The 113124-nt window shown below is 62.6% G+C and carries 105 protein-coding genes, 4 tRNA genes and 1 riboswitch (1 of these 110 only partly in view); of the genes, 48 read left to right on the plus strand and 61 right to left on the minus strand.

The features are described from left to right. Window positions 1-16 precede the first annotated feature (16 nt). From AC3B5Q_RS19475 to AC3B5Q_RS19485, 3 genes are all read right to left on the minus strand, one after another. A complete protein-coding gene (locus tag AC3B5Q_RS19475; RefSeq protein WP_021782466.1) occupies window positions 17-1681 on the minus strand; it encodes a cation acetate symporter in 1665 nt (554 codons plus the stop codon). Beyond that, window positions 1678-1989, minus strand: coding sequence for a DUF485 domain-containing protein (locus tag AC3B5Q_RS19480; protein ID WP_021782467.1), 312 nt, complete (start codon window positions 1987-1989; stop codon window positions 1678-1680). The genes AC3B5Q_RS19475 and AC3B5Q_RS19480 overlap by 4 nt, the downstream gene beginning before the upstream one ends. A 438-nt stretch (window positions 1990-2427) precedes the next feature. After that, a complete protein-coding gene (locus AC3B5Q_RS19485) occupies window positions 2428-3288 on the minus strand; it encodes a glycine betaine ABC transporter substrate-binding protein (RefSeq protein WP_021782468.1) in 861 nt (286 codons plus the stop codon). A gap of 197 nt (window positions 3289-3485) precedes the next feature. Here AC3B5Q_RS19485 and AC3B5Q_RS19490 point away from each other — a divergent pair, with 197 nt between their 5' ends. Then, window positions 3486-5051, plus strand: coding sequence for a glycoside hydrolase family 17 protein (locus tag AC3B5Q_RS19490; RefSeq protein WP_028698287.1), 1566 nt, complete (start codon window positions 3486-3488; stop codon window positions 5049-5051). A 537-nt stretch (window positions 5052-5588) separates the two neighbouring features. On the opposite strand, the gene AC3B5Q_RS19495 is transcribed toward AC3B5Q_RS19490, so the two are convergent. Beyond that, window positions 5589-5942 carry a hypothetical protein gene (locus AC3B5Q_RS19495; protein ID WP_021782470.1) on the minus strand — a complete coding sequence of 118 codons (354 nt, stop codon included), beginning with the start codon at window positions 5940-5942 and terminating at the stop codon, window positions 5589-5591. Window positions 5943-6132: 190 nt separating this feature from the next. On the opposite strand from AC3B5Q_RS19495, the gene mlaY reads away from it, so the two are divergent. After that, the gene (gene mlaY / locus AC3B5Q_RS19500; RefSeq protein WP_021782471.1) at window positions 6133-7431 is read left to right on the plus strand and encodes a lipid asymmetry maintenance lipase MlaY; all 1299 of its coding nucleotides are present in this window, start codon (window positions 6133-6135) and stop codon (window positions 7429-7431) included. Between the two features lie 73 nt (window positions 7432-7504). Next, entirely contained in the window at window positions 7505-8251 is a 747-nt protein-coding gene (locus tag AC3B5Q_RS19505; protein ID WP_373604735.1) for an MlaA family lipoprotein, read from the plus strand. An 87-nt stretch (window positions 8252-8338) separates the two neighbouring features. On the opposite strand, the gene AC3B5Q_RS19510 is transcribed toward AC3B5Q_RS19505, so the two are convergent. Both AC3B5Q_RS19510 and AC3B5Q_RS19515 read right to left on the minus strand, forming a co-directional pair. Then, complete coding sequence (locus AC3B5Q_RS19510; RefSeq protein WP_021782473.1) at window positions 8339-9487, minus strand: patatin-like phospholipase family protein; 1149 nt, start codon at window positions 9485-9487, stop codon at window positions 8339-8341. Window positions 9488-9632: 145 nt separating this feature from the next. After that, a complete protein-coding gene (locus AC3B5Q_RS19515; RefSeq protein ID WP_084850366.1) occupies window positions 9633-10568 on the minus strand; it encodes a lipid A biosynthesis lauroyl acyltransferase in 936 nt (311 codons plus the stop codon). Window positions 10569-10679: 111 nt separating this feature from the next. On the opposite strand from AC3B5Q_RS19515, the gene minC reads away from it, so the two are divergent. From minC to AC3B5Q_RS19550, 7 genes are all read left to right on the plus strand, one after another. Beyond that, complete coding sequence (minC, locus tag AC3B5Q_RS19520; RefSeq protein WP_021782475.1) at window positions 10680-11441, plus strand: septum site-determining protein MinC; 762 nt, start codon at window positions 10680-10682, stop codon at window positions 11439-11441. A 109-nt stretch (window positions 11442-11550) separates the two neighbouring features. After that, the gene (minD, locus tag AC3B5Q_RS19525) at window positions 11551-12363 is read left to right on the plus strand and encodes a septum site-determining protein MinD (RefSeq protein WP_003252574.1); all 813 of its coding nucleotides are present in this window, start codon (window positions 11551-11553) and stop codon (window positions 12361-12363) included. 3 nt (window positions 12364-12366) lie between these two features. Then, the gene (minE, locus tag AC3B5Q_RS19530) at window positions 12367-12621 is read left to right on the plus strand and encodes a cell division topological specificity factor MinE (protein ID WP_021782476.1); all 255 of its coding nucleotides are present in this window, start codon (window positions 12367-12369) and stop codon (window positions 12619-12621) included. Window positions 12622-12772: 151 nt separating this feature from the next. After that, window positions 12773-13408 (plus strand): RluA family pseudouridine synthase, encoded by a 636-nt coding sequence (locus AC3B5Q_RS19535; RefSeq protein ID WP_019436776.1) that lies wholly within the window; start codon window positions 12773-12775, stop codon window positions 13406-13408. 169 nt (window positions 13409-13577) lie between these two features. Further along, window positions 13578-14867, plus strand: a complete 1290-nt coding sequence (locus AC3B5Q_RS19540) for a M18 family aminopeptidase (protein WP_021782477.1) — start codon at window positions 13578-13580, stop codon at window positions 14865-14867. A 136-nt stretch (window positions 14868-15003) separates the two neighbouring features. Continuing rightward, entirely contained in the window at window positions 15004-15171 is a 168-nt protein-coding gene (locus AC3B5Q_RS19545; protein WP_016501052.1) for a hypothetical protein, read from the plus strand. A gap of 44 nt (window positions 15172-15215) precedes the next feature. Continuing rightward, a complete protein-coding gene (locus AC3B5Q_RS19550) occupies window positions 15216-17381 on the plus strand; it encodes a mechanosensitive ion channel family protein (RefSeq protein WP_021782478.1) in 2166 nt (721 codons plus the stop codon). Here the strand turns inward: AC3B5Q_RS19550 and AC3B5Q_RS19555 are convergent. After that, a complete protein-coding gene (locus AC3B5Q_RS19555) occupies window positions 17378-18091 on the minus strand; it encodes a UTRA domain-containing protein (RefSeq protein WP_003252562.1) in 714 nt (237 codons plus the stop codon). The genes AC3B5Q_RS19550 and AC3B5Q_RS19555 overlap by 4 nt on opposite strands. 326 nt (window positions 18092-18417) lie before the next feature. Between AC3B5Q_RS19555 and AC3B5Q_RS19560 the strand changes: the two genes are divergently transcribed. The 6 genes from AC3B5Q_RS19560 to AC3B5Q_RS19585 all read left to right on the plus strand — a co-directional run bounded on the left by AC3B5Q_RS19560 (window position 18418) and on the right by AC3B5Q_RS19585 (window position 23697). Next, a complete protein-coding gene (locus tag AC3B5Q_RS19560) occupies window positions 18418-19482 on the plus strand; it encodes an ABC transporter substrate-binding protein (RefSeq protein ID WP_021782479.1) in 1065 nt (354 codons plus the stop codon). A gap of 129 nt (window positions 19483-19611) precedes the next feature. Next, window positions 19612-20418, plus strand: coding sequence for an alkaline phosphatase family protein (locus AC3B5Q_RS19565; RefSeq protein WP_003252558.1), 807 nt, complete (start codon window positions 19612-19614; stop codon window positions 20416-20418). Next, window positions 20415-21254 carry an ABC transporter permease gene (locus AC3B5Q_RS19570; protein WP_021782480.1) on the plus strand — a complete coding sequence of 280 codons (840 nt, stop codon included), beginning with the start codon at window positions 20415-20417 and terminating at the stop codon, window positions 21252-21254. Before AC3B5Q_RS19565 ends, AC3B5Q_RS19570 begins: the two co-directional genes overlap by 4 nt. Next, window positions 21244-22038 carry an ABC transporter permease gene (locus tag AC3B5Q_RS19575; protein WP_021782481.1) on the plus strand — a complete coding sequence of 265 codons (795 nt, stop codon included), beginning with the start codon at window positions 21244-21246 and terminating at the stop codon, window positions 22036-22038. The genes AC3B5Q_RS19570 and AC3B5Q_RS19575 overlap by 11 nt, the downstream gene beginning before the upstream one ends. A 1-nt stretch (window position 22039) precedes the next feature. Next, window positions 22040-23029 carry an ABC transporter ATP-binding protein gene (locus AC3B5Q_RS19580; RefSeq protein ID WP_021782482.1) on the plus strand — a complete coding sequence of 330 codons (990 nt, stop codon included), beginning with the start codon at window positions 22040-22042 and terminating at the stop codon, window positions 23027-23029. A gap of 14 nt (window positions 23030-23043) precedes the next feature. Beyond that, on the plus strand, window positions 23044-23697 hold the full coding sequence (locus AC3B5Q_RS19585; protein WP_019436775.1) for an HAD family hydrolase: 654 nt from the start codon (window positions 23044-23046) through the stop codon (window positions 23695-23697). A 60-nt stretch (window positions 23698-23757) separates the two neighbouring features. On the opposite strand, the gene AC3B5Q_RS19590 is transcribed toward AC3B5Q_RS19585, so the two are convergent. Beyond that, a complete protein-coding gene (locus AC3B5Q_RS19590) occupies window positions 23758-24720 on the minus strand; it encodes an NAD(P)H-quinone oxidoreductase (RefSeq protein WP_021782483.1) in 963 nt (320 codons plus the stop codon). Between the two features lie 139 nt (window positions 24721-24859). On the opposite strand from AC3B5Q_RS19590, the gene AC3B5Q_RS19595 reads away from it, so the two are divergent. Both AC3B5Q_RS19595 and AC3B5Q_RS19600 read left to right on the plus strand, forming a co-directional pair. Continuing rightward, entirely contained in the window at window positions 24860-26941 is a 2082-nt protein-coding gene (locus tag AC3B5Q_RS19595) for a carboxy terminal-processing peptidase (RefSeq protein ID WP_172402795.1), read from the plus strand. Window positions 26942-27059: 118 nt separating this feature from the next. Beyond that, a complete protein-coding gene (locus tag AC3B5Q_RS19600) occupies window positions 27060-28025 on the plus strand; it encodes an EAL domain-containing protein (RefSeq protein WP_021782485.1) in 966 nt (321 codons plus the stop codon). 24 nt (window positions 28026-28049) lie between these two features. On the opposite strand, the gene AC3B5Q_RS19605 is transcribed toward AC3B5Q_RS19600, so the two are convergent. From AC3B5Q_RS19605 to pcaQ, 5 genes are all read right to left on the minus strand, one after another. Next, window positions 28050-28418: a hypothetical protein gene (locus AC3B5Q_RS19605; RefSeq protein ID WP_028698000.1), complete on the minus strand. Its 369-nt coding sequence runs from the start codon at window positions 28416-28418 to the stop codon at window positions 28050-28052. Beyond that, entirely contained in the window at window positions 28415-28753 is a 339-nt protein-coding gene (locus tag AC3B5Q_RS19610; protein ID WP_021782487.1) for a helix-turn-helix domain-containing protein, read from the minus strand. The genes AC3B5Q_RS19605 and AC3B5Q_RS19610 overlap by 4 nt, the downstream gene beginning before the upstream one ends. 114 nt (window positions 28754-28867) lie before the next feature. Then, complete coding sequence (locus tag AC3B5Q_RS19615) at window positions 28868-29305, minus strand: YkvA family protein (protein WP_021782488.1); 438 nt, start codon at window positions 29303-29305, stop codon at window positions 28868-28870. A 288-nt stretch (window positions 29306-29593) separates the two neighbouring features. After that, window positions 29594-30346, minus strand: coding sequence for a BamJ family beta-barrel-assembly machinery protein (gene bamJ, locus AC3B5Q_RS19620; protein WP_010952765.1), 753 nt, complete (start codon window positions 30344-30346; stop codon window positions 29594-29596). 253 nt (window positions 30347-30599) lie between these two features. Then, entirely contained in the window at window positions 30600-31532 is a 933-nt protein-coding gene (pcaQ, locus tag AC3B5Q_RS19625) for a pca operon transcription factor PcaQ (protein WP_021782489.1), read from the minus strand. Between pcaQ and AC3B5Q_RS19630 the strand changes: the two genes are divergently transcribed. The 3 genes from AC3B5Q_RS19630 (at window position 31500) to AC3B5Q_RS19640 (ending at window position 34629) form a co-directional block, all read left to right on the plus strand. After that, entirely contained in the window at window positions 31500-33008 is a 1509-nt protein-coding gene (locus tag AC3B5Q_RS19630) for a hypothetical protein (protein WP_488392720.1), read from the plus strand. The genes pcaQ and AC3B5Q_RS19630 overlap by 33 nt on opposite strands. A gap of 302 nt (window positions 33009-33310) precedes the next feature. Next, a complete protein-coding gene (locus AC3B5Q_RS19635) occupies window positions 33311-33964 on the plus strand; it encodes a hypothetical protein (protein ID WP_021782492.1) in 654 nt (217 codons plus the stop codon). After that, window positions 33961-34629 (plus strand): hypothetical protein, encoded by a 669-nt coding sequence (locus AC3B5Q_RS19640; RefSeq protein ID WP_021782493.1) that lies wholly within the window; start codon window positions 33961-33963, stop codon window positions 34627-34629. The genes AC3B5Q_RS19635 and AC3B5Q_RS19640 overlap by 4 nt, the downstream gene beginning before the upstream one ends. A 25-nt stretch (window positions 34630-34654) precedes the next feature. On the opposite strand, the gene AC3B5Q_RS19645 is transcribed toward AC3B5Q_RS19640, so the two are convergent. Next, window positions 34655-35584: a helix-turn-helix transcriptional regulator gene (locus AC3B5Q_RS19645; protein WP_012053423.1), complete on the minus strand. Its 930-nt coding sequence runs from the start codon at window positions 35582-35584 to the stop codon at window positions 34655-34657. A 295-nt stretch (window positions 35585-35879) separates the two neighbouring features. Between AC3B5Q_RS19645 and AC3B5Q_RS19650 the strand changes: the two genes are divergently transcribed. From AC3B5Q_RS19650 to AC3B5Q_RS19665, 4 genes are all read left to right on the plus strand, one after another. After that, a complete protein-coding gene (locus AC3B5Q_RS19650; protein ID WP_021782494.1) occupies window positions 35880-37220 on the plus strand; it encodes an MFS transporter in 1341 nt (446 codons plus the stop codon). Window positions 37221-37440: 220 nt separating this feature from the next. Further along, window positions 37441-38151, plus strand: a complete 711-nt coding sequence (locus AC3B5Q_RS19655) for a fumarylacetoacetate hydrolase family protein (protein WP_021782495.1) — start codon at window positions 37441-37443, stop codon at window positions 38149-38151. A gap of 18 nt (window positions 38152-38169) precedes the next feature. Next, a complete protein-coding gene (locus AC3B5Q_RS19660; protein ID WP_021782496.1) occupies window positions 38170-38928 on the plus strand; it encodes an SDR family oxidoreductase in 759 nt (252 codons plus the stop codon). Between the two features lie 24 nt (window positions 38929-38952). Beyond that, entirely contained in the window at window positions 38953-39903 is a 951-nt protein-coding gene (locus AC3B5Q_RS19665) for a 2-hydroxyacid dehydrogenase (protein WP_012053427.1), read from the plus strand. A gap of 127 nt (window positions 39904-40030) precedes the next feature. Here AC3B5Q_RS19665 and nirD read toward each other — a convergent pair whose 3' ends face one another. The 3 genes from nirD to AC3B5Q_RS19680 form a co-directional block, all read right to left on the minus strand. Beyond that, window positions 40031-40393, minus strand: coding sequence for a nitrite reductase small subunit NirD (nirD, locus tag AC3B5Q_RS19670; protein ID WP_012053428.1), 363 nt, complete (start codon window positions 40391-40393; stop codon window positions 40031-40033). After that, entirely contained in the window at window positions 40393-42945 is a 2553-nt protein-coding gene (gene nirB, locus AC3B5Q_RS19675; RefSeq protein WP_488392721.1) for a nitrite reductase large subunit NirB, read from the minus strand. The genes nirD and nirB overlap by 1 nt, the downstream gene beginning before the upstream one ends. A 271-nt stretch (window positions 42946-43216) precedes the next feature. Beyond that, entirely contained in the window at window positions 43217-47242 is a 4026-nt protein-coding gene (locus tag AC3B5Q_RS19680; protein ID WP_488392722.1) for a bifunctional nitrate reductase/sulfite reductase flavoprotein subunit alpha, read from the minus strand. Between the two features lie 266 nt (window positions 47243-47508). Between AC3B5Q_RS19680 and map the strand changes: the two genes are divergently transcribed. Then, entirely contained in the window at window positions 47509-48357 is an 849-nt protein-coding gene (gene map / locus AC3B5Q_RS19685; protein ID WP_021782500.1) for a type I methionyl aminopeptidase, read from the plus strand. Between the two features lie 114 nt (window positions 48358-48471). Here the strand turns inward: map and AC3B5Q_RS19690 are convergent. The 4 genes from AC3B5Q_RS19690 to AC3B5Q_RS19705 all read right to left on the minus strand — a co-directional run bounded on the left by AC3B5Q_RS19690 (window position 48472) and on the right by AC3B5Q_RS19705 (window position 48973). Next, window positions 48472-48548, minus strand: a tRNA-Asp gene (locus AC3B5Q_RS19690). Between the two features lie 13 nt (window positions 48549-48561). Then, window positions 48562-48637 (minus strand) — tRNA-Val (locus tag AC3B5Q_RS19695). Between the two features lie 170 nt (window positions 48638-48807). Then, a tRNA-Asp gene (locus AC3B5Q_RS19700) sits at window positions 48808-48884 on the minus strand. 13 nt (window positions 48885-48897) lie between these two features. Then, a tRNA-Val gene (locus tag AC3B5Q_RS19705) sits at window positions 48898-48973 on the minus strand. A 216-nt stretch (window positions 48974-49189) separates the two neighbouring features. Between AC3B5Q_RS19705 and rdgC the strand changes: the two genes are divergently transcribed. Together rdgC and sugE are read left to right on the plus strand one after the other, a co-directional pair. Continuing rightward, entirely contained in the window at window positions 49190-50110 is a 921-nt protein-coding gene (gene rdgC / locus AC3B5Q_RS19710; RefSeq protein ID WP_003252510.1) for a recombination-associated protein RdgC, read from the plus strand. A gap of 217 nt (window positions 50111-50327) precedes the next feature. Then, entirely contained in the window at window positions 50328-50645 is a 318-nt protein-coding gene (gene sugE, locus AC3B5Q_RS19715) for a quaternary ammonium compound efflux SMR transporter SugE (protein ID WP_010952753.1), read from the plus strand. 3 nt (window positions 50646-50648) lie between these two features. Here the strand turns inward: sugE and AC3B5Q_RS19720 are convergent, their stop codons facing one another. From AC3B5Q_RS19720 to AC3B5Q_RS19735, 4 genes are all read right to left on the minus strand, one after another. Further along, window positions 50649-52526 (minus strand): MFS transporter, encoded by a 1878-nt coding sequence (locus AC3B5Q_RS19720; RefSeq protein WP_028698006.1) that lies wholly within the window; start codon window positions 52524-52526, stop codon window positions 50649-50651. A 157-nt stretch (window positions 52527-52683) separates the two neighbouring features. Then, entirely contained in the window at window positions 52684-53517 is an 834-nt protein-coding gene (locus AC3B5Q_RS19725; protein ID WP_103443850.1) for an amidohydrolase family protein, read from the minus strand. A 24-nt stretch (window positions 53518-53541) separates the two neighbouring features. Then, window positions 53542-54816, minus strand: coding sequence for an MFS transporter (locus AC3B5Q_RS19730; RefSeq protein ID WP_021782503.1), 1275 nt, complete (start codon window positions 54814-54816; stop codon window positions 53542-53544). A 95-nt stretch (window positions 54817-54911) separates the two neighbouring features. Continuing rightward, entirely contained in the window at window positions 54912-55643 is a 732-nt protein-coding gene (locus tag AC3B5Q_RS19735) for a GntR family transcriptional regulator (protein WP_028698008.1), read from the minus strand. 242 nt (window positions 55644-55885) lie between these two features. Here AC3B5Q_RS19735 and AC3B5Q_RS19740 point away from each other — a divergent pair, with 242 nt between their 5' ends. Both AC3B5Q_RS19740 and AC3B5Q_RS19745 read left to right on the plus strand, forming a co-directional pair. Next, complete coding sequence (locus AC3B5Q_RS19740) at window positions 55886-57064, plus strand: MFS transporter (RefSeq protein WP_021782505.1); 1179 nt, start codon at window positions 55886-55888, stop codon at window positions 57062-57064. A gap of 126 nt (window positions 57065-57190) precedes the next feature. Further along, complete coding sequence (locus AC3B5Q_RS19745; protein ID WP_021782506.1) at window positions 57191-60670, plus strand: hybrid sensor histidine kinase/response regulator; 3480 nt, start codon at window positions 57191-57193, stop codon at window positions 60668-60670. Here the strand turns inward: AC3B5Q_RS19745 and AC3B5Q_RS19750 are convergent. Together AC3B5Q_RS19750 and AC3B5Q_RS19755 are read right to left on the minus strand one after the other, a co-directional pair. Beyond that, window positions 60642-62015 carry a DNA recombination protein RmuC gene (locus tag AC3B5Q_RS19750; RefSeq protein WP_162149588.1) on the minus strand — a complete coding sequence of 458 codons (1374 nt, stop codon included), beginning with the start codon at window positions 62013-62015 and terminating at the stop codon, window positions 60642-60644. The two genes, AC3B5Q_RS19745 and AC3B5Q_RS19750, sit on opposite strands and share 29 nt — an antisense overlap. Window positions 62016-62460: 445 nt before the next feature. Then, window positions 62461-62880 carry a tetratricopeptide repeat protein gene (locus AC3B5Q_RS19755; RefSeq protein WP_028698010.1) on the minus strand — a complete coding sequence of 140 codons (420 nt, stop codon included), beginning with the start codon at window positions 62878-62880 and terminating at the stop codon, window positions 62461-62463. A gap of 949 nt (window positions 62881-63829) precedes the next feature. Between AC3B5Q_RS19755 and AC3B5Q_RS19760 the strand changes: the two genes are divergently transcribed. The 3 genes from AC3B5Q_RS19760 to AC3B5Q_RS19770 all read left to right on the plus strand — a co-directional run bounded on the left by AC3B5Q_RS19760 (window position 63830) and on the right by AC3B5Q_RS19770 (window position 66214). Beyond that, complete coding sequence (locus tag AC3B5Q_RS19760) at window positions 63830-64054, plus strand: hypothetical protein (RefSeq protein WP_016501083.1); 225 nt, start codon at window positions 63830-63832, stop codon at window positions 64052-64054. Between the two features lie 249 nt (window positions 64055-64303). Further along, on the plus strand, window positions 64304-64786 hold the full coding sequence (locus AC3B5Q_RS19765) for a hypothetical protein (protein ID WP_021782509.1): 483 nt from the start codon (window positions 64304-64306) through the stop codon (window positions 64784-64786). A gap of 147 nt (window positions 64787-64933) precedes the next feature. Further along, on the plus strand, window positions 64934-66214 hold the full coding sequence (locus AC3B5Q_RS19770) for an OmpP1/FadL family transporter (RefSeq protein WP_021782510.1): 1281 nt from the start codon (window positions 64934-64936) through the stop codon (window positions 66212-66214). A 209-nt stretch (window positions 66215-66423) separates the two neighbouring features. On the opposite strand, the gene AC3B5Q_RS19775 is transcribed toward AC3B5Q_RS19770, so the two are convergent. The 20 genes from AC3B5Q_RS19775 to AC3B5Q_RS19870 form a co-directional block, all read right to left on the minus strand. After that, window positions 66424-66975 carry a glutathione peroxidase gene (locus AC3B5Q_RS19775; RefSeq protein ID WP_014592086.1) on the minus strand — a complete coding sequence of 184 codons (552 nt, stop codon included), beginning with the start codon at window positions 66973-66975 and terminating at the stop codon, window positions 66424-66426. Between the two features lie 46 nt (window positions 66976-67021). Continuing rightward, the gene (locus AC3B5Q_RS19780; protein ID WP_010952738.1) at window positions 67022-67144 is read right to left on the minus strand and encodes a hypothetical protein; all 123 of its coding nucleotides are present in this window, start codon (window positions 67142-67144) and stop codon (window positions 67022-67024) included. After that, window positions 67141-68343: an MFS transporter gene (locus AC3B5Q_RS19785; RefSeq protein WP_021782511.1), complete on the minus strand. Its 1203-nt coding sequence runs from the start codon at window positions 68341-68343 to the stop codon at window positions 67141-67143. Before AC3B5Q_RS19785 ends, AC3B5Q_RS19780 begins: the two co-directional genes overlap by 4 nt. Window positions 68344-68406: 63 nt before the next feature. After that, window positions 68407-68811 (minus strand): MarR family winged helix-turn-helix transcriptional regulator, encoded by a 405-nt coding sequence (locus tag AC3B5Q_RS19790; protein ID WP_084850372.1) that lies wholly within the window; start codon window positions 68809-68811, stop codon window positions 68407-68409. Window positions 68812-68872: 61 nt separating this feature from the next. Continuing rightward, a complete protein-coding gene (locus AC3B5Q_RS19795) occupies window positions 68873-69988 on the minus strand; it encodes a glycoside hydrolase family 5 protein (protein WP_103443848.1) in 1116 nt (371 codons plus the stop codon). Window positions 69989-70214: 226 nt separating this feature from the next. Then, window positions 70215-70937, minus strand: a complete 723-nt coding sequence (locus tag AC3B5Q_RS19800) for an adenosylcobinamide-GDP ribazoletransferase (protein WP_021782513.1) — start codon at window positions 70935-70937, stop codon at window positions 70215-70217. A gap of 1 nt (window position 70938) precedes the next feature. Beyond that, complete coding sequence (locus AC3B5Q_RS19805; RefSeq protein WP_021782514.1) at window positions 70939-71505, minus strand: histidine phosphatase family protein; 567 nt, start codon at window positions 71503-71505, stop codon at window positions 70939-70941. After that, window positions 71502-72557 carry a nicotinate-nucleotide--dimethylbenzimidazole phosphoribosyltransferase gene (cobT, locus tag AC3B5Q_RS19810; RefSeq protein WP_101196193.1) on the minus strand — a complete coding sequence of 352 codons (1056 nt, stop codon included), beginning with the start codon at window positions 72555-72557 and terminating at the stop codon, window positions 71502-71504. The genes AC3B5Q_RS19805 and cobT overlap by 4 nt, the downstream gene beginning before the upstream one ends. Next, complete coding sequence (gene cobU, locus AC3B5Q_RS19815) at window positions 72554-73075, minus strand: bifunctional adenosylcobinamide kinase/adenosylcobinamide-phosphate guanylyltransferase (RefSeq protein ID WP_003252463.1); 522 nt, start codon at window positions 73073-73075, stop codon at window positions 72554-72556. Before cobU ends, cobT begins: the two co-directional genes overlap by 4 nt. 1 nt (window position 73076) lies before the next feature. Continuing rightward, window positions 73077-74531, minus strand: a complete 1455-nt coding sequence (locus AC3B5Q_RS19820; RefSeq protein WP_021782516.1) for a cobyric acid synthase — start codon at window positions 74529-74531, stop codon at window positions 73077-73079. Beyond that, window positions 74528-75520 carry a threonine-phosphate decarboxylase CobD gene (cobD, locus tag AC3B5Q_RS19825; protein WP_084850376.1) on the minus strand — a complete coding sequence of 331 codons (993 nt, stop codon included), beginning with the start codon at window positions 75518-75520 and terminating at the stop codon, window positions 74528-74530. The genes AC3B5Q_RS19820 and cobD overlap by 4 nt, the downstream gene beginning before the upstream one ends. Beyond that, a complete protein-coding gene (cbiB, locus tag AC3B5Q_RS19830; protein WP_103443846.1) occupies window positions 75513-76421 on the minus strand; it encodes an adenosylcobinamide-phosphate synthase CbiB in 909 nt (302 codons plus the stop codon). Before cbiB ends, cobD begins: the two co-directional genes overlap by 8 nt. Next, window positions 76418-77068, minus strand: a complete 651-nt coding sequence (bluB, locus tag AC3B5Q_RS19835; RefSeq protein WP_021782519.1) for a 5,6-dimethylbenzimidazole synthase — start codon at window positions 77066-77068, stop codon at window positions 76418-76420. Before bluB ends, cbiB begins: the two co-directional genes overlap by 4 nt. Then, window positions 77065-78360, minus strand: a complete 1296-nt coding sequence (locus AC3B5Q_RS19840; protein WP_021782520.1) for a cobyrinic acid a,c-diamide synthase CobB — start codon at window positions 78358-78360, stop codon at window positions 77065-77067. Before AC3B5Q_RS19840 ends, bluB begins: the two co-directional genes overlap by 4 nt. Continuing rightward, entirely contained in the window at window positions 78357-78968 is a 612-nt protein-coding gene (gene cobO, locus AC3B5Q_RS19845; RefSeq protein WP_014754250.1) for a cob(I)yrinic acid a,c-diamide adenosyltransferase, read from the minus strand. The genes AC3B5Q_RS19840 and cobO overlap by 4 nt, the downstream gene beginning before the upstream one ends. Window positions 78969-79088: 120 nt before the next feature. Further along, a riboswitch (cobalamin riboswitch) is annotated at window positions 79089-79309 on the minus strand. A 122-nt stretch (window positions 79310-79431) separates the two neighbouring features. Next, a complete protein-coding gene (locus tag AC3B5Q_RS19850) occupies window positions 79432-79965 on the minus strand; it encodes a C40 family peptidase (RefSeq protein ID WP_021782521.1) in 534 nt (177 codons plus the stop codon). Between the two features lie 140 nt (window positions 79966-80105). After that, window positions 80106-80744: a C40 family peptidase gene (locus AC3B5Q_RS19855; RefSeq protein WP_021782522.1), complete on the minus strand. Its 639-nt coding sequence runs from the start codon at window positions 80742-80744 to the stop codon at window positions 80106-80108. 127 nt (window positions 80745-80871) lie between these two features. Then, window positions 80872-81579 (minus strand): DnaA regulatory inactivator Hda, encoded by a 708-nt coding sequence (gene hda, locus AC3B5Q_RS19860; protein ID WP_003252443.1) that lies wholly within the window; start codon window positions 81577-81579, stop codon window positions 80872-80874. Between the two features lie 178 nt (window positions 81580-81757). After that, window positions 81758-82831 carry an AI-2E family transporter gene (locus AC3B5Q_RS19865; protein WP_021782523.1) on the minus strand — a complete coding sequence of 358 codons (1074 nt, stop codon included), beginning with the start codon at window positions 82829-82831 and terminating at the stop codon, window positions 81758-81760. 12 nt (window positions 82832-82843) lie between these two features. Further along, complete coding sequence (locus AC3B5Q_RS19870) at window positions 82844-83911, minus strand: DUF2066 domain-containing protein (RefSeq protein WP_021782524.1); 1068 nt, start codon at window positions 83909-83911, stop codon at window positions 82844-82846. 369 nt (window positions 83912-84280) lie between these two features. Between AC3B5Q_RS19870 and purM the strand changes: the two genes are divergently transcribed. The 4 genes from purM to AC3B5Q_RS19890 all read left to right on the plus strand — a co-directional run bounded on the left by purM (window position 84281) and on the right by AC3B5Q_RS19890 (window position 87094). Beyond that, window positions 84281-85339 (plus strand): phosphoribosylformylglycinamidine cyclo-ligase, encoded by a 1059-nt coding sequence (gene purM / locus AC3B5Q_RS19875; protein WP_021782525.1) that lies wholly within the window; start codon window positions 84281-84283, stop codon window positions 85337-85339. Next, complete coding sequence (gene purN / locus AC3B5Q_RS19880; RefSeq protein WP_021782526.1) at window positions 85339-85992, plus strand: phosphoribosylglycinamide formyltransferase; 654 nt, start codon at window positions 85339-85341, stop codon at window positions 85990-85992. The genes purM and purN overlap by 1 nt, the downstream gene beginning before the upstream one ends. An 8-nt stretch (window positions 85993-86000) precedes the next feature. Continuing rightward, window positions 86001-86711, plus strand: a complete 711-nt coding sequence (locus tag AC3B5Q_RS19885) for a DUF3108 domain-containing protein (protein ID WP_021782527.1) — start codon at window positions 86001-86003, stop codon at window positions 86709-86711. A 200-nt stretch (window positions 86712-86911) separates the two neighbouring features. Further along, window positions 86912-87094: a hypothetical protein gene (locus tag AC3B5Q_RS19890; protein WP_021782528.1), complete on the plus strand. Its 183-nt coding sequence runs from the start codon at window positions 86912-86914 to the stop codon at window positions 87092-87094. A 99-nt stretch (window positions 87095-87193) separates the two neighbouring features. Here AC3B5Q_RS19890 and AC3B5Q_RS19895 read toward each other — a convergent pair whose 3' ends face one another. The 10 genes from AC3B5Q_RS19895 to AC3B5Q_RS19940 all read right to left on the minus strand — a co-directional run bounded on the left by AC3B5Q_RS19895 (window position 87194) and on the right by AC3B5Q_RS19940 (window position 99969). Continuing rightward, complete coding sequence (locus AC3B5Q_RS19895; protein WP_488392723.1) at window positions 87194-89452, minus strand: GMC oxidoreductase; 2259 nt, start codon at window positions 89450-89452, stop codon at window positions 87194-87196. Then, window positions 89449-89940, minus strand: a complete 492-nt coding sequence (locus AC3B5Q_RS19900; RefSeq protein ID WP_084850381.1) for a sorbitol dehydrogenase — start codon at window positions 89938-89940, stop codon at window positions 89449-89451. The genes AC3B5Q_RS19895 and AC3B5Q_RS19900 overlap by 4 nt, the downstream gene beginning before the upstream one ends. A gap of 4 nt (window positions 89941-89944) precedes the next feature. Then, on the minus strand, window positions 89945-91285 hold the full coding sequence (locus tag AC3B5Q_RS19905; protein ID WP_084850382.1) for a cytochrome C: 1341 nt from the start codon (window positions 91283-91285) through the stop codon (window positions 89945-89947). A 309-nt stretch (window positions 91286-91594) separates the two neighbouring features. Then, window positions 91595-92134, minus strand: coding sequence for a DUF2058 domain-containing protein (locus AC3B5Q_RS19910; protein ID WP_021782532.1), 540 nt, complete (start codon window positions 92132-92134; stop codon window positions 91595-91597). Between the two features lie 26 nt (window positions 92135-92160). Next, window positions 92161-92994: a nucleoside triphosphate pyrophosphohydrolase gene (mazG, locus tag AC3B5Q_RS19915; RefSeq protein ID WP_028698018.1), complete on the minus strand. Its 834-nt coding sequence runs from the start codon at window positions 92992-92994 to the stop codon at window positions 92161-92163. A 123-nt stretch (window positions 92995-93117) separates the two neighbouring features. Then, window positions 93118-95358, minus strand: a complete 2241-nt coding sequence (gene relA / locus AC3B5Q_RS19920; protein WP_021782534.1) for a GTP diphosphokinase — start codon at window positions 95356-95358, stop codon at window positions 93118-93120. Window positions 95359-95454: 96 nt separating this feature from the next. Beyond that, the gene (gene rlmD / locus AC3B5Q_RS19925; RefSeq protein WP_392522399.1) at window positions 95455-96813 is read right to left on the minus strand and encodes a 23S rRNA (uracil(1939)-C(5))-methyltransferase RlmD; all 1359 of its coding nucleotides are present in this window, start codon (window positions 96811-96813) and stop codon (window positions 95455-95457) included. Next, window positions 96814-97713 (minus strand): cysteine synthase CysM, encoded by a 900-nt coding sequence (gene cysM, locus AC3B5Q_RS19930; protein ID WP_003252416.1) that lies wholly within the window; start codon window positions 97711-97713, stop codon window positions 96814-96816. A 141-nt stretch (window positions 97714-97854) separates the two neighbouring features. After that, the gene (locus AC3B5Q_RS19935) at window positions 97855-99246 is read right to left on the minus strand and encodes a sensor histidine kinase (protein ID WP_274118842.1); all 1392 of its coding nucleotides are present in this window, start codon (window positions 99244-99246) and stop codon (window positions 97855-97857) included. 3 nt (window positions 99247-99249) lie between these two features. Then, window positions 99250-99969 (minus strand): response regulator transcription factor, encoded by a 720-nt coding sequence (locus AC3B5Q_RS19940; RefSeq protein WP_021782537.1) that lies wholly within the window; start codon window positions 99967-99969, stop codon window positions 99250-99252. Window positions 99970-100162: 193 nt separating this feature from the next. On the opposite strand from AC3B5Q_RS19940, the gene AC3B5Q_RS19945 reads away from it, so the two are divergent. From AC3B5Q_RS19945 to AC3B5Q_RS19960, 4 genes are all read left to right on the plus strand, one after another. Next, complete coding sequence (locus AC3B5Q_RS19945) at window positions 100163-102916, plus strand: response regulator (protein WP_084850385.1); 2754 nt, start codon at window positions 100163-100165, stop codon at window positions 102914-102916. 284 nt (window positions 102917-103200) lie between these two features. After that, on the plus strand, window positions 103201-104190 hold the full coding sequence (locus AC3B5Q_RS19950) for a 2-hydroxyacid dehydrogenase (protein WP_021782539.1): 990 nt from the start codon (window positions 103201-103203) through the stop codon (window positions 104188-104190). Between the two features lie 31 nt (window positions 104191-104221). Then, on the plus strand, window positions 104222-104659 hold the full coding sequence (locus AC3B5Q_RS19955; RefSeq protein WP_021782540.1) for a hypothetical protein: 438 nt from the start codon (window positions 104222-104224) through the stop codon (window positions 104657-104659). Then, window positions 104656-105060, plus strand: a complete 405-nt coding sequence (locus tag AC3B5Q_RS19960; RefSeq protein ID WP_021782541.1) for an META domain-containing protein — start codon at window positions 104656-104658, stop codon at window positions 105058-105060. Before AC3B5Q_RS19955 ends, AC3B5Q_RS19960 begins: the two co-directional genes overlap by 4 nt. A gap of 116 nt (window positions 105061-105176) precedes the next feature. On the opposite strand, the gene AC3B5Q_RS19965 is transcribed toward AC3B5Q_RS19960, so the two are convergent. Next, a complete protein-coding gene (locus tag AC3B5Q_RS19965) occupies window positions 105177-105641 on the minus strand; it encodes a peroxiredoxin family protein (RefSeq protein WP_010952706.1) in 465 nt (154 codons plus the stop codon). An 85-nt stretch (window positions 105642-105726) separates the two neighbouring features. On the opposite strand from AC3B5Q_RS19965, the gene arsC reads away from it, so the two are divergent. The 3 genes from arsC to AC3B5Q_RS19980 are packed head-to-tail and all read left to right on the plus strand — an operon-like array spanning window position 105727 to window position 107088. Continuing rightward, window positions 105727-106080, plus strand: coding sequence for an arsenate reductase (glutaredoxin) (gene arsC, locus AC3B5Q_RS19970; RefSeq protein WP_021785864.1), 354 nt, complete (start codon window positions 105727-105729; stop codon window positions 106078-106080). Further along, complete coding sequence (wrbA, locus tag AC3B5Q_RS19975) at window positions 106077-106682, plus strand: NAD(P)H:quinone oxidoreductase (RefSeq protein ID WP_021785865.1); 606 nt, start codon at window positions 106077-106079, stop codon at window positions 106680-106682. The genes arsC and wrbA overlap by 4 nt, the downstream gene beginning before the upstream one ends. Beyond that, window positions 106675-107088 (plus strand): DUF2069 domain-containing protein, encoded by a 414-nt coding sequence (locus tag AC3B5Q_RS19980; protein WP_021785866.1) that lies wholly within the window; start codon window positions 106675-106677, stop codon window positions 107086-107088. The genes wrbA and AC3B5Q_RS19980 overlap by 8 nt, the downstream gene beginning before the upstream one ends. A 103-nt stretch (window positions 107089-107191) precedes the next feature. On the opposite strand, the gene AC3B5Q_RS19985 is transcribed toward AC3B5Q_RS19980, so the two are convergent. Then, a complete protein-coding gene (locus AC3B5Q_RS19985) occupies window positions 107192-107863 on the minus strand; it encodes a DNA-3-methyladenine glycosylase I (RefSeq protein WP_010952703.1) in 672 nt (223 codons plus the stop codon). Window positions 107864-107867: 4 nt separating this feature from the next. Continuing rightward, the gene (gene ttcA, locus AC3B5Q_RS19990; protein ID WP_014592121.1) at window positions 107868-108692 is read right to left on the minus strand and encodes a tRNA 2-thiocytidine(32) synthetase TtcA; all 825 of its coding nucleotides are present in this window, start codon (window positions 108690-108692) and stop codon (window positions 107868-107870) included. Between the two features lie 262 nt (window positions 108693-108954). Between ttcA and AC3B5Q_RS19995 the strand changes: the two genes are divergently transcribed. The 3 genes from AC3B5Q_RS19995 (at window position 108955) to AC3B5Q_RS20005 (ending at window position 111449) form a co-directional block, all read left to right on the plus strand. Then, window positions 108955-109554 carry a Yip1 family protein gene (locus tag AC3B5Q_RS19995; protein ID WP_003252385.1) on the plus strand — a complete coding sequence of 200 codons (600 nt, stop codon included), beginning with the start codon at window positions 108955-108957 and terminating at the stop codon, window positions 109552-109554. Between the two features lie 131 nt (window positions 109555-109685). Beyond that, complete coding sequence (locus AC3B5Q_RS20000) at window positions 109686-110180, plus strand: SprT family zinc-dependent metalloprotease (protein WP_021785867.1); 495 nt, start codon at window positions 109686-109688, stop codon at window positions 110178-110180. Between the two features lie 210 nt (window positions 110181-110390). After that, complete coding sequence (locus AC3B5Q_RS20005) at window positions 110391-111449, plus strand: IS110-like element ISPpu11 family transposase (protein ID WP_274119536.1); 1059 nt, start codon at window positions 110391-110393, stop codon at window positions 111447-111449. Window positions 111450-111802: 353 nt separating this feature from the next. On the opposite strand, the gene fpr is transcribed toward AC3B5Q_RS20005, so the two are convergent. After that, window positions 111803-112582, minus strand: coding sequence for a ferredoxin-NADP reductase (gene fpr / locus AC3B5Q_RS20010; protein ID WP_003252381.1), 780 nt, complete (start codon window positions 112580-112582; stop codon window positions 111803-111805). Between the two features lie 117 nt (window positions 112583-112699). Here fpr and finR point away from each other — a divergent pair, with 117 nt between their 5' ends. Continuing rightward, window positions 112700-113124, plus strand: the start of a protein-coding gene (gene finR / locus AC3B5Q_RS20015) for a LysR family transcriptional regulator FinR (protein WP_003252379.1). It continues 502 nt past the right edge of the window; only the first 425 of its 927 coding nucleotides appear in the window; the start codon lies at window positions 112700-112702; its stop codon lies beyond the right edge, outside the window.

Here is a 113124-nt window from a genome sequence, read left to right on the forward strand (position 1 = left end):
ATGCAAGGGGTTGACGTTAGTGCGAGACCGCCCCGCTGGCACCCAGGCCAGTCTGCGAACGCACGAACTGCGGGAAGAACAGCGCGCGCTCATCCTCAGCTGCCTTGGACTTGTCGGTGACCGAGAAGAACCAGATGCTGACGAAGGCAATGGCCATCGAGAACAGCGCCGGGTACTCGTACGGGTAGATGGGCTTCTCGTGGCCGAGAATCTGTACCCAGATGGTCGGGCCAAGGATCATCAGCGTCACCGCACTCACCAGGCCCAGCCAGCCGCCGATCATGGCGCCGCGGGTGGTCAGCTTCTTCCAGTACATCGAAAGCAGCAGTACCGGGAAGTTGCAGCTGGCGGCAATGGAGAACGCCAGGCCGACCATGAAGGCGATGTTCTGTTTCTCGAACAGAATCCCCAGGCCAATCGCCAGCACACCCAGGGCGACAGTGGTGATCTTCGATACGCGGATCTCGTCCTTGTCGTTGGCTTTGCCCTTGCGCCAGACGCTGGCATACAGGTCGTGGGACACCGCCGAGGCACCGGCCAGGGTCAGGCCAGCCACCACCGCCAGGATGGTGGCAAAGGCCACCGCCGAGATGAAGCCGAGGAACACACTGCCACCCACCGCATTGGCCAGGTGCACCGCGGCCATGTTGTTGCCACCCAGTAGAGCGCCTGCCGCGTCCTTGAAGTCCGGGTTGGTGCTGACCAGCAGGATCGCACCAAAGCCAATGATGAAGGTGAGGATGTAGAAGTAGCCGATGAAGCCGGTGGCGTACAGCACGCTCTTGCGCGCTTCCTTGGCATCACTGACGGTGAAGAAGCGCATCAGGATGTGCGGCAGGCCGGCAGTACCGAACATCAGTGCCAGGCCCAGGGAGAATGCCGAGATCGGGTCCTTGACCAGGCCGCCGGGGCTCATGATCGCCTCACCCTTGGCGTGTACCTTGATCGCTTCGGTGAACAGCGTGTTGAAGTCAAAGCCCACGTGCTTCATGACCATCAGCGCCATGAAACTGGCACCGGACAGCAGCAGCACAGCCTTGATGATCTGTACCCACGTAGTGGCCAGCATGCCACCGAACAGCACGTACAGGCACATCAGGATACCCACCATGACCACCGCTACATGGTAGTCCAGGCCGAACAACAACTCGATCAGCTTGCCGGCGCCGACCATTTGCGCGATCAGGTAGAACGCCACCACCACCAGCGAACCGGAGGCCGACAGGGTGCGGATTTCCTTTTGCCCGAGGCGGTACGAGGCCACGTCGGCAAAGGTGTACTTGCCCAGGTTGCGCAGGCGTTCAGCAATCAGGAAAAGAATGATCGGCCAGCCGACCAGAAAACCGATCGAGTAGATCAGGCCGTCATAACCCGAGGTGAACACCAGCGCGGAAATACCCAGGAACGAGGCGGCTGACATGTAGTCGCCAGCGATCGCCAAACCGTTCTGGAAGCCGGTGATCTTGCCGCCGGCAGCATAGTAGTCCGATGCCGACTTGTTGCGCTTGGAGGCCCAGTAGGTGATGCCGAGCGTGAAGGCGACGAAGGTCACGAACATGGCAATGGCGGAAACGTTCAGCGGTTGTTTCTGCACCTCGCCGGTCAGGGCATCTGCGGCCCACACGGCGGGTGCAAAGGCTCCGCAGGCCAGTACGGCCAGAGCTTTGACAGAGCGAATCATTGTTGCGCCTCCTTCAGGATTTCCTTGTTCAGCTCATCGAACTCGCCGTTGGCGCGGCGCACGTAGATGGCGGTCAGGACGAATGCCGAGACGATCAGGCCGACGCCCAGGGGAATGCCCCAGGTAATCGATGACTCAGGACTGAGCTTCGTGCCCAGCACATGAGGACCGTAGGCGATCAGGAGGATGAAGGCGCAGTAAAGGCCGAGCATGATCGCCGAGAGAATCCAGGCGAACCGTTCGCGTTTGGTGACCAGCTCCTTGAAACGGGGGCTGTTTTGTATCGAGAGGTAAATGCTGTCGTTCATTGTTTTTGTCCTAGCAGCACAGGTAGGGGAAGAACCCACACCCTTACTTTATGCGGCTGCCGGACGCCAACCAGACGACCTTAGTCTTAGATGCAACGGTGTTTTACCGATTGCGTAACAAAGAAGAGATTTGGCCAGGGGTGGCAAGGGACCGGTCCAGGTTTTGCGGTCGGGCATAAAACCAGCGCCGCCCGCGCGGCGCATCGCGAGCTGCGCTCGCTCCCACGTTTGTTTCGGGCCAGTCATTCCTGTGGCAGGCGCGCGCGACCGCCTTGTTTGTACGACGCGATATTGCGTCATGCGCCAAGGCGTTCGCGCGAAAAACCCACAGGTATAATTGGCCCGAAACAAACGTAGGAGCGAGCGCAGCTCGCGATGCGCCGCGCGGGCGGCGCTCGATCTAACTGGCTTTAAAAAAACAACGTGAAACGCCCAAAGTTACTTGCCAGTCCACTCCTTCACACGATCAGGGTGCTTGGCTACCCAGTCCTTGGCTGCCGCTTCAGGCTTGGCCCCTTCCTGAATCGCCAGCATCACCTCGCCAATCTCGTCCTTGGACTGCCAGTTGAACTTCTTCAGGAACTCCGCCACTTCCGGTGCCTTGGTTGCCAGTTCCTTGCTGCCGATGCTGTTAACGGTTTCCGACGCGCCATATACGCCTTTCGGATCTTCGAGGAACTTCAGCTTCCACTTGGCGAACATCCAGTGCGGAACCCAACCGGTCACCGCAATCGACTGGTGCTTGGCATAGGCACGGCCCAGCTCCGCAGTCATCGCAGCGCCCGAGCTGGCCTGCAACTTGTAACTCGTCAGGCCATAGTCCTTGATTGCCTGGTCGGTCTTGAGCATCACACCGGAGCCTGCATCAATGCCGACGATCCTGTCCTTGAAGCTGTTATCGGTCTTGAGGTCGGCGATGCTCACTGCCTTGACGTACTCGGGGACGATCAGGCCGATCTTGGCGTCCTTGAAGTTCGGGCCGTAGTCGACCACGTTGTCCTTGTTCTTGGCCCAGTACTCGCCATGGGTCACCGGCAACCAGGCCGACAACATGGCATCGAGCTTGCCAGTTGCCACACCCTGCCACATGATCCCCGTGGCAACGGCCTGCAACTTCACGTCGTAGCCGAGTTTTTGCTTGATTACTTCGGCAGCCACGTTGGTGGTCGCCACGCTGTCGGCCCAACCATCCACGTAACCAATGCTTACTTCTTTGGCCATAGCCTGTGCAGCGCTCATGGCCATTACCAGGGCGGTGCCCACACCCAGTAAACGTCGCATTTTCTTCAAAGTTGCCATCAAAGCATCCCCTCGTCAGGTCTTGGAGATTGCATCATCTTCCTGCAACACAAGACGACCTGATCCAGCTGCGACCTGTACCCGCCCCATATGCGACAGCACTATGCCATTAGCGCCATCGGCCGGCAGCGGCCTGCGCGATCCTTGCATGCCAAAGGTTTGGCGCCGGGCTACTATCTAACCTTTTGTGCCAGACGATGGACCGCCCGATGCCCAGTTGTAGCCGCCTGTTGTTACCGTTGTACCTGCTTGCCTGCCTGCTGGCCCTGTTCGGGCTGGGGGGGCTCTGGTACGGACTGGGCAAGCCAGTGCACCTGCCCGATGCGGCCAGCCCTGCACACAAGCTGCAGTGCGCCTCGTACACACCTTTTGACAAAGACCAATCGCCTTACGACCAGCCGTTTCGCCTGCGCCCGGCGCGGATGGACGCCGACCTGGCGTTACTGGCCGAGCGGTTTCAGTGCATCCGTACCTATTCCATGAGCGGTCTTGAGGCAATCCCGGCGCTGGCACGCAAGCACGGTCTGAAGGTGATGCTGGGCGCCTGGGTGAATGCCCACCCGGCCGACACCGAGAAGGAAATCAACCTGCTGATCGCCGCTGCCAACGCCAACCCTGACGTGGTCAGCGCGGTGATCGTCGGCAATGAGACACTGTTGCGCAAGGAGGTGACCGGTGCCCACCTGGCCAAGCTGATCGGGCGGGTGAAGAGCCAGGTCAAGGTACCGGTGACCTACGCCGATGTCTGGGAGTTCTGGCTGCAGCACCCGCAGGTGGCCCCGGCAGTGGACTTCCTGACCATCCATCTGCTGCCCTACTGGGAGGACGACCCGCGTGGCATCGACGAGGCCTTGGCCCACGTCGCCGACGTGCGCCGGGTATTCGGCACACGCTTCGCGCCCAAGGACATACTGATTGGCGAAACCGGCTGGCCCAGCGAAGGCCGCCAACGCGAAACTGCGGTACCCAGCCGGGTCAATGAAGCGCGCTTCATCCGCGGCTTTGTGGCCATGGCCGAGCGCAATGGCTGGCACTACAACCTGATCGAAGCCTTCGATCAGCCATGGAAACGCGTCAATGAGGGCGCGGTGGGCGGCTACTGGGGGTTATACGACGCGGACCGGCAGGACAAGGGTGTGCTCGAAGGGCCAGTGAGCAATCTGCATGACTGGCCGCGGTGGCTGCTGGCCAGTGCCGTGCTGATGGTGATCATGCTGGTGCTGGCCGGGCGCCCCGCTACACCGATGGCGGCCTTGCTGCTGCCATTGCTGGCGGCGTTTGGCGCCGCTTGCCTGGGCCTGTGGGGCGAGTTGATGCGTACCCATGCGCGCTTTGCCGGGGAGTGGTTATGGGCACTGATGCTGGCCGGGCTGAACCTGCTGGTGCTGGCCCATGCGTTGTTGGCGCTGGCGCGGCGAGCCGGCTGGCGTGAGCGCTTGTTCGCCCGGCTGCAGGTGCAAGCTGGCTGGCTGTTGCTGGCGGCGGGCTTTGCGGCGGCGGTGAGCATGTTGGCACTGGTGTTCGACCCACGCTACCGCAGTTTCCCCAGCGCAGCGCTGGCGTTGCCGGCGCTGGTGTATGTGTTGTGGCCGGTGCGGGCGCGGCGGCCGGAGGTGGCGTTGCTGGCGTTCATCGTCGGGGCCGGGGTGGCGCCGCAGTTGTTCGTGGAAGGGCTGGAGAACCAACAGGCCTGGAGCTGGGCTGTGGTGAGTGTGCTGATGACAGCGGCGTTGTGGCGGAGTTTGCGGTTACGCCAGGCTTGATTTTTGCGGTGGGGCGGAGATCGAGCGCCGCCCGCGCGGCGCATCGCGAGCTGCGCTCGCTCCTACGTTTGTTTCGGGCCAGTCATTCCTGTGGGTTTTGCGCGCGTACGCCTTGGCGCATGGCTCGATATCGCGTCGTACGAGAAGGCGGTCGCGCGCGCCTGCCACAGGCGTTACTGGCCAAAAACAAACGTAGGAGCGAGCGCAGCTCGCGATGCGCCGCGCGGGCGGCGCTCGATCTCCGCCCCACCACAAAATCCAAAACGGACACCTGTCAGCCACGCCGCAGCATCGCGAGCTGCGCTCGCTCCTACGTTTGTTTCGGGCCAATCATGCCTGTGAGATCTGTGCGCGTACGCCTTGGCGCATGGCTCGATATCGCGTCGTACGAGAAGGCGGTCGCGCGCGCCTGCCACAGGCGTTACTGGCCAAAAACAAACGTAGGAGCGAGCGCAGCTCGCGATGCGCCGCGCGGGCGGCGCTCGATCTCCGCCCCACCACAAATTCCAAAACGGACGCCTGTCAGCCGCACCGCAATTACCTGACCAGGCGCAACCCCGCCAATACCAGCGCAAACACTGCAATGCTGGCGGTATACAGCACCAGCGCCGGCACCGCGAACACCAGGGCCAGCACCGCCAGCCACCAGCCAGCGCGGCCGGGAGCCACCTGCGCCAGCAGCGCAAGACCCAGCCCGCCCCAGGCCATCACCTGATGGTGAATGCCCAACCCCAGCAGCGAACGCACCTCGCACTGCCAGTACGCCGTCGGCACTGCGCACAGCCCTACCCACTGGCCATCCTCCATCAGGCCGTAACGCACACCATAACTGGCCGCGAGCCAAAGCCCCAGAAACAGCACCAGCAGCACCGTCGGCAGCGAACGAGACATCCTGTTCTCCAATAGCGGTAATCGAAAACGTCCATGATCGCTTATGCCCGTTTCTAAGGCAAAATCACACCCCGGCAGCTATGTTGCAGATAGCAAGTACGCCAAAGGCCACCGCAGCGGGCAACTTTGCCCGCCTGGCTGTGGTCCTAGCCTGCACACTGCTCGACCTTGCGTTCTTTTGGGGGATTAAATGCTTCGATCTTTGCGCCTCGCTGCCCTGCTCGGCAGCCTGCTCATGGCTGTGGCCGCTTCAGCGCGGGATATCGACGCTGCCAGCTATGGCTACCCTTTGACCAACCCGTTCGAGGCGACCATCGCCACCACGCCGCCGGACAAGCGCCCTGACTTGCCAAACGACGATGAAATCAATCAGTCCGACTACAGCCTGAACTTGCGCCCGGAACGTGAGTTCACCTTGCCCGACAACTTCTGGGCCGTGAAGAAGCTCAAGTACCGCCTGGCTCGACAGGATCGCGAAGCGCCGCTGATCTTCATCATCGCCGGCACCGGCGCGCCCTACAGCAGCAGCATCAATGAATACCTGAAAAAGCTGTTCTACAAGGCGGGTTTCCACGTGGTGCAACTGTCATCGCCCACCAGCTATGACTTCATGAGTGCAGCCTCACGCTTTGCTACCCCCGGCATCAGCCAGGAAGACGCCGAAGACATGTACCGGGTGATGCAGGCCGTGCGCGCCCAGCATCCACGCCTGCCGGTCAGTGATTTCTACCTCACCGGTTACAGCCTGGGTGCGCTCGACGCCGCCTTCGTCAGCCACCTGGACGAAACCCGCCGCAGCTTCAACTTCAAGCGTGTGCTGCTGCTCAACCCACCGGTCAACCTCTACACCTCGATCAACAACCTCGACAAACTGGTGCAAACCCAGGTCAAGGGCATCGACCGTAGCACCACGTTCTACGAGCTGATGCTGGAAAAGCTCACCCGTTACTTCCAGGACAAGGGCTACATCGACCTGAACGACGCCCTGCTGTACGACTTCCAGCAGTCGCGCCAGCACCTGTCCAACGAACAGATGGCCATGCTGATCGGTACCTCGTTCCGCTTCTCGGCAGCAGACATCGCTTTTACCTCCGACCTGATCAACCGCCGCGGCCTGATCATTCCGCCGAAGTTCCCGATCACCGAAGGCAGCAGCCTCACGCCGTTCTTCAAGCGCGCCCTGCAGTGCGACTTCGACTGCTACATGACCGAACAGGTGATTCCGATGTGGCGCGCCCGCACAGACGGCAACAGCATCCTGCAGTTGGTCAACCAGGTAAGCCTGTATGCGCTGGAAGACTACCTGCGCAGCAGTGACAAGATCGCCGTGATGCACAACGCCGATGACGTCATTCTCGGCCCGGGCGACATTGGCTTTTTACGCAAGGTGTTCGGTGACCGACTGACCCTTTACCCCCATGGCGGCCATTGCGGCAACCTCAACTATCGCGTCAACAGTGACGCCATGCTGGAGTTCTTCCGTGGTTAACAAACTCCTCTTCGCCACTGCCTTGCTTGCCGCTGGTCACACCCTGGCCGCCGAAACCGCACCGCGAGCCAGCGTGGTCGAGGCCGACCCGCAGGTGGTCGGTACCGCGCCCCTGGTGCCTGAAGCTGATGGCTTCCTCGACCCGCTGCGTGAGCTGAAATTCAACCCTGGGCTGGATCAGCGCGAGTTCGAGCGCTCAACCTTGGCGGCGCTTAACGTGTACGACCCGCTGGAGTCGATCAACCGGCGCATCTATCACTTCAACTACCGACTGGACCAATGGGTGCTGCTGCCGCTGGTGAATGGCTACCAGTATGTCACCCCAAGCTTCGTGCGCACGGGGGTGAGCAACTTCTTCAACAACCTTGGCGATGTGCCGAACCTGTTCAACAGCGTGTTGCAGCTCAAAGCCAAGCGCTCGGCAGAAATCACTGCGCGACTGATGTTCAACACCATTATCGGCGTGGGTGGGCTGTGGGACCCGGCGACCAGCATGGGCCTGCCGCGCCAGAGTGAGGACTTTGGCCAGACCCTGGGCTTCTATGGCGTACCAGAGGGGCCCTACCTGATGCTGCCGGTGCTAGGGCCATCGAACCTGCGCGATACCACCGGGATTGTGGTGGACTATGCGGGAGAGCAGGCAGTCAACTACCTGAACGTGGCTGAAGTCAGCAGCGACCACCCGGAAATCTTCGCCCTGCGCGTGGTGGACAAGCGCTATACGACCAAATTCCGCTATGGCCAGCTCAACTCGCCGTTCGAGTATGAAAAGGTGCGGTATGTATATACCCAGGCGCGCAAGTTGCAGATAGCCGAGTAAGCCTGCTGCGGCCCTTTCGCGGGTGAACCCGCGCCTACACAGGTATTGGCGCACCTCCTTGTCGCGAAAGGGCCCGCACAGACAACATCAAATCGCCAGGAATTCACAAAGCTCGCGCTTCTTGGCCAGGGCATCGCGCCGCCCCAGTTCGATCAGTTCACTGCAATAGCTGGCCTCGAACAGCAAATAGCTCAACACCCCCGCCCCGCTGGTGCGCGTCGCCCCTGGCCCACGTAAAAACAGGCGCAACGCCGCCGGCAACTCACGGCGGTGCCGAGCGGCAATCTCATCCAGCGGCTGGCTGGGCGCCACCACCAGAACATCGATCGGTGCCAACCCCAGGCGCCGGGCATCAAGGTGCGCCGGCAATAGCCCGCTCAAGTGGTTGAGGCGCTGCAGCAGTTCGATATCGTCTTCCAGGCTGTCGATGAATGTACTGTTGAGCATGTGCCCGCCGATCTGCGCCAGGCTCGGTTGCTGCCCGCTGAACACACGTTGGGGCGGCACCGGTGGCGCTGGCCGCTGCGGGTTTCCGCTGACCCCGACCACCAGCACCCGGCTGGCGCCCAGATGCAAGGCCGGGCTGATCGGCGCCGACTGGCGCACTGCACCGTCGCCATAATATTCACCGCCCAGTTGCACCGGGGCGAACAGCAGCGGAATCGCCGCGCTGGCCAGCAGGTGGTCGATGGTCAGCGGTGCGGGTACACCAATACGCCGGTGACGCAGCCAGGCCTCGATGGTGCCGCGGCCCTGGTAGAAGGTCACCGCCTGGCCAGACTCGTAGCCAAAGGCGGTCACCGCCACGGCGCGCAGTTGCTCGGCGGCCAAGGCGTGGCCGATACCATCCAGGTTCAGGTGCGTTTGCAGCAGGCTGCGCAACGGACTGCTGTCGAGCAACGCCACAGGGGCCTGGCCACCCAGCCCCAGCAGGTTGTGGCCGACGAAACGGCTGGCCTGGCGCACGACCCCGGGCCAGTCGCTGCGGATGACCAGATGGCTGCGGAAATTCTGCCAGAAGGCAGTGAGCCGCTGCACGGCGTCGTTGAAGTGCACCGCACCACTGGCCAGGGTGACAGCGTTGATGGCCCCGGCGGAGGTGCCAACAATGACCGGGAACGGGTTGTGCGCGCCGGCGGGCAGCAACTCGGCGATGCCCGCCAGCACGCCGACCTGGTAGGCGGCGCGGGCGCCGCCGCCAGAAAGGATGAGACCGGTTACCGGGGGGGGAGCCATGGAGTCCTTCCTGGGGTCAAGGTGCTTTCATGCCCGGCTTCTTCGCGGGTAAACCCGCTCCCACAGGGCCCCGCAATATGCAGAACCTGTGGTAATCCTGCAGGAGCGGGTTTACCCGCGAAGAGGCCAGGCCTGCTTACAAGGTTCAGCGCTTTTTCTTGTCATACAGCCGCGGCAACCCTTCGGGCCGCGACTTGAAACGGCGGTGCGCCCACAGGTACTGCTCGGGGCACTCGCGCAATACGCTCTCGACCCACTGGTTGATGCGCAGGCAATCGGCCTCTTCGCTTTCCCCGGGGAAATCCGCCAGCGGCGGGTGGATGACCAGCCGATAGCCGCTACCATCCTCCAGGCGCTTCTGGGTGAACGGAATCACCTGCGCCTTCCCCAACCGGGCGAACTTGGTAGTGGCCGTTACCGTCGCTGCCGGGATGCCGAACAGTGGCACGAAGATACTTTGCTTGGCGCCATAGTCCTGGTCCGGTGCGTACCAGATCGCCCGGCCCGAACGCAGCAGCTTGAGCATGCCGCGCACGTCTTCACGCTCCACCGCCAGCGAGTCGAGGTTGTGCCGCTCGCGGCCGCTGCGCTGGATGAAATCGAACAGCGCATTGCCATGTTCGCGGTACATGCCGTCGATGGTGTGCTGCTGGCCGAGCAGCGCGGCGCCGATTTCCAGGGTCGTGAAGTGCACCGCCATGAGGATCGCGCCCTGCCCCGCCTGCTGGGCGGCTTGCAGGTGCTCAAGGCCCTCGATATGGGCCAGGCGCGCCAACCTGGCCTTGGGCCACCACCAGCTCATGGCCATTTCGAAGAAGGCGATGCCGGTTGAGGCAAAGTTGGCCTTGAGCAAACGCTGCCGTTCGTCGACCGACAGCTCCGGGAAGCACAGTTCCAGGTTGCGCGCGGCAATGCGCCGACGTTCACCGGCAAAGTGATACATGACAGCGCCCAGCGCGGCACCGATTTTCAGCAGCACCCGGTACGGCAACTGGACTACCAGCCACAGCAGGCCCAGGCCCAGCCACAGGCCCCAGAACTTGGGGTGAAGGTAATAGGGACGAAAACGCGGGCGTTCCATTGAAGCATCCGGAAAGACAAAGGCCGCGCATTCTACAACGGATCAGCGCATGTTGCGGGCAACCGGTGTTCTCGTTATAAGTCAGGGCACTTTTTTCGCAACAAGCCGTCTATGCAGACCATGAGCCCAAACCACACACCCGACACCGCCTCCGTGTTCCAGCTCAAGGGCAGCATGCTCGCCATTACGGTACTGGAACTGGCACGCAATGACCTTGAAGCCCTCGACCGCCAGTTGGCGGCCAAAGTCGCCCAGGCCCCGAACTTCTTCAGCAATACACCGCTGGTGCTGGCGCTGGACAAGCTGCCGGCCGACGAAGGAGCGGTCGACCTGCCCGGCTTGATGCGAATCTGCCGCCACCACGGCCTGCGTACCTTGGCCATCCGCGCCAACCGCATCGAGGACATCGCCGCCGCCATCGCCATCGACCTGCCGGTGCTGCCGCCGTCAGGGGCCCGCGAACGGCCGCTGGAGCCAGAGCCCGAGGTGGTCAAAAAGCCCGAACCGGCCCCGGCGCCACCACCGCCCCCCGAACCCGAGGTGCGCCCGACCCGCATCATTACTTCGCCAGTACGCGGTGGCCAACAGATCTATGCTCAGGGGGGAGACCTGATTGTTACCGCCTCGGTCAGCCCAGGTGCGGAACTTCTGGCCGATGGCAACATCCATGTGTACGGCGCCATGCGCGGCCGCGCCCTGGCCGGCATCAAAGGCAACACCAAGGCGCGTATCTTCTGCCAGCAGATGACCGCCGAAATGGTCTCGATCGCTGGCCAGTACAAGGTCTGCGAAGACCTGCGCCGGGATCCACTGTGGGGTACCAGCGTGCAAGTCAGCCTGTCTGGTGACGTGTTGAACATCACCCGTCTTTAACGGATACTTGCCAGCATTTTTAGAGCAACTTTTTTACCGTTGCCTTTATTTAGCTATTTCAGTTTTTTGCAGGGACAAGTGTCCCGACTATTTTTAGGGGTGAAACACCTTGGCCAAGATTCTCGTGGTTACTTCCGGCAAGGGGGGTGTGGGCAAGACCACTACCAGCGCCGCCATTGGTACCGGCCTCGCACTGCGCGGCCACAAGACCGTCATTGTCGACTTCGACGTGGGCCTGCGTAACCTCGACCTGATCATGGGCTGCGAACGCCGCGTGGTGTACGACTTCGTCAACGTGGTCAACGGCGAAGCCAACCTGCAGCAGGCCCTGATCAAGGACAAGCGCCTCGAGAACCTGTACGTGCTGGCCGCCAGCCAGACCCGTGACAAGGACGCGCTGACCCAGGAAGGCGTGGAAAAGGTACTGATGGACCTGAAGAAAGACTTCGAGTACGTCATCTGCGACTCGCCGGCCGGTATCGAAAAAGGTGCCCACCTGGCCATGTACTTCGCCGACGAAGCTATCGTGGTAACCAACCCGGAGGTTTCTTCGGTACGTGACTCCGACCGCATGCTGGGCATTCTGTCGAGCAAGTCGCGCCGCTCCGAAAACGGCGAAGAGCCGATCAAGGAGCATCTGCTGATCACCCGCTACCACCCAGAGCGCGTCGTCAAGGGTGAAATGCTGAGCGTGGCCGACGTCGAAGAAATCCTGTCGATCAAGCTCAAGGGTGTGATCCCGGAATCGCAGGCCGTCCTCAAGGCGTCCAACCAAGGTATCCCGGTCATTCTCGATGACCAGAGCGATGCCGGCCAGGCCTACAGTGATGCGGTCGACCGCCTGCTGGGCAAAGAGAAGCCGATGCGCTTCATCGATGTACAGAAGAAGGGATTCTTCGAGCGCATTTTCGGGAGCAAATAAACCATGAACCTTTTTGACTTCTTTCGTGGCAGACAGAAACAGTCCAGCGCGTCGGTAGCGAAAGAGCGTCTACAGATCATCGTGGCGCACGAGCGCGGCCAACGCAGCGAGCCGGACTACCTGCCCGCGCTGCAGAAAGAACTGCTGGAAGTGATCCGCAAATATGTGAACATCGGCAACGATGACGTGCATATCGAACTGGAAAACCAGGGCAGCTGCTCGATTCTGGAGCTGAACATCACCCTGCCGGATCGCTGATCCGCGTAGTCGACAATTTGGGGCTGCCTTGCAGCCCTTCGCGGGCAAGCCCGCTCCTACAGGGGAATGCATATCCTTTGTAGGAGCGGGCTTGCCCGCGAAGGGCCGCAAAGCGGCCCCAGCGTTTACTGCTATTTTCGTGAGACCTGTAATGCCGCTGTCGAATGTCCAGATCCTCTTCGAAGACGCCGCCATCCTGGTGATCAACAAACCGACCCTGCTACTGTCGGTCCCTGGCCGTGCCGAGGACAACAAGGACTGCCTGATCACCCGCCTGCAGGAAAACGGCTACCCCGATGCGCTGATCGTGCACCGTCTGGACTGGGAAACCTCCGGCATCATCCTGCTGGCACGCGATGCCGACAGCCACCGCGAGCTGTCGCGCCAGTTCCACGACCGTGAAACCGAAAAAGCCTACACCGCACTGTGCTGGGGCCAGCCGGCGCTCGACAGCGGCAGCATCGACCTGCCGCTGCGTTACGACCCACCGACCAAACCACGGCATGTGGTGGACCACGAGCAGGGCAAGCACGCCCTGACCTTCTGGCGTATCGTCGAGCGCTGCGGCGATCACTGTCGGGTGGAGCTGACACCGATTACCGGGCGTTCGCACCAGCTGCGCGTGCACATGCTGTCGATCGGGCACCCGCTGCTGGGTGATCGGTTATACGCCAACCCGCAAGCCCTGGCAGCTCATGAGCGGCTTTGTCTGCATGCCTCGATGCTGAGCTTTACCCACCCGGTGTCCGGGCAGCGGTTGAAGTTCGAGTGCCCGGCGCCGTTCTGATTTTTCAGGGCCTGTACCAGCCTCTTCGCGGCTAAAGCCGCGCCCACAGGTACCGCGCTGCTCTCAGGGGCTGTGTAATACCTGTGGGAGCGGCTTTGGCCGCGAAGATGCAGACACCAATTGTCGACATTCTGCGTTAAACTCGCGCCACTGCTGTCTGGAGTGAGCTATGCGCGATGCACTGAATACCGGCCTTATCGACTTTCTCAAGGCCTCCCCCACGCCCTTCCACGCCACCGCCAGCCTGGTCCAGCGCCTTGAGGCGGCCGGCTACAAGCGCTTGGACGAGCGCGACAGTTGGGACCCCGAGGGCGGCGGCCGCTACTACGTCACCCGCAACGATTCTTCAATCATCGCCATCAAACTGGGCACGCAGTCGCCGCTGCTCAGTGGCATCCGCATGGTCGGCGCCCACACTGACAGCCCGTGCTTGCGGGTCAAGCCTCAGCCCGAGCTTCAGCGCCAGGGCTTCCTGCAACTGGGCGTGGAAGTGTATGGCGGCGCGTTGCTGGCACCCTGGTTCGACCGCGACCTGTCGCTGGCCGGCCGCGTCACCTACCGCCGTGACGGCAAGGTCGAAAGCCAGCTGATCGACTTCAAGCTGCCAATCGCGATCATCCCCAACCTGGCGATCCACCTGAACCGCACCGCCAACGAAGGCTGGGCGATCAACCCGCAGAACGAACTGCCCCCCATCCTCGCCCAAGTGGCTGGTGACGAGCGCATCGACTTCCGCGCCCTGCTCACCGAGCAACTGGCCCGCGAGCATGAATTGATCGCCGACGTGGTGCTGGACTACGAGCTGAGCTTCTACGACACGCAGGACGCCGCGCTGATCGGCCTGAATGGCGACTTCATCGCCGGCGCCCGCCTGGACAACCTGCTGTCGTGCTACGCCGGTTTGCAGGCCCTGCTGGCCGCCGATAGCGACGAAACCTGTGTGCTGGTGTGCAACGACCACGAAGAAGTCGGCAGTTGCTCGGCCTGCGGTGCCGATGGCCCGATGCTGGAGCAGACCCTGCAGCGCCTGCTGCCCGATGGCGACACCTATGTGCGCACCCTCCAGCGCTCGCTGATGGTGTCGGCCGACAACGCCCACGGCGTGCATCCCAACTACGCCGACAAGCATGACGGCAACCACGGCCCCAAGCTCAACGCCGGGCCCGTGATCAAAGTGAACAACAACCAGCGCTACGCCACCAACAGCGAGACTGCAGGGTTCTTCCGCCACTTGTGCATGGCCGAGGAAGTACCGGTGCAGAGCTTCGTGGTGCGCAGCGACATGGGCTGTGGCTCGACCATCGGGCCGATCACCGCCAGCCACCTGGGTGTGCGCACGGTGGATATCGGTTTGCCGACATTTGCCATGCATTCCATTCGCGAGCTGTGCGGCAGCCATGACCTGGCGCACCTGGTGAAGGTACTGACCGCGTTCTACCGTAGCCGCGAGCTGCCTTGATGCAAGCAGGCCCGGCCTTTTCGCGGGTATAACCGCGAAGAGGCCGGGCCTGCCTGAACGTGCTCAAGGTCAATCACGCCTCGTTTGCCAAGCGCTATGCTTGTTACATGGCCCCACTGCAAAAGGATTGCTGTCCATGTCCCCGTTCCTGTCTCTGTTCGTGCCGGTGTTCCTGTTCCTGATGCTGCTGACCATCGGCTTCAGCATGCGCGAACGCAACATCGGTGTACTGATGATGTGGATCGGCACCTTGGGTATTTTCGGCCTCACCTGCTGGAAGATCCTCGAGAAACTGCCGACATAAACCTCTACACTCGGTCAATCGTTTGACCTGAGGTAGATTTTCCAGTGCCTGCCCTCCTGCGTTACCTGTTCCTGCTGCTATTGCTTTTCATTGCCCCGGCACAAGCGGCGGGCCTGCCTGGCCTGCTGGGCGGCAGCGCGCCCGCGCAGCCAGAGGCCACCGAGCCGCTGGGCAAATCGCTGGACGAGGTGATCAAGAACCTCGAAAACGATCAGCAACGGGCCAAGCTGCTGGCCGACCTGAAAAAGCTGCGCGACGCCACCCGGCAATCGCAACCCAGCGTTGAACAGGGTGTGCTCGGCCTGATCGGCGGTGCCCTGCACGACTTTGAAAAACAGTTCAGCGGCGATGCCAGTCCATTCCACCGCTGGGCCGCGGAAATCGAACAGGCCCAGGCCGAACTGGCGGAACTGGTGGTGCCCGTGCACCAATGGCCGGCGATCCTGTTCGGTTTTGCTGCAGTGATTGCCGTGTGGAGCGTGCTGGCCTATGCCTTCAACTGGGTCGGCCATCGGGTCCGCCTGCGCTTTGGCCTGAGCGAAGAACTGCCACAGCACCCGCGTACCTGGGACCTGGTGCGCTTTGCCTTGCGCAAGCTCGGCCCATGGTTGGTCGCGTTGGTGTTCACGGTGTACCTGAGTTTCGTGCTGCCGCCATCGCTGGGCAAATCCCTGGCCATGGTGCTGGCCTACGCACTGGTGGTCGGTACCTGCTTCTCGGCCATTTGCGTCATCGCCTTTTCCTTGCTGGACGGCCCACACCGCCACCGTGCCCTGCACATCCTGCGGCGCCAGGCGTTTCGCCCGTTGTGGCTGATCGGCAGCTTCGCCGCGTTTGGCGAGGCGATGAGCGATCCACGCATGCTGGTGGCCCTCGGTACTCACCTGGCCCACGCCCTGGCTACCTTGGCCAATGTGATTGCGGCGCTGTGCACCGGGTTGTTCATCCTGCGCTTCCGCCGCCCGATCGCCCACCTGATCCGCAACCAGCCACTGTCGAGGCGACTGACCCGACGCACCCTCAGCGATACCATCGAGATCCTCGGCAGCTTCTGGTTCATTCCGGCGCTGATCCTTGTGGCCATTTCGCTGTTCGCCACCTTCGTCTCCGCCGGCGACACCAGCACCGCCCTACGCCAGTCGCTGATGTGCACGGTGCTGGTGGTGGTGTGCATGGTGCTCAACGGCCTGGTGCGCCGCCATACTGCCAACCCCAAGCGGGCCAGCAAGCGCCAGGCGGTGTACACCGAGCGCCTGCGCAACTTCGGCTACCTGCTGGTGCACCTGTTCATCTGGCTGGTGTTCATCGAGTTGGGCCTGCGCGTGTGGGGCGTGTCGATGATCAGCTTCGCCGAGGGCGACGGCCATGACGTCAGCCTGCGCCTGCTGGGCCTGGCCGGTACGCTGATGGTGGCCTGGCTGGTATGGATCCTTGCCGACACCGCCGTACACCATGCCCTGGTGGGCTCGCGCCGGGGGCTGGCCAACGCCCGTGCGCAAACCATGATGCCGTTGATCCGCAACGTGATGTTCGTGGTCATCTTCATCATCGCGGTCATCGTCGCACTGGCCAACATGGGCATGAACGTCACCCCGCTGCTGGCCGGTGCCGGTGTGATCGGCCTGGCCATCGGTTTTGGCGCGCAGTCGCTGGTGGCCGACCTGATCACCGGCCTGTTCATCATCATCGAGGATTCGCTGGCCATCGACGACTATGTGGATGTCGGCGGCCACCTGGGCACGGTGGAAGGGCTGACCATTCGTACCGTGCGCCTGCGCGACATCGACGGCATTGTGCATACCATCCCGTTCAGCGAGATCAAGAGCATCAAGAACTACTCGCGAGAGTTCGGCTACGCAATCTTCCGCGTGGCAATCCCGCACAGCATGAACATCGACCAGGCGATCACGCTGATTCGCGAAGTGGGGCAGAAGCTGCGCAATGACCCGCTGATGCGCCGCAACATCTGGTCACCGTTGGAGCTGCAGGGGGTGGAGAGCTTCGAGTCAGGCTCGGCGATCTTGCGGGCGCGGTTCAAGACCGCGCCGATCAAGCAGTGGGAGGTGTCGCGGGCATTCAACCTGGCCTTGAAGCGGCAACTGGACGAGGCCGGGCTTGACCTGGCAACGCCGCGGTTGTCGGTGCAGGTGGTGACAGCCGGTGGGGGTGGAATGACAGAGGCCGGTTCGCAGGAGCAGCCAGCACGCTAGCCTGCCTGCGCCCTGATGCGAATGGCATCATGCCGCCAATACTCGAGGTCGCAGTCGATCAGGTGCCCATGCTGGTCACTGTTGACCCGGGTAATGTGCAACCCCGGGCTGCCCGCCGATACTTTCAAGGCACTGGCCGCCTCCACCGGCAACGCTGTCGGCAGGATCTCGAAGCACACCTGCCCGTATTCGATGCCATACACCCGCCCATAAATCTCGGTCAGTGACTGCGCCAGGTCGTGTTCAAGAATGCCGGGAAAGTACCGGGGGTTGAGGTAGTGCTCGGCATACAGCACCGCCCGCCCGTCAATCCGCCGTAACCGGCAGACGCGCACCACGCTGGACAACGCCGGCAGCTGCAAGCGTGCACAAATGGCCGCCGAAGCCGGCTGCAGCCTCGCCGACAGCAGTTCGGTACTGGCCACCCGCCCCTGATCGCGCACCATGGCATGGAAGTGGCTGCGCTCGATCAGGTCGTAGGTCAAGCGCTGCGGTGCAACGAACCAGCCTCGGCGCTCTTCGCGGTAGATCAGGCCTTGGGCCTCCAGCTGCACCAACGCCTCACGCAGGGTAATGCGCGTGGTGTCGAACACCTCGCTGAGCCGCCGCTCGGCCGGCAGCTTGCCGCCCGGCGCCAGCAGACCATGCTCGATCTGCTCCTGCAGGGCATGACAGATGGCTGTTACCGCACGCGGGGGCGTCGACTGCATCAAAAGGTTACCTATCTGGACTAGTCCAGCCCCATCACAGGGCATTTGGAGAACAGTGCAAGCCTATGCAGGGCTGATGAACATCCTGTGACAAAGCTTAGGCCAGCCATTGCCAGAAACGCGCCAAGCCAGCAGAGCCGGGGCGATTACCTGGTCTACGCTGTAGCTTCAGGGCCCTTGCCGGCCCCCTGCCTACATCAAACTGTCACGCAAGCGGCCTACCTTGGCTCAAGGTTTGCTGACCTAGACCAAAGGTGCCAGTCAAAGGCTTGCAACGGCTTTACCCAGAATAATGATCGCAAGGCACCCACCCAAAGGAGCTTCGGATGAAAAAGTTCTTCATGGCGTCACTGCTCGGTTCGGCCATCGCGTTGTGCACCACGGCCATGGCCGCCGGCACTGACCTCAAGGCCCTGGAAGACGCCGCCCGCAAGGAAGGCACTGTCAACAGCGTGGGCATGCCCGACGCCTGGGCCAACTGGAAAGGCACCTGGGAAGACCTGGCCAGCAAGTACGGCCTCAAGCACAGCGACACCGACATGAGCTCGGCGCAGGAACTGGCCAAGTTCGAAGCCGAGAAAGACAACGCCAGCGCCGACATCGGTGACGTGGGTGCCGCTTTCGGCCCGATCGCGGTGACCAAGGGCGTCAGCCAGCCTTACAAGCCAAGCACCTGGGACCAGGTGCCGGAATGGGCCAAGGACAAGGACGGCCACTGGGCGCTGGCCTATACCGGCACCATCGCCTTCATCATCAACAAGGACCTGGTCAAGGAAGAAGAACGGCCGAAAACCTGGCATGACCTGGAAAAAGGCAAGTACAAGGTTGCCATTGGCGACGTCGGCACCGCCGCCCAGGCCGCCAACGGTGTGCTGGCTGCGGCCATCGCCTACAAAGGTGACGAGCAGAACATCCAGCCGGGCCTGCAGTTGTTCACCAAACTGGCGCAGCAGAAGCGCCTGTCGCTGGCCAACCCGACCATCCAGACCCTGGAAAAGGGCGAAGTGGAAGTTGGCGTGGTGTGGGACTTCAACGGCCTGAGCTACCGTGAACAGATCGATCCCAAGCGTTTTGAAGTGCTGATTCCCTCGGACGGCTCGGTGATTTCCGGCTATACCACGGTCATCAACAAGTACGCCAAGCACCCCAACGCGGCCAAACTGACCCGTGAATACATCTTCAGCGATGCCGGGCAGATCAACCTGGCCAAGGGGCACGCGCGGCCGATCCGGGCCGAGCACCTGAAACTGCCGGCGGATGTGCAGGCCAAGCTGCTGCCCAACGACCAGTACGGTGCCGCCCAGCCGATCAAGAATGCCGAGGCCTGGGAAGCCACCTCGAAGAAACTGCCGCAGATGTGGCAGGAGCAGGTGATCATCGAGATGGAGTAAGGGGCCGGGCTTTGTAGCGCCTGATCCGGCCCTTTCGCGGGTAAACCCGCTCCTACACAGGGATACGCGATACATGTAGGAGCGGGTTTACCCGCGAAGGTGCCAACGCGGTTCATGACTGGAGAAAACATGCAACACAACGTCATCCTGGTCCTGCTCGACGGCCTCAACTACCAGGTCGCCCACCACGCGATGGGCCACCTGCACGCCTACGTCGAGGCCGACCGTGCCGCGCTGTACCGCGTGGAATGCGAGCTGCCATCGCTGTCGCGGCCGCTGTACGAATGCATTCTTACCGGCGTGCCGCCAATCGACAGCGGCATCGTGCACAACAACATCAACCGCCTGTCCAACCAGCGCAGCGTGTTTCACTACGCACGCGAGGCCAATCTGGGCACTGCAGCGGCCGCGTACCACTGGATGAGCGAGCTGTACAACCGCTCGCCCTTCGACCCGCAGCGTGACCGCCACACCCACGCGCCAAAGCTGCCGATCCAGCACGGGCTGTTCTACTGGGACGACCGTTACCCCGATTCGCACCTTCTGGCCGATGGCGAGTACCTGCGCCGCCGCCACGCCCCCAACTTCCTGCTGGTGCATCCGATGAGCGTTGACGACGTGGGTCACCGCCACGGCCTGGACAGCAGCCAGTATCGCAACGCTGCGCGCAGCGTCGACATCCTGCTGGCCGACTACCTGCCCGGCTGGCTCGAGGAGGGCTATCAGGTATTGGTCACCGCCGACCACGGCATGAACAACGACCGCTCGCACAACGGCCTGCTGGCTGAAGAACGTGAGGTGCCGCTGTTCGTCTTCGGCGACGCCTTCAGCCTGGACCCGGCCGCCAAGCCGCTGCAGACCGAACTGTGCGGCACCATCTGTGAACTGCTGGGCGCCGCGCATGACAAGACGGTTTGCCGGGAGCTGCTGAAGTGAGTGGCGGCATACGTGGCCGCTACCTGGCCCTGCTCTGCCTGCTGCCGTTCGCCGTGTTCTTCGTCATCTTCCAGGTCGCCCCGCTGGCCTGGGTGGCGATCAACAGCCTGCAATCGGAAGCCGGCTGGGGCATCGACAACTTCAGCAAGGTGTTCGCGTCCAAGTTCTACCTGCAGGCGTTGCAACGCAGCCTGGAAATCAGCTTCTGGTCGAGCGTGTTCGGCATCGTCATTGCTACCCTCGGCGCCTACTCGCTGCGCCAGGTGGACTCGAAGCTGCGCGACTTCGTCAGCGCCTTCGCCAACATGACCAGCAACTTTGCCGGCGTACCACTGGCCTTTGCCTTCATCATCCTGCTCGGTTTCAACGGCGCGCTGACCCTGCTGCTGAAACAGATCGGCCTGCTGGAAGACTTCAGTATCTATTCCAAAAGCGGGCTGATCCTGGTGTACACCTACTTCCAGATCCCGCTGGGCGTATTGCTGCTGTACCCCGCCTTCGATGCCCTGCGCGAAGACTGGCGCGAGTCAGCCGCGCTGCTGGGCGCCAACCACTGGCAGTACTGGCGACACATCGGCCTGCCGGTACTGGCCCCGGCACTGCTGGGCACCTTCGTCATCCTGCTGGCCAACGCCCTCGGCGCCTACGCCACCGTGTACGCACTGACCACCGGCAACTTCAACGTACTGCCAATCCGCATCGCCGGCCTGGTGGCGGGCGACATCAGCCTCGATCCGAACCTGGCCAGCGCCCTGGCGATGGTGCTGGTGGGGCTGATGACGCTGGTCACGGTGGTGCATCAATGGCTGCTGAAAAGGAGCTACCATGCGCGCTGACATCCGCTCCGGCGGCTGGTACCACCGCCTCGTGGTCTACCTGCTGTTCCTGATCCTGCTGCTGCCCCTGGCCGGCACCCTCCTCTACTCGCTGGCCACCAGCTGGTCGGCGAGCCTGCTGCCCAGTGGCCTGACCCTCAAGTGGTATGCGGCGCTGTGGAGCGAGCCGCGCTTCCTTGCGGCCTTCGGCCAGTCGCTGCTGGTGTGCGTCGGCGCACTGCTGCTGTCGGTGGTGCTGATCTTGCCACTGCTGTTCGTGGTGCATTACCACTTCCCGCGGCTCGACGCGCTGATGAACATCCTCATCCTGCTGCCTTTTGCGGTGCCGCCGGTGGTGTCGTCGGTGGGGCTGCTGCAACTGTATGGCAGCGGGCCGATGGCCATGGTCGGCACACCGTGGATCCTGATCGGCTGCTACTTCACCATCGCCCTGCCGTTCATGTACCGGGCCATCACCAACAACCTTCAGGCCATCAACCTGCGCGACCTGATGGACGCCGCGCAACTGCTCGGCGCCAGCACCTGGCAGGCCGCACTGCTGGTGGTGCTGCCGAACCTGCGCCAGGGCCTGATGGTGGCATTGCTGCTGTCGTTCTCGTTCCTGTTCGGCGAATTCGTGTTTGCCAACCTGCTGGTCGGCACCCGCTACGAGACCCTGCAGGTGTACCTGAACAACATGCGCAACAGCAGCGGCCACTTCAACAGCGCACTGGTGATCTCCTACTTCGCCTTCGTGCTGGTACTGACCTGGGTCGCCAACCGCCTGAACAAGGACAAGACCTGACATGAGCTTCGTCAGCGTACAGAAACTGCAGAAAAGCTACGCCGGTAGCCCGGTGTTCGAGAGTATCGACTGCCACATCGAACGCGGCGAATTCGTCACCCTGCTCGGCCCGTCCGGCTGCGGCAAGTCCACCCTGCTGCGTTGCATTGCCGGGCTGACCTCGGTGGATAGCGGGCAGATACTGCTCGACGGCCACGACATCGTGCCGCTAAGCCCGCAAAAGCGTGGCATCGGCATGGTGTTCCAGAGCTACGCGCTGTTCCCCAACATGACCGTGGAGCAGAATGTCGCCTTTGGCCTGCGCATGCAGAAGGTCAAGGCCGATGAAAGCCAACTGCGGGTACACGAGGCGCTTGAGCTGGTGGAGCTGGGCAAGTTCGCCGGGCGCTACCCACACCAGCTTTCCGGCGGCCAGTGCCAGCGTGTGGCCCTGGCCCGCTCACTGGTCACACGCCCGCGCCTGCTGCTGCTCGACGAACCGTTGTCGGCGCTGGATGCGCGTATCCGCAAGCACCTGCGCGAGCAGATTCGCGCCATCCAGCGCGAACTGGGGCTGACCACCATATTCGTCACTCACGATCAGGAGGAAGCGCTGACCATGTCCGACCGCATCTTCCTGATGAACCAGGGGCGCATCGTCCAAAGCGGCGATGCCGAAACCCTCTACACCGCACCCGTGGACCTGTTTGCCGCCGGCTTTATCGGCAACTACAACCTGCTCGACGCCGACAGCGCCAGCCGCCTGCTACAGCGCCCGGTGGCCAGCCGACTGGCGATCCGCCCAGAGTCGATCACCCTTGGCGAGCACGGCGAGCTTGACGCCGAGGTACGCAGCCACAGCCTGCTGGGCAACGTGATCCGCTACCGGGTGCGGGTGCGTGAAGTGGAGCTGGTGGTCGATGTGCTCAACCGCTCGCCGGCCGACTTGCACGCGGACGGGAAACGGGTAAGCGTGTCGATCGACCCCACTGCGCTGCGGGAAGTGGCTTAAGGAGACTCACCACAATGGCACTGGCAATTTTCGATCTGGATGAAACCCTGATCCACGGCGACTGCGCATCACTGTGGAGCGAGCAGATGGCCCGGTTGGGCTGGGTCGACGGCAAGGACTTCCTGCGCCGCGACCATGAACTGATGGAAGCCTATGGCAGGGGCCACCTGCAGATGGAGGACTACATGGCTTTCAGCCTGGAGCCGATTGCCGGGCGCACCCTGGAAGAAGTCGAGCACCTGGTGGCACCCTGGGTCGAAGAAGTGATCGAACCCATCATCTACGGTGACGCCTGCCGCTGCATTGCCGAGCACCGCAAGCGTGGGGATCGCATCCTGATCATTTCCGCTTCGGGTACGCACCTGGTCGGGCCGATTGCCGCGAGACTGGGCGTGGATGAATACCTGGCAATCGAGCTGGAGGCAGTGAACGGGGTGTACACTGGCAAGACCCACGGGGTGCTGACCTATCGTGAGGGCAAGATCACCCGATTGCTGGAGTGGCTGGATCAGGAGCAGGAAAACCTGGAGGGCGCGAGTTTCTATTCCGATTCGAGGAATGACTTGCCGTTGCTGTTGAAGGTGGATCACCCACATGTGGTAAACCCGGATGCGGTGTTGCGCGAGCATGCCGAGATCAACGGGTGGCCGATTCTGAGCTGGAGCTGAAGGTCTTCATGGCCTGCGCCGGCCTCTTCGCGAGTGACCCCGCGAAGAGGCCGGGCCTGCTTACACCAGGCTAGGGTCGATCACCATCACCAGCTTGCCCGACACCTGGTTGGTCTCCAGCTCGGCATACGCCGCCTGGGCAAACTCCACCGGATAGGTATCGACCAGCTGCGGCGACAACCGCCCCTCGGCAAACAGCGGCCATACGTGCTGCTGCAGTTCGCTCAGCAGCTCGGCCTTGAAGCCGTCGTCACGGTTGCGCAGGGTGGAACCGGTAATTTCCAGACGCTTGCCCAGCACTTGGGCCAGGTCCAGCTCAAACTTGCGTCCTCCCATCAGGCCGATGATCACCCAGCGACCGTCGCGGGCCAACAGTTTGAGGTTCAGCTCACCGTAGCTGGCGCCCACCGGGTCGAGAATCACATCGAACGGGCCAAAACCTTCCAGCGCTTCCAGGTTCTCGTTACGTACCACACCACCCGCAGCGCCCAGCGCCTGGCAGTAGGCAAGACGATCCTGCGAACCGACGCTGACCCATACCGGGCTGCCGAACGCCTTGCATAGCTGGATAGCGGCCGAGCCAACGCCACTGGCGCCGGCGTGCACCAGCACCTTCTCGCCAGCCTTCACTGCACCGAGCTGGAAGATGTTCAGCCAGGCGGTGGCATACACCTCCGGCAACGCTGCCGCTTCATGCAGGCCAAGGCCCTCGGGCACCGGCAGCACATGACGGGCATCCACCACCACTTCCTCGGCCATGGCGCCGCTGGCCAGCAGGGCGCAAACGCGATCACCCACGCGCCAATCGGCACCAGCCCCCACCTCTTCAACCACCCCGGCACACTCCAGCCCCATGTACGGGCTGGCACCTGGCGGTGGCGGGTACAAACCTTTCATCTGCAGCAGGTCGGCGCGGTTCAGCCCCGCAGCGGCCACGCGAATGCGCACTTGGCCCGCGTCACAGGTCGGGCGTTCGGCCTCGACCCACTCCACATGTCCGTCAACGCCTTGCAATGCCTTCACAGTGCCTCCATAGTTGAATCATGACTGGGCCTGAGGTCGCTTACCTCAGGCCTTTTGCAGTATTTGCCCGGCTCCATGGAACCGGCAACGGAAAAGACGGCCTACTATGCGTGATCAATTGCCTCCACGTCGAATCAGCATGAAGCATTTCCTTCCAAGCACCGCACTGGCTGTGATGATCGGCCTGGGCAGCCTCACGCTCGGCGGCAATGCAGTGGCCGCCAACAAGTGGGACAGCCTGCAGCCGGACCGCGACGAGATCGTCGCCAGCCTCAACGTGGTGGAGTTGCTCAAGCGCCACCACTACAGCAAGCCCCCCCTGGACGATGCCCGTTCGGTCATTATCTACGACAGCTACATCAAGCTGCTGGACCCGGCGCGCAGCTACTTCACCGCTGCCGACATTGCCGAATTCGATAAATGGAAAACGCAATTCGACGATTTTCTCAAGAGCGGCAACCTGGACCCGGGCTTCACCATCTACAAACGCTACCTCGACCGCGTCAAGCAACGCCTGGACTTCGCCCTGGCCGAGCTGAACAAGGGCGTGGACAAGATGGACTTCACCACCAAGGAAACCTTGCTGATCGACCGCAAGGACGCACCGTGGATGAAGAACCAGGCCGAGCTCGACGACTTGTGGCGCAAACGCGTTAAAGACGAAGTGCTGCGCCAGAAGATCGCCGGCAAGGAACCCAAGCAGATCCAGGAAACCCTGATCAAGCGCTACAAGAACCAGCTCGCGCGTCTGGACCAGACTCGTGCCGAGGACATCTTCCAGGCCTACATCAACACCTTCGCCCAGTCCTACGACCCACACACCAATTACCTGTCGCCGGACAACGCCGAGAACTTCGACATCAACATGAGCCTGTCGCTCGAAGGCATCGGTGCGGTGCTGCAAAGCGACAACGACCAGGTCAAGATCGTGCGCCTGGTGCCGGCCGGCCCGGCAGCCAAGACCAAGCAGGTGGCCCCGGCCGACAAGATCATCGGCGTGGCCCAGGGCAACAAGGAAATGGTCGACGTGGTGGGCTGGCGCCTGGACGAAGTGGTCAAGCTGATCCGCGGCCCGAAAGGCTCGGTGGTGCGCCTGGAAATCATCCCGGCCAGCAATGCGCCTAGCGACCAGACCAGCAAGATTGTGTCGATCACCCGTGAAGCGGTAAAGCTTGAAGAGCAGGCGGCGAAGAAGTCGGTGCTCAAGCTCAAGCAGGACGGGCGTGACTACAAGCTGGGCATCATCGAGATCCCGGCCTTCTACCTGGACTTCAAGGCCTACCGCGCTGGCGACCCGGAGTACAAGAGCACCACGCGTGACGTGAAGAAGCTGCTCACCGAACTGCAAAAAGAAAAAGTCGACGGCGTGGTCATCGACCTGCGCAACAACGGCGGTGGTTCGCTGCAGGAAGCCACCGAGCTGACCAGCCTGTTCATCGAAAAAGGCCCGACCGTGCTGGTGCGCAACAGCGACGGCCGCGTCGACGTGCTGGAAGACGAAAACCCGGGGGCCTTCTACAAGGGCCCGCTGGCGCTGCTGGTCAACCGCCTGTCGGCCTCGGCATCGGAGATCTTCGCCGGTGCCATGCAGGACTACCACCGCGCGCTGATCATCGGTGGCCAGACCTTCGGCAAAGGCACCGTGCAGACCATCCAGCCGCTCAACCATGGCGAGCTGAAGCTGACCCTGGCCAAGTTCTACCGGGTTTCCGGGCAGAGCACCCAGCATCAGGGGGTACTGCCGGACATCGACTACCCGTCGATCATCGACACCAAGGAAATCGGCGAGAGCGCCCTGCCAGAGGCTATGCCGTGGGACACCATCCGCCCGGTGGTCAAGCCTGCCGCCGATCCGTTCAGGCCGTTCCTGGCCCAGCTCAAGGCGCAGCATGAGGCACGTAGCGTCAAGGATGCCGAGTTCACCTACATCCGCGACCGCCTGGCCCTGACCCAGAAGCTGATGAACGAGAAAACCGTCAGCCTCAACGAGCAGGAACGCCGTGCACGCCACGACAGCATCGAGACCAAGCAACTGGCGCTGGAAAACATCCGCCGCAAGGCCAAGGGTGAAGAACCGCTGAAAGAGCTGAAGAAAGAGGACGAAGACGCTCTGCCGGTCGAGGATGAAAACACCAAACCGGAAGACGACGCTTACCTCGCCGAGACCGGTCGCATCTTGATCGATTACCTCAGTGCCAGCACCAAGGTGGCCAAGAAGTAAGGCACGTCAGCAATGATGGCAGAATAATGCGACCTGTCATCAAACAGTCATCGTGCTGTCGTGAAATATGGGGGCCGGGCATGCAGATGCCCGGCCCTTTCATTTTCAGGAATACGTCATGACCGTTGCCGAACAGCTCAGTGCCTTGAGTGCCATCCTGGCTCAACGCAGTATTCACAGTCTGTTCCAGCCAATCGTGTGCCTGAGTGAACATAGGGTGTTCGGCCATGAGGCGCTGAGCCGTGGCCCGTCCAACAGCCCACTGCATGCGCCGCTCAACCTGTTTACCATCGCCCGCCAGGCCGGCCGCCTGACCGAGCTGGAAGCCGCTTGCCGAGAAAGCGCCTGCCGACGCTTCAGCGAGCAGCAACTGCAGGGCAAACTGTTTCTCAACATCTCGCCCGAGTCGCTGCTGGAGCCGCACTACCCCTCCGGCCTGACCCTGAAACTGCTCGAACAGGTTGGCCTGCCGCCAAGCCGGGTGGTGATCGAGTTGACCGAGCACACACCCACCGACGACTTCCAACTGCTGTCCAATGCCCTGCACCACTATCGCGACATGGGCTTCTCGATTGCCATCGACGACTTGGGCGCGGGATATTCCAGCCTGCGCCTGTGGTCGGAGCTGCGCCCCGAATACGTGAAGATCGACCGGCACTTCATTGACGGCATCCACCGTGACCCGCTCAAGCGCGAGTTTGTTGGCTCCATTCTGCAGATCGCCCGGGCGTCGAAGGCACAAGTGATTGCCGAGGGCATCGAGCTGGCGGAAGAGCTGGCAGTGCTGGTGGAGATGGGCGTGGACCTGGTGCAGGGCTACTTGCTAGGGCGGCCACAGGAGCTGGGGGTACGCGACAACGGGCTTTTACCAGCACTGACGCAGGTGCCACTGGCCGAACAACCGACAGTGCGCTTGAATGCCACGATCGGGCAGCTGCTGGAGCTGTTTGGCCGGCACCAGCACCTGGAGGCATTGGAAGTGGTGGATGCCGATGGCAGAGTGTGCGGGTTGATTCACAGAGATGCGCTGCCTGTGCCGGCCTATCCGCGGGCCAACCCGCTCCTGCAGGGTCACCACCTGTAGCGAATAGACTGGAACGGGAGCGACTCAGGCTGTTTCGGGATAGCTGTACTCGAACACCCGAACCACCTCAGAGGCATGCCACGAGGCGGCCTCCAGGCCATCGACCGGCCCGGTAAACCGCCCCAGGCGCTCGACACACTCAAAGAACCCAGTACGCGGCAAACGGCTGGCGCCTTGGCTGATCACCAGCGAACTGCGCAATGGCTGCTCGGCACGGGCATCCAGCACCGCCAGGTATTCCAGCGCGGCAGTCAGCGTTTGCATGGCCGGGCTGGGCAACTGCAAGCGCTCGATCAGTGCTCGGTAGGTCAGCAAGTGACGTTGACGACGGGCCAGGTCAAGCTCACCCAGCAGGTTATCCCAGTGCTGACGGCTGATCCTGACCTGGCTCATGATGGCTCGCTCCAGCCAGCCACCCCCAGATGCCAGGCCAAGGCGCGGCGGATGGCAGCATCTGGCTGGCGCTCACCCGATTCGATCATGGCCAGATACGCCGGGCTCACCCCGACGTTGCGCGCCAGTTGCTCAGGGGCAATGCCCTTGGCCTGACGAATATGGGCGACTTCGCTGAAGGCTGGCAGAGGTGCACTGGCAACAACGCCCTGCGCCTCACTGGAAACTGCGTCGGCAGGTGCCTGCCCTGCAGCCCTGAGCAACGCCTGATATTGCTCCCAGGGAACGACGGCGTACTCGGGTTGACCGTCCCGGCTGATGACCTGAATACCCATTACAAACCCCTTTAAAAAGGATTACAGCATGTAATCCGTAGGCATAACCCTTATGCCAATTATATTACCAACTCCGAGGTCTGTGCAGTTGAGGTGAGATTCAGGCCAGTTTCATCAGCTGTTGCGCTCCAGCCGCAGCGCTTCCGGGGTAGCCGGCAGGCGCTCGACCACGCGCAGCCGCTCGGGTGCCTGGCTATCGCGCCAAGCCTTGAAACGCGCCAACTCGTCGGCCACGGTTTTCAGCACCCAGCCCAGCACCGCGATGTCATCAAGGAAACCTACCCCCAGCAACCAGTCCGGGATGGCATCGATAGGGCTGACGAAATACAGCAGGCCAGCCACGACAGTGACCAGTGCCTTGGGGCTGATGGCGCGGTACTCCCCCCTCCACCAGGCCAGGCATAGCGACTGCAGCAGCTTCACGTCTTCGCGCAGTTGGCCGAGGCGCGGGCCTTTGCGCGCTACCGCGAACAGCAAGGCCGGCAACCGACCGCGGCTGAGCAGGCGCTCGGCCAATGGCAGGAAACGGGCAAAATTCCAGGGTGCGCTCATGGAGCCTCCAAGAGGAAAAGGTTATCCACATTTATTGTGGATAACCTTGTGAACAGGGCGAGGTTTCCGACCCCAGGTGCCTGCCAGGCAAGGGGCCCAGTCAGATCGGGCGTTTTTTACACAGTCGTTTCACGCCATGGCTACCTGCGCCGCAAACGATTTGCGTCAGAAACATCCTACTTCTTCACGCTGCATTTCTTCGGACAGTATCAGCTGTTGCTGGTTCGTCCAATCGGCACAAACGAAAACGCCCCATCAATGTGGGGCGTTTTCGACAACCAGCCAATGTTACTTGGCAGGTGCTTCTTCAGGGGCTTCGGCTTGCGGCTCGGCGCCTTGCAACTGGGCCGGGTCCTTGATGGCGATCAGTTCCAGATCGAACACCAGTACCGAGTTGGCCGGGATCAGCGGGCTTGGGCTTTGTGCGCCATAGGCCAGTTCAGCCGGGATGAACAACTTGTACTTTTCGCCGACGTGCATCAGCTGCAAACCTTCGACCCAACCTGGGATCACACCGCTGACCGGCAGGTCGATCGGGCTGCCACGTTCGACGGAGCTGTCGAATACCTTGCCGTCGATCAGCTTGCCTTCGTAGTGGACAGTGACCACGTCAGTCGGCTTGGGCTGCGGGCCGTCGGCCTTCTTGACCACTTCGTACTGCAGGCCCGAGGCAGTGGTGACCACGCCTGGCTTCTTGGCGTTTTCTTCGAGGAACTTCTTGCCGGCGGAGGCGGCTTCTTCGCTGGCCTTGGCCAGGCGCTCCTCGGCGCGTTTCTGCAATGCGGTGAAGGCCTCTACCAGCTCTTCGTCCTTGATGCGTTGTTCTTTCTTGCTAACGGCGTCTTCGATGCCGAGGGCGACTGCTTTCGAATCAAGGTCTTCCATGCCTTCCTGAGCCAGGCTCTTGCCCATGTTCAGGCCGATACCGTAGGAGGCTTTCTGCGCCGGAGTCTTCAGCTCGGGGCTGCTGGCTTGTTGATCGCAGCCAGCCAGTACCAGGCCTACCAGGGCAACCGCAGCCGCCAAACGATGCTGTTTCATGCTATTTCCTTGTTCATGCGCCATAAGGGCAATCAGGGTAAAGCCGCGAGCTTAGCAGGCGGCCATGACCAATGGCTACCGGCATAGGAGCGGGTTTTCGTAAGGAAGTTCAGTCGTTAAAAGCTTCTTCATCGAAGCGTTGCAGCCATTGGCCAGTATTGACCCTTTGTGCCGGGCTCGCCGGTTTTTTGTGGCCTTTTATTTCTGCAGGTTCTGAGGTCGGAAACATCAGGGCAGGCAGCCCCCGAAAACCTCAAGGATACCGACCCTCTCGATATTCCCCCGCCACCTCCCGCAGCACCTCGCCCACCCACTGCCCCGGCAAACTCAACGGCAAGGCGGCATTGCGGCAAATCCCCACCGACCCTCCCGGCTCGCGCACACCCAGGTCAAGCTCGACCAGTTCGCCACGGCGCAGGTCGAGCAGCACGGCATCACGCGGCGCCACCCACAGGCCATCGCTGCCCAGCAGGTAGCGCCGGCTCAGGGCCAGCGACAGGGTTTCCAGCCGCTGCGCCGGCATCTGGATGCCGCATTGCACAAACAGGCTGTCGGCGTGCTGGCGGATGGTGGTGCCGACGGGTGGCAGCACCAGCGGGTAACGCCCCACCTGCCCCCGCTCCACGGGCGTGCAGGCCAGCAGCGGGTGACCCGGGCGCACCACCAGGCTCATCGACTCGCTGTACAGGTGCTCGAAGGACAACCCCTGGATTTGCGGACTGTCGGTCATGCGCCCCACCACCAGTTCCAGCTCCCCCAGGTGAAGCTGGCCAAGCAACTGCGCGCTGACCCCGGTGACCACGCTGATCACCAGCGCTTCATGGCGCTGATGCAGGCGGCACAGCACCTCGGGCATGAGCAGGCCTTCGACCGTGGACAGCACACCAATGCGCACCTGCGACGGCGCCCGCGCTTCACCGCGCAGGCTGCTGACGCCATCGCGCAGCGCCTGCACGCTGGGCCCGGCGTAACGCATGAAGCGGGTGCCGGCCGGGGTCAGCTCGACACCCTGGCGGCTGCGCTCGAACAGGCGCGCCTCGAGCAGGTCCTCAAGCTCCTTGAGGGTCTTGGAAATCGCCGGCTGGCTGATCGACAGGCTATCGGCCGCCCTGGCCAGGCTGCCCTGCCGGGCAATCTCCAGGAAGCACAGCAGGTGGCGGTATTTGATGCGGGTGTCGAGGTTCATGGCAGCAAGCTTACCGCATCGCTACCTGCGGCGTATCCAGGTCTGCCGCCCCGTGCTCCCCGTTGCAGCCCAAACTCCAGGACCGGATCGTTATCCATCGACCACCAACACCTATCATTTTTGCCAGTACCCGCAGCTATCCGGATCGCATTAAATGAGATCGCAAAAACCACTCCCCCAGTGACAGGTCATATCATGCATCCAAATATGGTTTTTTTTGCCCAGACTCAACACAACCCCCGTGATTACCAAGGCGAGCGTCAGGAACTCAAGGCGCCCATTGACGTAACCTATGCCGACAAAGGGCACCTTCACATCGGCGAGCCTATCGCGGATCCTAGAAACGCGGTTTCGCAAATCCTGGCAAGCAACTACTATCCCGAGCGATTTTACTTGAGAGGCGTCCACAACGGCACGAAACCTTTCATTGCGCGCACCTTGAAAGATGGCGAGCTGGATACGTCTTTCAACAAAACAGGTCTTGTCTATCTGACTGACCTGAGCACAGTTTTTGATTATCATAGTTTCTCTCATATGGCCGAGGATGCGGAGGGTCACATCCTGCTCACTATGAATGATCTAACCCAAGGCTTCACACACCTGTGGAAGCTTAAGCCAAACGGAAAGCCAGATACTGATTTCGGCAGCAACAACGGCTACATCATCCTAAATAATTTTTTCAATTTTAAAGATATCACGCTCTACCAATTCACCACTTACAAGAACGACTATATCTTCTCAGGCTCCCTTGAAAACGCTCCCATCCTTTTCGTGCTCACCCATGAAGGTGTCCCACGCCAGAGCTTTGGTAAGCTAGGCATCCTCAAGATGCAAGATCTTATTCCGGACCTCCGTTATGTCATTGGGGCGCCTAAGATGCTGGAGGTTGGTGAGAAGGTGCGCATCATCATCTACACGCGCTATTTCAACGATTCGTCGAGCATAAACGGAATCGCAGCACTGACATTGTCCGGAGCGCTCGACCAGCGCTTCGCTGACAACGGGGTCTATTGGTCAAAGCCTGGCATTATCATTTATGATTTCACGCTAAATAACGCCAGTCAGCGCATCACCGTCCACGGCCAGGTGTGGTCCGAAGGGACCAGTACTCCCATGATCTATCGGCTAGACTACACAGGAAAACCTGCTAAAGAATTCAACGAGGGTCGTGTCGTATTAATCCCCATTGAGGGTGCCTGGGACTATATGACAGAGGCCGATGGAAAACTGGTAGGTTATGGTTCATTTCTCGATCGCGGCATGGCGGTGCGTTACCGTCTGGACGGCCAACTTGATACTACATTCGTGCCGCCGAATGGTTACGGTGTTTTTACGGCAATCGGGTCGCAACCAGGATTCTATGGTAACAGCCATTCCGCGACGGTAATGCCAGAAAGCCAACGCCTACTCGTAGCGGGGCGGGAAATACAGACGGGTTCCACCCCTTGTGTCATTGCCGTCTCATTGAAGCAATAAAAATGAGACTAACTGGCACTTCACCAGAGACTGCATGAAAGTCTTGAGACGAAGTTCAGGCAATGCGAAAACAGCCAAGGAAGCGGAGTTTACGGGCTGTAAACCGACATCCCGAGGCTGTTTTCAACGCAGCATCAACGCGTATCAAGACTTAAGTGCTCGACAGGATATCGGCCGCCCCGGCCAGGCTGCCCTGCATGTCCAGATCGTTGACGCACCTGTCACTTCTGCCAGTAGCCGATCCTACCGAAACATCGCTCAATAGGCGTTCAGCGGTTTTATTGTGAATGGAGCTCAACGCCATGATCCGAGTCAAGAATCACTTCCCTTCAATCCATTCAGCGCACCCGTATCGCAAGGCTGTTCAGCAGCAACCCAAGGCCCCCATCGATACCCGCTATGGCGACAACGGCCATGGCCACTTCACCAAAAGCGACCCGGGCACCTTAGGGGCAGCGACCAGCGTGCTGAGGAGCAAAGTGCGGCCGGGCCGTTTCTACGTGACTGGCCAGAAGGCCGATCCCGATGGGCTACACAGTGTTTTCATTGCCTGCCTGGACGCAAGTGGAAAGCTTGACATCACGTTCAATGGCAGCGGCATGGTCGACTTCAACACGTTGTCCACGGGTTTCTATCTGGACGCCAATGCGGTAGCGGAAGACATGTCGGGCAATCTGCTGGTGACTGTGGCGCCTCATGAGCAATCAACCACTCACTTGTGGAAGCTGACAGCCCAAGGCGAAGCCGATCCGAGCTTTGGTCAAGGGAAGGGCTATATCGACAGTCGCGCTTTGTTCGGTGTGGATCTGCTGCTGGAGAGGCTGGCCTGCCACCAGGAAGGGGTGGTGGCGACTGCGGTCAGATACGAAGCGGGGGGCTCAAAGCAGTGGTTGTCGCCCTGGACGCTCACGGTGGAAAGGACCACGGTTTCGGTGAAGATGGGCTGCTGGCCTTGAGCACTCTAATTCCCGAAAGTTCATCGCACGCGCTTGACGGCATTGCCGTTATATCCCCAGCCGCCGGCGTGCAGCGCATCGTGATATCGACTACGTTGCGACGCGGTCCGGACTGGTATGGAGTAACCAGTGGCCTGTCGCTGGCGGGGGTACTTGATGACGCATTCGGCGAGGGGGGTCACCACTGGTCAGACGCGTGGATTCTCAATAACGGCTTTTCCATAGAGGACAGCAGCAAACGCATCACGTTATACGGCCAGCACTACTCGGAAGACGACGATAGCGGCAAACCGACCCTCTACCGGTTGGATTATGAAGGTAGGCCTGCTCTTGAGTTCAATCAGGGCCAGGTAGTGCGTTTTCACATCGACGGCGGGTGGAGCCATATTGAAGAAGCCGAGGGTGGCCTGATCGGTTACGGTGGTTTCTATGCCTTCAACATGGCGGTGCGCTACCACTCAAGCGGTCAACTTGACACTCGCTTTGCCCCCCCATATGGCTACGGTCAGTTTGGAGCGTTTTCGGGGGAATTTGGCTTCATCACTCACACCGACTCGATGGTAATCGATACCGACAACCAGCGCATGCTCGTGAGCGGGCAAGACGTACAGCAGGGCTACCGACTCCCCTGCCTGCTCGCCCTCTCTCTGAGACCGGTCCAGTAGTACGCCACGGCAGAAGCGGGCAGGCTTAAAGCATTGCCGCCTGCGGCGTATCCGGGTCGCGTTGCTGGCGTCGGAACTGGCCAGGTGGCAGGCCGTGGATCTGGCGGAAACGTCGAGAGAAGTAGGCTTCGTCCGCAAAGCCACAAAGCCGCGCCACCTCGCCCACTGGGCGGCTGCCGTTGAGCAGGTAGTTGCGTGCGGCGTGCATGCGCCGCTCCAGCACCAGCTCGCTGAAGGTCTTGCCGATTTCCTTGCGCAGCCAGTGGGTCAGGTAGGTCGGCGACAGGTAGGTGGCGGCAGCGACTTTCTGCAGGTTCAGGTCGGGGTCGTCGATATGCCGGCGCAGGTAGTCGCTCATGCGGCCCAGCGCAGCACGGCGGCTGAGCTGGGCAGCGTTGCTGTCGGCCAGTTCGCGCAGCGGCTCGGCATACAGGCCACAGACCTGGCCGATCAGCTGCAGCAACAGGCCTTTGAGGATTTCGCGGGTGCCGAAACGGCGGTTGGCATCCAGCGCACGCATGCGCTCGAGGGTTTGCCGTACCTCGGCAAAGTCCGGCTCACTCAGGTAGAAGTCGAGATGCTCCTGAAAGCGGAACGGCGACAGCTCCGGCGCCTGCAGGATCGACACTTCCTCCAGGTCCATCGGGTCGCAGGCCAGGTGCGGCAGCAGGAACGTCTGGGAGAAATTGATCACCACGAAGTCGCTGTCCTCCGGATGCGGGATCACATGCACCCGGTGCGGCAGGATGAAGGCCAGGGTGTTGCGTCTGAATGGGCGTTGCACGCTGCCGATGTGTTGCACCGTGTCGCCGCCGAGATTGACCTGGATCTGGAAGTACTCATGACGATGCGGCGCGGTCTCGGCGGGACGCCCGCGCTGGTCGCGGATGTAGAAATCCATCAGCTCGCTGCGCTGCTGCATGACATAGGTCGGAACCTCGCGCTTGGGGGGCATGGGCAATCTCCGGGATACAGGCGCTTTAAGTTGTACGACGTCCAAACTCTGCAATTTAACCCCTTATGCAAAAACCTGCGCAACCGCAAATCCACGCAGCCCTCTGAGAATGCGCTATTCAACCAATATTTCAGGCGAAACCCCGGCTGAGAAATTTCTTGGACAGCACAGCACTGCCCCGCCTCCAATGAAAAAAACGGTCTAAATACCCCGTTGCATTCACCGCGTTGTACGACCACCTTAGAAAAGGGACTGCAGCCCAACCTCTACCAACAACAACAAACGAGGTCGACTCATGTCGAGCACGCCTACCCCCCGCGCCGCGTCGTCGTACACGCTGGACGCGGCCCCTGCCCAGCGCCTGCCTACCCGCCGCCGCTGGTTCATGCTGTCGCTGCTGCTGGTGGCGACCATCATCAACTACGTCGACCGGGTGAACATTTCCATCGCCGCGCCGTTCATGGCCAAAGACCTGGGCCTGGACAAGGTCGAGATGGGCCTGATTTTCTCCGCCTTCGCCTGGACCTACGCGTTGGCCCTGGTACCGGCTGGCTTCATTGCTGACCGCTTCGGCTCGCGCCTGACCTATGGCGTGTCGCTGATCAGCTGGTCGGCGGTCACCGTGGCCCAGGGCCTGGCCAGTGGCTTCGCCTCGCTGTTCGGCCTGCGCCTGGCGGTCGGCGCCATGGAGGCCCCGGCCTTCCCGGCCAACAGCCGTGCGGTTACGGTATGGTTCCCCGCTCGCGAGCGCGGCATGGCCAGCAGCATCTACGTATGTGGCCAGTACCTGGGCACCGCGCTGTTCACCGGCGCGCTCCTGTGGCTGGCGACCACCTATGACTGGCGCCACGTGTTCTACAGCACCGGCCTGGTGGGCATCCTGTTCGGCGTCGTGTGGCTGGTGCTGTACCGCGACCCGCTGAACTGCAAGAAGGTCAGCAAGGAGGAACTGGCCTATATCGAGCACGGTGGTGGCCTGGTGAAGAGCAGCCAGCAACGTACCCGCTTCGACTGGCGCCAGGTTGCCGAACTGTTCCGCTATCGCCAGATCTGGGCGATCTGCCTGGGCAAGTTCGCCAGCACTTCGGCGCTGTACTTCTTCCTCACCTGGTTCCCCACCTACCTGATCGAAGAACGCCAGCTGACGCTGATCAAGGTCGGCATCTTCGCGGTCATGCCGTTCATTGGTGCCACGGTCGGCATCCTCCTGGCGGGCATCGTCTCCGACCTGCTGATCCGCAAGGGTTACTCGCTGTCGTTTGCCCGCAAGCTGCCGCTGGTGGTGGGCTCGATGCTGGGGATGTCGATCGTGCTGGTGAACTTCACCGACTCCAATGTGCTGTGCATCGCCGTGCTGACCCTGGCGTTCTTCGCCCAGGGCATCGCCTCGTCGTCGTGGGCTGCCGTCTCGGAAGTGGCGCCAAAGGAGCTGATCGGCCTGACCGGCGGCATTACCAGCCTGGCGGCGAACATCGGCGGCATCGTCACACCGATCGTGATCGGCGCGATCGTGCACGCCAGTGGCTCGTTCGCCATGGCGTTCTGGTTCATCGGTGGTGTGGCGTTGATGGGCACACTGTCTTACTCGCTGCTGCTTGGGAAGCTGTATCGCATCGAGCTGAAGGCTGCGGGCTGAGCCAAGGCGTGTATTGACGGTACCGGCCTCTTCGCGGCTAAAGCCGCTCCTACGGGGGGACGGTATTGCCCCTGGGTTTGACGCTATCCCTGTAGGAGCGGCTTTAGCCGCGAAAGGGCCGGTCCAGGTGCCTTGGATAGTCCAACCCAACCCCGCTTTCGTCCAACTTTGCCGGCCAGCCGCTGGATACGCTGTCCACTCCAGTACGGAGGATCCACCCATGACCTACCTGTTCAACCCGCCGGCCATCGTCAGCCTGCCGATCCGCGGCAGCGATGCGCGCTTCCCGGTCGGCCGGGTGTTCTGCCTCGGCCGCAACTACCCGTGGCCGGAATCCTACGGCGCGGCGCCGCAGGAGCCTGTGTTTTTCATGAAACCGGCAAGCAACGTGGTCGAGGCACTGGGCGAACTGCCCTTCCCGCCGCAGACCGACGAGTTCTGCCATGAAATCGAGCTGGTCGCGGCCATCGCCAAAGGCGGCGCCAACATCGCCAGCGAGCATGCCCTGGAGCACGTGTTCGGCTTTGCCGCCGGTCTAGACATGACCCGTCGCGATCACCAGCGCAAGGCCAAGGCCGAGGGCCTGCCGTGGGAAGGCGCCAAGGTGTTCGAGGCTTCGGCACCGATGACCGCCATCGTCCCTGCCAGCGAATGCGACTGGCCGCTGGATACGTCGCTGTGGCTGCAGGTCAATGGCGAGGAGCGCCAGCGTGCCCACCTGAGCCAGCAGACCTGGGCATTGGCCGAAGTGATCAGCCGGCTGTCACGCCAGCTGCCGCTGCACCCGGGCGACCTGATCATGACCGGCAGCCCGCCTGGTGTGGCACCGCTGAACCCGGGCGACACGATACACGCCGGGATCGACGGCATTGGCGAGCTGCACCTGCGTGTCGGCCCCCGCCCTGCCGGGCAAACAGCCAACGCAGCCTGAACCTGACGGAGACCCGACATGACCCAGAACAAGAAAATCGCCCTGGTCACCGGTGCCGGTAGCGGCATCGGCCGCGCCGTCGCCCTTGCCCTGCTGGATGACGGCTTCAGCCTGGTGCTCGCCGGGCGCCGCGCCGAACCCCTGCAAGCCGTGGTTGCACAGGCGCTGGCAGCAGGCGGTGAGGCACTGGCCGTGCCCACCGATGTACGCGACGAGCAAAGCGTCGCGCAGCTGTTCGCCACCATCGAAGAAGTGCACGGCCGGCTCGATGTGATCTTCAACAATGCCGGCATCAACGCGCCCGCCGTGCCGGTGGACGAGCTGCCGTTGGAGAACTGGCGCAACGTCATGGCCACCAACGTCGATGGTGTGTTCCTGTGCGCCCGCGCCGCCTTCGGCCTGATGCGCCGCCAGCAGCCGCAAGGCGGGCGAATCATCAATAACGGCTCGATCTCGGCGCACACCCCACGCCCGTTCACCGCACCTTACACCGCCAGCAAGCATGCGGTGCTGGGCCTGACCAAGGCGCTGGCGCTGGATGGTCGGCCTTACCACATCGTGTGCAGCCAGTTGGACATCGGCAACGCCCTGACCGAGTTGTCCGAGCGCATGACCCGTGGGGTGCGCCAGGCCAATGGCGAGATCGCCGCCGAACCGATGCTCGACGTGCGCCATGTGGCCGATGCGGTGCGCTACATCGCAGCGCTGCCGCTCGACGCCAACGTACTGAACATGACCGTGATGGCCAGCAACATGCCGTTCGTTGGCCGTGGCTGATCCCTGTTTATGATGGAGTGACCGATGAAACCAGAAGTCCTGCAACTGAGCCCTATCCTGATCCCGCAGATCCGTGAGCGCCTGGAACAGCTGTTCACCGTACACCGTTACTACGAACAGGCCGACAAGGATGCCTACGTCAGCCAGTATGCAAGCAACATTCGGGGCGTGATTACCGGCGGCCACACCGGCATCAGCCAGGCGCTGATGGCGCGCCTGCCCAACCTCGAAGTGATCGCCGTCAATGGCGTCGGCACCGACGCGGTAGACTTGGCCTATGCCCGCGATCGCGGCATCCAGGTGACGGCGACCCTCGGTGCGCTCACCGAGGACGTCGCCGATCTTGCCATCGGCCTGCTGATCGGCTTGTGCCGGGGTATCTGCACCGGTGACCGCTTCGTTCGCGCCGGCCGTTGGGCCACCAGCACCACGCCGCTGGCACCGCTGCCACTGGCCCGGCAGGTGTCGGGCATGCGCGTGGGCATCGTCGGCATGGGCCGGGTCGGGCGGGCGGTAGCACAGCGGGCGACAGCCTTCGGTTGCCCGATCCGCTACACCGATCTACAGGCGCTGGATGTGCCCTACGGGTTCGAGGCAGATCTGCTGCAGTTGGCCAAGGACAGCGATGCGCTGATCCTCGCGGCGGCGGCTGACAAGGGCGAGGCGCTGATCAATCGCGACGTGCTGCGGGCGTTGGGCGCCGAGGGGTATCTGATCAATATCGCACGCGGCAAGCTGGTGGATGAACCCGCGTTGGTCGCGGCGTTGCAGGCCGGCGAGATCGCTGGCGCGGCGCTGGATGTGTTTGCCGATGAACCGCGAGCGCCCGAGGCGTTGTTCGAGCGCGAAGATGTAGTCCTGCAACCGCATCGCGCCAGTGCCACGGTACAGACACGCACGCGCATGGGCGAGATGGTGGTGGCCAGCCTGGTGGATGTATTTGCCGGACGCAAACCGCAGGGGTTGGTTATCTAGTCGGCTTGTGCTGGCCTCTTCGCGGGAAGGCCCGTTCCCACAGGTGCAGCGCCGTATTTGAAGGCGGTGCAGATTCCGTAGGCGCGAGCTTGCCCGCGAAGAGGCCGGCACAGGCAGCAAAGGGGTATCAGGCCACCGCCAGCTCCACCGCCTCCCCCTTCAACCGCACCGGCCACACCCGCAACCTCTGCCCGGCATCCTCCAGGCACTCCCCACTCAGCAGGCTGAAGTGCTGCTTGTAGAGCGGCGCTGCCACCACCAACTCACCTTGCACACTGCCCACCAGCCCGCGGCCGATGATGTTGGCGCCGGAGCGTGGGTCGCGATTGTCCACTGCATACAGCGGCTGGGACTGCCCCGGCAGGTAGAACAACGCCACCTGGGCCCCATCGAACCAAACCACGACGCCGGAGTCGGCCACCAGGTCTTGTGCCTGGCACACCGGCTGCCAGTTTTCTTGCGTGTTCACAGCAACATTAGCCAGGTTCATCAGACAGTCTCCTCGACGGTTGGGATCAGGTGCAGCGGTGCTGCGGGCCGGCGTTGTTCGCGTTCGCGCACGAAGTGCACGTCCGGGTCGGCGCGTCGGTCGTTGACGAAGGTGCGGAAGCGCTTGAGCTTCTCCGGGTCGTTGAGGGCATTGGCCCACTCACATTCATACTGGTCGACCACCTGCTGCATCTGCGCTTCCAGCTCGCTGGCCAGGCCCAGGCTGTCGTCGATGATCACCTGCTTCAGGTAGTCCAGCCCGCCTTCCAGGTTTTCACGCCACACCGAGGTGCGCTGCAGCTTGTCGGCCGTGCGGATGTAGAACATCAGCACGCGGTCGATCAGGCGTACCAGGGTTTCGTCGTCCAGGTCGGTGGCGAACAGCTCGGCATGCCGCGGGCGCATGCCGCCGTTGCCGCACACGTACAGGTTCCAGCCCTTGTCGGTGGCGATAACGCCGATGTCCTTGCTCTGCGCCTCGGCGCATTCACGGGTGCAACCCGATACCGCGAACTTGAGCTTGTGGGGGCTGCGCAGGCCCTTGTAGCGGTCTTCCAGGCGCAGGGCCATGGCGACACTGTCCTGCACGCCGTAACGGCACCAGGTACTACCCACGCAAGACTTCACCGTGCGGGTCGACTTGCCGTAGGCGTGGCCGGTTTCGAAACCGGCCTCGATCAGTTCGCCCCAGATCAGCGGCAGCTCGTGCAACTGGGCGCCGAACAGGTCGATGCGCTGGCCACCGGTGATCTTGGTGTACAGGTCGTATTTCTTGGCCACCTGGCCGATGACGATGAGCTTGTCGGGGGTTATTTCACCACCGGGAATGCGCGGCACCACCGAATAGGTGCCGTTTTTCTGCATGTTGGCCATGAAGGTGTCGTTGGTGTCCTGCAGCGGTACCAGCGCCGGGTCCATGATCGGCTGGTTCCAGCACGAGGCAAGGATGTTGCCCACCGCCGGCTTGCAGATGTCACACCCCAGATAGCCCTTGCCATGGCGCTCGAGCAGTTCGCTGAAGGTGCGGATACCCTCCACCCGCACCAACCCGTACAGCTCCTGCCGGGTGTAGGCAAAGTGCTCGCACAGGCTCTTGTCCACCGCCACGCCGCGGGCCGTCAGTTCGTGCTCGAAGACTTGCTTGAGCAGGGCCGCGCAACCGCCGCAGCCGGTCGCGGCCTTGGTGCAGCCCTTGACCGCAGCCAAGTCGCTACAGCCACTGTCGATCGCGGCGCACACCGCCCCCTTGCTGACGTTGTGGCAGGAGCAGATGGTCGCGCTGTCGGGCAGCGCATCGGCGCCCAGGGCCGGCGCACCACCGCCTTGCGGCAGGATCAGCGCTGCCGGGTCGGCCGGCAGGGCGATGCCGTTCTGGGCGTACTGCAACAGGGTGTCGTAATAGCTGTTGTCACCGACCAGCACCGCGCCGAGCACGTGCTTGCCGCTGGCATCCACCACCAAACGGCGGTAAGCGCTGTTGGCTTCATCGATGAAGCGATAGCTGCGCGCGCCCGGCGTGGCACCGTGGGCGTCGCCGATCGAACCGACATCCACCCCCAGCAGCTTGAGCTTGGTCGACATGTCGGCGCCGGTGAACGCCACCGCCGCCTCGCCCATCAGCAGCCCAGCCAGGTTGCGCGCCATGCTGTAGCCTGGGGCGACCAGGCCGAACACACTGCCGTTCCACGAGGCGCACTCGCCGATGGCGAAGATGCGTGGGTCGCTGCTGCGGCAGTGGTTATCGATAACCACGCCACCGCGCGCGGCGATGTCCAGGCCGCAACCCCGGCCCAGTGCATCCTGTGGGCGGATACCGGCGGAGAACACGATCAGGTCGGTTTCCAGGTGCTCACCGCCGTCGAAGTTCATGCGGTAGCGGTAGGTTTCACCGGCACTGACCGACTGGGTGGCGCGCGCCAGGTGCACCCCCACACCCAGCGCTTCGATCTGCGCCTTCAACGCGGCACCGCCCTCGCCGTCCAGCTGTACCGGCATCAGCCGTGGGGCGAATTCCACCACGTGGGCTTCCAGCCCCAGCGACTTGAGGGCGTTGGCCGCTTCCAGGCCAAGCAGGCCACCGCCGACCACCACCCCTCGGCGGGCACCGGCTGCGGCAGCACGAATGCCATCGAGGTCGTCCAGGGTGCGGTAGACCAGGCGGGCATTGCCGCTGGAGCCTTCGATTGGCGGCACAAAGGGATAGGAGCCGGTAGCCAGCACCAGTTGGTCGTAGCCGTAACGACCTTCGGCAGTGACGACTTCGCGGCGCTCGCGGTCGATCTCCAGAACGGCCTCACCCAGGTGCAGGTGCACGCCATTGGCGTCGTAGAAATCGTGCTCACACAGGGCCAGGGTTTCGGCACAGCTGCCGCCGAAGTATTCGGACAGGTGCACGCGGTCATACGCGCGTTGGCGCTCTTCGCCAAATACCCGCACCTCGAAGCGCTGCAGGGCGCCGCGACTGACCAGTTGTTCGACGCAATGGTGGCCGACCATGCCGTTGCCGACGATGACCAGTCGCTCTCGTTGCCCGCTGCTCGCTGTTGCCTTCATAAGCCGATCCTCGATCAAAAAAAAAGCGCCTGGAGCCGAAGCTCCAGGCGCCTTTGCCTGTATTCATCACGGTAGGGGGCCCGGGTTGATCGCCGTTGATCAGTGGGCTTTGTTGTATCCGAGGTTAAGCAGGGAGTGTGCCAATTGGGCTGCGTGGGATGCCTGGGTTGCCTGTGCCGGCCTCTTCGCGGGTAAACCCGCTCCTACACTTGCGCTGGGCCCGCCCAGCCAATGCACATTCAAAGTGCACAGCACCCCATCTTGGAGCACTTCAGTACACATCGCGCCGATAACGCCTGGCCTTGCTCAAGCCTTCGACATAAGCCGCAGCCGCCGCCGCATCCATCCGGCCATGCTCGGCGACGATTACCCGCAACGCCGCATCCACATCCCTGGCCATACGCTGCGCATCGCCACACACATAGAAATACGCCCCCGCCTCCAGCCACTGCCACAACAGCGCACCCTGCTCAAGCATGCGCTGCTGCACATAGATCTTCTCGGCCTGGTCCCGCGAGAACGCCGTGTCCAGCCGCAGGTGCCCCGCCGCCTGCCAGGCCTGCAACTGCTCCTGGTAATAGAAGTCGGTCGCTGCGTACTGCTCACCGAAGAACAGCCAGTTGTCACCTTTTGCCCCCCGTGCCTCTCGCTCCTCGAGGAACGCACGAAACGGTGCAATGCCAGTACCAGGGCCCACCATGATCACCGGCACGCTGTCGTCCTCGGGCAAGCGGAAGTGCTTCGACACCTGCGGGAAGATCGCCACTTTCTGCACCTGCGCACGGTCGGCAAGGTAGCTTGAGCACACGCCTTTACGTTCGCCATAACGCACCGTCGACACCGTCAGATGCACCTGGCCTGGGTGCGCCAGTGGGCTGGAGCTGATCGAATAGAGCCGCGGCTGCAATGGTTTGAGCAGTTCCAGCCAGCTAGCCAGCGGCAACTGCTGGGGGAAGGCGCGCAGCACATCGACCAGCTGCCGGCCCCACAGCCAATCTTGCAGCTCGGCCTTGCATTCGGGCTGCAGCAAACGCTGCAGGTCAGGCGCATTGCTGGCAAATGCCTGCAGTTGCTGCGCAGTGACCTTGGCAATTTCCAGATGTGCTTGCAGGGCTTCGCCCAATGGCATGGCGCAATGACCTTTAAGCTCGACCATCGCCTGGCCATCGAGCTGCATCAGCGTCAGCAGTTCCTCTACCAGGGCCGGGCAGTTGCGCGGCCATACGCCCAGGGCATCGCCGGCAGCGTAACTGAAGCCGCTTCCGCCCAAGTCGAAGACCAACTGACGGGTTTCCTTGCTGGCGCCGGGGCCATTGAGCAGGCGGTTTTCCAGCACAGTGGCCATCCAGGGTTGCTGCTTGCTATAGACCGCCAAGGGTGCAGGTTCACTCGCCGGTGGTGGTGCCGCAGCACTGCCCAGTGCAGGCAATAGCGCTTCGAGCCAGCCGGCAAAGGCTTCGTCGAAGTCTGGCTCGCAGTCCACCCGTTGCAGTAGGCGCCGCGCTCCCAGCTCGGCCAGGCGCTGGTCGAGCTTGCGGCCAAAACCGCAGAACTGGTCGTAACTGGAGTCGCCCAGGGCCAGTACGGCATAGGACAGCCCGGCGCAGTGAGCGCCCTCCTCACCCTGCAAGGCCTGCCAGAATGCCGCGCCGCTGTCGGGCGCGTCGCCATCGCCAAAGGTGCTGGCGATCAACACCACACTGGCAGCGCCCTGCAGCTGGCTTGGACTGACCACCTCCAGGCAACTGAGTTGCACGTTCAGACCAGCATCGCGCAGGCGCGCGGCACAGCGTTCGGCCAGTTGCTCACCAGTGCCGGTCTGCGAGGCCCACAGCACCTGATGCCATGGCGCGGCCTGTGCTGCGATGGGTGCAGTTGCAGGATGGGCGAACAGCCCGGCCAGCAAGCCGTCGACAAACAAACGACGGCTGGCAGCCAGCGGCGCACTGGCCGGCAGGCGGGGTACGCCCTCGGCGCGGGCCTGGTCCAGGCCCAGCAGGAAACCTTGCAGGTAATGACGCTCTTCTTCGGCCAGCACCGGAACCGGCTGGGTGTGCAGGCCAAGCAGACGGGACAGGGTGGCGGTCGGCATGCGGACAGGCTCTACAGTGGCAGTGTTCAGATCAAGGGCGTCGATGCGCTCGCCTGCGACCCGCTCCAGGGCTACGGCGCAGTGTTTGAAGGCAGGCTGCAGCGACAGCGGGTCGACCGCATCGCAGGTCGCGGCATTGATCGCCAATTGCTCGCCGATCAGGTCATTCCAGTGAAACGGCGCAAAGCAGTTGCCCGGCATGACCCGGTCACTGATGCGCGCCGGCAACACGGCGTGCCCCCGGCGTGAGCGAACGGCTACCTGGTCCTTTTCAGCGACACCCAGCCGGGCAGCATCCTCGGGATGAATCTCAAGGTAGGGGCCGGGCTCCAGCTTGTTCAGTGCCGGCACCTTGCCGGTCTTGGTCAACGTGTGCCATTGGTGCTGCACACGGCCAGTGTTCAGCACCATGGGGTAGTCATCGTCCGGCAATTCCGCTGCCGGTAACCAGGGCCGCGCAAAGAAGCGCGCCTTGCCACTGGCGGTGGGGAAAGCCAGTGCCGGCCGCCCACCTTGGGCATCGAGCAGGAGCGCCTGGCTGCTGCCGTCGTTGAGGTAGCGCAGCGGGCTGCGCTGCTGTTGGCTGCCCGGCGCACAGGGCCACTGGCGCGGCTGCGTACGCAATTCGGCATAGCCGATACCGCGCAGGTCATAACCGGTCACAGGGTTGTGGAAGCGGCGTATTTCCTCATACACCGCTTCGGCATTGGGGTAGTCGAAGGCGTCCGCATAGCCCATGGCACACGCCACGCGGGCAATGATCTGCCAGTCCGGCAAACTTTGCCCGGGCGGCTCGACAGCGCGTGGCATAAGGGTCATGTTGCGCTCGCTGTTGATCATCACACCCTCGCCTTCGGCCCACAGCGCGGCCGGCAGCAGGATGTCGGCGTAGCGATTGGTTTCGGTGTCGAGGAAGGCGTCCTGGGTAATGACCAGTTCGGCCTTGCGCAGGCCGTCGATCACTTGCTGGCGGTTGGCGACACTGGCCACCGGGTTGCTGCAGATGACCCAGCAGGCTTTCACTTCACCGGTTTTCATCTGCCCGAACAGCGCCACCGTACCCTCGCCGCCCTCGCTGCGCAGGCTGCCGGGTGGAAGTTGCCATTGTCGTTCGACGAATGCGCGGTCATCTTCCACCAACGCTGAGCGCTGGCCTGGCAAGCCAGGGCCCATGTAGCCCATGTCGCGGCCGCCCATGGCATTGGGCTGGCCGGTCAGCGAGAACGGGCCGCTACCGGGGCGGCAGATAGCCCCCGTGGCCAAGTGCAGGTTACAGATGGCGTTGCTGTGCCAGGTGCCGTGAATGCTCTGGTTCAAGCCCATGGTCCAACAGCTCATCCAGTTGCTGGCGCTACCGATCCATTCGGCGGCCTTGATGATATCGGCCTCGGCCAGCCCGGTGATGGCGGCTACGCGCTCGGGGGTGTAGTCGTCGAGGAAGGCCGGCAGTTCGTCCCAGCCTTCGGTGTAGCGGGCAATGAAGTCGGGGTTGGTGTGGCCGTTGCGATGCAGCAGGTGCAAGAGGCCGTTGAGCAAGGCCATGTCGCTGCCGGGACGCACCTGCAGAAACAGGTCGGCCTTGTCGGCCGTGGCGCTGCGCCGCGGGTCGACGACGATCATCCTGGCGCCGGCCTTGACCCGGTCAAGCAGGCGCAGGAACAGGATCGGGTGGCAGTCGGCCATATTGGCGCCGATCACCAGAAATACCTCGGCGTGCTCGAAGTCCTGGTAACTGCCAGGTGGGCCATCGGCGCCAAGCGACAGCTTGTAGCCACTGCTGGCGCTGGCCATGCACAGGCGCGAGTTGGACTCGATGTGGCGCGTACGGATAAAGCCCTTGGCCAGCTTGTTGGCCAGGTACTGGGCCTCCAGCGACATTTGCCCGGACACGTACAGCGCCATGGCATCCGGGCCGTGCTGGTCGATGATGCCGCGCAGACGCTCGGCGGTGGCAGCGATGGCCTGGTCCATGCTGGTGCGCACTGGCGGCTGGCTGCGTTGCTGGCGCACGTAGGCATCGGCCATGCGCCCGCTGGCACTCAGTGGCAGGTGTGCGGTGAGGCCTTTGGTGCATAGGCGGCCAAAGTTGCTCGGGTGCAGCTTGTCGCCGCTGATCTTGCCGACCTTGCCATCGGCAACGCTCATGACGATGCCGCAGCCCACGCCGCAGTAGGGGCAGACGCTGCGTACTTCGCTGTTGGCCATGGGCGGGCTCCTGTGAAAACGCAAAAAGGCGCCGGCTGCCCCGGCATGCTGATGCACGCGGGGCAACACGGCGCCTTTGTCGTGAAGTGGTGAGGGCTGTCGACGTTGATAGCCCGGGATGAGGGTAAATCAGCAATTTATGGGCCAGCTATACCAGCCATTTCGCGGGCATGCCCGCTCCCACAGGGATATCGCAAGGCCTGAGGGCGGCGCCGTACCTATGGAAGCAGGCACGCCCGCGAAGAGGCCTGCACAGGCTACGCACCATGCGGTGGCAAGCCGGTACCCGCTGGCGCTATGCTGGGGCAATTTCCAGCATGAGCAACTACCCTCCCCCCATGTCCCAGGTGATCCTCAAGACCCCCACCCAGCTCGACCTGATGCGCCGCGCCGGCCAGCTACTGACCCAGGTGTTCGCCGAACTCGACAGCTTCATCCGCCCCGGAGTGACCACGATGCAGATCAACGACCGCGCCGAGGCGTTCATCGTCGATACGCTTAAGGCACGGCCTGCAAGCAAAGGCCAGTACGGTTTCCCTTACTCGCTCAATACGTCGGTGGACCACGTGGTATGCCACGGCATCCCCAAGGTCGATGAGGTACTCAAGGAAGGCTCGATCATCAACGTCGACATCACTCTGGAACAGGGCGGCTACATTGCCGATTCGTCGAAGATGTATGGCATCGGCAAGATCAGCGATGAAGCCCGGCGCCTGGTCGACACCACCTATGACGCGTTGTGGAAAGGCATCGAGCAGGTGCGCCCTGGGGCAACGCTGGGCGATATCGGCCATGCCGTGCAGGCACATGCCGAGGCGGCGGGTTACAGCGTGGTGCGCGAGTATTGCGGGCACGGTATTGGCCAGCAGATGCATGAAGCGCCAGAGGTGCTGCACATTGGCCAACGTGGCATGGGCATGAAACTGAAACCGGGCATGGTGTTTACCATCGAGCCGATGATCAACCAGGGTGGGCGTGGGACGCGCACGCTGAAGGATGGCTGGACGGTGATTACCCGTGACCACAGCCTGTCGGCGCAGTGGGAGCATACCGTGGCGGTGACTGAGGGTGGGTATGAGGTGCTGACATTGCGGGAGGAGGAACGTCGTGGCTGAAGCTGCGGCAAACGCTTGCAGGTATGAGTACAAAATTCAGGCACAAAAAAAAGCGACCCTAGGGTCGCTTTCTTTTTTACTTCCGGGTGTTCAGTAGGCCCTGGAAGTGGAATATGGCGCAGCGGACGGGACTCGAACCCGCGACCCCCGGCGTGACAGGCCGGTATTCTAACCGACTGAACTACCGCTGCGCTATACATCGAGTGGTGGGTGATGACGGGATCGAACCGCCGACCCTCTGCTTGTAAGGCAGATGCTCTCCCGGCTGAGCTAATCACCCATGTCTCTCGGTGTGGCGCGCATTCTACGGGCGACTTGGCGCTCTGGCAAGCACTTATCGAAGTTTTTTCACACTTCGGTCAAACACCAAAAATCAGGCACAAAAAAAGCGACCCTAAGGTCGCTTTCTTTGTTACTTCCGGGTGTTCAGTGGGCCCTGGAAGTGGAATATGGCGCAGCGGACGGGACTCGAACCCGCGACCCCCGGCGTGACAGGCCGGTATTCTAACCGACTGAACTACCGCTGCGCTATACATCGAGTGGTGGGTGATGACGGGATCGAACCGCCGACCCTCTGCTTGTAAGGCAGATGCTCTCCCGGCTGAGCTAATCACCCTTCGTCTCGGTGTGGCGCGCATTCTACGGAGCGTCCCGCACCCTGGCAAGCACTTTTTAAACTTTTTGCAAAAAAAACCTCAGGCCTTTCAAAGACCTAGCGTTGTCGGCCGATTCTTTCATGCATAAGCCACTGCTGGCCCTCTGACAGGGCTGGCCTCAACTCACCGCTCGGAGAATAATGCCCGCCTTATGCATTAAGGAGAGATTGCCCCTCATGTGGTTCAAGAACCTGCTGACCTACCGCCTGACCCAGGAAGTTCCGTTCGAGCCTGAAGCGCTGGAAGCCGCCCTGGCCAGCAAGCCGGCCCGCCCCTGCGCCAGCCAGGAGCTGACCACCTATGGTTTCGTCGCGCCGTTCGGCAAAGGCGAAGACGCTCCCCTGGTGCATGTCAGCGGCGAGTACCTGCTGATTGCCGCGCGCAAGGAAGAACGCATCCTGCCGAGCAGCGTGGTCAACGACGCGGTCAAGGAAAAGGTCGAAGAGATCGAGACCGAGCAAATGCGCAAGGTCTATAAAAAGGAGCGCGACCAGATCAAGGACGAAATCATCCAGGCGTTCCTGCCGCGTGCGTTCATCCGCCGCTCGATGATCTTCGCTGCCATTGCCCCGCGCCTGGGCGTGATCCTGGTCAACTCGGCCAGCGCCAAGCGCGCCGAAGACCTGCTGTCGACCCTGCGTGAAGTGATGGGCTCGCTGCCGGTGCGCCCGGCCACGGTGAAGATTGCGCCGGTGGCCACCATGACCGACTGGGTCAAATCGCAGCAAGCCGCCGAAGGCTTCTATGTACTGGACGAGTGCGAACTGCGTGACACCGCCGAAGATGGCGGTATCGTGCGTTGCAAGCGCCAGGACCTGACCGGCGAAGAGATCCAGTTGCACCTTTCCACTGGCAAGGTGGTGACCCAGCTGGCCCTGGCCTGGCAAGACAAGCTGTCGTTCATTCTCGACGACAAGATGGTCATCAAGCGCCTGAAGTTCGAAGAGCTGCTGCAGGAGCAGGCCGAGCAGGACGGTGGCGATGAGGCTGCGCAGCAGTTCGATGCCAGCTTCCAGCTGATGATGATGACCTTTGCCGAATTCCTGCCGGTGCTGTTCGAGGCGCTGGGTGGGGAAGAGATCCCGCAAGGGGTCTGATTGGTATGAAATGCAGGTGCTGGCCTGAATCGTTTTCTGCCAGCACCGGCCTCTTCGCGGGTAAACCCGCGCCTGCAAGTGGTAACCCCTTGCAGGCGCGGTCTTGCCCGCAAGGCCGCAGACAGGCACCATGATGCCCACGGTGAGGACGACCTCACGACGCACCGCGTGACCACTCCGGGGACGGCCCCATCATTCAAACGATGGAGACACACTCATGTCCTGGATCATCCTGTTTTTCGCCGGCCTGTTCGAGGTCGGCTGGGCCGTCGGCCTCAAATACACCGACGGTTTCACTCGACCGCTACCCACTGTCCTTACCGTCGGCGCCATGGTCATCAGCCTGGGCCTGTTGGGCCTGGCCATGAAGGAATTGCCGCTGGGCACCGCCTATGCCATCTGGACCGGCGTAGGCGCAGTCGGTACGGTCATCGCCGGGATCATTCTGTTCGGCGAGTCCATGGCCCTGGTGCGGCTGGTCAGTGTGGCGCTGATCGTCTGCGGCCTTGTCGGCCTGAAAGTCAGCGCCAGCTAGCCCCTATCGCAGATGGCCGCGCAGGCGGCTGACCTGTTCACGCAACACTTCAGGCTGCGCCGCCTCCACCGGGACGGCGGCGCCTGCCACGATGGTCACCCGCGACCACAGGCGCTTGAAGAAACCCTTGGCCGGGTCACGGCTGAAGAAGCTTCCCCACAACCCCTGCAAGGCCAGCGGAATCACCGGTACCGGCGTTTCTTCGAGGATGCGGCTGACCCCACCCTTGAAGACATCGATTTCGCCATCGCCCGTCAGCTTGCCTTCCGGGAAAATGCACACCAGCTCGCCATCCGCCAGGTACTCGGCAATGCGCGCGAAGGCCCGCTCGTACGTCGCCTGGTCTTCGTTACGCCCGGCAATCGGGATGGCACCGGCAGTGCGAAACACGAAGTTGAGCACCGGCAGGTTGTAGATCTTGTAGTACATGACAAAGCGGATCGGCCGGCGGATAGCCCCGCCCAGCAGCAACGCATCGACGAACGACACGTGGTTGCACACTAGCAACGCTGCACCCTCGTCGGGGATGCGCTCAAGGTCTCGGTGCTGCACGCGGTACATCGAATGGCTGAGCAGCCAGATCAGGAAGCGCATGGTGAACTCGGGGACGATCCTGAAGATATAGGTGTTGACCGCGATATTGAGCAGCGACACCACCAGGAAGAGCTGCGGGATGCTCAGCTTGGCCACGCCTAGCAGGATGATGGTGAGCACCGCCGACACCACCATGAACAAGGCATTGAGGATGTTGTTGGCCGCGATCACCCTGGCGCGCTCGTCCTCGGCCGTGCGGGCCTGGATCAACGCATACAATGGCACGATGTAGAAGCCGCCGAACACGCCCAGGCCAATGATCGACAGCAAGATCCACCAGGCCTGGCTCATGCCCAGCAATGCCAGCCAGTCGTGCGGCGCTGCTGCAGCCGGCACATCACCGGAGTGCCACCACCACAGCAGGCCGAACAGGGTCAGGCCGAACGAGCCGAACGGCACCAGGCCGATTTCCACCTTACGTCCACTGAGCCGCTCGCACAGCAGTGAGCCCAGGGCGATGCCCACCGAGAACAGTGTCAGCACCAGGGTCACCACCGTGCCGTCACCGTGCAGCCAATCCTTGGCATAGGCCGGGATCTGCGTGAGGTAGATGGCGCCGACAAACCAGAACCACGAGTTGCCGACGATCGAACGCGACACCGCCGGCGGCTGGCCCAGGCCCATGCGCAAGATCACCCACGACTGCTTGAAGATGTTCCAGTCCAGCGGCATTTGCGGCGAGGCGGCAGCAGCCCGGGGGATCCAGCGGCTGGCCAGGTAGCCGAGTACCGCCGTGCCGACCACGCCACCGGCCACCACCGTTGCGTAACTGTCGGCCGACATCATCACCCCGGCGCCGATAGTGCCGGCGAGGATGGCGAGGAAGGTACCGGTTTCCACCAGCCCGTTACCGCCCACCAGCTCTTCCTCGCGCAGGGCCTGCGGCAGGATCGAATACTTCACCGGGCCGAACAGCGCCGAGTGGGTCCCCATACCGAACAGCGCCACCAGCATCAGCGCCAGATGGTTGGTGACAAAGCCCAGCGCACCAATCGCCATGATCACGATTTCGGCCAGCTTGATTGCGCGGATCAGCGCATCCTTGGCGAACTTCTCGCCAAACTGCCCGCCCAGCGCCGAAAACAGGAAAAACGGCAGGATGAACAGCAAGGCACACAGGTTGACCCAGATCGATCGGTCACCATCGCCCAGGCTGAGCTTGAACAAAATCGCCAGGATCAGCGACTGCTTGAACAGGTTGTCGTTGAAGGCACCCAGCGACTGAGTGATGAAAAACGGCAGGAAACGCCGCTTGCCGAGCAAGGTGAATTGCGAAGAGTGACTCATCGTCCTTGGTCCTGAGGGCTTTTCAATTGGAGGCTCGCCAAGCGCGCCGGGCCACAAATCTGCATGGGAAATGCGCTGGCTGGCAAGCACCAGCTCAGGCATGGCCAGGCGAGATTGCTTTCAAGGACCTGCTGGCAGTTGCAGCACTGGCGCTAAGTCACTCGAAGCCAAACAACGCCCGCGCGGTATCCACCAACAGTGCCTGGCGCAACTGCGCTGAACACCCCAAGGCCTCGAACTGTTCGACAGCGGTGCCGAAACTGACCTCCGACTCATGTTGGGTATGCGGCCAGTCACTGCCCCACATCAACCGCTCTGCGCCGTAATGGGCTTCCAGCGCGCACAGCGCCTGACGGGCGAATGCCAGGTTCTGTTCCGGCGAGCCCTGCAGCCGGTAGATGCCGGACACCTTCACCCATACCTTGCCCCGACCGCTCAGGGTGAGCAGTTCGGCAAACCCCGGCTGGCCCAGGCCAAGGCGGGCATCTGGCCGGCCGAAATGGTCAATCACGATGTCCAGGCCATAGGGCTGCAATGCCCGCACCAGCACTGGAATGTCCGCCACCTGACGGTGCAGTTCCACGTGCCACCCCTGCTCGCCGATGTGTTCCAGCAGCGGCCGCCACTGCGCGTCGGTCAGGTCAGGCATATCCTGCCCCATGAGGTTGAGGCGTACACCCCTTACCCCCAACCGGGCCATTTCCGCCAACGTCGCGCGCTCGACATCCCGCTCCAGCATCACCACCCCGCGCAGTTGCCCAGGCACGGTCTGCAAGGCGCTGAGCAAATAGCGGTTGTCGGTACCCAGGAAGCTGGGCTGGACCAGTACGCCATGGCTGAAACCATGAGCCCGCAGCCGGCCCAGGTAGTCGCCCAGCGGCGCATCGTAACTGGGCGCATAACGCCGCTGGCTGGCCAGGTTCAGGCCACGGCTGAACACGTGGGCGTGGCTGTCGATGGCGGTCAGGTGCAAAGCGGGTGCGTGGGGCATGGTTCTCATACAAACACGTTCAGGTTACTTGGCGACGGCACCGGCCGCTTCCGGCGCAGGTGCAGATTCAAGGTTGCGGCCACGGGTTTCGGGCAGGCACAGGGCTGCGATCACCGCAACGCCATACGCGATGCCGGCATCGATGCCGATGGCACTCCCCAGCGACATCGATTCGCTCATGTGCCCGACCAGGAAGGGGAACACGGCCGACAGCACGCGACCGAAGTTGTAGCAAAAGCCCACCCCGGCGCCGCGTACGTCAGCCGGGTACAGTTCATTGAAAAACGCGCCAAGGCTGGCCGGGATGCCGGCGGCGAAAAAGCCCAGCGGGAAGCCGAGGAACAGCATCTGGGTATTGCTCAGCGGGAAGAACACGTAGGCCTGCACGGTCAGTACACAGCACAGGGCGAACAGCAGGATGTTCTTGCGCCTGCCAATACGGTCGATCAGCAGGCCGCTGACCACGCAGCCACACCAGAAGGCCAGGATGATCACCGCCAGGTAACCGCCAGAGTTAAGCACCGAGAGGTTGCGCTCTGTCTTGAGAAAGGTCGGCAACCAGGTCATCACCGCGTGGTAGCCACCGTGGGCACCCAGGCCGAGCAAGCCGCCCAGCAGGGTCACACGCAGCAGTTCCGGGCGGAAGATGCCAGCCATCGACTGCAAGAAGCTGGAGGGGATGGCTTTTTCTTTCTGCAGGCGCTGGAAACTGTCCGGCTCAGGCACGTTGCGGCGTACCCAGATGATCAGCAGCGATGGCAGCAGACCGACGAAGAACATCACCCGCCAGGCAAACTCCTGCGGTACCAGTGAGTAAATCAGCGTAAACAGTGCCACCGCCAGCCCCCACCCCACAGCCCAGGCACTCTGCACCGTACCCATGACTTTGCCGCGATACCTGGGGTTGATGGTTTCGGCCATCAGCACAGCGCCGGCTGCCCATTCGCCACCAATGCCAAAGCCTTGCATGGCCTTGACGAACAGCAACGGGTAGAAACCGGTGACGAATGCCGAAAGGAAGGTAAAGAACGAGAACCAGAGAATCATCCATTGCAGGGTACGCACGCGACCATAGCGGTCGGACAGGGTGCCACCCAGCCAGCCGCCGATTGCCGAGGTCACCAGGGTCAGGCCACTGATCAGGCCGGCGTCGCCCTTGGTCAGGGAGAACGCGGCGATCAGCGCGGGGATGGCCAGGCCGAACATCTGCACTTCCAGCGCATCGAGCGACCAACCGCCGAAACAGGCCCAGAATGTCTTGCGTTCCCGTGAGGTGATCTCGCGATACCAGCTGAACATGATTGTTATCCTTCTAGTCGTGGGTGTGACGGGCAGGCGAAGCCACTGCGCCGTGGCAGCACGGCGCAGACAGGTAAAAGGGTGAAGCGACCGGTTCAGCGAATGTCGATGCGGTAGCGGAAGTGCTGCGCATGGCCGCGCGAGCGGCGCCATTCCAGAGGTTTGCCGGCGTAATCCCGGGCCAGGCGCTCGATCACTACCACCGGGCTGTCGGCCGGCAGTTGCAGCAAGCGGCCATGCACCGCGTCGACCGCTTCGGCGGTCAGGGTCTCTTCGGCGTAGGCGACCACCTGACCGCACAGCGCTTCGTAGATCGGGTACAGCAGTGGGCCCTTGCTGTTCAAATCCACGTCCAGCAGCGGCTGGAAGGTTTGACGCGGCAGCCAGATCTCTTCAGCCAGCACCGGCTGGGCGCCAAGCAGACGGGTGCGAACGATGCGGATCACATCAGCCTCCCCCGCCAGGCCCAATGCCTCGGCCACCGCCGAAGGCGCCGGAAGCGGCTCGATAGAGAGAATGCGGCTTTCCGGCACCACGCGCTCGCCATTGGCGGCTTCGAAACGGAAGAAGCGGAACAGCGACGACTGGAACTGCGGGCGGCGAATGAAGGTGCCGCGACCCTGCTGACGCTCCAGCACGCCTTCGGCTACCAGCACATCGACAGCCTTGCGCACGGTGCCGATCGACAGGTCGAACTCGGTGGCCAAGGCTGCTTCGGTCGGGATCGCTTCCCCCGGACGCCAGCGGTTGTTGGCAATTTGCGCGACCATGTGGTCGCGCAGTTGTTGGTAGCGGGGCAGTCGAGCATCACCGGTCAATGGGTGCATGGGTCTCGCTCTCGTCTTGTTATATAAACATATATATGAATTTTTCAAGAGTATTCCCCCAGCCTGTCGGGCTGTCAATCCTCCGCCCGTCGCCCTTTTGCTTGTGACGCGGCCTTGTGTCGCGGAGGGCTGTGAAGCGGCCGGAGAATTCCCGCATTCACTCGAATGTTGTCGGTGCTGCTGCAAGGGCCGCTTGTGGCTTATGCTTGTGCCCGGCAAACCCGCATAACAAGGACGTGGCAATGCTCGCCGCCATAAAACGCTACCCGCACACCGTTCGCCTGCTGCTCACCACCACCTTCACGCTTACCATCGCCCGCGCCCTCACCCTGCCCTACCTGGTGGTTTACCTGGCAGACAATTTCCAGCTGCCGATCAGCCAGATCGGCCTGCTGATCGGTGGCGCGCTGATCGTCGCCTCGCTATTGAGTCTGTACGGTGGCCATCTGGTCGACACCTTGAGCAACCACGCGCTGGTCAGCATCAGTACCCTGCTGTTCGCCCTGGCCTTCGTCGGCGCGGTCGCCAGCCGTTCGGCACTGCCGTTCTTCTTTTGTCTGGTGTTGATCAACCTGGCCCTGGCAGTGGTCGACATCGCCGCCAAGGCGGGCTTCTGCGCGTTACTGCCAGTGGATGAGCGGGCCGAGGTTTTCGCCATCAAGTACACCCTCAGCAACGTTGGCTACGCCGCCGGCCCGTTGCTGGGCGTGGCCATGCTTGAACTGAACGACCATGTGCCGTTCCTCGCCTCTGCCCTGCTTGGCCTGGCCATGTGCCTGGCTTATTGGCGCCTGGGTGATCGCAGCCTGCAGGCCAGCGCGCCGGACAAACCTGCGGCCGGCTTCGGCCAAGTGGCGCTGGGGCTGGCGCGGGATCGTCGGCTGGTGTGCTTTACCGCGGGAGGGGTGCTGAGCGCGGTGGTGTTCGGCCAGTTCACCGCCTACCTGTCCCAGTACCTGGTGGTAACCAGCAACCCCACCGCAGCCGCACGGCTGATCGGCTATCTGGTCACCACCAACGCCGTGACGGTCATTGCCTTGCAGTATCTGATTGGCCGGCGTATCAGCCGCCAGCGCCTGATGCCGTGGCTGTTGGCCGGCATGGGCCTGTTTATCGCCGGCTTGCTGGGTTTTGCACTGGCTGGCTCGGTGCTGGCCTGGTGCCTGGCGATGCTGGTGTTCACGCTGGGTGAAATCATCGTGATCCCGGCCGAGTACATGTTCATCGACCTGATTGCACCGGAGCACTTGCGCGGGGTGTATTACGGCGCACAGAACCTGTCCAATCTGGGGGCGGCGCTGGGCCCAGTGATGGTGGGGTTTGCACTGGCACACCTGTGGCCAGGGGCGGTCTTCTACCTGCTGGTGTTGTCGGTGATACTGGCAGGGGTGTTTTACGGGTTGGGTACCCGCACGGTTTGATGTTGCCTGTTCCTGCCTATTCGCGGGTGAACCCGCTCCTACAACCATCGTCTGCGCTGACGAAGCGGCACTTGCGTGCCAGACTGATTGATCGGGACCGCGTTACCTTTTTGCTTCGGAGTCTTCATGTCGTTGTCCAGCGGGCTGATCGCCGTGGTCGCCCTGGCCTATATGGCCATCATGTTCGCCATCGCCTTCTACGGCGACCGTCGCAGCACGCCCTTGCCGCCAAAGCTGCGCGCCTGGGTGTACAGCCTGTCGCTGGCCGTGTACTGCACCAGTTGGACCTTCTTCGGCGCGGTGGGCCAGGCCGCCGAACAGCTTTGGGCGTTCCTGCCAATCTACCTGGGCCCGGTATTGCTGCTGATCTTCGCGCCTTGGGTGCTGCAGAAGATGGTGCTGATCAGCAAGCAGCAGAACATCACCTCGATCGCCGACTTCATTGCCGCGCGCTACGGCAAGTCGCAGACCCTGGCAGTGGTGGTGGCGCTGATCTGCCTGGTCGGCGTGCTGCCGTACATCGCCTTGCAGCTCAAGGGCATCGTACTGGGCGTGAACCTGCTGATCGGCGCCAACGCCGATGCCACCGGCACCCGCGTGCAGGACACCGCGCTGGTGATATCGCTGGTACTGGCGCTGTTCGCCATCGTCTTCGGTACCCGCAGCCTGGATGTGACCGAGCACCACCGCGGCATGGTCCTGGCGATCGCCTTCGAATCAATGATCAAGCTGCTGGCGTTCCTTGCCGTGGGCATCTTCATCGTTTTCAACCTGTATGACGGTTTCGACGACCTGTTCAGCCAGGCCCGCCAGTCGATCCACTTGCAGGACTATTGGAAAGAAACCATCAATTGGCCGTCCATGGTGGTGCAAACCGCCGTGGCGATGATGGCAATCATCTGTCTGCCCCGGCAGTTCCACGTTACCGTGGTGGAGAACATCGAGCCGCAGGACTTGCGCCTGGCGCGCTGGGTATTCCCCATGTACCTGGCATTGGCCGCGCTGTTCGTGGTGCCGATTGCCCTGGCCGGGCAGATGCTGCTGCCAGGCACGGTGATCTCCGACTCGTTCGTCATCAGCCTGCCGCTGGCAGAGGCGCACCCGAGCCTTGCCCTGCTGGCGTTCATCGGCGGCGCCTCGGCGGCTACCGGCATGGTGATCGTCGAGGCCGTGGCGCTGTCGACCATGGTGTCCAACGACATGCTGCTGCCCTGGCTGCTGCGCCGCAATAACGCCGAGCGGCCTTTCGAAGCATTCCGCCACTGGATGCTTTCGGTACGCCGGGTAACCATCGTGGTGATCCTGCTGCTGGCCTATGTCAGCTACCGCCTGCTGGGTTCCACCGCCAGCCTGGCGACCATCGGCCAGATCGCCTTTGCCGCCGTGACCCAGCTCACCCCGGCCATGCTTGGCGCGCTGTACTGGAAGCAGGCCAACCGTCGCGGTGTGTTCGCCGGCCTGGCCGCCGGCATTTTCCTGTGGTTCTACACCTTGGTGCTGCCGATTGCCGCGCACAGCCTGGGCTGGTCGTTGCAGTTGTTCCCTGGCCTGGCGTGGCTGCATGGCAACCCGCTGAACCTGCCGATCAGTCCGCTGACCCAAGGTGTGGTGCTGTCACTGGCAGGTAACTTCACCCTGTTCGCCTGGGTTTCGGTGCTGTCGCGCACACGGGTTTCCGAGCACTGGCAGGCCGGCCGCTTCATTGGCCAGCAGACCAGCGCGCGGCCCAGCAGCAAGCCGCTGCTGGCGGTGCAGATCGACGACCTGTTGACCCTGGCCTCGCGCTTTGTCGGAGAAGAGCGCGCACGGCAGAGCTTCATCCGCTTTGCCTACCGCCAGGGCAAGGGCTTCAACCCGAATCAGAACGCCGATGGCGACTGGATCGAGCACACCGAACGCCTGCTGGCCGGGGTGCTCGGCACCTCCTCGACCCGCGCCGTGGTCAAAGCGGCCATCGAAGGCCGCGACATGCAGCTGGAAGACGTGGTGCGCATCGCTGACGAAGCCAGTGAGGTGCTGCAGTTCAACCGCGCCCTGCTGCAAGGCGCCATCGAAAACATCAACCAAGGCATCAGCGTGGTCGACCAGAACCTGCACCTGGTGGCATGGAACCGCCGCTACCTGGAGCTGTTCAACTACCCGGACGGGCTGATCAGCGTAGGGCGACCGATTGCCGACATCATCCGCTACAACGCCGAGCGCGGCCTGTGCGGCCCCGGCGAAGCGCAGGTGCATGTGGCGCGGCGGCTACACTGGATGCGCCAGGGCCGCGCGCACTCCTCAGAGCGGCTGTTCCCCAATGGCCGGGTGATCGAGCTGATCGGCAACCCCATGCCGGGCGGCGGCTTTGTCATGAGCTTCACCGACATCACCCCGTTCCGCGAGGCCGAGCAGGCCCTGCGCGATGCCAACGAACGCCTTGAGCAACGCGTGGCGGAGCGCACCCACGAACTGTCGCAGTTGAACCAGGCGCTGTCCGAAGCCAAAAGCCAGGCCGAAGCGGTGAGCAAGTCCAAGACCCGCTTCCTGGCCGCCGTCAGCCATGACCTGATGCAACCCTTGAACGCCGCACGGCTTTTCTCTGCCGCCTTGTCGCAACAGGCCGAGGGCATGAACGAAGAGGCCCAGCAGCTGGTACAGCACATGGACAGCTCGCTGCGCTCGGCTGAAGAGCTGATCAGCGACCTGCTGGACATCTCGCGCCTGGAAAACGGCAAGATCACCCCGGATGCCAAACCCTTCGCCCTCAATGAGCTGTTCGACACCCTGGGCGCCGAGTTCAAGCTGCTGGCGGCCGAGAAGGGCCTGGAGTTCCGCCTGCGCGGCAGCCGCCTGCGGGTGGACAGCGACATGAAACTGCTACGCCGGGTGCTGCAGAACTTCCTCACCAATGCCCTGCGCTATGGCAAGAGCCCGATCCTGCTGGGCGCGCGCCGACAGGGCGAGCGCCTGTGGCTGGAGGTCTGGGACCGTGGCCCGGGCATTGCTGACGACAAGCTGCAGGTGATCTTTCAGGAGTTCAAGCGCCTGGACAGCCACCAGACCCGTGCCGAGAAGGGGCTAGGCCTAGGCCTGGCAATCGCAGACGGGCTGTGCCGGGTATTGGGGCATCCGCTGGAAGTGCGCTCATGGCCGGGCAAAGGCACGGTGTTCCGCGTCAGCGTACCGATTGCGCGCCAGGCCGCCGCGGCGCCAAGCGCCCCCGTGGAACAACAGGGCGGCCAGCCACTGGCCGGGCTACAAGTGCTATGCGTGGACAACGAAGACAGCATCCTGATCGGCATGAACAGCCTGCTAAGCCGCTGGGGTTGCCAGGTTTGGACCGCGCGCAACCAGGCCGAATGCGAAGCCCTGCTGGCCAAGGGCATGCGCCCGCACCTGGCATTGGTGGACTATCACCTGGACGACGGCGAGACCGGCACAGGGCTGATGGGCTGGCTTCGAGCACGGCTGGGTGAGCCGGTACCCGGTGTAGTGATCAGCGCCGACGGCAGCAAGGAAACCATTGCCCTGGTACATGCATCAGGGCTGGACTACCTGGCCAAGCCGGTCAAGCCGGCGGCCTTGCGCGCCCTGCTCAATCGCCATCTGAGCCTGGCTCAGTAACCGCTACGTCGGGCAGCGCTTCATCGGACAGCGCCCGCTCCAGCAGGTCTGCCGGCAAGCTCTTGCTGGCGCGGGCCCCCAGCAGCTTCAGCTGCTCGCTTCGGCTGACCAGGTTGCCACGCCCTTCGCACAGCTTGTTGCGCGCTGCGGCATAAGCCTTGTCCACCTGCTGCAGGCGGCTGCCCAGCTCGTCCAGGTCCTGGATGAACAGCACGAATTTGTCGTAGAGCCAGCCGGCACGCTCGGCAATCTCGCGGGCGTTCTGTCCTTGACGTTCCTGCTTCCACAGGCTGTCGATGACCCGCAAGGTCGCCAGCAACGTGGTAGGGCTGACAATCACGATCTGCCGGTCGAAGGCCTCCTGGAACAGGTTCGGCTCGGCCTGCAGGGCCGCCGAGAAGGCCGCCTCGATGGGCACGAACAACAACACGAAATCCAGGCTGTGCAGGCCTTCGAGGCGGCTGTAGTCCTTGCTCGACAGGCCTTTGACGTGGCTGCGCAGCGACTGCACATGCTGCTTGAGCGCGGCTTCGTCGTTGCCGGCAACGAACTGCTGGTACGCCGTGAGGCTGACCTTGGCGTCCACCACCACCTGCTTGTTGCCGGGCAGCATGATCAGCACATCCGGCTGGAAGCGCTCGCCGTCGGCGCTTTTCAGGCTGACCTGAGTCTGGTATTCGCGGCCCTTTTCCAGGCCGGCATGCTCCAGCACACGTTCGAGGATCAGCTCCCCCCAGTTACCTTGGGTCTTCTGGCCTTTCAAGGCCTGGGTAAGGTTGGTGGCTTCGTCGGACAGACGCAGGTTGAGCTGTTGCAGGCGCTCCAGCTCCTTGCCCAGCGAGAAGCGCTCGCGGGCCTCTTGTTGGTAGCTTTCCTCCACGCGTTTTTCGAAGGCATGGATACGCTCCTTGAGCGGGTCGAGCAACTGGCCCAGGTGCTGCTGGCTGGTCTGGGCGAAGCGCTGTTCGCGCTCGTCGAAGATTTTGGTGGCCATGTCGGCGAACTGGGCGCGCAAGGTGTCACGGGCCTCCTGCAGGTCTTCCAGACGTTGCTGGTGGCTTTCCTGCTGTTCACGCAGTTCTGCGTCCAGGCGCGCCGTTTGCGCCTCCAGGCGGCGCAGTTCAGCTTCGCGGTTGGCGCGCTCAAGGCTCCAGGCGTGGGCGGCGTCACGGGCATTGTCGCGGTCGATCTGCAGCAGCTCCAGCTCACGGCCTTGGGCGGCCAGCTGGGCCTGTTTGACGGCATTGGCTTCACTGAGGTCGCTGACCTCGTCGCGACTGGCATCCAGTTGCGCCTGCAGACCGGCCTGGGCCAACTGGGCAGCGTTGAGGCGCTCTTCGAGCAAGGCCTGCTCACCTTGCCGTGCGCCCTGGCGGCGCTGCACCTGCATGACCCACACCAGACAGGGTATTGCGCCTGCCACCAAGCCCAGCAGAATGCTGGCCAGATCCACTGTCATGCTTACCCCGAACGCTCTGATGCAAATTGAGTGCAGCTTATCAGCCTGACTGGTGTGTTGCCTGCATCGGCCTCTTCGCGGGCAAGCCCGCTCCCACAGGTGGAAGCAACTGTCTTGCTCAAAATCTGAAAAGCCTGCGCGGTCGCCTGTAGATGGGTTTACCCGCGAAAGGACCGGGCCTGCTGGCCAATTATCACCCGCCGTCCACCTTTGCTGCTGCTACCGTATTCGCGGGTAAACCCGCTTCTGCAAGTGCCGCGCAAGCCTGAAGACAGAGGTAATCTGGTGGGAGCGGGCTTGCCCGCGAAAGGGCCCGCGCAGGCAACAGCGCTCAGGCAGCAAACCACTGTCGCAGCAACCGGCGCGCTTCCTGCGACCCCTGCCCTGCGGCAAGCTCGAGCCAATAGCGCGCCTGCTCCGGCTCGTTGTGCTGACACAGCCGAGCGTACTCCAGCTGCGCCCGCCGATCCCCTGCGCGGGCTGCCTGACGCAGCAGCTCATGGCCAATACGGCGGTCGCGGGCGTTGCCACAATCGCGGCACAACATCTGCCCCAGTCGGCTTTGCGCCACTACCACCCCCTCGCGCGCCGGCTGCTTCAAAAGGTGCCCGGCCAGGTGCTTGACCTGAGGTTTGTCGCCCAGGCGCGGGCTGTCGAGCAACCACAGGGCCACTTTCAGGGAAAAGCGTTTAGCGGGAGGTGCAAGTGTCGATGCAGTGGGGCTGGCGAGGTGTTTACCGCGAAACTTCATGAGCAACAGGTTTGGTGACTCGAAAGGCGCGCCACTCTACTCTTTTTTTTTCGCCTTGGCCTGTCGATTTCTGGCGGATTGAAAAAAAATTCAATGATCTTTTCTTGACGTTTTCAGGTGGATGACCAACCGGTCTGCTGGAGCATGACGATTGTCGGACAGTTCATCCCATTGCTGGCACGCCCGTGCTAGAGCAAGCGCTCGGGACAATCCACAGTTCCTGTGGATAACTCGGTGGACAACCCCCTCTCACACCCCTCAAACCCCCATGAATTGGGGGTTTTGGTCAAACTGACGATTTTTTCACCAGCTAAAAATAGTGTTTTTTTTCATTGACTTAACCACGCAGTCAAGGCATTGGCGAGGCTGCGGGGTGGTGTTGCCAAGCCGTTACAAGCGCTGCCCCGAATGTGAACAAGTGCACCATAAACCTCCATTTGGGTGCCCGAAAAGGGCACATCGGCCGGCATTTGGGCCATTTACCCCCTCTTCCCAGCAGCGAGAATTCGCGCCATACTGCGCGGCTCACCTGAACAAACGTAGTGCTTGCCAAACATCTGCACTTCCGGTAAGGTGCCCCTCGTTAGTACCAAGCTGAAAGTCAATTCTGGCCGCAAGCGTCCTTGCAGACTCGCTCCCCCAAAAGCAGCTCTGCTGAAACCAGGACCGGCCCATTCAATGGTTCACTCGCCAGCCTAGCGCTGCGCAAGCACGAATCACATGACAGATTGATCAGGATCCCACCTCGACGGCCTAGAACCTTGGCCCCGGCGTGCTGCCTGCCTTCCGAAGTACCTACCAGTCAGCCCAAGCGCCTACATTTGATTGCGCCCCCTCTGGCTGCCCTGTTCCAGTCAGGTTCGTTCGTCCCTTAATAAAGGCGTCACTGGAACGTTTCTATCATGCACGGATCATATCCCCCGTGTTTAAAGCAGGAACCTCCAACAATATGCAAACTCATCATCAGATTCAGGCTGCCATTGGCACCCTCTCCCAGGCCTTCTCGCCGTTGAAGTGCCTTATCGTTGCCCCACGCAAGGGCAGCTTCAGCTTCACCCTGGTAGACGAACACGGCGTTGCCTGCCATACCGAACGCCTGTACCACGAGCAATACAGCCGCAACGAACCGCTGCAGGCGGTGATCGCCCGGACTCGTCAGTCGCTCACCGCGTGACCGGCGAATACCGGTGTATTCAAGCGCTGAATCATCCCATCGCAAGTCTGCCTGAACGCTCGCGGCATAATTGCCGTAGGGCATATAGCCCGGAGCATCAGGCAGCAATCGATTTAAAAACAGCTCTTTACACCACGATTATCACACTACACTTCAACTCGAGCGGTGCTTTCCGCTCCCGGCGGGCCTGATCATTCACCAGCTGCCAAGCTCCAGCGCCCGTCCGGCCCTTACCTGCTCGAGGGCATCATGGGTATTGCGGCGAATGAATTGTGTCAGTATGTGATCCGACCCACCTTGGTCTACCTGAACCGTCACTGCGCCAGCGCCGAAGCCTTGTTACTGGGCATCGCTGCCAGCCAGTCAGCCCTCGGCTCAGCCCTGCATGACCGACGCGGCCATGGTCTTTACCGTATCGGTGAACAGCGTCACCAGGCGCTCTGGGACGATTACCTGGCCCGTGACCCCGACCTGGCCAGCCTGGTCCGCGGCCTGGCCAGCCAGCACGCCTTCCTTGGTGGCCCGCACCTGGAGCTCACCGTCAACCTGCGCTATTCCACCGCCATTGCCTGGATGCTCATCGAAGAGCAGGCCACACCATTGCCTGCGGCGGACGATCTATTGGCACTGGCGCGGATCTGGCGACAGATCTTCAACCCCCAAGGTCGCCTGCGCGACTTCACCCACGCCTGGCAGGCCTGCATAAATCAGAAAATGCCACAGGCATCTTGAGACGCGTCCTACAACTAAACCGGAAAAAAGGGAATTTTGGTCGGATTGTCCTACAAAACAGCTCTAACTCCTGCGATTGAGCCTATAGCGCAGCGCGTGATTTGTTGGTAGCTTTTCGCCCCGGAGATCCCAAGGAGTTTTCTAATAATGAAAAAAGTAATGCTCAAAACCTCCCTCGGCGTAGCTGTTGCGCTTGCTTCCAGCCAACTGTTCGCCGCCGGGTTCGCGCTGAACGAACAAAGTATCAGCGGCATGGGAACCGGTTTCGCGGGGCGCTCGTCTTCTGCCGAAGATGCCAGCACTGTGTATGGCAACCCGGCCGGCATGTCCCGCCTCAAACGCGAACAATTCACCGTGGGCGGCGCTGCCGTCATCGCCAAGACCGATATATCGGGCCCAGGCAGCAACTTCGGGGGGGAAACCGATGGTGACATGGTGCCTGTCGTTGGCGTACCCATGGGTTACTACGTCAAGCCGATCGATGACCACTGGAGCGTCGGTTTTGGTGTCTACGTACCGTTCGGCCTGGTAACCGACTACGGCAGCGACGATGCCGCGCGCTACTGGGGCAAGAAGAGTAAGGTCGAGGTTGTCACCTTCCAGCCAACCGTCAGCTACGCCTTCAACGACAAGGTGTCGATCGGTTTTGGCCCGACCATCAACCGCATCAAGGGTGAACTGGGTTCGAACCTGAGCAGCAAGGCCCTTCTGGGGCCCAATGGCCCTGATGGCGAGACCAAGATCAAGGGAGACGACACCGCGATCGGTTACAACATCGGCGTCCTGGTACAAGCTACGGACCGAACCCGTCTGGGCCTGACCTATCACTCGATGGTCGACTACAAGCTTGAAGGCAATACCCGCGTTTCCTACCCGATTCCACAGCTTGGCCTGAACGGCAAGTTCGACGCCAGCCTGAAAATCAAGACACCAGAGTCAGTGGACTTCTCGGTCACTCATGAACTGGATGACCACTGGACACTGTATGCGGGTAGCACCTGGACGCGCTGGAGCCGCCTGGAAAGCATCGTCGTCGAGAACGAAGCTCCGGCAGGCTACCCGCTGAAGACCATCACCGAAGAGCAGAACTGGCACGACACCTGGGCTCACGCCATTGGTGCATCCTACAAGGTGAACAAGGAGTGGACCCTGCGCGCAGGCTTCTCCGTCGACCAGTCGCCTACCAACAACCATGATCGCTCGCCACGTATTCCGACTGGCGATCGTAAAGCGGTCAGCTTTGGTGCCGGTTGGAGCCCGAACGATGACATGACCATTGATGTTGCCTACTCGTATCTGTGGGAAGAAGACACCAAGGTCAACAACCTGCCAAGCTCACAACAACAAGGGCTGTTGAAAGGCAGCTACCAGGCCAAGTACGAGAACAGCGCTCACGGCATCGGTGCTTCCCTCACCTACCGCTTCTGATTCTTGCGCGTTACATGAAAACCGCCTTCGTGGCGGTTTTTTTCATGCCTGCACTTGCCAGCTGTCGCCCGGGCACTACCCAGGCACCCAATGCCAGGTTCGACGCACGATGCCATCTAGCTCAGGGCATCGATATCGTGCGGATCAATACACTGCCGAATACCGCTTCGAAGCGCAGGCCGTCCAGCTGGCGAGCCGGTGCAGCCTGGTTACTGCTGAGAGGCGATGGCCTTTTCGATAGCGGCGCGGAACGCGGGATCATCCGGTTTGGTCAGGCTGGAGAAGTTACCGATCACCTTGCCCTTGCGGTCGACAACATACTTGTAGAAATTCCACTTCGGTGCACTGCTCTGGCTGGCCAGCTCCGCGAACAGCGGTATCGCATCCTTGCCCCGCACCGCCTGCGTCTTGGTCATGGTGAAGGTGACACCGTAGTTGGCATAGCAAACCTTGGCCGTCTTCTCACTGTCGGCGTCCTCCTGCTTGAAGTCATTGGACGGCACGCCGAGCATTTCCAGCCCTTGCTCGTGATATTCCTTGTACGTCGCCTCAAGCCCCTCGAACTGCGGGGCAAAACCGCAATAACTGGCAGTGTTCACTACCACGAGCGGCTTGCCGGCAAAGCGCTCGCACAGCTCGACCTGCCCCTTGCCGCGCAATTCCGGCAGGCTGCCCTGCAACAACGCCGGGCAATCCGCTGCCCAGCTCGATGTACTGGCAAGCAGGGCCAGCACCGGCACCGTCAACCAATGTGCACGCATGACTCGTTTCTCCCGCATGACAATCCTTGAGCTTGCAGGGTAGCGCCTAACACACACTCATGCCCAGTTGCATCAGCGCCATCCCACCCTGATGCCAGCCCCACCACACCAGTGCCAGCAGCAGCAAAGCGGCAATAGCCAACAGGCCGCGTATCAGGTAGCGGTTCATGCAGCCTGGGCCTGCAGGCGTGAGACCGGGCGTTCACGCACCGGCCAGTTCAGGGCAGCAGCCAGCAAGCTGAGCAGGATGGAAATCTGCCAAACCAGGTCGTAGCTACCGGTGCGGTCATACACCACCCCTCCCAGCCAGCCTCCCAGGAACGCGCCCAACTGATGGAACAGGAACACGATACCGCCCAGCATGGACAGGTTGCGCACCCCGAACACGGTGGCCACGGTACCATTGGTCAACGGTACCGTGGACAACCACAACAGGCCCATGGCAATGCCGAACAGGTAAGCACTGAACTCGCTCACCGGCGCCCACAGAAACAGCACGATCACCACCGCACGCAGCAGGTACAAGCCGGTCAGCAGGCGTGGCTTGGACATGCGCCCGCCCAACCAGCCAGCGGTGAAGGTACCGACGATGTTGAACAGGCCGACCAGCGCCAGCACTGTTGTACCGGTGGTCGCAGCCAGGTGCTGGTCAACCAGATAGGCCGGCAGGTGCACGCCAATGAATACGACCTGGAAGCCACAGACAAAAAAGCCCAGCGCCAGCAACCAGAAACCGGAGTGCGTGCACGCCTCGCGCAGCGCCTGGCCCAGGGTCTGCTCGCCACCGTGACTGGGTAACGGGCGATCGCGCAGCAAGCCGACGAAAGGCACGATGAACGCCACCATCAGCCCCAGCACCAGCAACGCTGCCGACCAGCCCAGCCACTGAATCAGGCCAAGGGTGCCCGGCAACATGGCGAACTGGCCGAATGACCCGGCGGCGCTGGCGATACCCATGGCCATGCTGCGCTTTTCAGCCGGCACAGCACGCCCGACCACACCGAGGATGACCGAGAACGACGTGCCGGACAGGCCGATGCCAATCAGCAAGCCCGCACTCAGCGACAACGACCAGGCCGAATCAGCCATGCCCATCAGGACCAAACCGACGGCATAGAGGATACCGCCGATGATGACCACCCGTGCCGCGCCAAGCCGGTCGGCCAAGGCGCCAGCGAACGGCTGCGCCAGCCCCCAGATCAGATTCTGCAGGGCAATGGCGAAGGCAAACACCTCACGCCCCCAGCCAAAGTCAGCACTCATCGGCGCCAGGAACAGACCGAAGCCGTGCCTTACGCCCAGAGACAGCGCCAGTATCAAGGCCGCCCCCACCAATACCCATCCGCTGGTTCGCCACACCGAAGTCATTGTCGTTATCTCCAGCTCATCGCAAGGTTTTGCGGGTATATACCCGCTTATAGTCGTATCGATTCAGGCCAGTTGTTTCAACAGTCGCACCAGCTCATCCCGCTGCCCCACTCCGAGCCGTTCAACCAGCTCTTTCTGCGCCTGCTCCCAAGCTGGGTGGGCAACGTGCAACAGTTGCTTACCCGCGGCGGTCAACAGCACCACGCGGTTACGCTGGTCGTCACCATCGCCCAGTGCTACCAGCCCATCCGCCTCCAGCACACGCAGATTACGGCCCAGGGTACTGCGCTCGAGTCCCATGGCTTCGGCCAGGACCGTGATGCTGGGCCGGTCGAGCCGCTGCAGGTGCCGCAGCAGGGAAAACTGGGCGACATTGACCCCAAAGCCGGCCAGGGCTTCGTCGTAATGCCGGCTCACCCCGCGGGCGGCACGACGCAGATGGGTACAGATACATTCACTGGTCAGCATGGATACGTGTATATACCCGCATACTGACTGTTGCAAGAAGTTTCACAAGGGATGAGAAGCGTCAGTCCGGGTTCAAGCGCCTGCGGATCGGCTCGAACTCAATCGTGGCCTTGCGCGCCAAGGGGTCTGGCGCGCCCTGCTCGATCGCCTGCCAGTAGCGCCACGGCACCTTCGCAGTGCCCAGTTCGTAGTCCATGCCATCCCAGTTGTCTTCACGGAAGCTATAGAACGCCCAGTGCAACCGGTTGCGATCCAGCACGACGAGCACATCTTCAAGATACTGCCGGCAACCCGGCAGCCTGCGCATGCAGCCAAACTCGCCCACCACCAGGCGAGAAAGCGGCACACCCATGGCTTCGGCCCATGCCAGCGGCTGGCGCAGATAGCGTTCCACTCGTTGCCCATCCCACAGCTGGATCTGCCCGGCAAAAGGTACGGGACCTGGATAGGCAATGGGATGTTTGCGCGCCATGTTCGGCGCACTGGTAGCGGCATAGGGCTCGTACATGTGCACGCTGTACAGCACTCGCGCATCTTCCAGCGGGGCTGGCCAGTAGCCGAACGCGTCTGCACCTGCATACCAGCCGGCATCGACCATGATCGGCGTATCAGCGTCTTCTTCGCGAATGGCCGCTATCAGTTGCCGGTACAGCAAGGGCAGATCGCGCGCACCGCCCTGCTCTTGCGCATACCACTGCTGCATCTGCCTGCGTTCGGCATGTTCAGCCAGGCCGCTCTGTTTCTCCGGTGCTGGCTCGTTGATCAGGTTGTAGGCAGCGATGGCCGGATGGTGCTTCAGTTCGCGCGCCATATCTCGCCAGAAGGCCGCAGCCTGGGACCAGTAGCGTTTGTCTTGCCACAGGCGATCATCGAACTGGCCCTGATTGTTTTGCGCCCAGCGCATACCCGGTAGCGAGAGTGGCGCGATGACCACCTTGAGCCCTGCCTGGTGCGCCCGGTCGAGGGTGGCACGCAGCACAGCCAGGTCGGCCTCGGGCAGGCCTTCATAGGTATCGGCGCTGCCGAGGAGGAAATCACGTCTCACCGGTTGCCATTTGTCGTACGACAGCCGCACCCAGGTGGCGCCGTACCCCCTCAGGGCATCGAAGTAGGCTTGATCGGGCGGCAGCCGGTTGAAGCTGTTGCCGCCGTGGCGTGGGGTGTCCCAGAACGCCATGAGATCTGCAGCAGTGGCTGGGAGGGTGGACAGGACCAATAGACTGGCAAAGATCCAGTGATGCACGGGAAGCCTACCTGGTTGCGCGAGGGGAGACTGAGGATACGCCGACAAAGGAGATGCCGGCGCTATCGGACCGTTGCCGGAAGTTACTGCCCCTTCCACCTATGAGGCCTTTCGCGAAAGCACTGCAAAACAGCCCCGGAAGGGCCGTCGGGCCAAACGCTCAAAGCCCCAGCGCCAACCCGAGCACAACGGCCAGCTCCAGCAACTCCAGCAACGCGCCTGCGGTATCCCCGGTGGTCCCGCCCAGGCGCCGGCACATCAGATACCGCAACCAGGCAAACACCGCCAGCGCCAGCAGCACACTCCATCCGCCCAGGAACAGGCAGAACACCACACAAACCAGCAACACCCACCCGGCTGCACGCCGGGGCAAATATTCGGCCAACGCCTGGCCCAACCCGCCTGGTCGCACATAAGGTGTGCCAAGGAACAGGCCCAACATCGCCGACCGCCCGATCAACGGCGCCAGCAGCAATTGCGCCCCGACACCCTGCCCGACCAGCACCCACAATGCGCAGAACTTCAGCAACAACACCAAGACCAGGGTGACCACGGCTATCGGCCCACTGCGCGGGTCTTTCATGATCCGCAAAGTGCGTTCACGGTCGCCGAAACCACCTAGCCAGGCGTCGGCACTGTCCGCCAGGCCATCCAGGTGCAAGGCACCACTGAGCAGTACCCACAACGTCAGCAGCAAAGCCGCGTGCAGCGGCGGCGGCGTGCCCTGTAGCAGATGACTGGCCAACCACAGCAGCAAGCCGAACAGCAGCCCGACCAGCGGGTAGTACAGCAGCGAACGCCCCACCTCACGCGGTGCCGGCATGCCCGGCAGACTCACCGGCAGGCTGCTGAGAAACTGCAAGGCGATCCAGAACGGCAACATCTCAGGGCGCCTCGACCAGTTGCCCGTCGTCACCTGCCGCCAGCCGCATCAATGCGCCATGGCCAACCTCGACCTGCAGCAACTGCTCCCTGGGCAAGCCACGGGCACGGGCCAGTAACAGCCGCATCACGCCGCCATGGGTCACCAGCAGCACGCGCTTGCCGGCATGCTGAAGGCGCAAACGCTCGACCGCCGCCAGCACCCGTTCGGCGAACGCCTCGACCGGTTCGCCATTGGGCGGTGTGAAGGCGTAAGGGTCGGCCCAGAAACGCCCCAGTGCATCGGCCTGGTGCTCCATGATCTGCGCCGCAGTTTGGCCCTCCCAATCACCGAAGTGCAGTTCCTGCAGGGCGGGCTCACGCTGCACTGGCAGTTTCAATTGCGCACCCAGCTCATCGGCAAAACGCCCGCAGCGCTGCAGCGGCGAGCTGACCAGCACCTGCCATGGACCGGCGTCGGCCACGGCGCGGCGCATCTGCAGCCAGCCCTTGTCGGTCAAGGCATCATCAAGGCTGCCACGCAGGCCGCCCTGTTCCGTTTCACCATGGCGCAGCAAGTCGAGGATCATGCCGGGCGGTCCGCCACCGCGGCCTCGGCAAAGGTCGCCATCTGCCCATGCAGCGCACAGGCCAGGCGCAACAGCGGCACCGCCAGGGCAGCGCCACTGCCCTCACCCAGTCGCAAGCCCAAGGCCAGCAAGGGTTCGGCCTGCAGCGCAGCAAGCAAGCCCTTGTGCCCAGGCTCAGCCCCCTGGTGAGCGAACAACAACCAGGCCCGACACTGCGGGTTGAGGCGCACTGCCACGAGCGCAGCGACACTGCAGATAAAGCCATCCACCAGCACCGCGACACCCGCCTGCGCGCAACCGAGGTAGGCACCGGCCAACGCCGCGATCTCAAAACCGCCAACACAGCCCAGTACCTGCAACGGGTCTTCAGCACGCAGGCCATGCAGGCGCAGCGCCCTTTCGATGACTTCGGCCTTGTGCTGCACCCCGGCGTTGTCCAGGCCGGTACCCGGACCGCTCAGCGCCGACGCCGGGCACCCTAGCAGAACACTGGCCAAGGCTGCGGCGGCGGTGGTGTTACCAATGCCCATCTCGCCACCGATGAACAGCTGCGCGCCCTGTTCGGCAGCGCGCTGGGCACTGTCGCGGCCGGCCTGCAAGGCCGCTTGCAGCTGGTTTTCGCTCATCGCGGGTTGACGGGCAAAGTTGGCAGTACCGGCGCCCAGACGCAGATGGCGCACGCCGGGCAGCTCCAACTGCGCGTCAATGGTGCCCAGGTCGACCACGTCCAGGCTGGCCTGCAGTTGCCGCGCCAGCACACTGATCGCCGCGCCCCCGCCGACGAAGTTACGCAGCATCTGCCCGGTCACCGCCTGCGGGTAGGCCGAGATGCCCTCCTCGACCACGCCGTGGTCGCCTGCAAAAATGGTGATAGCTACCTGATCCAGTGCTGGTCGTTCAAGGCCCTGAAGGCCAGCCAGCTGAATGGCCAGCTCTTCAAGTTGGCCGAGCGAGCCAGCAGGTTTGGTCAGTTGCTGCTGACGGGCGCGGGCCTGGTCCATGGCGGCGTTGTCGAGGGGTTGGCAGGCGTCACGCCACCAGGCTTGGGTCATAGTGCAGGTCCTTTGAGAATTAGGGGCAGGCCGGCCACGGTCAGCACGACACGCTGACAGCGTTCGGCCACAGCCTGGTGCAGCCAGCCGGCCAGGTCGACATAGCGCCGGGTCAGCTCGCCCATGGGCACCACGCCCAGGCCGGTTTCGTTACTGACCAGGATAAGGGTGCCAGGTAACTGTTCCAGGCACGCCAACAGGGCATCACGCTCCTCGGCCAGGCGCTGGTCATCTTCGAGCATCAACAAATTGGTCAGCCACAGGGTCAGACAATCAACCAGCAGGCAGCGCCCTTCGGCCGCCTCGGCGCGCAGTACCGCAGCCAGGGCCAAGGGCTCTTCGATCAACCCCCAGTCATCCGGCCGACGCTGGCGATGCAGCAACACGCGTTCGTTCATTTCACCATCCAGCGGCTGGCTGGTGGCGATGTAGGTCACCGGCAAGCCGCTGGCACTGGCCAACTGTTCAGCCAGGCGGCTTTTGCCAGACCGGGCACCACCGAGGATCAGGTTACGCATATCAGGCCACCCCACACAGCTGGCACAATTGTGCGGTGTCCAGGTGCTTTTCCACCAGATCGGCCAGGCGCTCGATGTCGTGTTCGCGCAACGCTTCGTAGTCGATAACCTGCACATCCTCCAGCCCGGCCCAGCGCAATAGCGCGGCACACGACTGGCTGCCTTCGAACAGGCCATGCAGGTAGGTGGCGAGGATCTGGCCATCGGCACTGACAGCACCATCATGGCGGCCATCAGCCAGTTGGACTGCGGGTTGCTCCAGAGCAGGCCCGGTGGTCACGCCAGCATGAATTTCATAACCGGTTACCGTTGCCGCCCCAAGGCTCAGTGTGCCGGCAACATTTCGCAGTTGCTTCTCGGCTTCGAGCACCGTGGCATAGTCGAGCAGGCCGAGCCCCTGACTTGAACCTGCGGCCCCCTCCAGCCCCAGCGGATCATGCACTTCGCGCCCCAGCATCTGCAGGCCACCGCAGATACCGATCAGCTTGCCGCCATAGCGCAAGTGCCGCTCGATAGCCTTGTCCCAACCGCGCTCGCGCAGTTGTGCCAGGTCGCCGCGCACGCTCTTGGAGCCCGGCAAGATGATGAGGTCGGCAGCCGGAATCGGCTGGCCCGGGCCGATGAACTGCAAGTCCACCTGCGGGTGCAGGCGCAGCGGGTCGAAGTCGGTGTGGTTACTGATACGCGGCAGCACCGGCACGATCACCTTGAGCACACGCTCGTGCTTGACGCCCTGGCGCACATCGATGCCGTCTTCGGCTTCCAGGTGCAGGTCAGTAACGTAAGGCAGGACGCCCAGCACCGGTTTGCCGGTGCGTTGTTCCAGCCAGTCCAGCCCTGGCTGCAGCAGGGCGATATCGCCACGGAAGCGGTTGATGACAAAACCTTTGACCCGCGCCTGTTCAGTGGGCGACAGCAATTCCAGCGTGCCCACCAGATGGGCGAATACTCCACCGCGGTTGATGTCGGCCACCAGGATCACCGGGCAATCCACCGCTTCGGCAAAGCCCATGTTGGCAATATCGCCGGCACGCAGGTTGATCTCTGCCGGCGAACCCGCGCCTTCGACCATGACCACCGGGTACGCGGCACTCAGGCGCTGGTGAGAAGCCAGCACTGCCTGCATGGCCGTGGTCTTGTAGTCGTGGTAGGCCACTGCATTCATGCTGGTGACCGCGCGACCGTGGATGATGACCTGGGCGCCGGTATCGCTGTTGGGCTTGAGCAGCACCGGGTTCATGTCGGTGTGCGGTTGTAGCCGGCAGGCCTGGGCCTGCACCGCCTGGGCACGGCCGATTTCGCCGCCATCAGCCGTCACCGCGCTGTTCAGCGCCATGTTCTGTGGCTTGAATGGCACCACAGCGACCCCCTGGCGCAGCAGCCAGCGGCACAACGCGGTCACCAATGTGCTCTTGCCTGCGTCGGAGGTGGTGCCTTGCACCATGAGGGTCGTCATGCCGTTTCCTTTTGATAAGCCGCCAAGGCCTGGGCCAGGCGTTGTTCGTCCGCGGCGCAGGCAGGCAACCCCAGGCGCACGGCCGCTGGCTGTTCGAACAACCGTACAAGGATGCCGCGCCGGGCGAGAAATTCATGCAGTCGCGCAGCATGCGCGCTACGCACGTACTGGAACAGGTCGCAGCCACCGCTGGGCGCCAGGCCGGCCGTGTGCAGCACGTGCGCAAGCCGCTGGCTGGCAGCAGCACAGCGTTCGGCCTGCGCGCGCTGGGCAGCTTGATCAGCCAGACTGGCCTGGGCCAGTACTCGGGTCGGGCCATTGACGGTCCATGGGCCGAGCAGCTCGGCCAGGCGCAGCAGCAAGCTGCGTTCGGCGGCAACGAAGCCCAGGCGCACGCCGGCCAGGCCGAAGAACTTGCCAAACGAGCGCAGCACGATCAGCCCCGGGCGTTCGGCGCAGTCCACCACGCTGTCTGCCGGGGTGTTGTCCATGAATGCTTCGTCGACCAGCAGCCAGCCACCGCGGGTAGCCAGGCGGGCATGCCAAGCCAGCAGGCGTTCGCGCGATACCCGGTGGCCGGTCGGGTTGTTGGGGTTCACCAGCACCAGCACATCGAGGCCGTCGAGCGCAGCCTCAACTTGCGCCTCCTCCAGCGCCAGCAGTTGGTGCCCCACCCGTTGCCAGGCATAGGGGTGTTCGGCATAGCACGGCGTCAGCACGCCTACCCGGGCGGCTGTTCGCAGCAGCGGCAAGGCCTGGATCGCGGCCTGGGAGCCGGCGACCGGCAGCAACTGGCGGGCGCCGTAATACGCGCGCGCGGCGTCCTCCAGGCCGTCCTCGGTTTCCGGCAGGCGGGCCCAGGCGTCGACGGGAATCGGCGGGATCGGGAATGGCCAGGGCGCAATGCCGCTGGACAGGTCGAGCCACTGCTCACGGGCGATACCGTATTGCTGCACCGCGCGAAGCAGGCGGCCACCATGTTCAAGCATTGATATACGCCCCCAGGCAGATCACCAGCAGCCACAGCCACACGCCGCGCTGCACCAACTGCCAGCCGCGCTCGATGGCATCGGCATCGGCCACTGGCCCCTCGCCCAGGCGCGGCCGCTCATGCAACTCGCCGTGGTACACCGCCGGGCCACCCAGCTCCACGCCCAGCGCACCGGCGCCGGCAGCCATCACCGGCCCGGCGTTGGGGCTATCCCACAGCGGGCCCTGTTTGCGCCAGCAGACCAGGGCCAGACGGGTCTTGCCCAACAGGGCATACGTCAGGGCCACCAGCCTTGCAGGTATATAGTTGAGCACATCGTCGATGCGCGCCGCGCACCAGCCAAAGCGCTCGAAGCGTTCGTTTCGATAGCCCCACATGGCATCCAGCGTGTTGCTGAGGCGGTACAGCACCACGCCGGGCGCACCGGCCACCACAAACCAGAACAACGCGGCGAATACTGCATCGCTGCCGTTCTCCAGCACCGACTCGGTCGCCGCTCGGGCCACTGCTGGCTCGTCCAGTTCGCGCGTTTCGCGGCTGACCAGGTAGCCAACCCGGCGCCGCGCCTCCGTCAGATCGCCTTGGCGCAAAGCGTTGGCCACCGGCAGCACATGCTCGCCCAGGCTGCGCAGCCCCACGGCGCAGTAAAGCGCCAGTACGTCAACCAGCCAGCCGATATATGGCAGCCACGAAAGGACCAGCGCCACCAGGGTCAGCGGCACAACCGCCAGAAACCACGCACTCACGCCGTGGCTACGCCAGCCGCGCCCGCCAGCATTCAGACGGCGCTCAAGGTTGCCAGCCATATTGCCGAAGGCCACCAAGGGGTGGCGGCGCTGTGGTTCGCCCAGCAACGCGTCCAGGGCCACCCCGGCCACGGTCAGCAAGGCCACGCTCATTGACGCTCTCCCCATTGGTTTTCGTAAAGCATTTCACTCAGCGGCCGCTCTTCGGCCCAGTTTTCCTGCACCAACATCGGCACCGGGTAGAACTCGGCGACCGGCCCAAGGCACAGTACCGCCACCGGCTTGGCACCGGCGGGCATGCCCAGCAGCGCGGCCAACGCCTGCGGGTCGAACAGCGACACCCAGCCCATGCCCAGCCCTTCGCCACGCGCGGCCAGCCACAGGTTCTGGATGGCACAGGCCAGCGAGGCCAGGTCCATCTCCGGCAGGGTGCGGCGGCCGAAGATGTGTGGTTCGCGGTTGTCCATCAAGGCCGCCACCAGCAGCTCGGCGCAATCGTTTATGCCCTCCACCTTCAGTTTCATGAAGGCATCGGATCGCTCGCCCAATGCCTCGGCCGTGCGTATCCGCTCCGCCTCCACCAAGGCCTGGATGCGCCCGCGCAGGTCACGCCGGGTGATACGGATAAATCGCCATGGCTGCATAAGCCCGACACTGGGCGCCTGATGCGCGGCGGCCAGCAAGCGGCCAAGCAGCTCGGGCGCTACCTGGCCACCCGCGAAATGGCGCATGTCGCGGCGCTCGCCGATGGCCCGGTAGATTGCGGCGCGCTCGGCGTCGCTATAGGCGTGATCATTCATGGTCGCAACAGCGCCGCCGCCGCATCCGGGCAGGAAGGGAAATAGAAGTGCACGTAAGAGGCCGTCAGCCGGCCCAGACGATAGACCGCCTCGTTGCCACGCCCGCCGTTGGGGCTCAGACCGCGGGCAATCGGTTCCAGCGCAGTACTGGTCAGCGAATGGTGATAGGTGTGACCGCGCAAGGTCCCCTCCGGCAGCTCCACTGCCTGCAGCGCCAGGGCGGCCAGGCGCTTCTGCATGGTGGCTTCACCCGGCAGCAGGCCGAGCAGTTCGGCACGTTCACCGGCCACGTCAGTCAGGGCATCGAGCAGGTACAGCATGCCACCGCACTCGGCCAGCAATGGCTTGCCCTGCGCATGGTGGGCGCGGATTGCTTCGCACATCGGTGCGTTGGCGGCCAGCGCATGGTGATGCAGCTCTGGATAACCACCCGGCAGATACAGGCTGTCGACTGCCGGCAGTTCGCGGTCGTGCAGCGGCGAGAAGAACACCAGCTGGGCACCAAGGTTGCGCAGCAGGTCGAGGTTAGCGCCATACGTGAAGGCGAACGCCTCGTCCCGCGCCACGCCAATGCGCACACCGGCCAGCGAGGCAGCGCAGGTTTGCGGTTCGGGCTCGGCAAAGCTCACTGGCGGCGGCAACGCCGCATCGCAACTGGCACCCAGCGCTTCGGCGGCAGCGTCCAGACGGGTATCCAGGTCATTCAGCTCGCTGGCCTGCACCAGGCCCAGGTGGCGGCTGGGCAGTTCGATGCCGCGCTCGCGGGACAAGCCGCCATACCAGCGCAAGCCTTCGGTCAGGCTGCCTTCCAGCAGTTGCGCATGGCGCAGGCTGCCTACCCGATTGGCCAGCACGCCGGCGAACGGCAGATCGGCCTGGTAACGCGCCAGGCCCAGAGCCAGGGCGCCGAAGGTCTGGGCCATGGCTGTGCCATCGATCACCGCCAGCACCGGCACGCCAAAGTGGCGTGCCAAGTCGGCGCTAGACGGGGTGCCGTCGAACAGCCCCATCACCCCTTCGATGAGGATAAGGTCAGCCTCGCCGGCAGCCTCCCACAGCAGGCGACGGCTTTCCTCGGCACCGATCATCCACAGGTCCAGCTGATACACCGGCGCGCCACTGGCCCGTTCGAGAATCATCGGGTCAAGAAAGTCGGGCCCGCACTTGAACACCCGCACCTTGCGCCCGAGGTTACGGTGCAGGCGGGCCAGCGCAGCAGTGACGGTAGTCTTGCCCTGGCCAGAGGCCGGTGCCGCGATCAACACGGCGGGACAGTGGCGCGATCGACTCACAGTTCGACGCCTTTCTGTGCGCGGATACCGGCCTGGAAGGCGTGCTTGAGCATGCCCATTTCGGTCACGGTATCGGCCAGCTCGATCATCTCGGGCTTCGCAGCGCGGCCAGTGACAATCACATGCTGCATGGGCGGGCGGGCCTGAATGTCGGACAGTACCTGGTCCAGGTCGAGGTAACCATGCTTGAGGGCGATGTTGAGCTCGTCCAGCACCACGAACTGTACACCTGGGTCCTGCAACAACTGGCGCGACACCGCCCAGGCGGCTTGCGCAGCAGCAATGTCACGCTGGCGGTCCTGGGTTTCCCAGGTAAAGCCCTCGCCCATCACGTGGTAGCGCACCTGTTCGGGGAAGCGACGGAAGAACAGTTCCTCACCGGTGCTGTTGCGGCCCTTGATGAACTGCACCACGCCGCACTGCATGCCATGGCCCAAGGCGCGCGCGAGCATGCCGAAGGCCGAACTGCTCTTGCCCTTGCCATTGCCGGTCAGCACCAGCAGCAGGCCGCATTCGTTAGGGGAATTGGCGATGCGTTCGTCGATGACCGCCTTCTTGCGCTGCATGCGCGCCAGGTGGCGTTCGTCGCGTTCGGTGGATTCGCTCATCAGGGTTCTCCGCTGGCTGGCACCACGGCAACGCGCGGCGACAGGTAATAGGCAGGCAAACGGAGAACGCGCAGAGGCCATGGCAGGGCGCCACGGTGCACCGCGCATCACCCTCCGTGATGCCGTTGGCAGTATCAGGCCGGTCTCCGGGCTTGTGAGTGGGCCTTTGCCCTGGCCTGCGCGCCTTCCCGGATGCTGGCATCCAGTGGCCCTGCGCGGCCTTTTACTCATTTACCGTTGCGGGGGCAGCGCCGGAATCGCGCCATGCTGGCGCCCACCGGCTTCCCAGTTTCACCCTGCCCAGTCGGGGCTGGCAGGGCACCTGAAACACGCCGCGAAGGTTAGAGGGTTGCACCGGGAGCGTCAATCGAAGCGGGTGATCAGGCGGGTGAGCAAAGCAACATGAATCTCGGCAGCCGCTAGCGGCCCCGAGCTCAACGGGGCCGCTGAACAGGCATGGACATCAGGGGTTCTGCGCCAGATGCCCTTGCGGAATCACCCGCTTGGCCTGCAGGTAGGCCTTGGCCCAGTAGCTGTTGGAGAGGTAGTCCAGGCGGACAGTGCCACCCGTGGAGGGAGCATGCACGAAGCGCCCGTCCCCTACATAGATGCCGGCATGGCTGACCTGCGAGCCGCCACTGGTGGCGAAGAACACCAGGTCACCGGACTGCAGTGAACTGGCATCCACCGTCGGTGCACGCATGACGATCATCTCTCGTGTCGAGCGCGGCAGGCTGATGCCGGCAGCATCACGGTACACATATTTGATCAGGCCGCTGCAGTCGAAGCCGGAGTCCGGCGTATTGCCACCCCAACGATAAGGCGTGCCAACCAGACCAATGGCACGAATCAGCACGTCATCGGCAACCGGTGAAGGACTGGGTTGGCTATAGGTAACCTGCGGCTGTACCACAGGGGCCGGCGCAGGCGCACGGCTGGAGCATGCAGCCAGCAAGGCTGCCAAGGAGAGAAATGCGAAGCGCGCCATCTTTACCATGGCCAGAACATCCTGTCTGAGACCGCTGCGCTGCAGCCGAAAAGAGTTGAGAATTTAGATTAGACGCTTTCTGTAAATGCGCACGGCGGTGTGCTTTTTTTCAAAGCATCACCGCCGCGGCAGGGTACATCATTTTGACATCAGTTGCGCGCGATGTTGGTCGGCGCCATGGCCAAGGCTCGCTTGGCTTCAATGAAGGTCTTGCTCCAGTAGCGATCACCGAGGTTGTCGATGCGCACACCGCCGCTGCGGCGGCTGCTGGAGTGGATGAACTGATTGTCACCCAGATAGATGCCGGCATGGCTCACCCGGCCTCGGCCATTGGTGCTGAAGAACAGCAAGTCACCTGGCTTGAGTTTGTTGCGGGCCACTTTTGGCGCATCTACCTTGATCATTTCACGCGTGGAGCGCGGCAGCGTCATGCCCGCCTCTTCGCGGAACAGGTAACCGATGAAGCCACTGCAGTCGAAGCCGGACTTTTCCGAGGTACCACCGAAGCGGTAGCGGGTGCCGATCAACGACATGCCGCGCTCGAGAATGCTGTCAGCCAGAACGGGCAATTGGTAAGGCTTGCTGCCAGAGAAAGACGCCAGGTCATCTTCGGTGGCCAGCTCTTCCGGCTCGCCGAATACCGCCGAGGGAGAGGCTTTGGCCTTGATTGCCGATTGTGCGGTGACCGGGGTGTGATCCTGGGGCTGAGATACCGGGCCTTGGGCCGCGCAGCCAAAAAGCAGGGTCACGAGTGCGAGTGGCACGAGGGGTGCGAAGCGCTTCAGCATGGGCACGACCGTGTCTGTAATCCTTTAGAAGGGTGAAACTATGCCCTCTATCATGGCCATTTGCAAATTTTATCGAAAAAGATGTGACTTTTTTGTTCTACCGCTCTGGCCCAGTGTTTTCAGGGGGTTACCAGCCGAGGGTTTCCTTGAGAAAAGGAATGGTGAGCTTGCGTTGTGCCTGCAATGAGGCCTGGTCGAGACGCTCGAGCAAGTCGAACAACGCGCTCATGCTCCGCGCGCCGCGGGTGAGGATGAAATGGCCGACTTCGTCGGTAAGGTGCAGGCCACGGCGCGAAGCACGTAGCTGCAAGGCGCGAAGCTTGTCTTCATCGGACAGGCCGCGCATCTGGAACACCAGGGCCAGGGTCAAGCGCGACTTCAGGTCCGGCAGTTTGATCGGCAGCTCGCGCGGTGATGCCGAGGCTGCCAGCAGCAAGCGTCGGCCGCTGTCGCGCAGGCGGTTGAACAGGTGGAACATGGCCTCTTCCCAATCGGCCTTGCCGGCGATCACATGCAGATCGTCGATGCATACCAGTTCGTACTGGGCCAGGTAGTCGAGCAGCTCTACGCCACGATCGAGCAATTGCGCCAGGGGCAGGTAGACAGCGGGCTCGCCGCGTTGCTGGAAGCGATGGGTGGCAGCCTGCAGCAGGTGGGAACGGCCAACACCCTGCTTGCCCCACAGGTAGATAAGGCTCTCGGTCCAGCCGGCGTCGGCTTCGCATAGCCGCTCGACGTAACCCAATGCCGCAGCATTGGCGCCCGGATAGTAGTTGATGAAGGTGGCGTCATCGCGCAGGCGCACACCCAGGGGCAACTGGATCGGTGGTTTCATGCTCGCGGGCGGTCGACAGGACCGCAGGGGGCCTTTGGTGAACAATGTGCAAAGTCTATACCCGCAACGCGGGGCGCACAATCTCGACTGCGGATAGGGCAAGCAAAATCAACAAGTTGCGCTGTGCAAGCGAACCGCGGATGCAGGCGCGAAAAGGCCCAAGACAAACGCGTGGCGTTCAAAGCTCCGGGTCGATATTCCCGGCGTACATGTCCGATTCCTTGTACAGAGCATGCACATGCCGCAGCAGCACCATGATCACCGCCGCCACCGGCAGCGCCAGCAGCACGCCAGTAAAGCCGAACAGTTCGCCACCGGCGAGGATGGCAAAGATTACCGCAACCGGGTGCAGGCCGATGCGATCGCCCACCAGCAGCGGGGTCAGCACCATACCCTCCAGTGCCTGCCCGACCATGAACACGGCAACGATGCCCAGCATCGGGTACAGGTCGCCACCGAACTGGAACAGGCCGGCCACCAGCGCAGCACCAATGCCAATGATGAAGCCCATGTACGGCACGATGGCCGCAAGGCCTGCGAGCATGCCGATCAGCAGACCGAGTTCGAGCCCTACCAGCATAAGCCCGGCAGAATAGATGATGCCCAGAGCCAGCATCACCATCAGTTGCCCGCGCACGAATGCGCCCAGCACTTCATGGCATTCACCTGCCAGGCCCATCACTTGCGGCTCGCGCTGGCGCGGCAGCAGGCCGCGCAGCTTGCCCATCATCAGGTCCCAATCGCGCAGCAGATAGAAGCCCACTACCGGGATCAGCACCATGTTGGCCAGCCAGGCCACCAACGCCAGGCTGGAGGCGGTGGCATGGGACAGCAGCATGCCGACGATATCGGTGGTCTGCCCCATGTGCGCGCCAATGGCGGCCTTGATCTTGTCGAACTTCCAGAAGCCCTCGGCCAGGCCAAGGCTGCCCTGTACCCACGGCAGCGCTACATGCTCGAGCCAATCGAGTATCTGCGGCACCAATTCGTACAGGCGCACCAACTGCTTGGCCAGCATCGGCACAAGCACCAGCAACAAGCCCAACAGCACCAGGGTGAACAGGCCGAACACCACCACCACACCCCAGGTACGCGATAGCCCCAGGCGCTCGAGGCGATCGACCAGCGGGTCAGCCAGGTAGGCCAGCATGATGCCGACCAGGAACGGCGTAAGGATGCTGTGCAGGCTATAAAGCAGCACAGCGATCAGCAGCGCAGCGCCCAGCCAGATCCAGCGACGCATGTCGGTCACGGCGAGCGCCCCTTACCAGCGAAAACGCAAGCCGTCGAACGGCTTGGGCGCTGGCTGCGCAGGTACGGCCTCCCCGGCAGCGGCGTCCACTGCCGGTGCTGGCATGGCCGGCACCGCGGGCGCCTGCTCTACGGGCACTTCCTGCAGCTTGGCCAGGCCAAGCTGGGCACGCAACTGTTCACGATTGCCAGTAACGCCGTAGGTCAAGGTAGTGCCTTCGGCCGCCTGCAAGTGTGGGCCGTAGGGCTCCAGCACGCGGGCCAGTTCGGCGTAGCGCTGCAGGTTCATGCCCTGCACTTGCACCTGCAATTGGCTGCTGGCACCCGGCCGGGTAACGTAGCGCGGTGCCAGGCGGCTGCTCACCGCCAGCATCACCGCGTCAGCCAAGGCTGCCTGATCGGCACCCTCGGCATTGCCCTGCTCACGCTGGTCGCCCAGCCACAGCTGCCACTTGCCCTGCCACTTGCCGTCGGCTTCCTGGGCATGTACCGCCAGCAAAGCATCGGCACCGTAGCGCTCGGATGCTTCGCGCAGCTGCGCCGGGTCGCTGCCTTCGATCTGCTTGGCATTGGCGACCAGTTGCTCCTGCAGGTCGGCCAGCGGCAAGCGCAGCGGCAGACCACGGTGCTGCGCGGCGCGGCGCAGGGGTTGGGCACTGGCCTGGCCATCACCGACCAGGCTGCTGCCCTCAACACTGTCGTTCAACCACCACCCCAGTATCGAGGGCCGGTTACTGCCCCACAGGGCCAGGCCAGCCTTGCGCAAAGCCCGCTCGGTGCTACCAGGGTCGAACTCGACCACCACCGACTCGGGCGGGCCGGCTTCGCTGCCCACCTGGTTGATGATTTGCCGAGGGTCCTTACGCAGCTCGGCCAACGCCGGGCTTTGCGCTGCCTTTGGGTCACCGGTCAGACGCTGCACCAACGTGTCCAGAGCTTTGGCCGTGGCCTCGGTACGGGCTTCGGCGCCCGGCCCGGTGACCGGCTCGCGCACCTGATAAAGGCCTGAGACATTTTCAGCCAGGGCAGTGGCCGAGATCAGCGCCAGGCAACCGGCTGCCAGAATATTGAACAAACGCATGGAGGATTCCTGTCCAGTTACCGCAATGCCTATACCTTATACACGGGGGCGCCAGGTAACCAGCCGCGGGGCGTGAAAGATTGCTTGCAGGTGTTGTCGGGCTTACCGGTGTTCGCCTTGAGCGGTTCAGCGCCAGTGAGATCGCGCGCCTGCCCGCGCGGCGCATCGCTGTTCCCTCAAGGCGAACGCCCCAACTAATTATCTTTTTCATGCCCTGCCCGTCGGCCTGAGGATGGCCGCTGCCCGGCAACCCTGATAAAATCGCGCGCCTTCACAGACCACTGACGTTTCAGACCGCCGCCGCTTACCAGCCGGCCTTGGCCGTCATGGTCGTTTTTAAGAATCCCTCCCTCCTAAAGGCCTGGATCAATGAGCAAGCAACCCTCCCTGAGCTACAAGGACGCCGGTGTAGACATCGACGCCGGCGAAGCACTGGTCGAACGCATCAAGGGCGTGGCAAAACGCACCGCACGCCCTGAAGTCATGGGTGGCCTGGGCGGCTTCGGCGCCCTCTGCGAGATCCCGGCCGGCTACAAGCAGCCGGTGCTGGTCTCCGGCACCGACGGCGTCGGCACCAAGCTGCGCCTGGCACTGAACCTGAACAAGCACGACAGCATTGGCCAGGACCTGGTCGCCATGTGCGTCAACGACCTGGTCGTCTGCGGCGCCGAGCCACTGTTCTTCCTCGACTACTATGCCACTGGCAAGCTGAACGTTGACGTGGCCGCCACCGTGGTCACCGGCATCGGCGCCGGTTGCGAACTGGCCGGCTGCTCGCTGGTCGGTGGTGAAACCGCCGAAATGCCTGGTATGTACGAAGGCGAAGACTACGACCTGGCAGGTTTCTGCGTAGGCGTGGTGGAAAAGGCCGAGATCATCGACGGCTCCAAGGTTACCACCGGCGACGCGCTGATCGCCCTGCCGTCCTCGGGCCCGCACTCCAATGGCTACTCGCTGATCCGCAAGATCCTCGAAGTGTCGGCTACCGATATCGAGAACACCCAGCTGGACGGCAAGCCGCTGACCGACCTGCTGATGGCGCCGACCCGCATCTACGTCAAACCGCTGCTGCAACTGATCAAAAACACCGGCGCAGTCAAGGCCATGGCCCACATCACCGGCGGCGGCCTGCTGGACAACATCCCGCGCGTACTGCCGAAAAACGCCCAGGCCGTGGTTGACGTGGCCAGCTGGCAGCGCCCGGCGGTGTTCGACTTCCTGCAGGAAAAAGGCAACGTCGACGAGCACGAAATGCACCGCGTACTGAACTGCGGTGTGGGCATGGTCATCTGCGTAGGCCAGGACCAGGTCGAAGCCGCCCTGAACGAACTGCGTGCCGCTGGTGAGCAACCGTGGGTCATCGGCCACATCGCCGAAGCCGCCGAAGGCGCTGCCCAGGTCGAGCTGCAGAACCTCAAGGCACACTGATGCCGAGCAAGACCTGCAATGTAGTGGTACTGCTGTCGGGCTCCGGCAGCAACCTGCAAGCCCTGATCGACAGCTGCCAAGGGCAGGACAGCCCGGTGCGTATCCGCGCGGTCGTATCCAACCGCGCCGATGCCTTCGGCCTGAAGCGCGCTGCGGCGGCCGGCATCGACAGCGTCGTGCTCGACCACACCCAGTTCGACGGCCGGGAAGCCTTCGATGCCGCGCTGATGGCGCACATCGACGGCTTTGCCCCGGACCTGGTGGTGCTGGCCGGTTTCATGCGCATCCTCAGTGGCGACTTCGTGCGCCACTATCAGGGCCGCCTGCTCAATATCCACCCATCGCTGCTGCCCAAGTACAAGGGCCTGCATACGCATCGCCGGGCATTGGAAGCTGGCGACGCCGAGCATGGCTGCAGCGTACACTTCGTGACTGAGGAACTCGATGGCGGCCCACTGGTCGTACAGGCTGTGGTACCGGTGGCGTCTGACGACACCGTCGAAAGCCTGGCACAGCGGGTACACCATCAGGAACACCTGATCTACCCACTGGCGGTGCGCTGGTTCGCTGAAGGGCGCTTGCGTCTTGGCGAACAGGGTGCATTACTGGACGGCCAGCCACTGGCGGCCAGCGGTCACTTGATTCGATCCTAGGAGAATTTATGCGTCGCGCCCTGCTCTTGGCTCTCGCCGTGCTCGCCCTGCCCCTCCAGGCAGCTGATCTGAAGCCCTTCTCGGCCAGCTACACCGCCGACTGGAAACAGCTGCCCATGAGCGGCACCGCCGAGCGCAGCCTGGTCAAAAATGCCAACGGTACCTGGGACCTTAACTTCAAGGCTTCCATGATGATCGCCAGCCTGACCGAGGAAAGCACCCTGCGTCTGGACAACGACACCCTGCTGCCGCAGAAGTACCACTTCGAGCGTGGCGGCCTGGGTAAGGCCAAAAAGGTAGACCTGAACTTCGACTGGAGCACCAAGAAGGTCACCGGTAGCGACCGTGGCGATGCCGTCAGCCTGCCACTGAACCGCGGTGTACTGGACAAGTCGTCCTACCAACTGGCCCTGCAGCACGACGTGGCCGCAGGCAAGAAGAGCATGACCTATCAGGTGGTCGACGGCGACGAGATCGACACCTACGACTTCCGCGTGCTGGGCACCGAAAAGGTCACCACCAAGACCGGCCAGGTCGATGCAGTGAAGGTCGAGCGCGTGCGCGATCCAAGCCAGAGCAAGCGCATTACCGAGCTGTGGTTCGCCAAGAACTGGGACTACCTGCTGGTGCAACTGCGCCAGGTAGAGACCGATGGCAAGGAGTACGTGATCGTGCTGCAGGATGGCACGGTCGATGGCAAGCCGGTGAAGGGCAACTGATCCTGCACTGCCTGCAACACCTGAAGCCCCGCCCAGTGCGGGGCTTTTCTTTGCTGCGAAGAGACCCGTTCAGGCGGCATACCTCCCTGCTTCATGAAACTTGTTTCATGCCTGTTTTACTTACTTAGTCTGCTAACAAACTCTATAAAGAGGGTGTGCGACACACTGTCGCAGCCATCTTGAAGAAGTGGAGTTTACCGATGACTGTCCAAGTAACCGAACGCGACGAATCGAAAATGTCCCACGAAGGCCTGGCCGCTGGCGTGCGGATCTGGGATGTGTACCAACAAGGCCAACTGGTGGGCATGTTCCATAACGAACACGAAGCACACCAATACCGCGTAGAGCTTGAAGACCTGGAAAACCAGCGCGCCACGCAATGACCCTGCCCCTTGTTGCGACCCCATGATTGATCTGGGCTCAGAGAACAACCCCACAATACCGCGCATTACCGGAGCATTGTGGGGTTGTCATGACAGGGCCTACACCACCCCGAAACGCACCTCCACCGACAGACTGCCCAGGTTATCGCTCAGGCCAGCCCCGTAACGCCCGTCCAGGTCGTCATTGATGCACAACTGCAACTCACCTTGCTGGCCACGCGGCAATTGCACCTGGTTGCCGACCAGGAACGGCACGCCGCTGTTGCCGATACGCCCGATCAACGCCCCTTCCGGTTGACCGGGCAAGGCATAACCGGACTTCGCGATCAACCTTGGGTTGCCCGCCGCGCCGACCATCCCGGTGGCCGGGTTGGCCGTCCACTGCCCGCCCGTACAGACCGCCAACTGCCAGCTCTGCCCATTGACCTGCATGCCCGTGCCCTGCCAAGCCCGGTTGGCCTGCACCTGTACGGTGCACTTAAGCAGGTCGCTGGCCACCACGTCAGCGGCCTGGAAGGTCAACGCGGTAATGGTCAAGGTCGGGTTGGCGGTGCCGGTGGTGGGGAACACGCCGTCGCCGACCAGGAACAGGTTGGGGTGGTCCCAACTGCGCTGATCCTTGTCCACCACCGACTTGGTGCGGTCCGAGCCCATGCGGTAGGTGCCCATCAAGTGGCCAGCGCCGTAGAACGCGTAGTTCTGGCCGTCGTACTCGAACACCGTTTGCGAACCGGGCTCGAGCTTAGGGTTCAGGTCGGTCAGCTCGGTGGCGCCCATCAGCTCGGTGATGATGTGCGTGGCGGCCAGGCGCGCCTGCTTGAAACCCTCCTTGGTGTAGTCGGACAGTTCGTAGGTGATCTGTGGCCGAGGCAGGCCCAGGCCGTCGGTGAACTCCGTGCTCCTCTCCACCCGGCAAAGCGCTTTGTCAGGGTCTTTCTCCACCTGTTCGATCAAGAAGCCCAGACGGAACTGGCGGGTCAGCACGCTATTGAGCTGCTGCACCAGCGCCTGGCCGGACAATGCCAGCTTGTTGGGGTTAGCGCCGCCATGGTTGGTGCCGTCGATGAAATCGCAGACTGAGGTGTAGGGGTCGTTTACCGACCAGTTCCAGCCCTCGTTGCCGATTTCGATACGCCAGGCGGCACGCTGGCTGCGGAACGGGCCATCGCGCATGTCCTCGATCCCCGAGGTGGACAATGGCCCACGGAACGGGAACAGCGGCTTGCCTTCGGGCATCAGGCCCCAGGCCAGGTACACCGGGTGGTCAGCCAACGCCTGGCCGACCTGGCCGCTACTGTTGGCGACCCCTTTAGGGCTGTTCGGGCCGATGGAGTTGAGCAGCAGTTTCGGTGTTTCGATCGCGTGGGCGGCAATCACGTAACGTTTGCCCTGGGCCGTGCCGTTCTGGCGCGTACCATTGTTCTGGTACTGAATGAAATCGATTCCCGTGACCCCATTGGCATCGACCTGCACCTGGCTTGCCACGGTCTGGTAGAGGATGCGCACGTTGCCGGTATCCAGTGCCTTGGCCATGGTCACGGTGGCGTCGTACTTGGCCTGGATCGGGCAGATCGGCGTGCAGCTGGTGTTGCCAGCGCACACCCGGCGGCCGTTATCATTCTGCGAGTTGCGCCCGGCAGGGGTCTGCCGGACATTGAGGGTGACGCCTGGGTACGGCTTGCCGTCGGGCCCCTTCTCCGGGCTCTGGTACACCGTCCCCGTGACGTTCTTGCCCAGGCCCTGGTCGACCAGCGACGGCGGGATGCCATGCATGCTGTATTTGTAGCCATGCGGGAAGGTCACGCCCAGGTAAGTCTGCGAGGCGACGTCGGCAGACACGCCCATCTCCTCTTCGGCGCGGCAGTAGGCGATCTGCAGGTCGTCGTAACTGATCGGCCAATCGACCCCGACGTTGTAGGCAGTGCGCATGCGAAAGTCGTTGGGCAGCAGGCGCAAGGCCGTACCCATCCAGTGCCACATGGTGCCCCCGCCTACCCGCTCGTAAGTGCTGGCGAACAGTTGCGGCCCCTTCTGCACCAGGTAGCTCTTCTGCGCCTTGTTCGGGTCTTGGCTACCCGCGGTGATCAGGTCCTGGATGGTCGCCCTTGGCGCGAACTGCGTGGCCGGGGTCTGCTCGCTCTGCTCAGGTGGGTACGGCGACTCGGGCGCTTTGAGCACCGCGGTGTAGAAGCGCTCCAGGTACTCGCTGCGATTCGGCGGAATGGCCGGGCCCGATTCGAGCACCAGCACTTTCAACCCGGTCAGGCCCAACTGGTAGGCCATGACACTGCCGGCCATGCCGGCGCCCACCACGATCACATCGGCGGTTTCGATGTTCTGGGTTTGTACATTGCTCATGGCTGCTGCCCTTCCTTGGCGTCGACACCGGTGAATTGCTTAAGGGTCGGTGGCTGCTCACCCCAGTATCCGAAATGGAACTGGCTGTAGCCCATGGGGTGGGATTGGGCGATCCTCCACGCCCAGCTCTCCTTGTAGGCCTGGTCGGAGACCACACGCGTATCACCCGTGCGCGCGTTGCCCAGGTCGTAGGGTTGATACCAACTGCCGAGCAACCACAGCTTCATGATCGAGCGGGCGCCTTGGACAATTTGCGGGTTCGCGTTATCGAGCACGGCACTGGCGATTTGCGCAGGCGGCTGGCTCTGGATGCCGGCGTACAGCTCCAGCAGGCTGCTGAACGCCTCGAGGCCCATGCCTTGCTGGGCGGTGGCGAAGAACACCGGCGGCAGGTTGATCGGGTCGACGGACGGCGCCAGCAGCTTGGCCGACAGGCCAGTGAGCACGGCGGACAAGCCGATGAAGTTTTGCAGGTTCTGGTCGCTCATGGCATCACTCCTTGGCGCCGGTGGATTGGGCACGTTCAAGCAGGAAAGTGAAATCGGCGAAGCTGGTGCGCGGTGACTGAGTCACGCGGGTGGTCGCGTTGTTGTGGCACTCCATGCAGCTGGACGAGGCTTGGGGGGTAGTGCCCTGGTTGTAGGTCTCCAGGGTGGCGTTGGCCAGGAAGTTCGGCGCAGGCGTACCTAACGGGTTGGTCGGCGACGGCACCTGGCAGTCATCGGCCGGGGCGGTGGGCCACTGGGTGCTGATCAGGTGGTAGTTGGCCCACACCGTGCCCTTGAGCGCACCTTGCCACTGCGCGTTGAGCTGTTGGGTGGCGGCGGTGACGGGAATTTCACGCACGATCTGCGAGGGGATGGCCTTCTTCGACGGGTCCCACGGTTGCGCGGGCGGCTCGTTCACCGGGCGATCGCTGGCCTGGGCGTCGTAGAACAGGTAGGGCCCCTTGCGCTCGTTCATTGGCGTGGTCTTTTCCGGCACGTTGCGCACGTGCTCGAACGTCGACCATACCCACTGCGGTGCGCCCTGGGTCTTGTGCACGATGTGCAGGCCTACCAGTCCGACCTTTTGTGCATTGCACGACTCGGGGATCACCGCCCCCTTGTTCGGGTCGGCATTGCCGGGCGTATAGACCAGCGCGTCGACGGCGTGGAATTCCTGCGGGTTGTCGCTGCCATCGAGCACTTTCCAGGCCGACTTGACCATGATCGCGCCAACCTGCCGGGCTTTTTGCGAACCGCAGGCGAAAGCAATGCGGTTGTCGGCCTTGCTCAGGAACGCTTGCTGGCCTTCCTTGCTGTACAGGCCATTGTTGACGATGTCATCGAACATCGGCTTGTTGACCATGATCGCGTTGCGCGTGTAAGTGCCACTTTGGTCGACCAACGGGCCGGTCTTGAACGGCTGGATGAACTCATCGAGCACGCCGGCGACCTTGCCCATCTGCTGCAGCACCGGCAAGTCACCCTTGCCTTGGCAGGCCGCGGGCACTGGCGCCTGCTGGTCCCAGCCAACAGGTTTCTGTCCCTTGGGCAGGAAGATCTCGTAGCTTTCTTTCCACGACTCCCACACCGTCTTTCCGGGTGCGCCGATCTGCGCCGAGGTGTTGGCGCTGCCGTCGGCGTTGGCGGGCCAGTTCAGGGCGACGAAGGTCTGCCACGACAGCACGTCGAAATCGTGTTGCAAGCTGTCCAGCGTGAAGGGGGGATTGGCGGTGACGTCGAAGGGAACTGCAGGTGACAGCACCGGCGGGCTGGCCGCATCGGCCATGGCGAGCGCACTGGTGAAGCTCGCACCCAGGCACGCCAACCGTTTCAGGGTTATTTTCATTGTCGTCTCCTCAGCAGATAAAGCGTCGGGACGACGAGGCGTACTGGCCCTTCCTGGACCGAATGTTCAGCGCTATCCCTGACGCTAAGCTGGAGGCTAGCCGCTGTGCCAGAACCCTAGGAAATGTCCGACGAACGGAAGGAACCAAGGCAATGGCGCAGCTGACTGATCGCGCCGGTTCGGCGAGCTGCGAACCAACGCGTTTTTTTTACGATGGCCGCAGAAGCGACCTTGCGTCACGAAAGGGCCGCAAAGCGGCCCTGGCGATCATGAATGAACCGCATTACCGCCAGGGCGGTGATTTCCTGTTTACCACATCAGATCATCAGGGATCTTGTAAGCCGCGTACGGGTCGTCTTCGTCCGCTTCCTCGACATGGCTATTGAGCAGCAGAATACGGTCGGGGTCGCGTTCCTGGATCTTCAATGCGGCCTCACGGGGGATCACCTCGTAACCACCGGCATGGGCTACCACGGCCAGCGCACCATTGCTCAGCTTGGTACGCATGAGGGCGTTGACGGCAATGCGCTTGACCTTCTTGTCGTCGACGAAGTTGTAGTAATCCTCGGTGTTCAGCTTGGGTAGTCGAGTGGCCTCGATCAGTTGCTTGACCTGCGCGGCACGGGCCTTCTGCTCGGCCTTTTCCTGCTGCTGGCGGTTCAGTTCCTGGTCACGCCTGGCTTTTTCAGCCATGGCTTCCTTGGCCATGCGCTGCTGGCTGTCGTCGATCTCGACCTGGCCTTTGTGCTCCATGCGCTTCTGTTTCTTTTCAGCTTTGTTGGTCTGCGAGACCTGTTTCTGGTTGACCAGACCGGCTTTGAGCAATTGGTCGCGAAGGGAAAGGCTCATGAATACTCACTCACTTATGCAACAGCTCAGCCGCAGCTGGGCAGGTTCTTTTCCTGACGTTTGGCTTCACCCCAAAGGGCATCCAGCTCGTCAAGGTCACAATCTTCAATGGGGCGGCCACTGTCGCGCAATGCCTGTTCGATAAAACGGAAACGTCGTTCGAACTTGCGATTGGCGCGGCGCAGCGCATGCTCTGGGTCTTGCTTTAGGTGGCGGGCGAGGTTGACCGCAGCAAACAGCAAGTCGCCGACTTCATCTTCCAGCGCATCGGCGTCGCCGTCGGCCATGGCCTGTAGCACTTCATCCAGCTCTTCGCGGACCTTGTCCAGCACCGGCAACGCCGCCGGCCAGTCGAAACCGACCGTGGCCGCACGTTTTTGCAGTTTGGCTGCCCGCGACAGCGCCGGCAAGGTTGCCGGCACGTCATCAAGCAGCGACAGCTGTTCGGGCTGGCTCTTCTCCGCGCGCTCTTCGGCCTTGATTTCTTCCCAGCGCGACTTGACCTGGGCTTCGCTCAGGCTGGGTGTATCCACCGGCGCGTACAGTTCGCCAGTGGGGAATACGTGCGGGTGGCGGCGGATGAGCTTGCGGGTGATGCTGTCGACCACGCCATCGAACTCGAAACGCCCTTCTTCGCGGGCCAGCTGGCTGTAGTAGACCACCTGGAACAGCAAGTCGCCCAGCTCGCCTTGCAGGTGCTCGAAATCGCCGCGCTCGATGGTGTCAGCGACCTCGTAGGCCTCTTCGAGGGTGTGCGGGACAATGCTGGCGTAGTTCTGCTTCAGGTCCCACGGGCAGCCGTACTGCGGGTCGCGCAGGCGGGCCATGAGATGCAGCAGGTCGTCAAGGGTGTAGGTCATACAGGCAGGTCCTTCGGTGGTGGCTTCTTCGCGGGCTTGCCCGCTCCCACAGGTACGGTGCAGATTTCGAAACCTGCATCCATCCTGTGGAGCGGGCAAGCCCGCGAAGCTGGCGCCACGGTCTCAAGGGGTACGATTACGCCGCGTCTCGATGATGTTCGGCAACTGCGAGATCCGCCCCAGCAGGCGCCCCAGCGCGTCCAGGCCAGGGATCTCGATGGTCAGCGACATCAGCGCGGTGTTGTCTTCCTTGTTCGAACGGGTGTTCACCGCCAGCACGTTGATCTTCTCGTTCAACAGCACCTGCGACACATCGCGCAGCAGACCCGGGCGGTCGTAGGCACGGATGACGATGTCGACCGGGTAGGTCTGCACCGGGATCGGCCCCCAGCTCACCTGGATCATGCGCTCTGGCTCCTTGCCCGCCAGTTGCAGTACCGAGGCACAGTCCTGGCGATGAATGCTCACGCCACGGCCCTGGGTGATGTAACCGACAATGGCATCGCCCGGTAGCGGCTGGCAGCAGCCGGCCATTTGTGTCAGCAGATTGCCGACACCCTGGATCTGAATGTCGCCACGCTTGCCGGTACGCGGCCCGGTAGGCTTGCGCGGCACCAGTTCGATCTGCTCGATACGCTCGGGCTCCAGCAACTGCTGGGCAGCGTTGACCAGATGAGCCAGGCGCAAGTCACCAGCACCGAGCGCGGCAAACATGTCCTCGGCAGTCTTGACGTTGGTCTTCTCGGCCAGGCGCTCGAAATCAACCTGCGGCAGGCCCAGACGACTGAGCTCGCGCTCAAGCAAGGTCTTGCCGGCTGCAACGTTCTGGTCGCGGGCCTGCAACTTGAACCAGTGGACGATCTTGGCCCGCGCCCGCGAGGTGGTGACGTAGCCCAGGTTGGAGTTCAGCCAGTCACGGCTGGGGTTGCCGTGCTTGCTGGTGATGATCTCCACCTGCTCGCCAGTCTGCAGGCTGTAGTTCAGCGGCACGATACGGCCGTTGATCTTGGCGCCGCGGCAGTTGTGGCCGATCTCGGTGTGCACGCGGTAGGCGAAGTCCAGTGGCGTGGCGCCCTTGGGCAGGTCGATGGCGTGGCCGTCGGGCGTGAACACATAAACCCGGTCAGGCTCGATGTCGACCCGCAACTGCTCGGCCAGGCCACCGATGTCGCCCAGCTCTTCGTGCCACTCCAGCACCTGCCGCAACCAGGAAATCTTCTCTTCGTAGTGGTTGGAACTGGGTTTGACGTCGGTGCCCTTGTAGCGCCAGTGCGCGCATACCCCAAGCTCGGCCTCTTCGTGCATGCCGTGGGTACGGATCTGCACTTCCAGCACCTTGCCCTCGGGGCCGATTACCGCCGTGTGCAAGGAGCGGTAGCCGTTCTCCTTGGGGTTGGCGATGTAGTCGTCAAACTCCTTGGGAATATGCCGCCACAAGGTGTGCACGATGCCCAGCGCGGTGTAGCAGTCGCGGATTTCCGGCACCAGCACGCGCACCGCACGCACGTCGTAGATCTGGCTGAACTCCAGGCCTTTGCGCTGCATCTTGCGCCAGATCGAATAGATATGTTTTGCCCGACCACTGATGTCGGCATTTACGCCAGTGGCGAGCAACTCGTTCTGCAGCTGGGTCATCACGTCGCTGATGAAGCGCTCGCGGTCCAGCCGCCGCTCATGCAACAGCTTGGCGATCTGCTTGTACTGGTCGGGCTCCAGATAGCGGAAAGAAAGGTCTTCCAGCTCCCACTTGATGTGACCGATACCCAGGCGGTGCGCGAGTGGCGCATAGATATCGAACACTTCACGTGCGACGCGCAGGCGTTTCTCATCGTCGGCGGACTTGACCGCACGGATTGCGCACGTGCGTTCGGCCAGCTTGATCAGTGCCACGCGCACGTCGTCGACCATGGCCACCAGCATCTTGCGCAGGTTCTCGACCTGCGCCTGCGAGCCCAGCACCAGCGACTGTCGCGGGCTGAGGCTGGCACTGATGGCGGCCATGCGCAGCACGCCGTCGATCAGCTTGGACACCACCGGGCCAAAACACTGGCTGACCTCGGCGAGGGTGACCTTGCCCTCGCGCACCGAACGGTAGATGACCGCAGCCACCAGGGAATCCTGGTCGAGCTTGAGGTCAGCCAGAATTTCGGCGATTTCCAGGCCAGCCTGGAAGCTGGACGTACCATCCGCCCAGGAATGCTTGGCCGGGTTGCCCTTTTTCTCTACCTCAAGAGCAAACTCGCAGGCTTCTTTCAGCGCTGCGCGATCCAGTGCCGAATCGACGCTTACCACATGGTCCAACCATGCTTCGAGATTGATACTGCCGTCTGTGTTGACCGGCTGGTGCACTCTCACCTGTACCATCTTTGTTTTACCTTTCCATGCAGCACACCATACGGGTGTGCTGGCGATCACCGTGCGGCCGCCCTTCCGTGGCAACCGCACCAAGGGGCCAGTCAGCTAGCCCGCTTCGAATAACGCCATGGCCTCGACATGCGCCGTCTGAGGAAACATGTCGAGAATCCCGGCCCTTTTTAACCGGTACCCCTGGCCGACCAGCACTTGGGCGTCTCTCGCCAGCGTGGCCGGGTTGCACGATACGTAGACCAGCCTTCTGGCCTTGAGGCGGGCGATGCCTTGCACCACCTCGAAAGCACCGTCGCGCGGAGGATCCAAGAGTACCGCAGAAAAGCCCTCGGCGGCCCATCCGGTGCCTGCCAAAGGCTGCGATAAATCGGCCTGAAAAAACCGTGCGTTATGCACATTGTTGTTCCGGGCATTGGCCGCGGCCCGATCGACCATGGCCTGTACACCTTCCACTGCCACCACCTCACGCGCCTGGCGAGCCAGCGGCAGGGCAAAGTTGCCCAGCCCGCAGAACAAGTCCAGCACACGCTCGTCGGCCTGTGGCGCGAGCCAGGCCAAGGCCTGCTCGATCATCGCGGTATTGACCTGGGCATTCACCTGCACGAAGTCGCCCGGGCGCCAGGCCAGCTCCAGCTGCCAGGGTGCCAGGGCAAAGCCCAACTGTGCAGCAGCGTCCACGGGCGCCGGCTCAGCTTCGCCTTGCAGCCACAGCTGGGCATTGGCCTGCTCGCAAAACGCTTGCAGCCTGGCCTGGTCCTCAGCCGGCAACGGCATGACGTGGCGCACCAGAACCGCCTCGGCGGTGCCACTGAACAGCTCCACATGGCCCAGCGCCTGCGGTTTGCTCAACGAGCGCAGCACAGTCGGCAAGTGGCGCAGAATCGACTGCAAGGGCTGTACCAGCACGGCGCAATCGTCGATGGCAATGATGTCCTGGCTGGCTTCGGCGCGGAAGCCCACCTCCAGTTGACGCGCCTTGACGTCCCAACGCACAGCCACACGGGCCCGGCGCCGGTAGCCAAATTCCGGCCCGCTCAGGGGGGTGGCCCATTCCTCGGGTTGCACGCCGGCCACCCGCTGCAGCTGCTCGGCGAGGGTGCGCTGCTTCAGCGCCAGTTGCGCTTCGTGCGGCAGGTGCTGCAGGTTGCAGCCACCGCAGCGGGCGTAGTAGCGACATGGCGCCTCACGGCGCTCGGGCCCGGCCTGCAGCAACCGCTCCAGGCGGGCTTCGACCACTTTGCCACGGGCGTTGAGCACCCGCGCCTCCACGACCTCACCGGCCAAAGCGCCGCTGACGAACCAGGTACGCCCGTCGAGGAAGGCGATGCCACGGCCGTCACCGGCCAGGCGCTCGATGTCCAGGCGCTGCTTCTTGCCCACGGGGACCTGGGGGGTGCGATTGCCGCCGGCCGGCTGGAAGCGCAGGCCGCTGTTGCTTTTTTTCTTGGACATTTAGCGTGGATCAAACAGGCCAGTGGACAGATAACGGTCGCCGCGGTCGCAAATGATCGCAACCATCACGGCATTTTCCACTTCGCGGGACAGGCGCAACATGGCCGCCACCGCACCACCAGAAGACACGCCGCAGAAAATGCCCTCTTCACGCGCAAGGCGACGGGTGGTGTCTTCGGCTTCCTGCTGCGACATATCGACCACGCGGTCGACCCGGGTGGCGTCGAAGATCTTCGGCAGGTATTCCTCGGGCCAGCGGCGAATGCCCGGAATGGCCGAGCCTTCCATCGGTTGCAGGCCGATGATCTGCACCGCGGGGTTCTGTTCCTTGAGGTACTGCGAGCAGCCCATGATGGTACCGGTGGTCCCCATGGAGCTGACGAAATGGGTAATGGTGCCCTGGGTCTGCTGCCAGATCTCCGGGCCGGTGCTGTTGTAGTGGGCGATCGGGTTGTCGCCGTTGGCGAACTGGTCGAGCACCAGGCCACGGCCTTCGGCCTGCAGCTTCTCGGCCAGGTCACGGGCGCCTTCCATACCCTCCTCCTTGGTCACCAGGATCAGCTCGGCGCCATAGGCCGTCATGGCGGCCTTGCGCTCGGCGGTGGAGTTGTCGGGCATGATCAGGATCATCTTGTAGCCCTTGATCGCCGCCGCCATCGCCAGGGCAATGCCCGTGTTGCCGGAGGTGGCTTCGATCAGGGTATCGCCCGGCTTGATCTGGCCCCGCAGTTCGGCGCGAGCGATCATCGACAGTGCCGGGCGGTCCTTCACCGAGCCGGCGGGATTGTTACCTTCAAGCTTGAGCAGGAGGGTATTGCTGGTTTCGCCAGCGATGCGCTGCAGGCGAACCAGTGGCGTATTGCCGACGCAATCGGCGATGGTTGGGTACTGCACGGTCATGGGCGTATTTCGCAATCCGGACGGCGGGGTGCCTATCATACCGGCAAACCCTTCGCGGCCATATCACGCAATCTGTAGTGCATATAGCTACAAGCTATAACGGTGAGACATGTGCGGGCCTCTTCGCGGGTAAAAACGCGCCTAAAGGCTAGCGGATCCCTGTAGGCGCGGGTTTACCCGCGAAAAGGCCGGCACATGCAACGGCAACCTCATCCACAAGCGCAACCCGCGTTTGCCATTCTGCGCCCACAAGGTCCCGCCCTGGCGCTGAATGGCACTGCGGGCGATGCTCAAGCCCAGACCGAAGCCCCCATCCCCCGGCCGAGAACCGTCCAGCCGCGAGAACGGCGCGAAGATCCGCTCCAGGTCCTCTTCAGCCACTCCGCCGCCTTCATCCTCCAGCCACAGCCACCAATAACCGCCTTCGCGCTGGCCTCCCAGCCGCACCACACCCTCGGCCGGCGAGTGACGAATGGCATTGCGCAACATGTTCTCCAGCGCCTGAGCCAGGTGGTTGAGGTTGCCCTGCACCCAGCAGTCGGCCGGTACTTCGCAGCGCAATTGCGCAGGCGACCAGCCGCTCTCGTAGCTGGCATTTTCGGCCAGCAACTCCCACAAGGCGTGGACCTCGATCGGTTCCAGGTTCATCGGTGCACGCTCGGCGTCCTGCCAGGCCAGTTGCAGGGTGTCTTCGACCAGGTGCTGCATGCAGTCCACTTCACGGATCAGGCGATCACGCAGACGCTGCAGGTCGGTTTCACCATCGCAGGCCACCCGCAGCCGGCTCAGCGGCGTACGCATTTCGTGGGACAGGTCGCGCAGCAACTGCTGCTGCATAGCCACCGTGCCTTGCAGCCGCTCAGCCATCTGGTCAAAGGCACGCGCCAGCTCACCCAGCTCGTCATGCCGGGCGATGGTGCGCGAGTCCAGGCGGGCCGACAGTTGATCGGCCCGCCAGGCATTGGCCTGCTCGCGAAGTTGATTCAGCGGCACGATCAACATGCGGTACAGGCCTACACACAACAGCAAGGTGAACAACCCCGGAATGATGCCGTTGGTGACGATGCGCCACAGCAAGCGGTGCTGGCCCGGATTGAAGCGCTGCGGCAGTTCGATCACCAGCATCCCCTGCTCCGGGGCCCCCGGGAACGGTATGCGCACCCACGGCTGGTCGACGCTACGCCGACTCATCGGCCAATCGACACCCCGCAGGCGTGTCAGACGCTGCATGATCTGCGGGTTGAGTGTGGCGTTGTCGAGCGGGCGCAGGTTGATGTCGAGCACGCCCACCCAGCCCCGTTCGCGCTGATGCATGGCCGCCACCCACTGGTCCAGCCCTGCCCGCCCGCCGCTGCGCCAGGCCTGCTCAGCTTCGGCGGCATAACCTCGCAAGGTCTGCCGTGCCGGCTCCGAGAGGAAGGCGTTCTGGGTTTCCATGTGCCGGCCCCAGGTGTAACTGAGGCCGATCATCAGCAGGCAGAAGCCCACCAGCAAGACGGCCAGCTTCCAGAACAGCGAATGGCGGTCGAGCATGGTTCACTCCGCCTCGCCGGCACTGAGCACGTAACCCTTGCCCCACACGGTGCGGATCTGCCGTTCGTGATAACCAATGCCCTTTAGCTTGCGGCGGATCTGGCTGACGTGCATGTCCAGGCTGCGGTCATGCCGTGAATAGCCGCGCTGCAACACCTGCTGGTACAGGAACGGCTTGCTGAGGACCTCGTCGAGGTTGCGGTTCAGGATGTCCAGCAGGCGATATTCGCTGGGGGTCAGGCCCGCCAGGCGGCTATCCAGGCACACGTCACACAGCCCCTCGTCGAACTGCAGCCCGCCGCCGTTGGCTGGTTCCAGCGGGCCCTGATGCCGCCGTTCCAGGGCCACGCGGCGCAGAATCGCCTCGATGCGCACCTGCAACTCGGCCATGCTGAATGGCTTGGGCAGGTAATCGTCGGCGCCGCGCTGAAAGCCGCTGATACGGTCGGCCTCGGCCCCCAGCGCCGACATCAGGATTACCGGCGTGGCGCTGCGCCTGCGCAATTGTGCCAAGGCGTCCAGCCCGTCAAGCCCGGGCAGCAGTATATCCATGAGCACAACATCGAAAGCCTGGCGGCCAGCCTTTTCCAGGCCCTCCAGGCCATTGCGGCACCAGGTGACCTGGAAGCCGCCGCGCTGCAGCTCTTCTTGCAGATATGCGCCAAGAACCGGGTCGTCCTCGATGGCAAGGATGTTGGAGTTGTAAATAGCTACAGGATTCATTGGCAACTGCCACTAATTCTCAATTGAGCAATTATTGAGTATTCGCCACCTGCCAGGCAACCGCGCTGTGACCATAACCCCGGCAACAGCGCATGACACATACTAAAGAGATGCAATGGTGCGGCAGGCGGAGTAACTTCGCGGCTTGGCCGTTACCACTTGACGGCATCCAGGCACATCAAAGGAGGCGAGTGTGCTCGATCGTTTGGGAATCCGCAGTCGGGTCCTGCTGCTGGCACTGCTACCGGCCGGCTTGATGGCCCTGGTGCTGGGTAGCTATTTCACCTGGCTGCAACAGAACGACCTGCGCACCCAGCTGTTGCAGCGCGGCAAAATGATCGCCGAACAACTGGCGCCACTGGCCGCACCCGCCATGGCCCGGCTCGCGCCTGCGCAACTGGAGAGAATTGCCGCACAAACCCTGGAGCAGGCCGATGTGCGCGCAGTTGCGTTTCTGGCCCCCGACCGCAAGCGCTTGGCCCACGCAGGCCCGAGCATGCTCAACCTGCCGCCCAGCGGCGGTACTGGCACCCAACTCCTGCAGCGCAGCGGTAACGACGCCACCCGCTACCTGATGCCCGTGTTCGGCCACCATCGCGACCTGGCCACCGACGCCGTGCCGGCCGAAGCCGAGCGCCTGCTGGGATGGGTAGAGATCGAGCTGTCGCACGACGGCACGCTGCTGCGCGGCTACCGCAACCTGTTTACCAGCCTGTTGCTGATCCTCGCCTGCCTGGCACTCAGCGGCCTGTTGGCGCTGCGAATGAGCCGCACCATCAACGACCCCATCGAACGCATCAAGCACGCGGTCAATCAGCTCAAGGACGGCCACCTCGAAGAACGCCTGCCAACCATGGGCAGCCATGAGCTGGACGAACTGGCCCACGGCATCAACCGCATGGCCGAAACCCTGCAAAACGCCCACGAAGAACTGCAGCACAGCATCGACCAGGCCACCGAAGACGTGCGCCAGAACCTGGAAACCATCGAAATCCAGAACATCGAGCTGGACATGGCGCGCAAAGAGGCACTTGAGGCCAGCCGTATCAAGTCGGAGTTCCTGGCCAACATGAGCCACGAAATCCGCACCCCGCTCAACGGCATCCTCGGCTTTACCCACCTGCTGCAAAAAAGCGAGATGACACCGCGCCAGCTCGACTACCTGAACACCATCGAGAAATCTGCTGACAACTTGCTGGGGATCATCAACGAGATCCTCGATTTCTCCAAGATCGAGGCCGGCAAGCTGGTGCTCGACAGCATACCGTTCAACCTGCGTGACCTGATCCAGGACACCCTGACCATCCTCGCTCCGGCCGCCCACGCCAAGCAGCTGGAGTTGCTGAGCCTGATCTACCGCGACACGCCTGCTTCCCTGGTTGGCGACCCATTGCGGCTCAAGCAGATTCTCACCAACCTGGTCAGCAACGCCATCAAGTTCACCCGCGAAGGCACCATCGTCGTGCGCGCCATGCTGGAAGACGAGCACGAAGACTGCGCGCAGTTGCGCATCAGCGTGCAGGACACCGGCATCGGCCTGTCACCACAGGATGTGCGCACACTGTTCCAGGCCTTCAGCCAGGCTGACAACTCACTGGCCCGCCAGCCCGGCGGCACCGGCCTGGGGCTGGTGATTTCCAAGCGCCTGATCGAACAGATGGGCGGCGAGATCGGCGTCGACAGTACCCCGGGTGAAGGATCGCAGTTCTGGATCAGCCTCAACCTGCCCAAGGCTCATGACGATGTCGAAGCCCTGCCACCGCAGCCGTTGCTTGGCCGCCGTGCCGCCATTGTCGATGGCCACGAACTGGCACGCCAGGCGCTGGAACACCAATTGGAAGACTGCGGCCTCAGCGTGAGCCTGTTCGGCTCCTATGACCTGTTGCTGCAAGGGGTGCAGGCCGCCAGCCAGGCTGGCCTGCCGTTCGAGTTCGCCGTGCTCGGGGCTAACCTGGGTAACCTGTCGCCCGAGCAACTGGGCCATTATCACCAGCAGCTCGAGCGTTACCACTGCCAATGCGTGGTGTTGTGCCCGACCACCGAACAGGCGCTTTACCACCCATACCTGCCCAACGGCCATGGCCAGTTACTGTCCAAGCCGACCTGTACCCGCAAGCTGCGGCGTCTCTTGCTGGAACTGGTACAACCACGTCGCCCGCTGGCCGATGTCAACAGCGTCAATGGCCAGCGCCGACCGAAAATACTCTGCGTCGACGACAACGCCGCCAACCTGCTGCTGGTAAAAACCCTGCTCGAAGACTTGGGTGCCGAGGTACTGGCCGTCAACAATGGTTATGCGGCGGTACAGGCCGTGCAGGACGAGCTGTTCGACCTGGTGCTGATGGATGTGCAGATGCCCGGCATGGACGGCCGCGCCTGTACCGAACAGATTCGCCTATGGGAAAACACCCAAAGCGGCAACCCCCTTCCGATCGTCGCCCTCACGGCCCATGCCATGGCCAACGAGAAGCGCGCGTTATTGCACAGCGGTATGGACGACTACCTGACCAAACCGATCAGCGAACGGCAACTGGCCCAGGTGGTGATGAAGTGGACCGGCCTGAGCCTGGGCACACCCCAGCAGGCGCAGGCCGAGCTACTGCCCAACGGTGACGAACTGAAGGTACTCGACCCCGAAGAGGGCCTGCGCCTGGCCGCTGGCAAGCCAGATCTGGCGGCTGACATGCTGAGCATGCTGCTGGCCTCGCTGGATACCGACCGCGAAGCCATACGCGCCGCCCGCGCAGCCGACGACCACAATGGCCTGATCGAGCAAGTACACCGTCTGAACGGTGCCTCGCGCTATTGCGGTGTGCCGCAATTAAGGGCAGCGTGTCAGCGTAGCGAGACATTGCTGAAGCAGGACAGTCTGCTGGCGCAGCAGGCCCTGGATGAACTGGATGCAGCGATCGGTCGCCTGGCTGCGCAGGCCCGGCTGAATGTGTGAGCGCATGGGGCCTGGCTTGGAGCATGCGGCGCCTGTGAGATCGAGCGCCGCCCGCGCGGCGCATCGCGAGCCATGCTCGCTCCTACGTTTGTTTCGGGCCAGTAACGCCTGTGCCAGACGCGCGCGACCGCTTTGTTCGTCCAACGTGATATCGCGCCATGCAGCAAAATGCTCGCGCGCACATCCTCAGGAATAATTGGGCCGAAACAAACGTAGGAGCTCGCGTTGCACCGCGCGGGCGGCGCTCGATCTCACAGCCAGCAACCAACCCAAGGAGCCCCACCATGCGCGTCCTGTTGTTCAGCAGCCAGCACTACGACCAGGAAAGCTTCACCGAGGCTGCCCGCGGCACCACCCTGGAGCTGCATTTCCAGCCCGCCCGCCTGACGCTCGACACCGCCGCCCTGGCAGATGGCTTTGAGGTGGTCTGCGCCTTCATCAATGACGATCTCGGCGCGCCGGTGCTGCAGCGCCTGGCCGCCGCCGGCACGCGGTTGATCGCCCTGCGTTCAGCCGGCTACAACCACGTCGACCTGGCCGCCGCCGAGCGCTTGGGCCTGACCGTGGTGCGGGTGCCGGCCTACTCGCCACACGCGGTTGCCGAGCATGCCGTGGCGCTCATCCTGGCACTCAACCGGCGTCTGCACCGGGCTTACAACCGCACTCGCGAAGGTGACTTCACCTTGCACGGGCTCACCGGCTTCGATCTGCACGGCAAAACCGTCGGGGTGGTCGGTACCGGCCAGATCGGTGCCGCCTTTGCCCGCATCATGGCCGGTTTCGGCTGCCAGTTGCTGGCGTACGACCCCTACCCCAACCCGGAGCTGCTGGCCCTTGGCGCCCGCTACATGCCCCTGCCCGAGCTGTTGCGCGAAGCCCGCATCATCAGCCTGCACTGCCCGTTGACCGAGCACACTCGCCACCTGATCAATGCGCAAAGCCTGGCCCAGTTACAGCCCGGCGCCATGCTGATCAACACCGGTCGCGGTGCGCTGGTCGACACCCCTGCGCTGATCGACGCACTGAAAAGCGGCCAGCTTGGCTACCTGGGCCTGGACGTCTACGAAGAAGAAGCCCAACTGTTCTTCGAGGACCGCTCCGACCTGCCCTTGCAAGACGATGTGCTGGCTCGGCTACTGACCTTCCCCAACGTAATCATCACCGCCCACCAGGCTTTCCTCACCCGCGAGGCGCTGGATGCCATTGCCGCGACCACACTGCACAACATCAACCGCTGGGCGGCAGGCAATCCACAGAATCTGGTGATGGGTTAGTGCTAGGATACGCGGCATTTCTGGAGGACCCATGGTCGAACACGATTTTCGCTACACCCTTTTCAACCCGCAACACACCCTGATCGAGTGCCGTGCGTTGGTGCCGGGCCGCTATCAGGTCACTGGCAACGGCGGCTCGATGCACAAAGGCGACAGCCTGCTGGTCACGCTCAAGGGCAGCAAGGATTTGTCCATGCGCCTGACCGTGGAAAGCGTGCGCCACCTGATCAACCCACGCGGCCAGTGGGTTGCCGTGGCGAGCGGCCCGGTGTTCAACGAGCTGGAAATCCTCACCTGGCAGGTCGAATGCGATAACTGCGATGCGGTGCTGGGCTTCGAGTTCGCGGTAGACGCCAAGCTCGGCAAGGCAGCTCGTCAACCGGCGGCCAGCGCCCGTATTGCAGAGCTGGGCTGGACCAGCCGTGGCGAAAAACACCTGTGCCCACGTTGCCAGGAGAGCGCCGAGTGAAAAATCTGCTGACCGGCGTGCTGATTGCAACCGGCCTGCTCGGCTGCGCCACAGAACCTTCCAAGCTGCAGCAGGAGCGCAGCTACGTGCTGGAGTGGATTGGCGAACGACCACTGATCGACTACAGCCACCTGACCTTGACCCTGGCCAGCGACGGCCGTGCCTATGGCAACGGCGGCTGCAACCACTGGTTTGCGCCTTACACGCTGGATGGCGAACACCTCAGCTTTGGTAAGGTCGGCAAGACCCGCAAGCTGTGCGCACCCGCGCTGATGGAACAGGAAAAGCGCTTCCTGCAGGCGCTGGAAACGGTTGAGCGTTGGGATGTGTCACCGGTGGAGCAGATACGCTTCTGGCCGGCCGAAGGCAAGCCGCTGCGCTTCTGGCCTGAGGAAGGCTGAGGATTGCCGGGGCCGCTTTGCGGCCCTTCGCGGGCGCGCCCGCTCCCACAGTTTGGACTGTCCCCCTGTGGGAGCGGGCATGCCCGCGAAGGGCCGCGAAAGCGGCCCCTCCGGCATCAGGCGCCTTTCAGGGCCTTGATCTTGGCCTGCAACCCTTCCAGGGTCTGCTCGCCCATCAACTGCTCACGCACCTTGCCCTTGTCGTCAATGATGTAGGTCACCGGCAACGCCTCGCTGCGCGGCAGGTCATAGCGCTCGGCCGGGTCCTGGGCCAGCACGGTGAAACCGATACCCAGGGTTTCGGCAGCCTGCTTCAGGTCCTGCCCCTGCAGGCCATCGAAGTTCACCCCCACCACCTTGACGCCATCAGCCGCCCACTGCTTGGCCGCTGCGTTCAGTTCCGGGATTTCGGTACGGCACGGCCCGCACCACTCAGCCCAGTAGTTGAGCACCAGCCAGTGCCCTTCGATCTGTTCGGCCTTAACCGTATTACCGTGTTGGTCCACGCCGTAATCGGCACCGCAACCACCGAGCAACAGGCTCGCGGTGATGGCCAGTACTGCTGCCAGACGCCTTGCCATGGGTCAATCCTTCTCGAGTTTTAAAGCAAATTGGTCAGTCGCTGCGGTTAGAATAGCCGCCACACCCAGCTGGATGCGACCCGACATGACTGACCTCACGCTCTATCATAACCCGCGCTGCTCAAAATCCCGCGGCGCCCTTGAACTGCTCGAAGCCCGCGGCCTGGCCCCGACCATCGTGCGCTACCTGGAAACCCCGCCCGACGCTGCCACCCTCAAGGCCCTGCTCGGCAAGCTGAGCATCGCCCCGCGCCAATTGCTGCGCAGCGGCGAGGACGAATATAAAACGCTTAACCTGGCCGACCCGGCACTGACCGACGCGCAACTGATCGAGGCCATGGCCCAGCACCCCAAGCTGATCGAGCGGCCGATCCTGGTTTCCGGTGACAAGGCCGTGGTCGGTCGTCCGCCAGAAAAAGTGCTGGAGATCCTGCCGTGAGCGCGCCCTACATCCTGGTGCTGTATTACAGCCGCCATGGAGCGACCAGCGAAATGGCCCGGCACATCGCCCGCGGTATCGAGCTGGCCGGCATGGAGGCACGCCTGCGCACGGTGCCGGCTATTTCCACCGAATGCGAAGCGGTGGCCCCGGATATTCCGGCCAGTGGTGCGCTGTACGCCAGCCTTGATGACCTGCGCCACTGCGCAGGCCTGGTACTGGGCAGCCCGACTAGGTTCGGCAACATGGCAGCGCCACTCAAGTACTTCCTGGATGGCACCAGCAGCCTTTGGCTAGGCGGTGAGCTGGTCGGCAAACCGGCTGGCGTGTTCACCTCCACCGCCAGCCTGCACGGCGGCCAGGAAACGACTTTGCTGTCGATGATGCTGCCGCTGATGCACCACGGCATGTTGGTGATGGGCTTGCCCTACAGCGAGTCGGCACTGCTCGAGACCCGTGGCGGGGGCACGCCTTATGGTGCCAGCCACCACGCAGGCGCCGATGGCAAACGCGAACTCGACCCCCACGAAATCGCCCTGTGCCGCGCCCTGGGCCAACGCCTGGCAGCCACGGCCAAGGCCCTGGAGGCCACGCGTGGCTAGAAAGCCCAAGGTATTGCCGCCGCTGCAATGGCTGGTACCACGCCTGCGCCTGACCCGGGCATTGAGCCTGGCATGCTTCTTCGGCCTGATCGCCCTGCTGGTGGTGAACAACCTGTGGTTCGCCAACCTGCATGGGGCCCGGGTCGAGGTGATTCTGGCGATCGAACTGGTGCCGTTGCTGTTACTGCTGCCAGGCATGCTGAAAGGCAGCGCCCGGGCGCATGCCTGGACCTGCTTCGTGGTGAACATCTATTTCATCAAGGGCGTGCTGGCGGCGTTCGACCCGGCCCGGGCGGTATTCGGCTGGCTTGAAGTGCTGGTGAGCCTGGGGCTGTTCATTGCCGGGTTGCTGTACGTGCGCTGGAAGTTCCAGCATGAGCGGCGCATGGCGGGCGAAGGCAGTTAGATTTTTCGCAGGCGTGCCCGCTGCCACAGGAATCGCACCGCGCTGAAGGCCTGTGCAGTACCGGTGGGAGCGGGCGTGCCCGCGAATGGGAGCAACACAAGACTCAATGGTTGACGGTATGCGCCAGCATCACTGACAACTGGCACAGCGGCCGCCCGCTCTCTGCATGCCACTGGTTGAACGCCTGCTGCACCAAAGCCAGGTCACGCTGGCTGGTCGGCTGCTTGTCGATCACCTTCTGCGCAATCAACGCCGCCGCCATGTCATCGGTTGGGATGAACGTGTCCTTGCCGACCATGCGCAAAAACCGTGGCGCCGACAACCCACCCAACTGGTTGCCGTGCTTGGCCAGGTACTTCCACAAGCCGACAATGTCGGTCACTGGCCAGTCGGCGATGAATGCCCCAAAACTGCCATGCGCCTTGGCGATATCCAGCACCATCTGCGCATTGCGCGGCACGCTCTTGAGCTTGCCCAGGTGGCGGATAATGCGCTCATCCTGCATCAACCGCTCCAGATGCTCGGCGCCCATCAACACCACTTTCTCCGGATCGAAGCCGAAGAACACCTGCTCGAACGCCGGCCACTTGGCGTCCACCAGGCTGTGCTTGAGCCCGGCGCGAAACACCCGCAGGGCCAGCGTCGACAGGTAGCGGTCGTCACTGATGTCGCGCAGTTGCGCCGGCGTGCGCGGCTGCGGCAGGAAAGCCTCCAGCGCCTGGGCCGAACCAAAACGGTTCAGGCAGTACTCATGCAACCACTGGTAATCGCGCATGGGCTCAGATGTTCAGCACGTCGAGGAAACGCGGGGTAGCGTTTTCGTCGATCTTCAGGCTGGTGAAGTCAAACAGGTTCCGGTCGGCCAACTGCGACGGTGCCACGTTCTGCAGGGCACGGAAGATGCTCTCGGTACGGCCCGGGTGCTTGCGTTCCCACTCCACCAGCATGTCCTTGACCACCTGGCGCTGCAGGTTTTCCTGCGAGCCGCACAGGTTGCACGGGATGATCGGGAATTCCTTCATGTCCGAGTAGGCCTGGATGTCCTTCTCGCTGCAGTAGGCCAGCGGGCGGATCACCACGTTGCGGCCGTCGTCGGCGCGCAGCTTCGGCGGCATGCCCTTGAGCGCGCCGTTGAAGAACATGTTGAGGAAGAAGGTTTCGACGATGTCGTCGCGGTGATGCCCCAGCGCCATCTTGGTAGCGCCAATTTCGTCGGCAAAGGTGTACAGGGTACCGCGGCGCAGGCGCGAACACAGCGAGCAAGTGGTCTTGCCTTCGGGTACCAGCTCCTTTACCACCGAGTAGGTATCCTTCTCGACGATGTGGTATTCGACCCCCAGTTCCTTGAGGTACGCCGGCAATACGTGCTCAGGGAAGCCCGGCTGTTTCTGGTCCATGTTCACCGCCACGATCTCGAACGTGATCGGTGCCACCTTCTGCAGGTGCAACAGAACGTCGAGCATGGTGTAGCTGTCCTTGCCGCCGGACAGGCAGACCATGACCTTGTCGCCATCCTCGATCATGTTGTAGTCGGTGATGGCTTCGCCGGCGAGACGACGCAGGCGTTTTTGCAGTTTGTTCTGGTTGACCGAGAGGGTGCCCATAGCGCTTGAATCCGCGAGGTGTGACAAAAGCCGGCTATTTTACGCACAAACGCAGCATCACTGTAGGCATTCCGATAAAGACTTCAATGTAATCAACAGCACCGCTTACAGCGCAATTTGCTCTAAAAAGCCCGGCTTATGCGGGGAACGGCTTCCTATACTGCCACATAAGGCCACATTACCGCTTGCATCGGTGTCAGGGCCTCGGGCCGCTTGCGCTCCATCTGGGGGGCGTTTGGCAACATTGAGAGGAGTGATCGGCATGATTCATCACGTTGTGGGGCTGTTTACCCATCCCGATCAGGAATGGCGGGAGATTCGTGGCGAAGAAGAAACCATCAGCCACATGTACCTTACGCACACCCTGATCCTCGCGGCGATTCCTGCCGTTTCGGCGTTTATCGGCACTACCCAGGTTGGCTGGGTGATCGGTGACCGACCAGCAGTGATGCTGACCATGGAAAGCGCTATCTGGATGAGCATCATGTCATACCTGGCCATGCTGGCCGGGGTGGCAGTAATGGGCGCGTTCATCCACTGGATGGCCCGAACCTACGATGCCAACCCGTCCATGGCGCAATGCATCGCCTTTGCCACCTACACCGCCACACCCTTGTTTATCGGCGGCCTGGCGGCGCTTTACCCGCATCTCTGGCTGGGCATGCTGATCGGCACTGCCGCTATCTGCTACACGGTATACCTGCTGTATGTCGGCTTGCCAACGTTCATGAACATACCGTCAGATGAAGGCTTCCTGTTCTCCAGCTCGGTGCTGGCAGTAGGCTTGGTGGTACTGGTGGCTATCATGGCCGCTACCGTCATTATCTGGGGACTGGGCGTGGGGCCCGTCTACACCAACTAAAACAGACTGAAACAACACTGGGGCATCAACCAGGGGCCGCCGCGAGGCGGCCTCTGGCTGTGCGCTGACCGGTGACTCGGCAAGCCACCTGCGCTTGCGGCATAATGCCTGGCCAGGAGAACCGCCCCGCCATGCCCGAGCAGCTCAAACAACGCGTCGAAACCTGCTACCAGCAAGCCGAAGCCTTTTTCAAACGCCGCTTCCCGCGCCCGGAAGTCAGCTTCAAACTGCGCGGGCAAAAAGCCGGTGTCGCCCACCTGCACGAGAATCTGCTGCGCTTCAACCTGCAGCTCTACCGCGAAAACCAGGAAGACTTCCTGCGCCAGACCGTGGCCCATGAAGTGGCACACCTGGTTGCCCACCAACTGTTTGGCGACCGCATCCAGGCCCACGGTGAAGAGTGGCAATTGATCATGCGCGGGGTTTATGAGCTGCCGCCCAATCGTTGCCACAACTATGACGTGCAACGGCGCGCAGTGACCCGCTATATCTACCGCTGCCCATGCCCGAAAAGCGATTTCCCGTTTACCGCGCAGCGGCACAGGCTGGTGCGCCAGGGGCGACGATACCTGTGCAAGCGGTGTCGGGAAATCCTGGTGTACAGCGGTGAGACGCGGGTCGAATAGACCGGGCTTGCCAGCACCGGCCCCTTCGCGGGCAAGCCCGCTCCTACAGCGTTCGTACAATTCCCGAGACGTGCGCTGCACCTGTAATCGATGGACTCGCCCCCGCCGAGGCATCACAGTGCCACGGTGGCGTTCGAAGAAGCCAACGGCAGCGAGGGCGAGACCATGAAAAAGCATAGTTCGAAACACGATTCCCTGTCTTCCACTGATGTGGAGCTTTGCACAACCATCTGCGTAGACCTGGCCAAACAGGTCTTCCAATTAGCAGGCGAGGACGCTACTGGTCGGGTGATCTACGAAGATCGCATCAAATCCCGCCAAGCGTTCCATGATTTCCTGCTCAAGCTGCCAACGACCGTGGCCGTCTTGATGGAATGCGGTCCAGGTGCACAAGCTTGGGCCAGACTGCTGCAGGCCAAAGGTAATCCGGTTCGCATCCTGCCGGCGCAACGTGTCGCCGAACATCGCAGCGGTGCAAAGAACGATCGTAACGACTGCTATGCCATTTTGCGTGCCGGTCGCGATACGAGCATCGCTTCGATACCGATCAAGAGCACCACAGCACTGGCTATTCAAGCGCTGCACCGTATCCGGCGCGGTAACATCAAGCGACATACCGCGCTGGGTAATCAGATCCGTGGTTTGCTACTTGAGCATGGCGTATCCATGCCCCAGGGTGATGCCGCGATCAATAAGCATGTGCCTCAGGCGCTTGAGGATGCTTCCTTGCCTCTGCCCGACTTGTTGCGCGAGTTGCTCGATGAGTTGCTGATGGACTGGTTGTCTCTAGGTGAACGCATAACGATGCTGAGCCGCCGGCTCGAAGCGACTGCCCAGGAGGATAAAGTCGCTCAGCGACTGATCACCATTCGCGGCGTCGGCCCTATCATTGCCACGGCGATCGTGGCGAAACAGACCGACCCCAGCCGCTTCGCCAGTGGCCGAATGTATTCCGCCTTCTTCGGTATCGTGCCCGATCAGCACAGCAGCGGAAACAAAATCAGATTGGGCAAGATGAGCAAGCGCGGTGACGGCTACATACGCAGCCTGCTGATCCAGGGCGCCCATTCTGTTTTGAGTCAGTTAAGGCCTGATTCCGATCAGCCAGATGATCGCCGCCTCTTGCGCTGGCTATCCCGCCTTGGGCGCAAGGAGGCGGCGATCAGGCTGGCTAATCGAAATCTGCGGATTATCTGGGCCCTGTTACAGAGCGATCAGGTTTACCAACGCAAACCGAACGAAAAACCGGAGGCGGCTATGAGCCTCTGACCAACCGGGTAATGCCACCGGGGCGCTAGGCGCTCCAACCCCTGCTAGTGAACATTGACCCTAGGTAAGACCGTCGCAGACCGATGCCTCCGCTCCTACAGGCCTGATAGTGGCCTCAATGTAAACGGCACACTGCGAGCTCACCACGATGTTGGTCAGAAGCAAAAAGCTTCCTCGAATAGGCCTGATGCATAGATGCAACCGGGTTCCTATGTTCAAAAAGCAGCTAGACAGTGTGGGCGAGTCCATACATAGGAGCGGGTTTACCCGCGAAAGGGCCGGAACAGGCAATGCACAAATCCCAGGCATAAGAAAGGCGACCCGAGAGTCGCCTTCCTGAACCCATCTGCGCCTTACTTCTCGACGAAGGCACGCTCGATCAGGTAGTCACCCGGCTCGCGCATGCGCGGGGAGATCTTCAGGCCGAAGCTGTCCAGCACTTCGCTGGTCTCGTCGAGCATGCTCGGGCTGCCACAGATCATCGCGCGGTCGTCTTGCGGGTTGATCGGCGGCAGGCCGATGTCGCTGAACAGCTTGCCGCTGCGCATCAGGTCGGTCAGACGGCCCTGGTTTTCGAACGGCTCGCGGGTCACGGTCGGGTAGTAGATCAGCTTGTCGCGAACCGACTCACCGAAGAACTCGTTCTGCGGCAGGTGCTCGGTGATGAACTCGCGGTAGGCCACTTCGTTCACGTAGCGCACGCCGTGCACCAGGATCACTTTTTCAAAGCGCTCGTAGGTTTCCGGGTCCTGGATGACGCTCATGAACGGCGCCAGGCCAGTGCCGGTGCTCAGCAGGTACAGGTGCTTGCCAGGATTCAGGTCGTCGAGCACCAGGGTGCCGGTAGGCTTCTTGCTGATGATGATCTCATCGCCTTCCTTCAGGTGTTGCAGCTGCGAGGTCAGCGGGCCGTCCGGCACCTTGATGCTGAAGAATTCAAGGTGCTCTTCCCAGTTCGGCGAAGCGATGGAGTAGGCACGCATGAGCGGACGGCCGTTGTCCTGCTGCAGGCCGATCATCACGAACTGACCGTTCTCGAAGCGCAGGCCCGGGTCGCGGGTGCACTTGAAGCTGAACAGGGTGTCGTTCCAGTGGTGCACACTGAGGACACGTTCGTGGTTCATGTTGCTCATCGATGGGGCTCCTGAAGAAAAACGCGCGCGCAAAGCGCACAGTTGCGCAATAGTTTAGGGGCAGCGACAATATCTGTTAACTGGATTATCAAGATATGTGTTATCGGTTATATCGATATGCGATTCACACTCCGTCAAATGCAAGTCTTCGTCGCCGTCGCCCAGCACCAAAGCGTCTCTCGGGCCGCCAGCCTGCTGGCGCTGTCGCAGTCGGCTGCCAGCACCTCTATCACCGAACTTGAGCGCCAATCGAGCTGCCAGCTGTTCGACCGTGCCGGCAAACGCCTGGCCCTCAATGCCCTTGGCCATCAGCTGCTGCCACAAGCAGTAGCCCTGCTTGACCAGGCCAAGGAAATCGAAGACTTGCTCAACGGCAAATCCGGTTTCGGCTCGCTGGCGGTCGGCGCCACGCTGACCATCGGCAACTACCTGGCCACCCTGCTGATCGGCAACTACATGCAGACTCACCCGGAAAGCCAGGTAAAACTGCATGTTCAAAATACTGCGCATATCGTGCAACAGGTCGCGCACTACGAAATTGA

This window comes from Pseudomonas sp. D5(2026) (assembly GCF_057766845.1).

Bases quoted from the DNA above. Each gene is read 5' to 3' on its own strand.
- pcaQ (WP_021782489.1), bottom strand. From the start codon at position 31,532: ATGAACCTCGACACCCGCATCAAATACCGCCACCTGCTGTGCTTCCTG.
- arsC (WP_021785864.1), top strand. From the start codon at position 105,727: ATGACTGACCTCACGCTCTATCATAACCCGCGCTGCTCAAAATCCCGC.
- cobD (WP_084850376.1), bottom strand. From the start codon at position 75,520: ATGCTTGAACATGGTGGCCGCCTGCTTCGCGCGGTGCAGCAATACGGT.
- AC3B5Q_RS19795 (WP_103443848.1), bottom strand. From the start codon at position 69,988: ATGGCGTTCTGGGACACCCCACGCCACGGCGGCAACAGCTTCAACCGG.
- AC3B5Q_RS19585 (WP_019436775.1), top strand. From the start codon at position 23,044: ATGGCACTGGCAATTTTCGATCTGGATGAAACCCTGATCCACGGCGAC.
- AC3B5Q_RS19610 (WP_021782487.1), bottom strand. From the start codon at position 28,753: ATGGGTATTCAGGTCATCAGCCGGGACGGTCAACCCGAGTACGCCGTC.
- AC3B5Q_RS19475 (WP_021782466.1), bottom strand. From the start codon at position 1,681: ATGATTCGCTCTGTCAAAGCTCTGGCCGTACTGGCCTGCGGAGCCTTT.
- relA (WP_021782534.1), bottom strand. From the start codon at position 95,358: ATGGTACAGGTGAGAGTGCACCAGCCGGTCAACACAGACGGCAGTATC.
- AC3B5Q_RS19855 (WP_021782522.1), bottom strand. From the start codon at position 80,744: ATGCTGAAGCGCTTCGCACCCCTCGTGCCACTCGCACTCGTGACCCTG.
- rlmD (WP_392522399.1), bottom strand. From the start codon at position 96,813: ATGTCCAAGAAAAAAAGCAACAGCGGCCTGCGCTTCCAGCCGGCCGGC.
- AC3B5Q_RS19720 (WP_028698006.1), bottom strand. From the start codon at position 52,526: ATGAGTCACTCTTCGCAATTCACCTTGCTCGGCAAGCGGCGTTTCCTG.
- AC3B5Q_RS19735 (WP_028698008.1), bottom strand. From the start codon at position 55,643: ATGCACCCATTGACCGGTGATGCTCGACTGCCCCGCTACCAACAACTG.
- AC3B5Q_RS19905 (WP_084850382.1), bottom strand. From the start codon at position 91,285: ATGAAAATAACCCTGAAACGGTTGGCGTGCCTGGGTGCGAGCTTCACC.
- cobU (WP_003252463.1), bottom strand. From the start codon at position 73,075: ATGCGTAACCTGATCCTCGGTGGTGCCCGGTCTGGCAAAAGCCGCCTG.
- AC3B5Q_RS19605 (WP_028698000.1), bottom strand. From the start codon at position 28,418: ATGAGCCAGGTCAGGATCAGCCGTCAGCACTGGGATAACCTGCTGGGT.
- bluB (WP_021782519.1), bottom strand. From the start codon at position 77,068: ATGAATGATCACGCCTATAGCGACGCCGAGCGCGCCGCAATCTACCGG.
- sugE (WP_010952753.1), top strand. From the start codon at position 50,328: ATGTCCTGGATCATCCTGTTTTTCGCCGGCCTGTTCGAGGTCGGCTGG.
- AC3B5Q_RS19775 (WP_014592086.1), bottom strand. From the start codon at position 66,975: ATGCGTGCACATTGGTTGACGGTGCCGGTGCTGGCCCTGCTTGCCAGT.
- AC3B5Q_RS19575 (WP_021782481.1), top strand. From the start codon at position 21,244: ATGCGCGCTGACATCCGCTCCGGCGGCTGGTACCACCGCCTCGTGGTC.
- AC3B5Q_RS19780 (WP_010952738.1), bottom strand. From the start codon at position 67,144: ATGAACCGCTACCTGATACGCGGCCTGTTGGCTATTGCCGCTTTGCTG.
- AC3B5Q_RS19535 (WP_019436776.1), top strand. From the start codon at position 12,773: ATGCCGCTGTCGAATGTCCAGATCCTCTTCGAAGACGCCGCCATCCTG.
- AC3B5Q_RS19580 (WP_021782482.1), top strand. From the start codon at position 22,040: ATGAGCTTCGTCAGCGTACAGAAACTGCAGAAAAGCTACGCCGGTAGC.
- AC3B5Q_RS19645 (WP_012053423.1), bottom strand. From the start codon at position 35,584: ATGCCCCCCAAGCGCGAGGTTCCGACCTATGTCATGCAGCAGCGCAGC.
- AC3B5Q_RS19730 (WP_021782503.1), bottom strand. From the start codon at position 54,816: ATGTTCAGCTGGTATCGCGAGATCACCTCACGGGAACGCAAGACATTC.
- AC3B5Q_RS20000 (WP_021785867.1), top strand. From the start codon at position 109,686: ATGCCCGAGCAGCTCAAACAACGCGTCGAAACCTGCTACCAGCAAGCC.
- AC3B5Q_RS19785 (WP_021782511.1), bottom strand. From the start codon at position 68,343: ATGACTTCGGTGTGGCGAACCAGCGGATGGGTATTGGTGGGGGCGGCC.
- AC3B5Q_RS19985 (WP_010952703.1), bottom strand. From the start codon at position 107,863: ATGCGCGATTACCAGTGGTTGCATGAGTACTGCCTGAACCGTTTTGGT.
- AC3B5Q_RS19940 (WP_021782537.1), bottom strand. From the start codon at position 99,969: ATGAATCCTGTAGCTATTTACAACTCCAACATCCTTGCCATCGAGGAC.
- AC3B5Q_RS19910 (WP_021782532.1), bottom strand. From the start codon at position 92,134: ATGAGCCTTTCCCTTCGCGACCAATTGCTCAAAGCCGGTCTGGTCAAC.
- AC3B5Q_RS19900 (WP_084850381.1), bottom strand. From the start codon at position 89,940: ATGAGCGACCAGAACCTGCAAAACTTCATCGGCTTGTCCGCCGTGCTC.
- mazG (WP_028698018.1), bottom strand. From the start codon at position 92,994: ATGACCTACACCCTTGACGACCTGCTGCATCTCATGGCCCGCCTGCGC.
- AC3B5Q_RS19935 (WP_274118842.1), bottom strand. From the start codon at position 99,246: ATGCTCGACCGCCATTCGCTGTTCTGGAAGCTGGCCGTCTTGCTGGTG.
- cobO (WP_014754250.1), bottom strand. From the start codon at position 78,968: ATGAGCGAATCCACCGAACGCGACGAACGCCACCTGGCGCGCATGCAG.
- hda (WP_003252443.1), bottom strand. From the start codon at position 81,579: ATGAAACCACCGATCCAGTTGCCCCTGGGTGTGCGCCTGCGCGATGAC.
- AC3B5Q_RS19820 (WP_021782516.1), bottom strand. From the start codon at position 74,531: ATGACGACCCTCATGGTGCAAGGCACCACCTCCGACGCAGGCAAGAGC.
- AC3B5Q_RS19895 (WP_488392723.1), bottom strand. From the start codon at position 89,452: ATGAGCAATGTACAAACCCAGAACATCGAAACCGCCGATGTGATCGTG.
- AC3B5Q_RS19635 (WP_021782492.1), top strand. From the start codon at position 33,311: ATGATCCGAGTCAAGAATCACTTCCCTTCAATCCATTCAGCGCACCCG.
- nirB (WP_488392721.1), bottom strand. From the start codon at position 42,945: ATGAAGGCAACAGCGAGCAGCGGGCAACGAGAGCGACTGGTCATCGTC.
- AC3B5Q_RS19540 (WP_021782477.1), top strand. From the start codon at position 13,578: ATGCGCGATGCACTGAATACCGGCCTTATCGACTTTCTCAAGGCCTCC.
- AC3B5Q_RS19490 (WP_028698287.1), top strand. From the start codon at position 3,486: ATGGACCGCCCGATGCCCAGTTGTAGCCGCCTGTTGTTACCGTTGTAC.
- map (WP_021782500.1), top strand. From the start codon at position 47,509: ATGCGGTGGCAAGCCGGTACCCGCTGGCGCTATGCTGGGGCAATTTCC.
- AC3B5Q_RS19655 (WP_021782495.1), top strand. From the start codon at position 37,441: ATGACCTACCTGTTCAACCCGCCGGCCATCGTCAGCCTGCCGATCCGC.
- nirD (WP_012053428.1), bottom strand. From the start codon at position 40,393: ATGAACCTGGCTAATGTTGCTGTGAACACGCAAGAAAACTGGCAGCCG.
- AC3B5Q_RS19650 (WP_021782494.1), top strand. From the start codon at position 35,880: ATGTCGAGCACGCCTACCCCCCGCGCCGCGTCGTCGTACACGCTGGAC.
- AC3B5Q_RS19805 (WP_021782514.1), bottom strand. From the start codon at position 71,505: ATGATCCTCGACTTGCTGCGCCATGGTGAAACGGAACAGGGCGGCCTG.
- AC3B5Q_RS19660 (WP_021782496.1), top strand. From the start codon at position 38,170: ATGACCCAGAACAAGAAAATCGCCCTGGTCACCGGTGCCGGTAGCGGC.
- AC3B5Q_RS19485 (WP_021782468.1), bottom strand. From the start codon at position 3,288: ATGGCAACTTTGAAGAAAATGCGACGTTTACTGGGTGTGGGCACCGCC.
- minE (WP_021782476.1), top strand. From the start codon at position 12,367: ATGAACCTTTTTGACTTCTTTCGTGGCAGACAGAAACAGTCCAGCGCG.
- rdgC (WP_003252510.1), top strand. From the start codon at position 49,190: ATGTGGTTCAAGAACCTGCTGACCTACCGCCTGACCCAGGAAGTTCCG.
- AC3B5Q_RS19595 (WP_172402795.1), top strand. From the start codon at position 24,860: ATGAAGCATTTCCTTCCAAGCACCGCACTGGCTGTGATGATCGGCCTG.
- ttcA (WP_014592121.1), bottom strand. From the start codon at position 108,692: ATGGGCACCCTCTCGGTCAACCAGAACAAACTGCAAAAACGCCTGCGT.
- AC3B5Q_RS19565 (WP_003252558.1), top strand. From the start codon at position 19,612: ATGCAACACAACGTCATCCTGGTCCTGCTCGACGGCCTCAACTACCAG.
- cbiB (WP_103443846.1), bottom strand. From the start codon at position 76,421: ATGAGCGTGGCCTTGCTGACCGTGGCCGGGGTGGCCCTGGACGCGTTG.
- AC3B5Q_RS19790 (WP_084850372.1), bottom strand. From the start codon at position 68,811: ATGCTGACCAGTGAATGTATCTGTACCCATCTGCGTCGTGCCGCCCGC.
- cobT (WP_101196193.1), bottom strand. From the start codon at position 72,557: ATGACCCAAGCCTGGTGGCGTGACGCCTGCCAACCCCTCGACAACGCC.
- AC3B5Q_RS19890 (WP_021782528.1), top strand. From the start codon at position 86,912: ATGACTGTCCAAGTAACCGAACGCGACGAATCGAAAATGTCCCACGAA.
- AC3B5Q_RS19480 (WP_021782467.1), bottom strand. From the start codon at position 1,989: ATGAACGACAGCATTTACCTCTCGATACAAAACAGCCCCCGTTTCAAG.
- AC3B5Q_RS19515 (WP_084850366.1), bottom strand. From the start codon at position 10,568: ATGGAACGCCCGCGTTTTCGTCCCTATTACCTTCACCCCAAGTTCTGG.
- AC3B5Q_RS19615 (WP_021782488.1), bottom strand. From the start codon at position 29,305: ATGAGCGCACCCTGGAATTTTGCCCGTTTCCTGCCATTGGCCGAGCGC.
- purM (WP_021782525.1), top strand. From the start codon at position 84,281: ATGAGCAAGCAACCCTCCCTGAGCTACAAGGACGCCGGTGTAGACATC.
- purN (WP_021782526.1), top strand. From the start codon at position 85,339: ATGCCGAGCAAGACCTGCAATGTAGTGGTACTGCTGTCGGGCTCCGGC.
- AC3B5Q_RS19600 (WP_021782485.1), top strand. From the start codon at position 27,060: ATGACCGTTGCCGAACAGCTCAGTGCCTTGAGTGCCATCCTGGCTCAA.
- AC3B5Q_RS19955 (WP_021782540.1), top strand. From the start codon at position 104,222: ATGGTCGAACACGATTTTCGCTACACCCTTTTCAACCCGCAACACACC.
- AC3B5Q_RS19495 (WP_021782470.1), bottom strand. From the start codon at position 5,942: ATGTCTCGTTCGCTGCCGACGGTGCTGCTGGTGCTGTTTCTGGGGCTT.
- AC3B5Q_RS19545 (WP_016501052.1), top strand. From the start codon at position 15,004: ATGTCCCCGTTCCTGTCTCTGTTCGTGCCGGTGTTCCTGTTCCTGATG.
- AC3B5Q_RS19560 (WP_021782479.1), top strand. From the start codon at position 18,418: ATGAAAAAGTTCTTCATGGCGTCACTGCTCGGTTCGGCCATCGCGTTG.
- AC3B5Q_RS19725 (WP_103443850.1), bottom strand. From the start codon at position 53,517: ATGCCCCACGCACCCGCTTTGCACCTGACCGCCATCGACAGCCACGCC.
- fpr (WP_003252381.1), bottom strand. From the start codon at position 112,582: ATGAGCAACATGAACCACGAACGTGTCCTCAGTGTGCACCACTGGAAC.
- AC3B5Q_RS19745 (WP_021782506.1), top strand. From the start codon at position 57,191: ATGTCGTTGTCCAGCGGGCTGATCGCCGTGGTCGCCCTGGCCTATATG.
- bamJ (WP_010952765.1), bottom strand. From the start codon at position 30,346: ATGAAACAGCATCGTTTGGCGGCTGCGGTTGCCCTGGTAGGCCTGGTA.
- AC3B5Q_RS19765 (WP_021782509.1), top strand. From the start codon at position 64,304: ATGGGTATTGCGGCGAATGAATTGTGTCAGTATGTGATCCGACCCACC.
- AC3B5Q_RS19770 (WP_021782510.1), top strand. From the start codon at position 64,934: ATGAAAAAAGTAATGCTCAAAACCTCCCTCGGCGTAGCTGTTGCGCTT.
- mlaY (WP_021782471.1), top strand. From the start codon at position 6,133: ATGCTTCGATCTTTGCGCCTCGCTGCCCTGCTCGGCAGCCTGCTCATG.
- AC3B5Q_RS19555 (WP_003252562.1), bottom strand. From the start codon at position 18,091: ATGCAGTCGACGCCCCCGCGTGCGGTAACAGCCATCTGTCATGCCCTG.
- AC3B5Q_RS19760 (WP_016501083.1), top strand. From the start codon at position 63,830: ATGCAAACTCATCATCAGATTCAGGCTGCCATTGGCACCCTCTCCCAG.
- AC3B5Q_RS19755 (WP_028698010.1), bottom strand. From the start codon at position 62,880: ATGAAGTTTCGCGGTAAACACCTCGCCAGCCCCACTGCATCGACACTT.
- AC3B5Q_RS19950 (WP_021782539.1), top strand. From the start codon at position 103,201: ATGCGCGTCCTGTTGTTCAGCAGCCAGCACTACGACCAGGAAAGCTTC.
- AC3B5Q_RS19965 (WP_010952706.1), bottom strand. From the start codon at position 105,641: ATGGCAAGGCGTCTGGCAGCAGTACTGGCCATCACCGCGAGCCTGTTG.
- cysM (WP_003252416.1), bottom strand. From the start codon at position 97,713: ATGACCGTGCAGTACCCAACCATCGCCGATTGCGTCGGCAATACGCCA.
- AC3B5Q_RS19850 (WP_021782521.1), bottom strand. From the start codon at position 79,965: ATGGTAAAGATGGCGCGCTTCGCATTTCTCTCCTTGGCAGCCTTGCTG.
- AC3B5Q_RS19665 (WP_012053427.1), top strand. From the start codon at position 38,953: ATGAAACCAGAAGTCCTGCAACTGAGCCCTATCCTGATCCCGCAGATC.
- AC3B5Q_RS19870 (WP_021782524.1), bottom strand. From the start codon at position 83,911: ATGCGTTTGTTCAATATTCTGGCAGCCGGTTGCCTGGCGCTGATCTCG.
- AC3B5Q_RS19885 (WP_021782527.1), top strand. From the start codon at position 86,001: ATGCGTCGCGCCCTGCTCTTGGCTCTCGCCGTGCTCGCCCTGCCCCTC.
- AC3B5Q_RS19740 (WP_021782505.1), top strand. From the start codon at position 55,886: ATGCTCGCCGCCATAAAACGCTACCCGCACACCGTTCGCCTGCTGCTC.
- AC3B5Q_RS19800 (WP_021782513.1), bottom strand. From the start codon at position 70,937: ATGTTGCCGTTCTGGATCGCCTTGCAGTTTCTCAGCAGCCTGCCGGTG.
- AC3B5Q_RS19510 (WP_021782473.1), bottom strand. From the start codon at position 9,487: ATGGCTCCCCCCCCGGTAACCGGTCTCATCCTTTCTGGCGGCGGCGCC.
- AC3B5Q_RS19995 (WP_003252385.1), top strand. From the start codon at position 108,955: ATGATTCATCACGTTGTGGGGCTGTTTACCCATCCCGATCAGGAATGG.
- AC3B5Q_RS19680 (WP_488392722.1), bottom strand. From the start codon at position 47,242: ATGGCCAACAGCGAAGTACGCAGCGTCTGCCCCTACTGCGGCGTGGGC.
- minC (WP_021782475.1), top strand. From the start codon at position 10,680: ATGCAGACCATGAGCCCAAACCACACACCCGACACCGCCTCCGTGTTC.